This is a genomic window from Cupriavidus sp. 01L46 (assembly GCF_056399905.1).
In genome coordinates this window covers 1-114,768 of the sequence record NZ_JBFTSF010000001.1, presented here as the reverse complement: position 1 = coordinate 114,768, position 114,768 = coordinate 1, and the positions used below count along the sequence as shown (strand labels likewise).

97 protein-coding genes and 1 pseudogene (1 of these 98 only partly in view) are annotated in these 114,768 nt (G+C 66.6%); 48 read left to right on the top strand and 50 right to left on the bottom strand.

Annotated elements, in window-relative coordinates:
* Both AC1DS3_RS00490 and AC1DS3_RS00485 read right to left on the bottom strand, forming a co-directional pair.
* Positions 1-9: the 5' end (the start) of an ANTAR domain-containing protein gene (locus AC1DS3_RS00490; RefSeq protein ID WP_441632583.1), read on the bottom strand. Its footprint begins 441 nt before the window's first position; only the first 9 of its 450 coding nucleotides appear in the window; it begins with the start codon at positions 7-9; the stop codon falls past the left edge of the window.
* A gap of 221 nt (positions 10-230) precedes the next feature.
* Positions 231-1,091 carry a response regulator transcription factor gene (locus AC1DS3_RS00485; RefSeq protein ID WP_441632581.1) on the bottom strand — a complete coding sequence of 287 codons (861 nt, stop codon included), beginning with the start codon at positions 1,089-1,091 and terminating at the stop codon, positions 231-233.
* Positions 1,092-1,590: 499 nt separating this feature from the next.
* Here AC1DS3_RS00485 and AC1DS3_RS00480 point away from each other — a divergent pair, with 499 nt between their 5' ends.
* A complete protein-coding gene (locus tag AC1DS3_RS00480) occupies positions 1,591-3,297 on the top strand; it encodes a phage integrase family protein (protein WP_441632579.1) in 1,707 nt (568 codons plus the stop codon).
* 61 nt (positions 3,298-3,358) lie between these two features.
* Here the strand turns inward: AC1DS3_RS00480 and AC1DS3_RS00475 are convergent, their stop codons facing one another.
* Entirely contained in the window at positions 3,359-4,372 is a 1,014-nt protein-coding gene (locus AC1DS3_RS00475; protein ID WP_441632577.1) for a ParB/RepB/Spo0J family partition protein, read from the bottom strand.
* A 2-nt stretch (positions 4,373-4,374) separates the two neighbouring features.
* Complete coding sequence (locus tag AC1DS3_RS00470) at positions 4,375-5,034, bottom strand: AAA family ATPase (RefSeq protein ID WP_006159055.1); 660 nt, start codon at positions 5,032-5,034, stop codon at positions 4,375-4,377.
* A 365-nt stretch (positions 5,035-5,399) separates the two neighbouring features.
* On the opposite strand from AC1DS3_RS00470, the gene AC1DS3_RS00465 reads away from it, so the two are divergent.
* A complete protein-coding gene (locus tag AC1DS3_RS00465) occupies positions 5,400-5,603 on the top strand; it encodes a cold-shock protein (protein WP_043352637.1) in 204 nt (67 codons plus the stop codon).
* Between the two features lie 220 nt (positions 5,604-5,823).
* Here the strand turns inward: AC1DS3_RS00465 and AC1DS3_RS00460 are convergent, their stop codons facing one another.
* Both AC1DS3_RS00460 and AC1DS3_RS00455 read right to left on the bottom strand, forming a co-directional pair.
* Positions 5,824-6,918: a replication protein RepA gene (locus tag AC1DS3_RS00460; RefSeq protein WP_441632574.1), complete on the bottom strand. Its 1,095-nt coding sequence runs from the start codon at positions 6,916-6,918 to the stop codon at positions 5,824-5,826.
* 1,569 nt (positions 6,919-8,487) lie between these two features.
* Positions 8,488-8,691: a cold-shock protein gene (locus AC1DS3_RS00455; protein WP_006159057.1), complete on the bottom strand. Its 204-nt coding sequence runs from the start codon at positions 8,689-8,691 to the stop codon at positions 8,488-8,490.
* A gap of 388 nt (positions 8,692-9,079) precedes the next feature.
* Here AC1DS3_RS00455 and AC1DS3_RS00450 point away from each other — a divergent pair, with 388 nt between their 5' ends.
* The 3 genes from AC1DS3_RS00450 (at position 9,080) to AC1DS3_RS00440 (ending at position 12,993) form a co-directional block, all read left to right on the top strand.
* A complete protein-coding gene (locus tag AC1DS3_RS00450; protein ID WP_441632572.1) occupies positions 9,080-10,432 on the top strand; it encodes an NCS2 family permease in 1,353 nt (450 codons plus the stop codon).
* A gap of 594 nt (positions 10,433-11,026) precedes the next feature.
* Complete coding sequence (locus AC1DS3_RS00445) at positions 11,027-11,497, top strand: hypothetical protein (protein WP_441632570.1); 471 nt, start codon at positions 11,027-11,029, stop codon at positions 11,495-11,497.
* A 125-nt stretch (positions 11,498-11,622) separates the two neighbouring features.
* On the top strand, positions 11,623-12,993 hold the full coding sequence (locus tag AC1DS3_RS00440; RefSeq protein ID WP_441632568.1) for a sigma 54-interacting transcriptional regulator: 1,371 nt from the start codon (positions 11,623-11,625) through the stop codon (positions 12,991-12,993).
* Positions 12,994-13,051: 58 nt separating this feature from the next.
* Here AC1DS3_RS00440 and AC1DS3_RS00435 read toward each other — a convergent pair whose 3' ends face one another.
* From AC1DS3_RS00435 to AC1DS3_RS00405, 7 genes are all read right to left on the bottom strand, one after another.
* On the bottom strand, positions 13,052-14,383 hold the full coding sequence (locus AC1DS3_RS00435; RefSeq protein WP_441632566.1) for a transporter: 1,332 nt from the start codon (positions 14,381-14,383) through the stop codon (positions 13,052-13,054).
* Between the two features lie 60 nt (positions 14,384-14,443).
* Positions 14,444-15,235 (bottom strand): hypothetical protein, encoded by a 792-nt coding sequence (locus AC1DS3_RS00430; RefSeq protein WP_441632564.1) that lies wholly within the window; start codon positions 15,233-15,235, stop codon positions 14,444-14,446.
* Between the two features lies 1 nt (position 15,236).
* The gene (locus AC1DS3_RS00425; RefSeq protein WP_441632562.1) at positions 15,237-15,929 is read right to left on the bottom strand and encodes a C39 family peptidase; all 693 of its coding nucleotides are present in this window, start codon (positions 15,927-15,929) and stop codon (positions 15,237-15,239) included.
* A gap of 84 nt (positions 15,930-16,013) precedes the next feature.
* On the bottom strand, positions 16,014-16,820 hold the full coding sequence (locus AC1DS3_RS00420; protein ID WP_441632560.1) for a hypothetical protein: 807 nt from the start codon (positions 16,818-16,820) through the stop codon (positions 16,014-16,016).
* Positions 16,821-16,838: 18 nt separating this feature from the next.
* Complete coding sequence (locus tag AC1DS3_RS00415) at positions 16,839-17,450, bottom strand: hypothetical protein (protein WP_441632558.1); 612 nt, start codon at positions 17,448-17,450, stop codon at positions 16,839-16,841.
* Complete coding sequence (locus AC1DS3_RS00410) at positions 17,447-17,995, bottom strand: hypothetical protein (protein ID WP_441632556.1); 549 nt, start codon at positions 17,993-17,995, stop codon at positions 17,447-17,449. Before AC1DS3_RS00410 ends, AC1DS3_RS00415 begins: the two co-directional genes overlap by 4 nt.
* A gap of 480 nt (positions 17,996-18,475) precedes the next feature.
* Positions 18,476-18,661, bottom strand: a complete 186-nt coding sequence (locus tag AC1DS3_RS00405; protein WP_441632554.1) for a hypothetical protein — start codon at positions 18,659-18,661, stop codon at positions 18,476-18,478.
* A 268-nt stretch (positions 18,662-18,929) separates the two neighbouring features.
* On the opposite strand from AC1DS3_RS00405, the gene AC1DS3_RS00400 reads away from it, so the two are divergent.
* The 3 genes from AC1DS3_RS00400 to AC1DS3_RS00390 all read left to right on the top strand — a co-directional run bounded on the left by AC1DS3_RS00400 (position 18,930) and on the right by AC1DS3_RS00390 (position 21,852).
* A complete protein-coding gene (locus AC1DS3_RS00400) occupies positions 18,930-19,097 on the top strand; it encodes a DUF1328 domain-containing protein (protein ID WP_150989214.1) in 168 nt (55 codons plus the stop codon).
* 79 nt (positions 19,098-19,176) lie between these two features.
* Positions 19,177-20,142, top strand: coding sequence for a YihY/virulence factor BrkB family protein (locus AC1DS3_RS00395; protein ID WP_441632849.1), 966 nt, complete (start codon positions 19,177-19,179; stop codon positions 20,140-20,142).
* 135 nt (positions 20,143-20,277) lie between these two features.
* The gene (locus tag AC1DS3_RS00390) at positions 20,278-21,852 is read left to right on the top strand and encodes a peptide chain release factor 3 (RefSeq protein WP_441632552.1); all 1,575 of its coding nucleotides are present in this window, start codon (positions 20,278-20,280) and stop codon (positions 21,850-21,852) included.
* 54 nt (positions 21,853-21,906) lie between these two features.
* Here AC1DS3_RS00390 and AC1DS3_RS00385 read toward each other — a convergent pair whose 3' ends face one another.
* Positions 21,907-22,683 (bottom strand): sulfite exporter TauE/SafE family protein, encoded by a 777-nt coding sequence (locus tag AC1DS3_RS00385; protein WP_441632550.1) that lies wholly within the window; start codon positions 22,681-22,683, stop codon positions 21,907-21,909.
* 179 nt (positions 22,684-22,862) lie between these two features.
* Between AC1DS3_RS00385 and AC1DS3_RS00380 the strand changes: the two genes are divergently transcribed.
* Positions 22,863-23,798, top strand: coding sequence for a LysR family transcriptional regulator (locus tag AC1DS3_RS00380; protein ID WP_441632549.1), 936 nt, complete (start codon positions 22,863-22,865; stop codon positions 23,796-23,798).
* 22 nt (positions 23,799-23,820) lie between these two features.
* On the opposite strand, the pseudogene AC1DS3_RS00375 reads toward AC1DS3_RS00380, so the two are convergent.
* Together AC1DS3_RS00375 and AC1DS3_RS00370 are read right to left on the bottom strand one after the other, a co-directional pair.
* Positions 23,821-23,994 (bottom strand): annotated as a pseudogene (locus AC1DS3_RS00375) (hypothetical protein); the annotation flags it as partial.
* Entirely contained in the window at positions 23,994-24,269 is a 276-nt protein-coding gene (locus AC1DS3_RS00370; RefSeq protein WP_441632547.1) for a hypothetical protein, read from the bottom strand. The pseudogene AC1DS3_RS00375 and the gene AC1DS3_RS00370, both read right to left, overlap by 1 nt.
* 237 nt (positions 24,270-24,506) lie before the next feature.
* On the opposite strand from AC1DS3_RS00370, the gene AC1DS3_RS00365 reads away from it, so the two are divergent.
* The 5 genes from AC1DS3_RS00365 to AC1DS3_RS00345 all read left to right on the top strand — a co-directional run bounded on the left by AC1DS3_RS00365 (position 24,507) and on the right by AC1DS3_RS00345 (position 29,390).
* Entirely contained in the window at positions 24,507-25,760 is a 1,254-nt protein-coding gene (locus tag AC1DS3_RS00365) for an MFS transporter (protein ID WP_441632545.1), read from the top strand.
* A 416-nt stretch (positions 25,761-26,176) separates the two neighbouring features.
* Entirely contained in the window at positions 26,177-26,620 is a 444-nt protein-coding gene (locus AC1DS3_RS00360; protein WP_441632543.1) for an asparagine synthase-related protein, read from the top strand.
* Between the two features lie 51 nt (positions 26,621-26,671).
* Positions 26,672-27,130, top strand: coding sequence for a hypothetical protein (locus AC1DS3_RS00355; protein ID WP_441632541.1), 459 nt, complete (start codon positions 26,672-26,674; stop codon positions 27,128-27,130).
* Positions 27,131-27,176: 46 nt separating this feature from the next.
* The gene (locus tag AC1DS3_RS00350) at positions 27,177-28,061 is read left to right on the top strand and encodes a mechanosensitive ion channel family protein (protein ID WP_441632847.1); all 885 of its coding nucleotides are present in this window, start codon (positions 27,177-27,179) and stop codon (positions 28,059-28,061) included.
* Between the two features lie 336 nt (positions 28,062-28,397).
* Positions 28,398-29,390, top strand: a complete 993-nt coding sequence (locus tag AC1DS3_RS00345; protein ID WP_441632539.1) for a porin — start codon at positions 28,398-28,400, stop codon at positions 29,388-29,390.
* A gap of 22 nt (positions 29,391-29,412) precedes the next feature.
* Here AC1DS3_RS00345 and edd read toward each other — a convergent pair whose 3' ends face one another.
* Positions 29,413-31,239, bottom strand: a complete 1,827-nt coding sequence (gene edd, locus AC1DS3_RS00340; RefSeq protein WP_441632537.1) for a phosphogluconate dehydratase — start codon at positions 31,237-31,239, stop codon at positions 29,413-29,415.
* Between the two features lie 646 nt (positions 31,240-31,885).
* On the opposite strand from edd, the gene fusA reads away from it, so the two are divergent.
* Complete coding sequence (gene fusA / locus AC1DS3_RS00335; RefSeq protein WP_441632535.1) at positions 31,886-33,934, top strand: elongation factor G; 2,049 nt, start codon at positions 31,886-31,888, stop codon at positions 33,932-33,934.
* Positions 33,935-34,026: 92 nt separating this feature from the next.
* Here fusA and AC1DS3_RS00330 read toward each other — a convergent pair whose 3' ends face one another.
* The 4 genes from AC1DS3_RS00330 to AC1DS3_RS00315 form a co-directional block, all read right to left on the bottom strand.
* Positions 34,027-34,329, bottom strand: coding sequence for a cupin domain-containing protein (locus tag AC1DS3_RS00330; protein WP_441632533.1), 303 nt, complete (start codon positions 34,327-34,329; stop codon positions 34,027-34,029).
* A 20-nt stretch (positions 34,330-34,349) separates the two neighbouring features.
* Positions 34,350-35,054, bottom strand: a complete 705-nt coding sequence (locus AC1DS3_RS00325) for a glutathione S-transferase N-terminal domain-containing protein (protein ID WP_441632532.1) — start codon at positions 35,052-35,054, stop codon at positions 34,350-34,352.
* 111 nt (positions 35,055-35,165) lie between these two features.
* Entirely contained in the window at positions 35,166-35,444 is a 279-nt protein-coding gene (locus AC1DS3_RS00320; RefSeq protein WP_441632530.1) for a type II toxin-antitoxin system HicA family toxin, read from the bottom strand.
* A gap of 100 nt (positions 35,445-35,544) precedes the next feature.
* Positions 35,545-36,282, bottom strand: coding sequence for a helix-turn-helix domain-containing protein (locus tag AC1DS3_RS00315; protein WP_441632528.1), 738 nt, complete (start codon positions 36,280-36,282; stop codon positions 35,545-35,547).
* A gap of 101 nt (positions 36,283-36,383) precedes the next feature.
* On the opposite strand from AC1DS3_RS00315, the gene AC1DS3_RS00310 reads away from it, so the two are divergent.
* The gene (locus AC1DS3_RS00310) at positions 36,384-37,274 is read left to right on the top strand and encodes an inositol monophosphatase family protein (RefSeq protein ID WP_441632527.1); all 891 of its coding nucleotides are present in this window, start codon (positions 36,384-36,386) and stop codon (positions 37,272-37,274) included.
* Between the two features lie 155 nt (positions 37,275-37,429).
* Here the strand turns inward: AC1DS3_RS00310 and AC1DS3_RS00305 are convergent, their stop codons facing one another.
* Positions 37,430-38,230: a crotonase/enoyl-CoA hydratase family protein gene (locus AC1DS3_RS00305; RefSeq protein ID WP_477126536.1), complete on the bottom strand. Its 801-nt coding sequence runs from the start codon at positions 38,228-38,230 to the stop codon at positions 37,430-37,432.
* 181 nt (positions 38,231-38,411) lie between these two features.
* On the opposite strand from AC1DS3_RS00305, the gene AC1DS3_RS00300 reads away from it, so the two are divergent.
* The 6 genes from AC1DS3_RS00300 to AC1DS3_RS00275 all read left to right on the top strand — a co-directional run bounded on the left by AC1DS3_RS00300 (position 38,412) and on the right by AC1DS3_RS00275 (position 44,728).
* Positions 38,412-39,209: a PaaX family transcriptional regulator gene (locus AC1DS3_RS00300; RefSeq protein WP_441632523.1), complete on the top strand. Its 798-nt coding sequence runs from the start codon at positions 38,412-38,414 to the stop codon at positions 39,207-39,209.
* Positions 39,210-39,425: 216 nt separating this feature from the next.
* Positions 39,426-40,874 carry a glucose-6-phosphate dehydrogenase gene (gene zwf / locus AC1DS3_RS00295; protein ID WP_441632845.1) on the top strand — a complete coding sequence of 483 codons (1,449 nt, stop codon included), beginning with the start codon at positions 39,426-39,428 and terminating at the stop codon, positions 40,872-40,874.
* A 52-nt stretch (positions 40,875-40,926) separates the two neighbouring features.
* The gene (pgl, locus tag AC1DS3_RS00290) at positions 40,927-41,607 is read left to right on the top strand and encodes a 6-phosphogluconolactonase (RefSeq protein ID WP_441632521.1); all 681 of its coding nucleotides are present in this window, start codon (positions 40,927-40,929) and stop codon (positions 41,605-41,607) included.
* A gap of 4 nt (positions 41,608-41,611) precedes the next feature.
* Positions 41,612-42,643 (top strand): glucokinase, encoded by a 1,032-nt coding sequence (gene glk, locus AC1DS3_RS00285; protein ID WP_441632519.1) that lies wholly within the window; start codon positions 41,612-41,614, stop codon positions 42,641-42,643.
* 13 nt (positions 42,644-42,656) lie between these two features.
* Entirely contained in the window at positions 42,657-43,355 is a 699-nt protein-coding gene (locus AC1DS3_RS00280) for a response regulator transcription factor (protein ID WP_441632517.1), read from the top strand.
* The gene (locus AC1DS3_RS00275) at positions 43,355-44,728 is read left to right on the top strand and encodes an ATP-binding protein (RefSeq protein WP_441632515.1); all 1,374 of its coding nucleotides are present in this window, start codon (positions 43,355-43,357) and stop codon (positions 44,726-44,728) included. The genes AC1DS3_RS00280 and AC1DS3_RS00275 overlap by 1 nt, the downstream gene beginning before the upstream one ends.
* 20 nt (positions 44,729-44,748) lie before the next feature.
* On the opposite strand, the gene AC1DS3_RS00270 is transcribed toward AC1DS3_RS00275, so the two are convergent.
* The gene (locus AC1DS3_RS00270) at positions 44,749-45,684 is read right to left on the bottom strand and encodes a 2-hydroxyacid dehydrogenase (protein ID WP_441632514.1); all 936 of its coding nucleotides are present in this window, start codon (positions 45,682-45,684) and stop codon (positions 44,749-44,751) included.
* Between the two features lie 365 nt (positions 45,685-46,049).
* Between AC1DS3_RS00270 and AC1DS3_RS00265 the strand changes: the two genes are divergently transcribed.
* Positions 46,050-46,439, top strand: coding sequence for a YfeK family protein (locus AC1DS3_RS00265; RefSeq protein WP_441632512.1), 390 nt, complete (start codon positions 46,050-46,052; stop codon positions 46,437-46,439).
* A gap of 277 nt (positions 46,440-46,716) precedes the next feature.
* On the opposite strand, the gene AC1DS3_RS00260 is transcribed toward AC1DS3_RS00265, so the two are convergent.
* Positions 46,717-48,123 (bottom strand): class II fumarate hydratase, encoded by a 1,407-nt coding sequence (locus AC1DS3_RS00260; protein ID WP_441632510.1) that lies wholly within the window; start codon positions 48,121-48,123, stop codon positions 46,717-46,719.
* A gap of 150 nt (positions 48,124-48,273) precedes the next feature.
* Between AC1DS3_RS00260 and AC1DS3_RS00255 the strand changes: the two genes are divergently transcribed.
* From AC1DS3_RS00255 to AC1DS3_RS00215, 9 genes are all read left to right on the top strand, one after another.
* The gene (locus tag AC1DS3_RS00255; protein WP_441632508.1) at positions 48,274-49,152 is read left to right on the top strand and encodes a LysR family transcriptional regulator; all 879 of its coding nucleotides are present in this window, start codon (positions 48,274-48,276) and stop codon (positions 49,150-49,152) included.
* Positions 49,153-49,622: 470 nt separating this feature from the next.
* A complete protein-coding gene (gene bcsD / locus AC1DS3_RS00250) occupies positions 49,623-50,078 on the top strand; it encodes a cellulose biosynthesis protein BcsD (protein WP_441632506.1) in 456 nt (151 codons plus the stop codon).
* 63 nt (positions 50,079-50,141) lie between these two features.
* Positions 50,142-50,843, top strand: a complete 702-nt coding sequence (gene bcsP, locus AC1DS3_RS00245; protein ID WP_441632504.1) for a cellulose biosynthesis protein BcsP — start codon at positions 50,142-50,144, stop codon at positions 50,841-50,843.
* The gene (gene bcsQ / locus AC1DS3_RS00240; RefSeq protein WP_477126535.1) at positions 50,840-51,613 is read left to right on the top strand and encodes a cellulose biosynthesis protein BcsQ; all 774 of its coding nucleotides are present in this window, start codon (positions 50,840-50,842) and stop codon (positions 51,611-51,613) included. The genes bcsP and bcsQ overlap by 4 nt, the downstream gene beginning before the upstream one ends.
* Positions 51,610-53,877 (top strand): UDP-forming cellulose synthase catalytic subunit, encoded by a 2,268-nt coding sequence (gene bcsA / locus AC1DS3_RS00235; protein WP_441632500.1) that lies wholly within the window; start codon positions 51,610-51,612, stop codon positions 53,875-53,877. Before bcsQ ends, bcsA begins: the two co-directional genes overlap by 4 nt.
* A 200-nt stretch (positions 53,878-54,077) precedes the next feature.
* Entirely contained in the window at positions 54,078-56,345 is a 2,268-nt protein-coding gene (bcsB, locus tag AC1DS3_RS00230) for a cellulose biosynthesis cyclic di-GMP-binding regulatory protein BcsB (RefSeq protein ID WP_441632843.1), read from the top strand.
* A complete protein-coding gene (bcsZ, locus tag AC1DS3_RS00225) occupies positions 56,342-57,568 on the top strand; it encodes a cellulose synthase complex periplasmic endoglucanase BcsZ (RefSeq protein ID WP_441632498.1) in 1,227 nt (408 codons plus the stop codon). Before bcsB ends, bcsZ begins: the two co-directional genes overlap by 4 nt.
* Positions 57,541-61,977 carry a cellulose synthase subunit BcsC-related outer membrane protein gene (locus tag AC1DS3_RS00220; RefSeq protein ID WP_477126534.1) on the top strand — a complete coding sequence of 1,479 codons (4,437 nt, stop codon included), beginning with the start codon at positions 57,541-57,543 and terminating at the stop codon, positions 61,975-61,977. The genes bcsZ and AC1DS3_RS00220 overlap by 28 nt, the downstream gene beginning before the upstream one ends.
* 66 nt (positions 61,978-62,043) lie before the next feature.
* Positions 62,044-62,376 (top strand): hypothetical protein, encoded by a 333-nt coding sequence (locus AC1DS3_RS00215; protein WP_441632494.1) that lies wholly within the window; start codon positions 62,044-62,046, stop codon positions 62,374-62,376.
* 19 nt (positions 62,377-62,395) lie between these two features.
* On the opposite strand, the gene AC1DS3_RS00210 is transcribed toward AC1DS3_RS00215, so the two are convergent.
* Complete coding sequence (locus AC1DS3_RS00210) at positions 62,396-64,348, bottom strand: sensor domain-containing diguanylate cyclase (protein WP_441632492.1); 1,953 nt, start codon at positions 64,346-64,348, stop codon at positions 62,396-62,398.
* 287 nt (positions 64,349-64,635) lie between these two features.
* Here AC1DS3_RS00210 and AC1DS3_RS00205 point away from each other — a divergent pair, with 287 nt between their 5' ends.
* The 4 genes from AC1DS3_RS00205 to AC1DS3_RS00190 all read left to right on the top strand — a co-directional run bounded on the left by AC1DS3_RS00205 (position 64,636) and on the right by AC1DS3_RS00190 (position 71,928).
* Positions 64,636-67,869 carry a bifunctional diguanylate cyclase/phosphodiesterase gene (locus AC1DS3_RS00205; protein ID WP_477126533.1) on the top strand — a complete coding sequence of 1,078 codons (3,234 nt, stop codon included), beginning with the start codon at positions 64,636-64,638 and terminating at the stop codon, positions 67,867-67,869.
* A gap of 115 nt (positions 67,870-67,984) precedes the next feature.
* Positions 67,985-69,085 (top strand): putative 2-aminoethylphosphonate ABC transporter ATP-binding protein, encoded by a 1,101-nt coding sequence (locus AC1DS3_RS00200; RefSeq protein WP_441632487.1) that lies wholly within the window; start codon positions 67,985-67,987, stop codon positions 69,083-69,085.
* A complete protein-coding gene (locus tag AC1DS3_RS00195; protein ID WP_441632485.1) occupies positions 69,082-70,827 on the top strand; it encodes a putative 2-aminoethylphosphonate ABC transporter permease subunit in 1,746 nt (581 codons plus the stop codon). The genes AC1DS3_RS00200 and AC1DS3_RS00195 overlap by 4 nt, the downstream gene beginning before the upstream one ends.
* Positions 70,828-70,908: 81 nt before the next feature.
* Positions 70,909-71,928: a putative 2-aminoethylphosphonate ABC transporter substrate-binding protein gene (locus tag AC1DS3_RS00190; protein ID WP_416051353.1), complete on the top strand. Its 1,020-nt coding sequence runs from the start codon at positions 70,909-70,911 to the stop codon at positions 71,926-71,928.
* Between the two features lie 319 nt (positions 71,929-72,247).
* Here the strand turns inward: AC1DS3_RS00190 and AC1DS3_RS00185 are convergent, their stop codons facing one another.
* The gene (locus tag AC1DS3_RS00185) at positions 72,248-72,565 is read right to left on the bottom strand and encodes a PadR family transcriptional regulator (RefSeq protein ID WP_183034679.1); all 318 of its coding nucleotides are present in this window, start codon (positions 72,563-72,565) and stop codon (positions 72,248-72,250) included.
* Between the two features lie 346 nt (positions 72,566-72,911).
* Here AC1DS3_RS00185 and AC1DS3_RS00180 point away from each other — a divergent pair, with 346 nt between their 5' ends.
* Positions 72,912-73,838, top strand: a complete 927-nt coding sequence (locus tag AC1DS3_RS00180) for a DMT family transporter (protein ID WP_441632483.1) — start codon at positions 72,912-72,914, stop codon at positions 73,836-73,838.
* A gap of 71 nt (positions 73,839-73,909) precedes the next feature.
* Here the strand turns inward: AC1DS3_RS00180 and AC1DS3_RS00175 are convergent, their stop codons facing one another.
* The 4 genes from AC1DS3_RS00175 to AC1DS3_RS00160 all read right to left on the bottom strand — a co-directional run bounded on the left by AC1DS3_RS00175 (position 73,910) and on the right by AC1DS3_RS00160 (position 77,951).
* A complete protein-coding gene (locus AC1DS3_RS00175) occupies positions 73,910-74,707 on the bottom strand; it encodes a MipA/OmpV family protein (RefSeq protein WP_441632481.1) in 798 nt (265 codons plus the stop codon).
* A 172-nt stretch (positions 74,708-74,879) separates the two neighbouring features.
* On the bottom strand, positions 74,880-75,158 hold the full coding sequence (locus AC1DS3_RS00170; RefSeq protein WP_441632479.1) for a hypothetical protein: 279 nt from the start codon (positions 75,156-75,158) through the stop codon (positions 74,880-74,882).
* Between the two features lie 92 nt (positions 75,159-75,250).
* Positions 75,251-75,697, bottom strand: coding sequence for a ferric iron uptake transcriptional regulator (gene fur, locus AC1DS3_RS00165; RefSeq protein ID WP_441632477.1), 447 nt, complete (start codon positions 75,695-75,697; stop codon positions 75,251-75,253).
* A gap of 697 nt (positions 75,698-76,394) precedes the next feature.
* Positions 76,395-77,951, bottom strand: a complete 1,557-nt coding sequence (locus AC1DS3_RS00160) for a methyl-accepting chemotaxis protein (RefSeq protein WP_441632475.1) — start codon at positions 77,949-77,951, stop codon at positions 76,395-76,397.
* A gap of 392 nt (positions 77,952-78,343) precedes the next feature.
* Between AC1DS3_RS00160 and AC1DS3_RS00155 the strand changes: the two genes are divergently transcribed.
* The 5 genes from AC1DS3_RS00155 to AC1DS3_RS00135 all read left to right on the top strand — a co-directional run bounded on the left by AC1DS3_RS00155 (position 78,344) and on the right by AC1DS3_RS00135 (position 83,307).
* Positions 78,344-78,979 (top strand): PepSY-associated TM helix domain-containing protein, encoded by a 636-nt coding sequence (locus tag AC1DS3_RS00155; RefSeq protein WP_441632473.1) that lies wholly within the window; start codon positions 78,344-78,346, stop codon positions 78,977-78,979.
* Between the two features lie 53 nt (positions 78,980-79,032).
* Positions 79,033-79,557 carry a DUF2271 domain-containing protein gene (locus AC1DS3_RS00150; RefSeq protein WP_441632471.1) on the top strand — a complete coding sequence of 175 codons (525 nt, stop codon included), beginning with the start codon at positions 79,033-79,035 and terminating at the stop codon, positions 79,555-79,557.
* 67 nt (positions 79,558-79,624) lie between these two features.
* A complete protein-coding gene (locus AC1DS3_RS00145) occupies positions 79,625-80,449 on the top strand; it encodes a DUF4198 domain-containing protein (RefSeq protein WP_441632841.1) in 825 nt (274 codons plus the stop codon).
* A gap of 123 nt (positions 80,450-80,572) precedes the next feature.
* Entirely contained in the window at positions 80,573-81,580 is a 1,008-nt protein-coding gene (locus AC1DS3_RS00140; RefSeq protein ID WP_441632469.1) for an FAD:protein FMN transferase, read from the top strand.
* Positions 81,581-81,702: 122 nt separating this feature from the next.
* A complete protein-coding gene (locus AC1DS3_RS00135) occupies positions 81,703-83,307 on the top strand; it encodes a sulfite reductase subunit alpha (RefSeq protein ID WP_441632839.1) in 1,605 nt (534 codons plus the stop codon).
* A 17-nt stretch (positions 83,308-83,324) separates the two neighbouring features.
* Here the strand turns inward: AC1DS3_RS00135 and AC1DS3_RS00130 are convergent, their stop codons facing one another.
* The 7 genes from AC1DS3_RS00130 to AC1DS3_RS00100 all read right to left on the bottom strand — a co-directional run bounded on the left by AC1DS3_RS00130 (position 83,325) and on the right by AC1DS3_RS00100 (position 91,411).
* Complete coding sequence (locus AC1DS3_RS00130; RefSeq protein ID WP_441632467.1) at positions 83,325-85,445, bottom strand: acetate--CoA ligase family protein; 2,121 nt, start codon at positions 85,443-85,445, stop codon at positions 83,325-83,327.
* A gap of 61 nt (positions 85,446-85,506) precedes the next feature.
* A complete protein-coding gene (locus tag AC1DS3_RS00125; protein WP_441632465.1) occupies positions 85,507-86,505 on the bottom strand; it encodes a tripartite tricarboxylate transporter substrate binding protein in 999 nt (332 codons plus the stop codon).
* 67 nt (positions 86,506-86,572) lie between these two features.
* The gene (locus AC1DS3_RS00120; RefSeq protein WP_441632463.1) at positions 86,573-86,932 is read right to left on the bottom strand and encodes a Zn-ribbon domain-containing OB-fold protein; all 360 of its coding nucleotides are present in this window, start codon (positions 86,930-86,932) and stop codon (positions 86,573-86,575) included.
* A gap of 48 nt (positions 86,933-86,980) precedes the next feature.
* Positions 86,981-88,123 carry a thiolase family protein gene (locus AC1DS3_RS00115; protein ID WP_441632461.1) on the bottom strand — a complete coding sequence of 381 codons (1,143 nt, stop codon included), beginning with the start codon at positions 88,121-88,123 and terminating at the stop codon, positions 86,981-86,983.
* Between the two features lie 54 nt (positions 88,124-88,177).
* Positions 88,178-89,428 (bottom strand): ABC transporter substrate-binding protein, encoded by a 1,251-nt coding sequence (locus AC1DS3_RS00110; protein WP_441632459.1) that lies wholly within the window; start codon positions 89,426-89,428, stop codon positions 88,178-88,180.
* 48 nt (positions 89,429-89,476) lie between these two features.
* Entirely contained in the window at positions 89,477-90,532 is a 1,056-nt protein-coding gene (locus AC1DS3_RS00105; RefSeq protein ID WP_006159126.1) for a cyclase family protein, read from the bottom strand.
* Positions 90,533-90,547: 15 nt separating this feature from the next.
* The gene (locus tag AC1DS3_RS00100; protein WP_441632456.1) at positions 90,548-91,411 is read right to left on the bottom strand and encodes an IclR family transcriptional regulator; all 864 of its coding nucleotides are present in this window, start codon (positions 91,409-91,411) and stop codon (positions 90,548-90,550) included.
* Positions 91,412-91,721: 310 nt separating this feature from the next.
* Between AC1DS3_RS00100 and AC1DS3_RS00095 the strand changes: the two genes are divergently transcribed.
* Together AC1DS3_RS00095 and AC1DS3_RS00090 are read left to right on the top strand one after the other, a co-directional pair.
* The gene (locus AC1DS3_RS00095) at positions 91,722-94,163 is read left to right on the top strand and encodes a penicillin acylase family protein (RefSeq protein ID WP_441632454.1); all 2,442 of its coding nucleotides are present in this window, start codon (positions 91,722-91,724) and stop codon (positions 94,161-94,163) included.
* Positions 94,164-94,291: 128 nt separating this feature from the next.
* A complete protein-coding gene (locus tag AC1DS3_RS00090) occupies positions 94,292-94,771 on the top strand; it encodes a GNAT family N-acetyltransferase (RefSeq protein WP_441632452.1) in 480 nt (159 codons plus the stop codon).
* Here AC1DS3_RS00090 and trhA read toward each other — a convergent pair.
* Positions 94,768-95,385 (bottom strand): PAQR family membrane homeostasis protein TrhA, encoded by a 618-nt coding sequence (trhA, locus tag AC1DS3_RS00085; protein ID WP_441632450.1) that lies wholly within the window; start codon positions 95,383-95,385, stop codon positions 94,768-94,770. The genes AC1DS3_RS00090 and trhA overlap by 4 nt on opposite strands.
* 228 nt (positions 95,386-95,613) lie before the next feature.
* On the opposite strand from trhA, the gene AC1DS3_RS00080 reads away from it, so the two are divergent.
* Together AC1DS3_RS00080 and AC1DS3_RS00075 are read left to right on the top strand one after the other, a co-directional pair.
* Positions 95,614-96,444 (top strand): ABC transporter substrate-binding protein, encoded by an 831-nt coding sequence (locus AC1DS3_RS00080; RefSeq protein ID WP_441632448.1) that lies wholly within the window; start codon positions 95,614-95,616, stop codon positions 96,442-96,444.
* A gap of 34 nt (positions 96,445-96,478) precedes the next feature.
* Positions 96,479-97,687, top strand: a complete 1,209-nt coding sequence (locus AC1DS3_RS00075) for an ABC transporter permease subunit (protein WP_477126532.1) — start codon at positions 96,479-96,481, stop codon at positions 97,685-97,687.
* A gap of 12 nt (positions 97,688-97,699) precedes the next feature.
* Here the strand turns inward: AC1DS3_RS00075 and AC1DS3_RS00070 are convergent, their stop codons facing one another.
* The 8 genes from AC1DS3_RS00070 to AC1DS3_RS00035 all read right to left on the bottom strand — a co-directional run bounded on the left by AC1DS3_RS00070 (position 97,700) and on the right by AC1DS3_RS00035 (position 108,232).
* Positions 97,700-99,256 (bottom strand): efflux transporter outer membrane subunit, encoded by a 1,557-nt coding sequence (locus AC1DS3_RS00070; protein WP_441632442.1) that lies wholly within the window; start codon positions 99,254-99,256, stop codon positions 97,700-97,702.
* A gap of 5 nt (positions 99,257-99,261) precedes the next feature.
* Entirely contained in the window at positions 99,262-101,247 is a 1,986-nt protein-coding gene (locus AC1DS3_RS00065) for a glycosyltransferase family 2 protein (RefSeq protein WP_441632440.1), read from the bottom strand.
* A gap of 2 nt (positions 101,248-101,249) precedes the next feature.
* Entirely contained in the window at positions 101,250-102,527 is a 1,278-nt protein-coding gene (locus AC1DS3_RS00060; RefSeq protein WP_477126542.1) for a hypothetical protein, read from the bottom strand.
* Between the two features lie 109 nt (positions 102,528-102,636).
* Complete coding sequence (locus AC1DS3_RS00055; RefSeq protein WP_441632438.1) at positions 102,637-103,974, bottom strand: HlyD family secretion protein; 1,338 nt, start codon at positions 103,972-103,974, stop codon at positions 102,637-102,639.
* 694 nt (positions 103,975-104,668) lie between these two features.
* Positions 104,669-106,339 (bottom strand): amidohydrolase, encoded by a 1,671-nt coding sequence (locus tag AC1DS3_RS00050; protein ID WP_441632436.1) that lies wholly within the window; start codon positions 106,337-106,339, stop codon positions 104,669-104,671.
* Position 106,340: 1 nt separating this feature from the next.
* Positions 106,341-106,553 (bottom strand): DUF2789 family protein, encoded by a 213-nt coding sequence (locus AC1DS3_RS00045; RefSeq protein WP_477126531.1) that lies wholly within the window; start codon positions 106,551-106,553, stop codon positions 106,341-106,343.
* A 341-nt stretch (positions 106,554-106,894) separates the two neighbouring features.
* Positions 106,895-107,410, bottom strand: coding sequence for an isochorismatase family protein (locus AC1DS3_RS00040; RefSeq protein WP_477126530.1), 516 nt, complete (start codon positions 107,408-107,410; stop codon positions 106,895-106,897).
* A 582-nt stretch (positions 107,411-107,992) separates the two neighbouring features.
* A complete protein-coding gene (locus AC1DS3_RS00035) occupies positions 107,993-108,232 on the bottom strand; it encodes a hypothetical protein (RefSeq protein WP_441632429.1) in 240 nt (79 codons plus the stop codon).
* Between the two features lie 566 nt (positions 108,233-108,798).
* Between AC1DS3_RS00035 and AC1DS3_RS00030 the strand changes: the two genes are divergently transcribed.
* The gene (locus tag AC1DS3_RS00030; RefSeq protein WP_441632427.1) at positions 108,799-109,719 is read left to right on the top strand and encodes a helix-turn-helix domain-containing protein; all 921 of its coding nucleotides are present in this window, start codon (positions 108,799-108,801) and stop codon (positions 109,717-109,719) included.
* 210 nt (positions 109,720-109,929) lie between these two features.
* The gene (locus AC1DS3_RS00025) at positions 109,930-110,640 is read left to right on the top strand and encodes a response regulator transcription factor (RefSeq protein ID WP_441632835.1); all 711 of its coding nucleotides are present in this window, start codon (positions 109,930-109,932) and stop codon (positions 110,638-110,640) included.
* Between the two features lie 72 nt (positions 110,641-110,712).
* Here AC1DS3_RS00025 and AC1DS3_RS00020 read toward each other — a convergent pair whose 3' ends face one another.
* From AC1DS3_RS00020 to AC1DS3_RS00005, 4 genes are all read right to left on the bottom strand, one after another.
* Positions 110,713-111,105 carry a response regulator gene (locus AC1DS3_RS00020; protein ID WP_441632425.1) on the bottom strand — a complete coding sequence of 131 codons (393 nt, stop codon included), beginning with the start codon at positions 111,103-111,105 and terminating at the stop codon, positions 110,713-110,715.
* 548 nt (positions 111,106-111,653) lie between these two features.
* Positions 111,654-113,096, bottom strand: coding sequence for a catalase (locus AC1DS3_RS00015; RefSeq protein WP_441632423.1), 1,443 nt, complete (start codon positions 113,094-113,096; stop codon positions 111,654-111,656).
* Positions 113,097-113,663: 567 nt separating this feature from the next.
* On the bottom strand, positions 113,664-114,392 hold the full coding sequence (locus tag AC1DS3_RS00010; RefSeq protein ID WP_441632421.1) for a YoaK family protein: 729 nt from the start codon (positions 114,390-114,392) through the stop codon (positions 113,664-113,666).
* Positions 114,393-114,425: 33 nt separating this feature from the next.
* A partial coding sequence (locus tag AC1DS3_RS00005; protein ID WP_477126529.1) for a porin occupies positions 114,426-114,768 on the bottom strand: 343 nt, incomplete at its 5' end.

The following is a 114,768-nucleotide window of genomic DNA, read 5'->3' as shown; positions in this document are numbered from 1 at the left end:
CGTTGTCATCGGCTGTGGGCGACAGCGGGTTGCGTTGGTTGCGCGAGGTGCGCTTAGCCAGCGAGTGCCGGGACCGGCTTCCCGCGAGAGCCACTTGTTTGTTGATCAGGGTAGCAAGTGCAGCACTACGCCGCCTCGTGCATTCGGATGAGGCAGCGTGTTGCAGAGGATGGAGTCGCTGGTGCTCTGGGCCGCCGGGCGCCACTGCGCGCGCCCAGCGGGACTAACAATCAGGCCGCCTGGCAGACACCGGCCAGCTCGACCGGCGACGGCCCCGCGCCGCGAATCGGCACGGCAGCGGTTGCCGGGCCCGGCCAGCTCAGCTTCGCGCCGCGCTGCAGCGCTACGTAAACCGCCTCGCCCTTGTTGCGCACGTGCAGCCGCTGGTAAAGGGTGCACGCATGCGTCTTGGCGGTAGCCACCGAGATGTTCAGCAGACGGCTGACGGTCTTGATCGGATAGCCGCGCGCCAGCAGCGCCAGCACCTCGTACTGGCGCTCGGTAATATTAAGCAGGTGCGATCCGGCCGAAGGCGTTTCCGGCTCGGGGGCGGTGTCGCCCGGCAGATGCTGTGCCGGGTGGACGGCAGCGTCATGTTCGCCATCGACCTGGGTCGGTCCGGCGTGCATATGCAGCGTGGCCAGCGACGGCCTGGCCGGAATCGAGGGCCACGGCACAGGACTCGCGTCGGCGCGCGCCGCCTGGGCCCGGGCGGGAAAGCACTCGCCGTCTGCAAGGACAAGGCGGATCGCCGCATCCAGCATGTCGGCGCTGCAGGCCTTGGACAACAGGCCGCGCACGCTATCGGGCATGGAGGTACCGTTCTGCGGCGACAAGATCTGCTCGGATAGCACCAGGACCCGCTTGGGCATCAGTGTCTGGCAGGCCTGATCCAGTTCCTGCCAGCTCAACGCCGGGTCCGCCGACAATCCGTAGATCATCAGGTCGGCATGGCAGAGCCACTCGGCTGGATAGGGCAGGGCGCCGGGATCGATATCGACGAGGTCGCCGTGGAGGCCGGCCTGGGTCAACAAATGGCGCAGACCCAGGCGCAGGAGGGGATGAGGCTCGATCAAGAGGATTGTGGCCATGGCCGCTCTCTTTTTTTGTTACGGCATGGCGAGCCCCGCGACAACCCGCACATGCTAACGGAAATGCCCCACTATGCTGCGGTTGCATTTCCATACGATCCGTTTCGTCTCCAGGCCGTGGCAGCGTACCCGTCCAGGTCCCGCTGCCCGACTGACCATCCCGTGGAGTCGCTCTCGAATCGCCCCGTTTGCGCTTTCTTACGCTGTAGATGTTTCTTAATTCAGAGTTAAAGAAGTCTAACTCTGGGTCTCAGGATATGCACTGGCGGGGGTGAATGCAAGTCAGGGTTACACCGGGCGAAGCATGTCGTGCAATGTCAGCGGCGTTGGGCTGCGCGGCCGGATCGGCCTACCGCAGGTGGCAAACCGGCGAAAATGGGGGATTTTGCCGGTATAATTATCGGCATTAAACTTCACTATGCATTTACACCCGGATGCATTTAGCGATTGAATAAGTGCCTTATGAATCAAGATCTTAGCGACCAAATCGAACGTTGTCATGCAACCCGGTAAGGCCCCTAGCCTGAGTCTCACCCGCAGCGAATTTGCCGCTGTGCGGGCCTACGTGCAAGGCATGCCGGCCGCCATGGTAGCCGGGCGCTACCTCTCTGATGACGACGACGACGATGACGCAGGCGGCGAATCCGCCTTGCGGCTGTTGCTGGGGCTGCGCGACCGCATGGTGCAGTTGGCGCACCTGCATAGCCGGCAGGATCTGGCCGAACTGCTGGAAGGTGGCCCCGGGCGCTCCAACCGGGGCATGGACCGCCGGGTCGAAGCGCTGGCCGAGCTGGAACGGCTTGGTACCGCCCAGCCCCGCGCCGATCACGGCATCGAGCTCTGGTTTTCCCCCGCCCTGGCGAGGCGCTTGCGAGCACAAAAGATATCTAATCTGCATATTTTGGTGGATCTTGCCAACCGCCACGGCAATGCGTGGTGGCGTTCGGTGCCCCGCATCGGCGCCCTTGCCGGAGCGGCAATCAACCGGTGGCTGGCCGATCATCGCGATGTGGTGCGGGATGAGCGGGGAGAACCTTTGCTGCGGGAGCACGTTTTCGCGCGGGGCCGCCTGGCCGAAGCCACGCTTGGCCCGCGCTTGCGCCAACTGGTGCCGTTTGAGCTGATGCGCGAAGAAGAATCGGGTACGGTGACGGCGACTTCACCTGATAGTGATCTAAAAGGCTCTTTTATAAGCGATCTCGCCGCCGTTCGGGCTTGGCTCGCAGCAAATCAGGCGCAGCAAAGTACCTGGCTGGCGTACCGTAAGGAGGCCGAGCGGCTTTTGCTCTGGACGGCGATGGCGCGATGCAAGCCGCTGGCCATGCTGGATCGGCAGGATCGCCAGGACTATTTGGCGTTCCTTCGTCATCCTGCTCCCGTACAGTTGTGGGTCGGTCCGCGTGCGCCCAGGGAGTCGGCGGCATGGCGCCCGTTCACCGGTCCGCTGTCGGAGAGCAGCGTGCTCCATGCTTCGCGCATCCTGGGCGCGCTGTTTGAATGGCTGCAAAGCCAGGGACATGTGGCGGAGCACGTCTGGCAGCCCGAGAGCCAGTCGAAGAGGATGGCGCCGCGCATGGCCGTGCCCGTGGCCGCCGGGACCACCCTTGAGTCCGAATCGCTGGCCAGATTCCTTGCCTGGCTAGCGGCCCAGGGCCGGGATCCCGAAGGCATTCGCTATCGCGCCGCCGAAGCGGCAGTCCGCTTGTTGCAGGAGCAGCCCATCGGATTTGCGAGCCTGGCGACGTTCACGCGCGGCAAGCTTAGCGAGCACGAAGAAGTTGGTACGCATGAAGAAGTTGGTACGCCCTGTGCCGAGGAGGGGCACGGCGAGGGTGAGGGTCTAAGCGAGGCGGCTCGCAGCGCACTGGAGCGTCACTGGCAGGACCGCGGGCTGGATTGGAGCAGGCAGGCCGGCCAGCCGATCGTGCTCGTCGGCCCTCCCCGGCTTCCGCCTACCGGCCGTGCCAGGCGCAAGGCGGAGAGGTCGCCGGGTGCAGGCTACTCGGTCAGGGGATTGCATGCCTTGCTGAGCCAGGTGATCGAGCGATATCGGGAGGCCGAGGATGCCGAGTTCGCGGCCCGCTCGCCGCGCGACCTTGCAGGGCGAAGAACCCGGGTGAAACGGATTGGGGCGGGAGTCATGGCCCCTGAGGCTTCCGGGGCCTGCACAGCGGATCATGTTCATGTCGTTCCGGCCTTGGAGTGACCGGATGGGGTGGGTGATCGCTGCCCTTCCCCCTCGACTCCGACTATGCAAGCTGCAGCTGTCAGCTAGCGGTCTTTTCCAGGCCAAAACGCGCCTTGAGGGTCTCGACCAGCGCTTCGCGCGCGCCTCGGTCGCTCACTTGCACATCCAGCACCACGCGCCCGGAATCCCACTCCTTGATCGTGCCCAGCAACTGCCCAGCGTCGCTGCGGATCTTGTACTGGCGGCTGATCTCCTTGATCTTGCGTGCCTTGCCTTCCTGCGCGTGCTTGCGAATCGCCTCGACCTCACGGCTGGACAAGCCCTCTGCCATGATGCGCGTGGCCAGGTCCCGTGTGCGGTCCTCTCCAACGATCTTGCAATAGAGCGTCAGCTCATAGCCGGTGGCAATTCCGATTGCGCTGGGACGCTCGCGCATGACGCCCAGGACGGACTCGGGCAGTCTCAGCAGCGCCAGTGTCTTGTTGACCGTGCCGGCTGACATCCCTGTCAGTTCGCAGATGTCTTCCTCTTTCTGGACCTTGCCTTCGTCGAGCAGTTGCCGCCAGGCAATCGCGTTGTCCAGCGCCGACTGGTCGGACCTTTGCTCATTGAGCAGGAACGACAGCCGGTAGAAATCCAGGTCATTCAGGTTGCTCTCGATGAAGCATTCCATCTCGAGCTTGCCCGCGGAGGCCAACGCCCGCTTGCGGTAGTGGCCATCGATCAGGATGTAGTGCCCCGGCCGGGCCAGATCCGGCGTAGCCAGGCCCGGTGTTTTCTGGCCGTGGGTGGCAATCGAAGCCGCGCGTTCCTGCACCACCACAGGGTCGTAGATGCGGCGGGCATTGAACGGATTGTCGTGGAGCTGCGCCAGCGGCACCTTCATCAGGATTCGGCCACCCTCCTCCTCGGACTCACTTTCAGCGCTGAAAATGGGGCTCGGTTCTCGGCCGCGCACCTGGAGCAATCCGTTGGGGTGCTGCGAAATTGCCGCTTCGGCGCGGGCAAAGCGATCGATCGCGTCCCCTCGTGTTTTTTCTGCCGCCATTCCCGCCAACATGCCTGCCTTGAGGCTTTTCAATTTTGTCGCCATACCTAGTGCTCAATCAAAGACAATACTTCGTCGACCATCATGTCGACTTCCTGCACGGACTCGCGCGCCCCGGCCACGCCGTGCACGGTGCAACCAATCGCCTGGCATTCGCGGAACGGCGAGCGCGAACCGATCATCGATTGCATCAACGGGATTTCCAGATCATCCCCCAAAATCTCAATCGCCTGGCGCGCAATGGAAACGCGCCGCTGCACCATGTTCGCCATGACGCGGATCCGCAGCGTTTCATTCTGGACCTGAGCGTGTTGGGCTAGGGTCTTGGCGGCCACCGCCGCCCAAAGGTCGGGAGGCGATGGGACGACCGGGATGATAGCCAGATCGGAAATCAACAGGGCGCTCGAGGGCGCAGCCGAATGTACCGCCGGAGGGCAATCGACCACGATGTAATCGTAGTCCTGGATGAATTTCCTGACTTCGCGGTGCATTGCGCCGCCGGACGGCGCCAGGCCGATCACGGAGGCAGGAAAAGGCCGCTCGTCGCTTGCCTGCGCGGCCCAGCGTGTTGCCGTGCCTTGCTCGTCCATATCGACAAGCATCGACCGCGCGCCGCGCAATCCGAGCGTACCTGCGAGATGCATGCTGACTGTGGTCTTTCCGCACCCGCCCTTTTGGTTGAAGACCGTGATGATTTTAGCTGGCACTACGACCTCTCTTTCAGCGCTGAAAGCGCGATTATCGCTAGCCGCAACTTTAGTCAAAGTGACGTGCTGGCTCAACTGTTTTTTGAATTTATATTTTAAATATAATATTAGCGAGGATATTTCGCGTTATGGAAACGATAGATTTCCACTTGAAATGCGGCACGGAATACGCCTAAAGTAGCGATAGTGCGTCTTTCGACGCACATGACACAACTAGACAAACTGGTTATGATGCCCGCAACAGTCGAGTCAAGTCGTGTCACCTCGTCGGCGTCCGTTCGGTAACTACGAGAACTTAGCGTGCTTGAACGGTTGTTAGCGTTGTTTGCGTTGTGTACAAGAACTTGCTTCGAAAGGAAATTCACATGACAACCGGTACGGTCAAATGGTTCAATGAGACCAAAGGCTTTGGCTTCATTACCCCGGATGACGGCGGTGCGGATCTGTTCGCGCACTTCTCCGAAATCCAAGGTTCGGGCTTCAAGACGCTCAAAGATGGTCAGCGCGTCACGTTTGAAGTAAAGCAGGGCCCGAAAGGCTTGCAGGCATCCGCCATCAAGCCGGCCTGATCTCACGAATCACGCCGAAATCGCAAACTACGCCGGGCTTTCGGGCTTGACGTGGTGAGTAAAGCAAAAGGCAAGCGTTTCACGCTTGCCTTTTGTGCTTCTTGCGGTGCGACAACGTCTGCTCTGCATCCAGGCACCTTCGCGCCATTTCCAGGGGGGCTTTAACGAAAAACCCGCCAGCTCATTCAGCAGGCGGGTTCGGCAATGCATGTGCCCAGGCTCAGGCGAGCTTGCGAACGCTCGTACGGGAAGGCTGCAGGATCAGGGCCTTGGACGAATCCGCATCCACCTTGGCGCCCGGATAGACAACCAGCACATCCTTGAGCGCCTTGCGGAACAGTGCACGGAATTTCCGCTCACTTTCGGTTTCGGTGCCGAACTGCATCTGCAAGGCCTCCCACGGAATCTCGGTACGCCGCTGGATCGTGAAGAAGCGGTAGGTCAGCCAGGAGTATACGTCCAGCGCGAACGGCGACTGCTTGAGCGCCTTAAGCGCGCGCATGTCGACCGGGACGGGCCGGTTAACCAGCTCATTGAAAAATGGCTCGGACAGCACCACAAAGCTCTCGAACATCGAGCCCTGCCCCGGCTGCATGGGATCCCACCAGGTCGACAGCTGGTCTGCCAGCAGATAGCCGACGCGATCGATCGAAAGCGGCTCATGGCTCTGGTTCTGATTCTGGCTTGGCGTGGACTTGTTCTGAACGATGGCAATGGTGGCGGAGAACAGGCGGATCATCTGCTGTCGCACCAGCGTCATGGTGCCACGCTTGCCACCTGTGGCCATCGGAATGCCCAGGTTGTACATGAACTCGGACAGCGAATTGCCCAATGAGATGCGGCGGTCCTCGACCGTCCCGGTAAACTCGCCGCGCTTTTTCTTGGCCATGATCTCCTTGCCGATCCAGGCAAGCATCAGGCGCGGATAGGAGCCATAGGGATAGCCGAGCGAGACCGTTTCGGACACCAGTTTCTGGCGACCGTTGCTGGCCTTTTCTGAACGTTGCTGCGTGAAGTACCCAGGCTGGATCATCAGCGAAATATTCCCGCTGGTCCGCGTCCACACGGGCGGCGCACCTTTTGGCGCCCGGTAAGGCAAGGTGACCTGCACACTGGCCCGGCTCAAAAAGCCGACTTCGCCACTTTGCCAGGCATCTTCCCGTTCCATGGCCTGGGCTTCGTCGAACAGGCGCTGGAATTTCTCGGACGGAACCAGACTGTTCTCGTCGCCGGGAACGATGATGCGGGAGGGCTCACTGTCCAGATCGGCTGGACCGCGGGACCCAAGGATGGTCTGGTTGCGTTTGATGGGCATATTGGCGTGCTTCGGAATACACGACTTTTTACGCGAAGCAATCCGCCTTGTCACGCAGAAACGGGTTCGGTAGACGAATTTCCTGCAATGCCGCGTGTTTTGGGTGTGCTGGGTCTCATGGCTGATTGCATGGTGGACTACGGTGGGCAATCCCGAAGGGTTGTCCACGGAAGGCCAGCCATCAGCTACCGGTAAACGTTAAGAGTATGGGTTAACTACTTGTAAACCGTATACGGGAGACTCAGGACCTTGATTTGTATGAGGAAAAACACCCTCCGCGAACCCGATTCTGCGTGAAACCGTACTCGATTCTGCGAAGTGCTGTACCAGATTCTGCGGTATACCGAACCCGTTTCAGCGCAAAGCCCGAACCGGTTTCTGCGTGGATAACTCCCTGTTCCCACAGGCTTTTCCACAGCTGGGGACACCAAAAGCGTACCCGTTTCTGCGCACGCCGAGCGTTTTCAGCCACGTATACCGCGTAAACCGGCGTTCCGGAGTAGTTATCCCCGCAGAAATTGGTACGCCTCCAGGTTTACCAAAGCCTCTCCTGCTGCCCTGCGTACCCAATTCTGCGTCGCGAAGGCCCTCGCCGTTCCATTTGCGTACCCAATTCTGCGCTGCGGCATTTGAAAACAGACTTTTCGGGGCTCGCTGCCCCGAAGCGTACCCGTTTCTGCGGCGTACCCAATTCTGCGAACCTGCCTTCCGAATCACGCGGCACCAAAAGCGTACCCGTTTCTGCGTGCCTGCTGCGACCTCGCTTTCCTCTTCGCGTACCCGTTTCTGCGACATCGAAGCCGGTCGTCCTGCGCACAGAATTCTCTTCTTTCTATTATACATAAGACTTATATCGAAAGCGAGTGCTTGCACTCAAAAAAAGCAAATAAGTAAAAGGACTTTTGCAGGCGTACCCGTTTCTGCGTATGCCTCCGATCGGGCTGTCGCCGGCACGGGCATCTGCTGCGGGCACCAGTCAGGTGTGCGTACCCGTTTCTGCGGCCGTGACAGGGCCGAGAGGGGCGCTATGCGTACCCATTTCTGCGGGAAAAAGACAAATTCCTTCCTGGGCAAGGACTTTGGGAGGGGAGGAGACGGGGAATGCGGTCGAGGGCCCGCCTGAAGGGGACGGCTGAATACCGGAAACGCGATTCCGGTCGTTGCGCGTACCCGTTTCTGCGCGATTTCAGGTGTCTGAGCTACTGGACGGCGAGAAGAAAAAAAAACGGGGCGTACCCGTTTCTGCGTTGTGATATTGCGTCAGTCACCCCCTTGCGGGATGCCTGCGGAGGTGCTCGCAGCGCCCGAATGCCGACACGCAGTGGAGTTTCAAGCAGTGCGTACCCGTTTCTGGCGGCAGAGAGCGGAGCGTACCCATTTCTGCGTGCCTTTTGAGGGGGAGGCCGACTGCGTTGCCAGGTGGGAACAGCGGCGCCGTCCCTGTGGCGATCTCGCTGCGGTGCGGGATCCGGGCGAGGCCAGGAGGATTGCCGGACAAAAAAAACCCCGCCTCGAGAGGCGGGGTTTTCCTGACTGGGCGCACCCCCTAGTGGGGTGCCAGTCTACTGCTTACAGCGGCGTGATGTTCGCAGCTTGCAGGCCCTTCGGGCCGTTCTTGACTTCGAACGACACGCGTTGGTTTTCCTGCAGCGACTTGAAACCGTCGGAGCGGATTTCAGAGAAGTGCGCGAAGAGATCGTCACCGCCAGCGTCCGGCTTGATGAAACCGAAGCCCTTGGCGTCGTTGAACCATTTAACGATACCGGTTTGCATGGTATTGCTTTTCCTGGGAAAAATTTAAAAGAAACGGATAGCTCACGCATATCCGAGCAAAGCAACTCAAGGAAAGGACACCATGGACAACGGAAGTACCATGACGGTGGCTAACGAATGTGCTGTTGCCTCGTCGCTTGAATCTAGCGGGGTTTATACGGCGGATTAGCGTCAGCGTCAAGGTAGGGTCATTCTGGATGTCTGCCTGGATCCACTACGAGCCATCGTCGGGTCATCACGTTTTTCAGATGATTCCTATTCGCCGCTAGTGCTGTGCCGAGGGGGAAATTGCCCGACAGTACGCTCGGCGGGTCTAGGTGCACGGCCCGCAACCTCAGCCGCATGTGCAAGCCGGAAGCACGGCGCGACCACGATAACAGGAGACCCCATGCCGATACAGGAACCCATCAGCCAGCCCACACCACCCGCCGCCGCCGGCACTTCGCTGGCGGAACGCTGGTTCAAGCTCAGCGAGCACCAGACCGACGTGCGCACCGAGTTCCTGGCGGGGCTGACCACGTTCCTGACCATGGCATACATCATCTTCGTCAACCCCAGCATCCTGGGCGATGCCGGCATGCCGAAGGACGCCGTATTCGTGGCAACTTGCGTGGCGGCCGCGATCGGCACGTTCATCATGGGCCTGTATGCCAACTACCCGATCGCGATGGCGCCGGGCATGGGACTGAACGCTTACTTTGCCTACACGGTCGTCAAGGGCATGGGATTTCCCTGGGAGGCCGCGCTGGGCGCCGTCTTCATCTCAGGCTGCCTGTTCCTCCTCGTCACCTTGTTCCGCGTGCGCGAGATGATCGTCAATGGCATCCCGCACTCGATCCGGGTGGCGATTACCGCAGGCATCGGGCTCTTCCTTGCCATCGTCGCGCTCAAGAACGCCGGCATCGTCGCCGCGAGCCCCGCTACCCTTGTCACCATTGGCGACCTGCACCGGACCCCTGCCATCCTGGCGATCGTCGGTTTCTTCGTGATCGTCGCGCTAGACCACCTCAAGGTCAAAGGCGCCATCCTGATCGGCATTCTGCTGACCACCCTCCTCAGCTTCGCAGTGGGCGACAACACCTTCCACGGCGTGTTTTCCGCCCCGCCCTCGATTGCGCCGACCCTGTTCAAGCTGGATATCTCCGCCGCACTGTCGATCGGCATCATCAACGTGGTGCTGGTGTTCTTCCTGGTCGAACTGTTCGATGCCACCGGCACGCTGATGGGCGTGGCCAATCGCGCCGGGCTGCTCAAGGCGGGCAAGATGGACCGGCTGAACAAGGCGCTGATGGCCGACAGCACGGCGATCATGGCGGGCTCGTTCCTGGGCACTTCCTCCACCACCGCTTACATCGAGAGCGCCTCCGGCGTGCAGGCAGGCGGGCGCACCGGGTTGACCGCCGTCACCGTAGGCGTGCTCTTCCTCGCATGCCTGTTCATTTCGCCGCTCGCAGGCACTGTCCCGGGCTACGCCACGGCGCCGGCCCTGCTTTACGTGTCCTGCCTGATGCTGCGCGAACTGGTGGATCTGGACTGGAGCGATGCGACCGAGGTGGTGCCGGCTGTGCTGACGGCGCTTGGCATGCCTTTCACCTATTCGGTGGCCAACGGCGTGGCCTTCGGCTTCATCACCTATGCCGGGCTCAAGTTGCTGACCGGACGTGCCAGGAGCGTCCCGCTCATGGTGTGGATCATCGCGGCGGTCTTCGTCTTCAAGTTCTATTACCTGCCGGGGCATTGAGCCTACTGGCGCCCGTTTGAAGGACCGCGTTGGCGAGCGTTTGCCGGGTGACGAGAAAAGCGTACCCGTTTCTGCGTGGCTGGGCGTGGCCCTCCCGTCCTTCCCCTCCAGACGGCGCCGTACCCGTTTCTGCGTATCCGGCGCACACCGAGGCATGACACCCGCGTACCCATTTCTGCGTGGAATGTAAGTGACCAATTACCTCGCATGGCAGATAGTGAGTGCCAATGTGCTCATACTAAAGGATGATATTCGGTTGAGTACCCATACTGAGGACTGGACAAACTGGCCTAAATGCACTGAACTAGAGGCGTGGCAGATTGCGGGGCGCTTCAGGGCGCCCCTTCTTGACTCCGGCACTCCGGGGCCGCGCCTGCTGGCTCAGCGTCTTCAGGCCTGCAATAGCGACAACAACAAGTCCACCTTAAATGCGAGGGCAGGGACTGAATGAGCAGACCATCGCCAAGATGGCTTCGCCACCACGAAAGGAGCGCGCGGAGACACGCCCGCCCGACAAGAGCAAACAATAAGACTAAACAAAAGTGGTAATCGCGAACGTGTAGTGCCGGGGGTGTTGTTCAACGGGGATCAATCATGACTGCAGGAGAAATCCGGCGACCCGCCATGGGGCCCATCAGCGAGTCCGCCAGTCTTTCCATTCACCGTGCCTGGGCGGCTTTGGGAGAAACCGCCGCCGAGCCACCGCGCCGAAGCCGCGTCAGCGAGCGCGGCGATCCTGCCGCCAGTACCGTCGAAGCGTTCCTGAGCCAGGACCAGGCGTTGCCGGCGTACGTGCGTGCCGCGATCGAACAATTGCTGCAGCGGCAGCGATCGGTGGATGGCGAGCTGTCCCGCCAGCGCGCGCTGCTGCAGGAATGGATTCTCAGCCAGTTGACCTACAAGGCGCTCTATTACCGGTATTCCGGGCAATCGCCTGAAGCGCCACGCGCTGAGTTGATGCGCGAAAAAGACCAGGTGCGCCGGCGTATTCGCGACCAGCTCCATGCCGGTAGCGACCACACCGCCATTCTTGGCGAGCAGTCCCGCAGTCTGTCCAAGCCGTAATGCCGACGTTGCGCGTGGGGGAACTCCCCCAACCGACTCAGCTTGACCGCACACAGAGCCCGCACGAGAGCGGGATCGCGGTGCAAGCCGGAATAGTCAAGATGCCCAATGTCAGGGAGAACGTTATGGACCGACTGTGCAAGGCGGCGACACGCACCGCACAGGTGTTGGTCGTATCTCGCCACGAACCCTATGGATTTGATCCGGCCCAGTTCGGCTCCGGCTGGGAGATTCGCCACATCCAGCAGATCCGGGACCTTAGCCGGGTGGTGCGGGGCAGCGCGCCAATGGCCGGCGTCCTTGATCTCGAGACCGAATACAGCGATGCCGAGCTGATGCAGCTCGAGCAGAGCCTGCAATACCTGCACGTAATGTGGGTGGCGATCACGTCGTCGCGCATGCTGGAAGACGAACGCGTGAGGAGGCTGATACGCGACTACTGCGTGGACTACGTGCGCACGCCGTTTTCGTTCAGCGAACTGCTCTACACGCTTAAACATGCCCACGGCATGGCCTGCCTGCATGGCGCGCGCAGCCACGAACTGGTCGGCCACGGCCCCATGATCGGCGAGTGCGCGGTGATGCGCAGCATGTTCCGCTCGCTCGCCAAGGTCGCGCACAACGAGGCGCCCGTCTTTATCTCCGGCGAGTCCGGCACCGGCAAGGAGCTGGCGGCGCAGGCCATCCATGAAGCCTCGAGCCGGCGCAAAGGCCCGTTCGTGGCGATCAACTGCGGCGCCATTCCGCCGCACCTGGTGCAATCCGAGCTGTTCGGCTATGAGAAGGGGGCGTTCACCGGTGCCAACCAGCGCAAGATCGGCTGGATCGAGCAGGCGCAGGGCGGTACGTTGTTTCTCGATGAAATCGGCGACCTGCCGCTGGAAAGCCAGGTAGCCCTGTTGCGCTTCTTGCAGCAAGGCACCATCACCCGGCTTGGCGGGCACCAGTCGATCCCGCTGGATCTGCGCATCATCTCGGCGACGCACGTGGACCTGGTGGCGGCGCAATCCGACGGACGCTTCCGTGCCGACCTGTTCCACCGGCTATGCGTTCTGACCCTCTCGATCCCGCCATTGCGCGAGCGCGGCGAGGACATCCTGCTGCTGGCCAACTCGGTGCTTGCCGAGCATGGCCACGAGGCCCATCGGCGCATTCGCGGATTCTCGCCATGTTCCACCCAGGCCATGATGCAATACGAGTGGCCGGGCAATGTGCGCGAACTGATCAACCGGGTACGGCGCGCGATCGTGATGACCGATAACCGCAAGATCACCGCGGAGGACCTGCAATTGCACGGTGGCAGCGACTCGCCACGCAAGACCTTGGATGCGATCCGCGAGGAGGCGGAACGCGAGGCGATCCGTACCGTGATGGCAAGCCACGGCTTCCACGTGGTACCTGCCGCGCGCGAGCTCAACGTTTCGCGTGTCACCTTGTACCGGCTGATGCACAAGCACAATATCCGGATCGAGGCGCATCCCGGCGCCGGCGAATAGCCGGCCATCGAAGGACGGGCGGGCTACGGCCCGCTTTTCTTGTCCGGCCTTGGGGTGTTCAGAACGTATAGGGAAAACGCAGCGTCACCGTGTAGTTCGGCGCATCCGGGGTGAGTCCGAGGCCGATCGCGGTGCTCACTGACAAGCCTTTGGTGATCACGTGATTGAAGCCGAATGTCATGGTGGCTACGTTGGCCCGGCTGCCGATCACAGTCTGCTTGACACCCGCGGTGGTGACCTGCGTGCTCGATGAGATGGCGGCATTGAAGGCCATCGACATCGACGTGCGGTCGTTGAGCGCGAGCGCGAGACCGCCGCCAAACCCGATGGTGTCGCCCAGTTTCACATCGGCCGGCGTGACTTGTCCCTGCACCGAGGAGATATCGCTCACTGAGCGCTTGATGTTGTAGGTGTAGCTGCCATTGACGAACAACACCACGGGGTCATAGGTCTTGAGCAGTGACAAGCCGGCCGTCACGGCCCACACGCCGTTGCCCGTGGGCAACTGGTCGGCAATGTTCAGGTTGTTGTTATTGGCATTCGCCGACACCAGCTTGATGCCGAACGGCGAGCGCCCGGTGGGCGCGCGCACGCGGATGCTGCCGACCACGTCGGGCGCGGCGCCGCTTTCGCGCAGGAACTGGTAGTACAGGCCCATGCTGATATCGCCCAGCGCCGTTGTGCTCAGCGTGGCATCGGACAGGCTGGAGGCGGAGCCGCCCGCGCCGCCGGAGATGAAGTTGGTGTTGCGGTACATCACCGGCAGATCGAAGTCCATCGACAGGCGGTCGGACAGGCCGTAGCGTGCGATGGTGTCGTACGTGAGCGTGTGCGACTTGGTCTGGTTGAGGTTGATGGTGCCGAGGAAGATGGCGTCCAGCGCCAGGAAGCCGGACAGCGACAGCGCGCGCCGGTCGTAGTAGCTGTAGATGAAGCCGCTGTCGATGGTCAGGCGCCGCTCGAACAGCGGCGCATGCTCGCTCTGGTAGACCAGGCCTTTGCTCTGCACGCGTGCCTGTTGCTGTGTCTCGCGCGCATCGGAACCCACCACCGGCGTGTCGCCGGCGGGCGTTGCGGTGGCCGTGCCGCCCGCGGCAGGGCTTGCGCTTTGTGCCAAGGAGGGAACGCCGGCGGCGGTCATTCCGCCACCGGCGTTCCCGTTGGCACTGCTCCCCGTTCCTGCTACTACCCCCCGCCCGCGCGCCCCGACCATTTCCAGGTCGTTCAGGCGCTGTTCGAGAGCCTTGATGGTCTTGTCTTGTTGCTCGACCAGTCTTGTCAGCCGTTCGATCCGCTCGTCGGCACTGGGCTGGGCGCTGACCTGCGCCCACGCGCCGGCCGAGATCAGCGTACCCGCCAGGGTACCTATCAGAGCGAGTTCGGTCTTCATCTTTCCCCCCGGAAATCTGAATGGGCGCGAAGCGGGTGCGCCAGCCCTGTGCATGCTGGATTATCGTCGCATCGTTGCGATTGCCGCTAGTGCGTCCCGCATGCTGGTTTGCGTCAGTTGCTGGATCGTCAGTTGCTGCACCTGCAACGTAATGTTGGTGAGGTTGAGCACTTGCTGCGCATCGCCCGTGATGCGTGCCGCCTGCATCAGGCTGCCGCCTTGCGCATTCTGCGTGGCGCTGCCCGCGGCCGACTGGATGGCCAGCGACACGCCGCCGCCTGGCGCGACCGTGGCGCTGGCGGTGATGCCATTGCCGTGTGCCACTTGTGCTGCCGGGTTGCTGCTTGCCATGCTCGGTGTGGGCGCCGCCGCGATGGGTGTGGTCTGGGTCGTGATGGTGCTGACGTTGCTGGCCGAATTGCCATCGCCGGCGATCTGCGCGACCTGGCCCACGCCTGCCACCTGCACCGCGGAGCTGGCAGTGCCGCCATTGCCTTGCACATTGCCGGGGGCAAGGCTCTGGACGCGAGCCGACAAGCTCGCCGTGGCCTGCGCCACCGCGGTGCTGGCGGCGAGGTTGGCGGCGGCGACGCGGGCGGTTGCCGTGGCGATCGCCGTATCGTTCTGCCAGCGCGAAACCATCTCCACCACAAAGCCGCTGACCAGGCTCGCGCCCATGTACTTGCCGCGCACGCCCGCCATTTCCGCGTCGGAGACGAGTTCCGCCATTGCCGGCGAGGCCATCACGTCGCTGGCATCGTCAGCCGCCGTGGATGCCAGCGCAGGCGTTGGCGTGGCCAGCGCCATGCCGGCGGAGCAGCTCAGGCAGAGGAGGCGCAGTGCGGTGTCCATGTCAGAAGTAGTCCATCCGTATCAGGCCAAAGTCAAGCGCCGCGGGCACCATGCCCCCGGCCAGCGCGGCATTGGTCCGGTCGCGCAAGGCGGGCGCGGCGATATCGAGCAGCGGCGAGTTTGGATCGAACGGCCGGCCGACGATGGCGAACACCAGCCCGTTCCAGTTCGCCGCGAAATCCTCCTCCTTGATGATGCGGTTGCCCAGCGCCGGATCGGCAACGAACACGCGCCCGTCGATAGCCTTGCGCACCACCACGAAATGCAGGTAGCCGTTGACGTCGAGCAAGGTGATGACCGGGATCTTGAGTTGCCGCAGGGCGCTGTAGTCCACGCGGAATCCCCGTCCGCGCAAGCCCAGCGTTTCGACGTAGTTGCGCATGTCGAGCATGGAGAAGCCATTCTTGACCACGGTGTCGGCGTCGGAGATGCGCAGCATGTCCTCGACGATCCTGGGCTCCGCCAGGTCATAGCCGTAGCCGTAGCGCAACAGCGTGCCTACCGCGGCCGCGCCGCAACTAAAGTCAAGCTGCTGGCGCATCATGTTCTGGTAGCGCATCTCGAGCATGCTCTTGACGGGCTTCCTGAGCATCGGCTGTCCGTCGATGTCGATCGTCATCGTGCTCTGACCATCGGCACTGAATGCTGCTGCCAGCAGCATGCATGCCCCGGTCACGCGGAATAGCGCGCGCATGACACTCCCCCTTGGGCGGGTTGAGCCGGCGTCCCCCGGACCCCGGCTCTCCTGCCGCGTTCGTGCTGTTGCCGCAGTGCTTGCTCAGTGGGTCGCCGTGGAAATGGCGAGCCCGTTGCTCTGCGCGTTGCCGGCCCCGGCGGCGATATTTACGCCGATGTTGCCCACTGCGTTGACCAGGGCGCCGCCGTTGAGCGTGGCGGCGTTGTTCGGCCTGCAGCCGCACATGGACAGGTCATTGCCGTAGGTGGTCTGGTCATTGGACGCGGTTGCCTTGGCCAGCGCGCCGACAGGGTCCCCGCCCTTGCGGCCGCTGTCGCCGCTGCCCATATTGACCGAGGCCGCCAGCGCATTGCTCTGCAGGTTGCCGGCGCCCGCGGCGATGTTCACGCCGACGTTGCCCTTGGCCCCGGCCAGCATGTTATCGGCCATGCTGGCGCTGTTTGCGGCGCCGACCATGTGCATGCCGTTATCCCCGGTCTTCTGGCTGGAGAACACCTGCGCCGAGGCGAAGACATCCGACGCGTCGATGCTGGCCAGCGCGGCCTGGTTGGACTGGCCGTTGCCAGCGCCAGCGGATATGTTCACGCCGATATTGCCTTGCGCATTGAACAGCGCGCTGCCGCCGCCGAATGCACTGTTGGTGGACGGGCCGATGCGCACGCTGTTGTCGCGCGCGCTTTGCTGGCTGTTGACCACCGCGCCCGATTCGGACCTGAAGTGGATATCTCCCCAGGCAAAGCCGAAGCCACGGACATAGATGTCGTTGCTGATCGCTGTCTGGCTGTAGATATCGGCGTCGTCCGGCCGGTCGAAGTAACTGAAGCCGCCCGCGAATGCGCTGGTTGAAAGCGCGATGCCCGCTGCAATGGCGAGGATTTTCGTTCTCATGATTTTCTCCTTCCCTGCTTAGAAAAAAGTGCCCGCCGGGGGACGGAGCACAAAAACGTTGGACGAGACATTCCCCGATCCTGCCGTCTGGTTCAGCTGCACCAGGCCAGTTGCGTTGCGGTAGGCATCTGGCTGGATGACTGCCTCGCGCGGACCCGTTGCGTGGCCCGCTGAACCCGGGCGACTTCCTCCGGCCGATTCCGCGGCTAGCAAGCCGTCGGAGATGGCTTCGATCTTTACGCTGGCGGCCGGCGCCAGCACTGCCGCATTGATTTGCACGTTGCCGTTGCCGCTGGCCACGTTTGCCGAAAGCATCCCGCTGCCATTGGCGAAGGCACCGCCGCCGATCTGGCTGACGGCGCTTGTCGCGGGTGCGGTTGCGCCGGCACGCTGCCGCGATTGCACATCCGCGCTGCCACTCGCGATGGCGGCCTGGTTGCTTTGCGCGTTGCCGCTGCCGGCGGCCAGGTTCACGGCCGCGCGACCGGCAACGCCGGTGAGCGCGCCGACATCGATGCGGGTGCTGTCGGTGGTTGAGCCCTGGACCTGCGCATGGAGCGGCAGGCAGGCAAGCATCAGGGTGGCAAGCCAGGCAGCGTGGTTGCCGCGCATGGTGTGGACGCCTGTCATGGCCGGCCTCCCACCGCGAGCGGCGCCAGTCCGCGCATCAAGGCGCCAGTCATGTTGCCGCTAGCCTGCGCGACCTGGCCGGCGATGCCGACCGGAACGCTCCCGGCGCCACTGCCACTAGCCAGGCCCTCGATCTGGCGGGGCGCCAGGGCCAGCCGCCCGGTGGCGGACTGGCTGGCGCCGGACACGGCGTTGCCGGCCGCGCTGCGGCCTACCGCGGCAGCGAGATCGCTGTCGGTCAGGTCGCTGGCGATGGCGGCGGTGGACTGCTGGAAACGTGCGGACGGAAACGGTTCGACAGCGGCGGCTATCGGCATGTCCCCCTGCGGTATGCCGCGATAGGCAATACGCGGCTCGACGCTGCGCAGAACGACGATATCGCTTGAGTCTGCAATCGCGGAGAAGGAAGCAAGGGCGGCGACAAAAGCTGCAAGACCGATGGCGCAGGCCGCGCCAGTCGATACGAACGCCTCCGTGCCGTCATTCGCGCTGGCGGCTGACGCATGGCTGAACTCACTCCCGCGTTGTAGGACTCGTCGCGTCATCTTTTTATGTCTCCCTGTGGCGAACAGAGCGACAAGCGTGCCAATACCCTGCAATCGAGCGCTGGCAACGGTTTGCGGGTGGTGCGCGAGAGCGCGCGGAAGTTCCCTGATAGAGGAAGAACATTATGGTTGCAGCGCTGTAACGCGGCATTGCCGATGGTGCCGGACGAAAGCGATCGCCGATTGGGCGCAAGGCCATGCTGAGTCAGGCACGACGACGCGCCATGAGCGCCCGCAAGGGCGGGCCGGTGCTGGTTGCATCGCTGAAACAGGGCTGGGGCCGGCAAGCGTGCCGCCCGGTCTTTGGTATCGGCGGCAAGGCGGGCGGCCCGGGCAGTCTGCGTCCCGCCTGCGCCGCTTTACGCGCGTTTGCAGGCGCGCGGCTCCGTACGCAGAAACGGGTACGCTCCGGGCTTGCAGGAGCGTGATGCCTGGGTCGGCGGCATTGGCCTGGGCGCGCCGTTGCGAAGCTGTTGGCGCTCAGGCCGGCAGCACGGGCAAGGCTGATGGAGCAAGAGGTGTCTGCGCGGTGCCGGCGGCTTGCTCGGCCAGTGCACCGGAGATGGGCTTGGGTCCGGGCTGGCTGCGTTCGCAGCCGGCGGCGGCGAGCAGGCCGAGCGCCAGGAAGACGGCGGTGCCAAGGCGGCGGAGGGTTTTCCGGTTCATGGTGCCTCCTTCTGGTTGTCGAAAGGTGGTGTGCGGGAGGACGGTACCTGGACGGCTGGTGCTTGCGACCAACCGCCCCGGCGGCGCCGTTCACCCGCAGCGAGACGGCGCGTAGCCCACCTTTTAGTCTAGCCGTTCACGGCCCGGACCGGGTCGGAACCGGGGGCGCGAGCCGCGCCCGGGCGGCTTGGGCAAAGCGCGGGATGGGCTGTATCATGAACCTTGGAACGGATAACAAAACGGGAGAAGGCTTCATTGGAGTCCCATCATGTTGCGCTACGCCGTGGTTTTCTTCGTCATCGCCATGATCGCGGCCGTGTTTGGCTTCGGCGGCATCTCCGCCGCGGCGGCGGAGTTCGCCAAGATCCTCTTCATCATCTTCCTCGTGCTGTGCGCGGTGTCGTTGATATGGGGCCTGAGCAAAGACCGGGGCTAGGGCAGGTCGCCGAGCCCTTTAGCCGCCCGACCGACAACGGGATCCACGCTTGAATCCAGCAGATTCTCCCGACCAGTCCCTGGACCGCACGCCACCCAAGCGACACGCTCGCGGCATCGGCCATTGGCTGCCCGATCGCCACACCGCCACGCGCACGGCCAAGGTGGTGCTGGCCGCGGTCAGCGCATGGCTGGCGCACCGGGCCGCCAGCAAGGGCGCGGCGCTGTCCTTCTACATGCTCTTCTCGATGGCGCCAGTGCTGGTGCTGGTGATCTCGATTGCCGGCATCTTCTTTGGCGCGGAAGCGGCACGGGGCGAGATCTTTGCCCAGATCGACGGCCTCGTCGGCGCCCAGGGCGCGGCTGCCATCCAGGAAATCCTTGCCGCCACGCACCGCTCGGGTGGTGGCGGGCTGGCCGCAGCCATCGCCACCAGCATCTTGTTTGTCGGCGCCACCAGCGCCTTCGCGGAACTCAAAGGCAGCCTCGACGAGATCTGGGAGACACCGGCGCCGCAGGGTGCCGGCTGGCAGCAATTGCTGCGCGCCCGCTTGCTCTCGTTCAGCCTGGTGCTGGTACTGGCTTTCATGCTGCTGGTGTCGCTGATCGTCAATGCCGCGCTGGCGGTAGTCGACCGGTTTTGGGGCCAGATGTGGACGCAATCGTGGTTTTCGCCGGTGGCGGACGTGCTTTCAACGGCATTTTCATTTGGCGTGGTGACCCTGCTGTTCGCAGTGATCTTCAAGATGCTGCCCAATGCCCGCATCGCCTGGCGCGACGTGGCCATGGGCGCCATCATCACCGCCTTGCTGTTCTCGGTGGGCAAGCGGCTGATTGGCCTTTACCTGGGCAATAGCGCCGTGGCTTCGTCCTATGGGGCCGCGGGGTCGGTGGTCGCGTTGATGTTGTGGGTGTATTATTCGGCACAAATTTTCTTCTTCGGTGCCGAGCTGACCCGCCAATACGCGCTGCAATTCGGCAGTTTGCGAGGGCAAAGCATCGGCCCGCCGCCCGATCCGCGCGCGGCCGGTCCCGCGAACCGGTAAAATACGGCCCGATTCCCTTCGTGCATGCCCGCAGTGCCCGGCCCCCGACCGCAAGCTGATGGTCGCGCCGGCCCCTGGCGCCGGTCCGCTGCGCCCCGGGCCCTTTTTCATCTTCTGTTTGCCGAATCCACTGCCGTGAGCTCGCTCGTATCCGAAATTGCGCGTCGTCGCACCTTTGCCATCATTTCGCACCCTGACGCGGGTAAGACGACCCTGACCGAAAAATTGCTGTGGTTCGGTGGCGCCATCCAGGTCGCGGGCGAAGTGCGCGCGCGCAAGGCCGACCGCCACGCCACCTCCGACTGGATGGAGCTGGAAAAGCAGCGCGGCATCTCGGTGACCTCGTCGGTGATGCAGTTCCCGTACCGCGAGAACATCGTTAACCTGCTCGACACCCCGGGCCACGAGGACTTCTCCGAAGACACCTACCGCACGCTGACCGCGGTGGACTCCGCGGTGATGGTGATCGACTCGGTCAACGGCGTGGAAGCGCAGACCATCAAGCTGCTCAACGTCTGCCGCCTGCGCGACACGCCCATCATCACCTTCATCAACAAGCTCGACCGCGAAGGCCGCTCGCCCATCGAGCTGCTCGACGAAATCGAGGACGTGCTGAAGATGCAGTGCGCGCCGATGACCTGGCCGATCGGCATGGGCAAGGCTTTCCGCGGTGTGTACCACCTGATCGACGACCGCGTGCAGCTGTTCGACCCGCACGGCGAGAAGGGCACCTCGGCCATGGTCCAGGGCCTGGACAACCCGGAGCTGGACCGCGTGCTGGGTACCCAGGCGGAAGAGCTGCGCATCGAGATCGAACTCGTGCGCGGCGCGTCGCATGCCTTTGACAAGGACGCGTTCCTTAGCGGCAAGCAGACGCCTGTGTACTTCGGCTCGGCCGTCAACAACTTTGGCGTGCAATCACTGCTCGATGCCTTGTGCGAGCTGGCACCGCCGCCGCAGGGCCGCAATGCCGAGTCGCGCGCGGTGGAGCCGCAGGAGCCCAGGTTCACTGGCTTCGTGTTCAAGATCCAGGCCAACATGGACCCGCGCCACCGCGACCGCATCGCGTTCGTGCGCGTCTGCTCGGGTCGCTTCGAGCGCGGCATGAAGGTGCAGCATGTGTCCACCGGCAAGACGATGGCCATCAACAACGCCATCACCTTCATGTCGCAGGACCGCAATACGACCGAAGAGGCTTACGCTGGCGACATCATTGGCGTGCCCAATCACGGCACCATCCGACTGGGCGATGCGTTCAGCGAGGGCGAGGCGCTCAAGTTCACCGGCATCCCGTCGTTCGCGCCTGAGTTCTTCCGCCGCGCGCGGCTGAACAACCCGCTCAAGGTCAAGCAGTTGCAAAAGGGCCTGCAGCAGCTGGCGGAAGAGGGTGCGACGCAGATGTTTCGCCCGATCGCTTCCAACGACCTGGTGCTGGGCGCCGTCGGCATCCTGCAGTTCGATGTGGTGGCGCACCGCCTGGAGCACGAGTACGGTGTCGACGCGATCTTCGAGTCGCACGACTGCGCCACCGCGCGCTGGCTCAAGGGCGACCCCGCGGAGATCGATAAGCTGATCGAGAAGGCGGGCCACAATGTGGCGCTCGACGGCGCCGGCGACCACGTCTACCTGGCGCCCAGCATGGTCAACCTGCGCCTGACGCAGGAGCGCTTCCCCAAGCTGCAGTTCATGGAGACGCGCGAAATCGTTTGATTTTCGCGCTGCCAGAGCGATCTGGCGCAAGCGCCGCCCGCTCGGGCGGCGCGCCTAATCCAGGCGCATGAGGTAGTGCAGGACCAGCGTGCAACCGGAGCACAGCACTACCGCATTGACCATGCGCAGGAACTGCTCGCGCGACAAGCGCAGCGTGATCCTGCGCCCGGCCCACAGGCCCAGCGCCATCGCCGGCGCCAGCAGCAGCGCCAGCTTGATGATGGCCGCACCCGCATAGACTCCCGCCAGGGCAAATAGCACCAGCCGCGTCAGCGTACTCACGCCGATCAGCGTGGACTGCGTCATGCGCATGGCGTCCTTGCCCAGCCGGCCCGACAGGTAGATCGCATAGAGAAAGCCGCCGCTGCCGAACATGGCCGAGCACACGCCGCCGCCCAGGCCAAAGGGCAGCGCCGCGCGTGGCGTGAAGCCGGTGGGCCGCTTGCCGGCAAGCGACCAGATCGCATACCCCATGGCGAACACGCCAAGCAGCAGCGGCAACAGGTCCGACTGCAGCTTGAGCAGCAGTGCGGCACCCACCAGGCTGCCGGCCAGCATGCAGGGCAGCAGCCGCCCAAGCTCGGCGTGGTCGGCGGCGCGGCCATCGCGCAGCAGGGCAAAGGCTGCGGCCGTGCAGTCCATCAGCGCCAGCAGCGGCACGATCTGGCGCACCGGCATCAGGTAGGCCAGCAGGGGCCCGGCCACCAGCGCGGTGCCGAAGCCCGCCATGCCGAAGATCACATAGGCGCCGGCGATGGCCACGCACATGGCGAGGTAGGCAGGCAGGGAAACGTCGGGCAGCAGGGCGGTCAGGTCCACGGGCATTGGCATCAGGGTTGCGTGCCCCACAGCATAGGGACGCGTGCGTGCTCGGACCAATATCAAAGCGCCCCGCGATCCATCGCAAAGCGGCATGGCAGCGCGCTGGGCGCGGCGCGCGCGCCATGGCACACTTGCGCGCACGACCCAGGCCGATGTCAGCCCGTCCGTCCCATGAGCCCGCCCATTCAATGAGTCCGTCCCTCAAGCAGTTGCGCTACTTCGTTGAAATTGTCGATGCCGGCAGCTTCAGCCTGGCCGCGGAGCGGCTCTTTATCGCGCAGTCGGCGCTGAGCCGGCAGATCAAGGAGATGGAGGGCATGCTGCAAGTGGTGCTGCTGGTGCGCAAGCCGCGCCATGTGGAGACCACGCCAGCCGGCCGCGCTTTCCTGGAGGCGGCGCGCCGCATCCTGGCCGAGCTGACCGAGGCCTCGGCGCAGGCGCGTCAGGTTGAGCGCGGCGAGCAGGGCACGGTGCGCCTGCTGCATTCCAGCTCGGTGCCGCTGACGCCGGCATGCACGGCGGTGCTGCGCGAGTACCAGGCGACGCACCCGGGGATACGTTTCGAGATCTCGCAGGCCTCCAGCGAACAGCAGGCCATGGAGATCGAGGAGGGCCGCGCCGACCTGGGCCTGGCGCGCGAGCCGCTGCTGCGCCGGCTCCCCGGCGTCGAGGTGGACCCGCTCTATGAAGAGCGCCTGGTGCTGGCGGTATGCAGTGCGCATCCGCTCGCGCATGAGCAAAGCGTGGCGTTGGAGCGGTTGCGGGAAGAGTCCTTCGTGTCGCTGCCGCATCCGGACCGGGGCGGCCTGAGCCATCGCGTGGCGCAGTGCTGCCTGGAGCGTGGCTTCTATCCGCGCGCGGCGGCGGCGATCTCGCGCAAGCTGTCGCAGCTGGCGCTGGTGGAGGCAGGGTTTGGCGTAGCCTTGGTGCCGGCTTCGCTCAGTCGCCTGGCACCGCCGGGCGTGCGCTGCGTGCCGCTGGCCGATGCCGGCGGCGATAGTCGCTGTGATAGTCGCTGTGATAGTCGATGTGATACGCGCGTGCTGCTGCTGTCGCGCCGCGACGCCGCGCCAGCCGCCGCGGCGCTCGCGCAGTGCCTGCGTGCGGCGCTGTCGCCTCGATAGTCGCCTTAATCGCCTTAGTCGCTTAGTAGGCCAGCGAAGCCTGAACGTAGAACGTGCGCGGCATGCCCACGTACTTGCCCGCGTTGTTGTCGGTGGAGCGGGTGAAGTAGCGGCGGTCGAACAGGTTCTTCACGCCCACCGCGATCTTCAGGTTCTGCGCCGCCTTGCCGAAGTCGTAGCCCAGGCGCAGGTTCATCAGCTCGCGCCGCTTTCCACCATGGTCTCGCGGTCGACGATGGTCCGCGCCCCGGGGTGCTCCAGCACCTTGGCCTCGTTCGGGCTCTCCAGCCAGTTGCCGACCACCGTGACGGCATTGAGGGTGCTTTCGGCGCTGAAAGCACCTGGGGTTGCCGCGTCAGGGGCGGTTGCCGGCGCGGCCGCGGGCTGCGGGTCGGCCGCATGCACGCACAGGGTCAGGCAAAGCAGGGCAGCGCCGATGGCGGCGCTGGAGAGCTTGAAGGTGGGCTGCAAAATGGAATTCCTGGGAAGCGCTGGCGGGGATCCGTGCATCCGCCGCATCGAGGGCTCGCGTTATAAATACGAATCATTATCGATTCCACTGTGTGTGTCTTCCCCGTTGCAACAATGCATCATTGTTGATACATGAAAGGGGGTGGGACGTGATGCATGCGCCTGCATGCACGCCGCGGCTCGGATAGAATTCGTGCCAGCTTTGCCCCGCCGCCCGTCCTGTCATCACAGCCATCCATGCCGACCCCTGCTTCCGTTCCGGCCCCCGAGCCGGACTCAGTCTTTCGCGACCCTTCATTTCGGCTGTTCTGGTTTGCCCGCCTGTGCACCACCATCGGCTACCAGATCTTTACGGTGGCGGTAGGCTGGCAGATCTACGATCTCACCCGCGACCCGTTCATGCTTGGCATGGTGGGGCTGGTGCAGTTCCTGCCTTCGGTGATGCTGCTGCTGATGTCCGGCCACGTGGCCGACCGCTTCGACCGGCGCCTGATCGTGCGCATCTGCCAGACGCTGGAAGCGCTGATCGCGGTGTCGATGGCGGTGGCAAGCTTGTCGGGCTGGATCACGCGCGATCACATCTTCGTGTTTGTGGCCCTGATCGGCGCCACCCGAGCCTTTGAAACGCCGACCCTGCAAGCGCTGCTGCCAAGCGTGGTCACGCCACGCATGTTTCCGCGCGCGGTCGCGCTGTCCAGCTCCGCCACGCAGACGGCCATCATCATCGGCCCCGCGCTGGGCGGTTTCGCCTATGTGGCTGGCCCGGGCGTGGTCTACGCCATCAGCGCCACGCTGTTCGCCGTGGCCGCCTGCCTGGTCACCGCCCTCAAGCTGCGCCAGGCCGCGCAGCGGCTGACCACGCCGGTCAGCATCGCCACGCTGTTCGCGGGTTTTTCGTATATCCGCGGCCGGCCGGTGCTGCTTGGCGCGATTTCGCTGGATCTCTTTGCCGTGCTGCTAGGCGGCGCCACCGCGCTGCTGCCCATCTACGCGCGCGACATCCTGCATACCGGCCCCTGGGGCCTGGGCCTGCTGCGCTCGTCGCCCGCCATCGGCGCGCTGGCGACCGCGCTGTGGCTCGCCCACCATCCGATGAACCGCCGCGTGGGCCGCGTGATGTTCGGCGCCGTGGCCGTCTTCGGCGTGGCGACGATGGTGTTCGGCATCTCGCACTGGTTGCCGCTGTCGATGGCGGCCCTGGTCATGCTTGGCGCCTCCGACATGATCAGCGTGGTGGTGCGCTCCACGCTGGTCCAGCTCGATACGCCCGACGACATGCGCGGGCGCGTGGGCGCGGTCAATTCGGTCTTTATCGGCGCGTCCAACCAGCTTGGCGAGTTCGAGTCCGGCGTGACGGCTGCCCTGTTCGGGCCGGTTGGCGCGGTGCTGCTTGGCGGCATCGGCACGTTGTTGGTGGTGGTGGTGTGGATGCGCCTGTTCCCCTCGCTAGCCTCGCGCGACCGCTTGCACAATCACCCCGTCACAGCTTGAAATAAGGTCCAAACCGGCCGGTCCCAGCACCGGCCGGGTGCAGCGCCCGTTCTTCCTCCGCGCCTTCCTTCGCACCAAAGCGTACCCAATTCTGCGTGCTCCCGCGCAGCGGTGCCGCACGATGTTCCCCACATAAAAAGTACGCCCAAGCCCACTCCGGCGAAAGATTTTTTCAATCGGGGCCAGCCCTTGCCCACGCAGGGCTGGCGCCGATTCGCCCCGCTGTTCCCGCGCATCTGGGGGAAACCAATTCCCCTGTCATTTGTCCTGAAAGTATCCTCAATTTCAATCAAATGCAGGCAATCGTCTGATATCAAGTCTGGCCATCGCCGGCTTTGGTAGTCCGGGCACCGCCAGTGACAGGAGAGTGACCAAACATGTGTGGCATTGCTGGAGAACGACGCTCTGATCGGGTCATGGCCGACCTGCGCGCCGTCACAGACATGACCCGCGACCGGGCCAGGCGCGGCCCCGGCGCAGAGGGCCTGGTCGGTCTGGGCGCACGCGCGTTCGACTATCGCCGCACCGTGGCCGACGTGTCGATGAGCGGGCTGTTGTCGGGCGGCATGGACGCCAGCCCGATCACCGGATTGCTCGCAGAAACGGGTACGCCCGACCTGCGTGCCTACGCCATCGGCTTCGAAGCCGCGGGCGGCGAGGCCGCCGTCACCGCTGCGCGCGCACTGCGCATCCCGGTGGTGGGGGTGGATTTTCTGGTGCCGGCGCACGATCAGCCGCAGCACGTGATCATCGAAGCCAACGAGCGAACCGGCGTGGCCAACCACGAACCGCAGCCGGTCGCCGAGCGCTTCATGGCCCGATGCCACGCTCGTGCGTACCAACCTCTTCACGATCAATAGCGTACCAACCTCTTCCTGAAATCTTTCGAACCGAACCATGAACCCGCCCGCATGCAGACACTGAAGATCGACCCGCTTTACCTCAAGACCACGCCGCAGGCGCAGCGCAAATCGGTATACAGGTGGGCGATTTCGTCACCGCCGCGCTCGCCGCGCCTGTGCGACAAGCACGGCATTCCCAGCCATCGGGATATGTTCCGCTTCCATCATGCCGATGCGGGCGCGGCGGTGAGCGCCGGGCACGATGTGCGTACCGCGTTGCTTTGTTTCGGCGCCGACGCCTCGCATGGCTACGCGCGCGCACGCTTGTCCGTGCTGGTGCGCCTTGCGGAATGGCTCGCGGTCTATATTCAGAGCGTGCTTACCTTGCCGGAGGACCGCCAGCGCCGCATGCGCTCGGTGGCTGGCTTCTCGCACCAGTTCGATCCGGGCCAACCGGCGCGCAGCGAAACGCCGCTGCCGGATGCCGGGGAACCGGTGCACCGCTGCCGCGACGACGATGCATCCTGAGCCAAGCATGTCTCGCCTTTCCACACTGATCGCCGGAGCCGAATCCATGAACCTGAACTTCATCGAGCCCCACAAGCTGGAAGCAGCCTGGGCGTACTTGCTGCAACTGGTGGTGCAGCAAGGCCTGAACTGCATCGCCGCCATGCTGATCCTGATCCTGGGCTGGTGGCTCTCCGGGCGCGCCCGCGCCGCGGTGCTGCGCGCGTTTGACCGCCCGAGCGTGGATGCCACCTTGCGCCCGATGCTGGCCAGCGTCACGCAGTGGATCGTGCGCGTGATCACGGTGGTGCTGGTGCTGTCGCAATTCGGCGTGCAGACCGCCAGCATCATCGCCATGCTCGGCGCCGCCGGCCTGGCCATCGGCCTGGCGTTGCAGGGCACGCTGCAGAACATCGCCGCGGGCATCATGCTGGTGCTGCTGCGGCCGTTTCGCGTGGGCCAATACATCGATGCGCAGGGCGTGGCCGGCACCGTCCGCGAGACGGGCTTGTTCATGACCGAGCTGACCACCTTCGACGGGGTTTGCCTGCGCGTGCCCAACGGCAAGATCTGGGGCAGCGCCATCACCAACTACAGCGAGAATCCCACCCGCCGGCTCGACATTGAAGTCACGGTCACCTTCGATGCCGACATCCAGGCCGCACTCGATGCGTTGCGCGCCATGCTTGCGGCCGAGGGCCGCGTCCTGGCGGACCCGGCCTCCGAGGCGATGGTGGTCAATTACGCCGCGCAGGGCGTGACGCTCAACGTGCGCTGCTGGGTTGCCGCCGGGGATTACTGGAACGTGCGCTTCGCCTTCTACCACCGCATCAAGCAGGTGCTCGAAGCCGCCGGCTGTGCCATCGCCCTGCCGGTGCAGGAGTGGCGCGTGTCCGAGGACGTGCAAGCGGCCGCGCCCGCCGCGCCGAGTCCCGCGCATCGCCTGAGCTGACGAACCAACCTCTTCGGATACCGCCGCCGCGGTGCGCAAGCACCCCGGTGGCGATCTCGTTTGGTGGTGAGCGCTTGCGCCGCCATTGGCCTTTCCATTTCTCTCTCCCCTTCGGGTTCTTCACCGGTATCCGCGTTTCGTTGCGCCACGCGGCGCAACACGGCATGCCTTCAATCTCTGGAATTGGATTTGCTGTCTGCACACAAGCTCGAACTGAACCCCCTCGCCCGGAAGCCCCTCAGCTTGCGCAAAGTCTCTCCCGCCAATCAAGGCATCTTCCCTTGTGCATCGCGCGCGAGGCTCGCGCGGTGTCTGCCCGCGCTGGCCTGCGCCGCCGTGCTCGCTCCCGCCGCGCCAATGGCCAACGCGCAGGGCAGCCTCACGCTGTACGGGTTTGCCAACGTCGGCATCTTTCGTCCCGCGCCCGGCCAGCCCATTCAGCTCGGCACCTTGCAGCGCAGCTTCATCGGCCTGCGCGGCAGCGAAACCCTGGCCCCCGGCTGGGCCGCCACCCTGAACCTGCAAACGCGCTTCGACATGGGCAATGGCCGGCTCGAAGCCAGCGGCGCCACGCCGTATTTCCAGGGCGAATCCACCGTCGGCATCAGGTCGCCCTATGGCGACCTGCGCGTTGGCCGCGCGCTGACGCCGATGTGGCAATACGACTGGCAGTACGACAGCTGGGACAATTTCAACCGCGTGAGTTCCGTGGCGTGGTACGTGTATCACCCGTCCTATCGCACCGATCCGTATCACAATGGCCCCGCGGGCGAATACTCGCGCCTGAACAACGGCGTGTTCTACGACTCGCCAAAATGGGGCGGGATGCACGTGCACGTATCCGCCGGCGTGGAGAAGAACGAAACGCCGGACGCCGCCGGCAACCAGGACCGCACGCGCCCGCTGGCGGCCTCGCTCAACTACGATGCCGGGCCCTGGTCGGCCATGCTGACGGCGGAGCGCAATTCGGCTTATGACAACACGTGGTTCGCGGGGCTGGCCTACGCGTTCACCAAGGTGCGGCTGATGGCCTCGTACAGCCAGACCCATCTAAGCGCCGCGAGCCAGGCCTTGCTCGGCGACGCCAGCGCCAGGCGCAGCGCCGCCACGCTTGGCGTCAACTGGCGCGTGGGCGCCTATACGCTGAAGCTCTCGGGCGCGCGCGATTTCCAGGGCTATGGCACGGCGGGCGCGACCGGCTACGTCACCAGCGGGGTGGACTACGCGCTATCGAAGCGCACCACGTTGTACGGCGCGGTGTCGTATCGCCACAGCCGCTACGCAGGCGGCGGCACCGGCTTCGGCGCCGGCATCAGCCATAGCTTCTAAGCCGCGCACAAGCCATCTCCCGTCAGCCCTCCTCGGCAAACAGCGAGCACGCCCCGGCCTCCGCCGTGCTGACGTGGCGGCGGAAATTGGCAAACAGGTCGCGTCCCACGCCATGCCGGTTGGCGGACAGATCGGGTGGCGTCACCGAGCGCGCGGCCCATTCCGCTTCGGGCACCAGCACCGTGAGCACGCCCGCATGCGCGTCCACGCGCATCGGGTCGCCCTCGCGCACGCGGGCGATGCCGCCGCCACTCAATGCCTCGGGGCACACATGGATGGCGGCCGGCACCTTGCCTGACGCGCCGGACATGCGTCCGTCCGTCACCAGCGCCACGTGGAAGCCGCGGTCCTGCAGCACGGTCAGCGTGGGCGTGAGCTTGTGCAGCTCCGGCATGCCGCAGGCGGCCGGCCCTTGCCATGGCAGCACCGCGACAAAGTCACGCTCCAGCTCGCCGCGCTTGAACGCTTCGATCAGCGCGTCTTGCGAGTGGAACACCATCGCCGGGGCTTGCACGATGTGGTGCTCGGGCTTGACCGCCGAGATCTTCAGCACGGCGCGGCCGATATTGCCGTCAAGCAGCTTGATGCCGCCTTCCGGCGCGAAAGGCTGGCCGGCGGCGCGCACGATGCTGTCGTCCAGCGGCGCTTCGGGCCCCTCGATCCAGGTGAGCTTGCCATCGCGCAGCACCGGCTCGCGCGTGTAGTCGGCCAGGCCCTTGCCGACCACGGTGGTCACGTCATCGTGCAGCAGGCCAAGCTGCAGCAAGCCGCGAATCACCAGTCCGAGTCCGCCGGCGGCCTGGAACTGGTTCACATCCGCGCTGCCGTTCGGATACACGCGCGCCAGCAGCGGTACCACTTCCGATAGCTCGGCAAAATCGTCCCAGCCCAGCACGATGCCCGCGGTGCGTGCCATCGCCACCAGGTGCAGCGTATGGTTGGTGGAGCCGCCGGTGGCCAGCAGGCCGACGATGCCATTGACGAAGGCGCGCTCGTCGAGCACGTCCGCCACCGGCGTATAGCGATCGCCGCCATGCACAAGGCGCAGCGCCTGGCGCGCGGATTCGCGCGTGAGCGCTTCGCGCAGCGGCGTGTTGGGATTGACGAAGGCGGTGCCGGGCAGGTGCAGGCCCATGATCTCCATCAGCATCTGGTTGGAGTTGGCGGTGCCGTAGAAGGTGCAGGTGCCGGGGCCGTGGTAGGACTTGCTCTCCGCCTCCAGCAACTCCGCGCGGCTGAGCTTGCCCTCGGCGTAGCGCTGGCGCACACGCGCCTTTTCCTCGTTGCCGATGCCGGTGGTCATGGGGCCGCCCGGCACGAAGATGGCGGGCAGGTGGCCGAACGACAGCGCGCCCATCACCAGCCCCGGCACGATCTTGTCGCACACGCCGAGGTACAGCGCGCCGTCGAACATCTGGTGCGACAGCGCCACCGCGGTGGATAGCGCGATCACGTCGCGCGAGAACAGCGAGAGATCCATGCCGTCCTGGCCCTGCGTCACGCCATCGCACATGGCGGGCGTGCCGCCGGCGAATTGCGCGGTGCCGCCCGCCTCCAGCGCGGCTTCCTTGAGCCATTGCGGATACTCCGCCAGGGGCTGGTGCGCCGACAGCATGTCGTTGTAGGAGGAGACGATGGCGAGGTTGGGGCGCTCTTGCGCCTTCAGGCGGATCTTGGCCTGCTCGGGCATGGCCGCCACGGCGTGCGCCAGGTTGGTACACGAGAGCTGCGCGCGCTCCACCTTCTGTCCCGCCATGGCGCGGGTGCGGTCCATGTAGGTCTGGCGGGTGGCGGCGCTGCGCGCGATGATGCGGGCGGTGACCCGTTCCAGGACTGGGTGACTTGGCATGGGGATCTCCTGCGTGGGTGCTTTTTCAGCCTAGTGCACTTTGGGGAGGGGTGCACGGTTGGCGCGCGGTTGGCGCGCGGTTGGCGCCAGTATGAGCCGCTGCACGTTTTCTCCACAAGTGCTAGACTCCGCCCCATTCTCTGGAGTTCAAACGACATGAAGCAAGTAGCGCAACGCACCGCCATTGCAGCGTTTGCCGCGGCACCTTACGGTGAACGCGTGCTGCTGGCTATTCACGTCTAGTCTTCCGAGCGTCCCGCCCGGAAGGCTGCAAGGCCAGTTCCGGGAACGACGAAACCGATCATCGCCAACCCCGGACGGCCCGCAGGCCCGCCGGGGTTTTGTTTTTTTGTTTCGCCACCATCTGACACGCCATGCGTACCTACGACAAGTTGATTGCCACGATTCAAACCGGCCAAGGGAACGGGGGCTTGCGCTCGTCCCTTGGTGCGGTAACGGCGTCGTCTGGCGTAGTCACCGAGACCATTGCGTGCCGCATGCGGCATGCCGGCGCCGCCTCGCAAGCGATCCCATAGCCTCCTGGCTGCACATGCAGTCCGGGAGGCCTCGCAGATCGCCTCCCAGGGACCAAAAACACCCTGGCAGGCACGCACCCGCCAGGGTGTTTGCATTCAGGCAGCCCATCATGGAAAGCAGAAACGAAAGCAGGCAGGAAAGCAGGAAACTCAGGAACATCGGCATCATTGCCCACGTGGACGCGGGCAAGACCACCACGTCCGAACGCATCCTGTTCTACACCGGCGCCAGCCACCGGCTGGGCGAGGTGCATGACGGCGCCGCCACCATGGATTTCGATCCACAGGAGCAGGCGCGCGGCATCACCATCAACAGCGCGGCCACCACCGTGTTCTGGCGCGGGCACCAGATCAACCTGATCGATACCCCGGGCCACATCGATTTCAACATCGAGGTGAACCGCTCGCTGCGCGTGCTCGACGGCGCCGTGGTGGTGTTCGACGGCGTGGCCGGCGTGGAGCCGCAGACGGAGACCAACTGGCGCCTGGCGGACCACTACCGCGTGCCGCGCCTGGCCTTCATCAACAAGCTGGACCGCACCGGCGCGGATTTCCTGCGCGTGGCCGGCATGATCGAGGAACGCCTTGGCGTGGTGCCGCTCGTGCTGCAGTTGCCGATCGGCAGCGAGGGCGATTTCCACGGCGTGGTCGACCTCGTCACCATGCAGGCCCTGCTATGGCAAGGCGGCGCGGGCGGCACGGGCTACGTGACCGATGCCGTGCCGCAGGCGCTGGCGGAGCAGGCCGCGGCTTGGCGCCAGCGTTTGCTGGAAACGCTGGCCGAGCAGGACGATGCCTTGCTGGAAGACTACCTGGCGGGCCGCGAGCCGGCCGCGGACACCCTGCGCGCAGCCATCCGGCGCGCGACCATCAGCGCAGCCGTGGTGCCCGTGCTGGCGGGTTCCGCCTTCAAGAACAAGGGCGTGGAGCCTTTGCTCGATGCGGTGACAGCGTACCTGCCGGCACCTGGCGAAGCGGGCCGTCATGCCGTGAGCGCGGACGCGGACCAGCCGCTGGTGGCGCTCGCCTTCAAGGTCGTGCACGATGCGCACGGCACGCTGACGTTCTTGCGGGTGTATCGCGGGCGGCTCGCGGTCGGCGACACCGTGCTCAACGCGGGCAGTGGCAAGCGCGAGCGGGTGGCAAGGCTGTATGAGATGCATGCGGACCGCAAGCAGGAGCTGGAGGTTGCCGTGGCCGGCGACATCGTGGCGATAGCGGGCCTCAAGGCCACCATCACCGGCGACACGCTGACCGATCCCGCGCACCCCATGGTGCTGGAGACGATCGACTCGCCCGAGCCGGTGATCGACGTGGCCATCGAGCCGAAGAGCCAGTCCGACCAGGCCGGCTTGTCGCGCGGCCTGCAAGTGCTGGTGCAGGAAGATCCGAGCCTGCGCCTGCGCCAGGATCCGGAGAGCGGGCAGACGTTGCTGTCCGGCATGGGCGAGCTGCAGCTGGAGGTCACGCTGGAGAAGCTGCGCACACGCTTTCAGGTGGAGGTCACGGTAGGCCGCCCGCAGGTGGCGTATCGCGAAACGCTGACCCGTGCCGCCGATGCGCGCTACCTGCATCGCAAGCAAAGCGGTGGCCCGGGACAGTACGCGGAAGTGGTGCTGCGCTTCGAGCCGCTGGCGCGTGGCGAGGGCGTCCGGTTCGAGAGCCGCATCAGCGGTGGCGCGGTGCCGCGCGAGTTCGTGCCGGCGGTGGAGGCCGGCATCCGGCGCGCGGCCGCGCAGGGCGTGCTCGCCGGCTACCCGGTGGTGGATGTCCAGGCCATCCTGCTGGACGGCAGCTATCACGAGCGCGACTCCTCGGCCCTGGCCTTCGAGACCGCGGCCGCGTGCGCCTTCCGTGAAGCCGCGCGGCAGGCTGCGCCCGTGGTGCTGGAACCGGTGATGAGCGTGGAAGTGGTGACGCCCGCCGATCATGTGGGCGATGTCATCGGCGATATCCACCGGCGCCGGGGCATGGTGCGCGGGCAATCGCAACGCGGTGGCGGCAACACCATGGTGGTGGAGGCGCATGTGCCGCTGGCCAGCATGTTCGGCTACATCGGCAGCCTGCGCGCGCTGACCTCGGGCCGCGCCAGCTTTGGCATGCAGTTCGATCACTATGCCGCGGCACCGGCCACGGCGGTGGTGGAGATGGCTGGCTGAGTCTGACGGCGGTTGCAATCGGGCGGGCGCCGCGTGGGTGCCCGCCCCCTGGCGACCGGCGAGGCTTCATCCGCCGGCGCGCACACGCCCGCTCAGACGTCGACGATCACCAGCGTGCCGTGGCTGCCGGGCAGCACGGCGTGGGGGATGCCGGCAAGGGCGAGGTACATCTGCCCCGGCTCGACGACAACGGTGCCGGCTTCGCCTTGCACTTGCAACATGAGCCGTCCGCTCACCACGAGCAGGCCTTCGTTGTAGTCGTGCGTCTCCGCTTCATACGCTTGTTCATCCATGCGCAGGACCTTGATGCGGGCGGGGCCGACCTGGCCCACGACTGTGGACTTCCATGCGCTGGGCAGCGCGGCGGCAAGGTCGTCAAACTGAATCAGCGGCACTGGTGTGGCTCCGGGTTGGTCTAGACGCGCTTCGGAATATCCAGGCCCTTGGCCACCGCGGGACGCGCCAGGAAGGCCTCGAGCGCGCGCGTGACGTGGGGGAAGTCCTGGATGCCGACCAGCTCGCCGGCCTCGTAGAACCCGATCAGGTTGCGCACCCAGGGGAAGGTCGCGATGTCGGCAATGGTGTAGGTGTCGCCCATGATCCAGACGCGGTCCGCGAGGCGGCCGTTGAGCACGGCCAGCAGGCGCTTGGCTTCCGCGACATAGCGGTCGCGCGGGCGCTTGTCCTCGTATTCCTTGCCGGCGAACTTGTTGAAGAATCCCAGTTGCCCGAACATCGGCCCGATGCCGCCCATCTGGAACATCAGCCACTGGATGGTCTCGTAGCGGCCGGCGGGATCTTGGGGGATGAACTTGCCGCTCTTGTCGGCGAGGTAGAGCAGGATCGCGCCGGACTCGAACAGGGCCAGCGGCTGGTCGCCGGGGCCGTTCGGGTCGAGGATGGCGGGAATCTTGTTGTTGGGGCTGATCGACAGGAACTCCGGCGTGTACTGGTCATTGGTGTCGAAGCGCACCAGGTGCGGTTCGTACGGCAGGCCGGTTTCCTCGAGCATGATCGAGATCTTGACGCCATTGGGCGTGGGCAGCGAATAGAGCTGGATCCGCTCCGGGCGCAGGGCGGGCCATTTATTGGTAACGAGGAAGGCGGAAAGATTGGTCATGGAATTCCGTAGGAATGGGAATGGATGAGCTGGGGCAATGGTTGGCCTTGGCGGCCGATGAGGATGGCCGTGCCGGGGTTCGCCGCGGGGCCTGCCCGGGCAAGCGCCGGGTCACTTCGGCTTGTCGTCGCCGTCGGGAGGGCTGACGCCGGCGGCAACCAGGCAATCGCGCAGGTGCTTGATCTCCTGCTTGGCGCAGACATTGCCATGGTGCGGGTGATGAAGGTAGAACTCATACTGGTTGAGCACCACCCTGAAGCGGGCGCCCTGGATCGGCTCCACCTTCGCGCCGAGTTGCTGCAGCAGCGACTCCACCTCGCGCCAGTGGATGTTGTTGCTGAGCGGGTGACTGAAGATCGACTGCAGGAGGCTGCGGGATTTGTGGCTCATGGCGCGGTCAGGCTTCTTCGGCGGCAATAGCCGTAGCATACAAGAGTGGGTAGGTCGGCGCTTGCTGCACCCGCGAGGGGACCCTCGCGCCTGTCCTATCTCAGCACTTGCCCAGCGCCAGGTAGGCCCGCGGCGTGGCGCCGGTGTAACGGCGGAACAGGGCAATGAAGCTGCTGACGCTGGCGTAGCCCAGGCCGAGCGCCACGGTAGTGACGCTTTCGCCTGCCACCAGCCGCTCCATGGCCGCCAGCATGCGCAACTGCTGGCGCCATTGCGCCAGGCTCCAGCCGGTGTCGGCCTGAAAGTGGCGGGTGAGCGTGCGGCGGGCCATGCCGATGCGTGCCGCCCAACCATCCAGGCCGGTGTTGTCGTCCGGGCTGGCCAGCAAGGCGGTGGCCATGCGCAGCAAGCGCGGCTCCTGGGGCATGGGCAGGAACAGTGTTTGCGCCGGCTGGCGGATGAAGTCATCGGCAAAGACCGCCAGGTAGTGCTCGCGCACCGATCCGGACGGCGGCTCGGCTTGCGCCAGCGCGTCGAGCAGCGCGGCCAGCAGCGGCGACAGGCGTACCACTTTGAGGGTTTCCGGCATGGCGGCACGGCTCCATGCCTCGTCGAAATACAGGCTCATTCCGGTCATCGCGCCATGGATGTGCGCACCGTGCGATGCATGCGGCGGCACCCAGCCGATGCAGCCGGTCGGCATCAGCCAGCGCCCGCCACCGGCCTCGATGCTGACCACGCCGGACTTCACGGTGAACAACTGGCCCTCGGCATGCGCATGCGGCACCTGTTCCCGGGCGGCTTCATGTGCGATCGGCCGGATTTCTCGTAGCGACATCGATTTGGCCCGTTTCGAATATAAGTTGGCATTCTATCGTTAGAGGGCAATGTGGCAAGTGCCTAGACTGGCTGCTCCAACCCAGCCAGGAGCGATGCATCGTGAATGCCAACATCAATGCCCACGCGAACATCAACATCAACACCAACATCAACACCAACACTCAGCCCCTTTCCGAACGTCTCGGCCAGCCCGTGGCAGCAGTGCTCGATAGCCTGAGCACCTTGCTCGCCCAGCAAGGCCGGCGGCTGCGCACGCAGCAGCCGCGCAGCGCCCCCGCCGACTTCCAGGCCCTGCGGGCGGCGTTCGACCAGCACAGCGGCGCCGTCGGCTTGGCGCTGAAAAGGGCATTGCTGGAGCGCTGGCCGCGGATTCCGTTTTCCGACCAGGAACTGGAAAGCGGCGCGCAGCAGGCACCGGAGCATGCCGACGCCTACTGGGTTTGCGATCCCATCGACGGCGCCCTGCACTACCTGAGCGGCATGCCGGGCTGGACCATTGCACTGTGCCTGGTGGTGGAAGGGGTGCCAGCACTGGCGCTGGTGCATGACCCGGCCACCGGGCGGACGTATCGCGCGGGCGCCGGCCAGGGCGCCGATTGCGACGGGGCGCCATTGCGGGCCAATGCGCGCGGGGAGCTGGCCTCGGCGCTGATCGCCACGGCGCATCCCAACTGGCCAGGGCAGGTGCGTAGCGATACCGCGGCCTTTCTGGATCGCTTTGGCCGTTTGTTGCCGCAGGTGTTCGGGCAGCGCGTATACGGCCCCACATCGTTGTTGCTGGCGCTGGTTGCCGGTGGCGCGTTAGATGGCTACTGGGAGTGCGGGCAGGATTACTACGACTGGTTGCCAGGCGCGTTGCTGGTGACCGAGGCGGGTGGCGTGGTGACCGCGCTGGATGGCAAGCCGTTCGCCTGGGGGTGCCAGGGGATCGTGGCCGCCGGGCCGGCCATGCATGGTGGGCTGAATTCGGCGCTGGCGGTATGGGGCTGATTCCATGGCCATTGCGTCCCGGTTTGGCTACGCAGAAACGGGTACGCTTTATTGCGCCGGGGCGTGTTTGCCCCGTTCCCGTTCCCGTTCCCGTCCCCGTCCCCGTCCCCGTCCCCGTCCCCGTCCCCGTCCCCGTCCCTGTTCCCGATACTTGCCTAGCCGGAGAAATTGCCGTGCCGGCCGGCACCCCCGACAAAGCGGGCGGCGCCCGGAATGCCCTCCTCGAACACGATCGGCGTGCCGTTGGCGCCTTCGGCCCGCAGTGCGTCGGCCAGCGGCAGGTCCCATTGCCCGTAGGCAGAGGCCCGGTCCGCCAGCATGCAGCGCTGTGGGAAGGCGGCCAGCTCATGCGCCAGCGCCTCGGCCGCGGCGCGGGCCTGGCCGGGCTCGACCACGCGGTTGGCCAGCCCCATGGCGAGCGCTTCCTCGGCGGACACCGGGCGGCCGGTCAGGATCATGTCAAGCGCGCGGCCCATGCCGACGATGCGCGGCAAGCGCACCGTGCCGCCGTCGATCAGCGGTACGCCCCAGCGCCGGCAGAACACGCCGAAAACCGCATCGCGCTCCGCCACGCGCAGGTCCGCCAGCAGCGCCAGCTCCAGCCCGCCCGCTACCGCATAGCCGCTGACCGCGGCCACCAGCGGCTTGGACAGCGCCATCCGGCTCGGGCCCATCGGGCCCGCGCCACCGCCTTGCGGATCCAGTTCGTGACGGCGCGCCGGGTCGCTTACCGCCGACAGGTCGGCGCCGCCGCAGAAATGCCCGCCCGCGCCCCACAGCACGGCCACGCGCAGCGCCGGGTCGGATTCGAACCGGGTGAATGCCTCGCGCAGCGCCAGCGCCATCGGGCCGTCCACGGCGTTGCGCTTGTCGGCGCGGTCCAGAATGATGGTGAGGACCGGGCCGCACGTTTCGGTCCTGACATAATGGTTGGGCTGACTGGGCTTACTATCCATGCTCTCATCCTCGGTGCCTGCGCCTGGCAAGGGTGAATCGGGTACTTTCAAGTACTTTCTAGGTGTTTTTCCACATGCGTAAATATTTCGTCAAATGATATATTTATGCCAATAAAAGAAATATTCCTGGTTTACCCTTCGCGGCATTCTTTACCGCCCACGTTGCTCCCGCTTTCGACCCATGCATGAAATAGAAATCCGCGAGCCCTCGGCGACCGACCTGGTCCTGGACCTGCTCTACGGCCACCCGGAGCGTACCCTGCCGGTGCAGGCGCTGGCGCGCGGCGCTGAGGTGATGGGCATCGGCACGCCCAGCGTGCGGGTGGCGCTGACGCGCCTGCAGCGCCAGGGCCGCATCGTCAAGACGGAGCGCGGCTGCTACGCGGTGTTGCCGGAAGGCAACCCGGTCTACGACGAGGTCGAGCACTGGTTTGAAAAGGAGAGCCGGCTGGGGCACTGGGCTGGCGACTGGCTGGTGGTGCAGGACGCCGCGGTGGCGCGCAGCGAGAAGACCGCCTGGCGCCACCATGCGCGCGCGCTTTCGTTGTCCGGTTTTCGGGTGCTGGCCGCCGGCATCAACGTGCGCCCGGACAACCTCGCGGGCGGCGCCCCGGCCATGCGCGCGGCGCTGTCCCGGCTCGGGATGGCCAGCGCCGGCCTGCTATTCGTGGGCCGCGAGTTCGATGCCGATGCCGCCGCGCGCATGCCCCAGCTGTGGGACGTGCCGGCGCTGCAATCCGCGTACCGCCGCGCGCTGGCGCAGCTTGAGCGCAGCCGGGCCAAGCTGGCGCGCATGGCGCCGGATGCCGGCGCGCGCGAAACCATGCTGGTGGGGCGTGCCATCATCCGCGCCATCGTGCGCGATCCGCTGTTGCCCGAGGCCATCATGGACCCGGCGCCCCGCCGCGCCCTGATCGAGGCCACGCGCGCCTACCAGCTCCAGGCGCGCGGCCTGTGGGTGGATCTGCTGGCCGGCTAGCGCGCGCAGGCGGCGAATCGCGGGCTGCGCGCCGGGTGGCGCCGAGCGATCCTCGCCTCGCCAAGCGGCAGCGACTCAACTAAACTGGCCGGAACTTATGCGGCGCACCGCGGCACTCAGTAAAGTGACGCGCGCTGGTGTTCCCGGAACCCCGCAGGCCCCGCCGGGCTCTTGCGCCGCACCCACGTTGGCCAAGACAAGGAGTACAGGGTGAGCATGCCCGATTTCGACATGGTGCTGTTCGGCGGCACCGGGGACCTGGCGCGGCGCAAGCTGCTGCCGGCGCTGTTCGATGCACACCGCGCGGGTTTGCTTCATCCCAACGCCCGCATTCTTGCCACCGGCAGCCATCCCCTTTCCACCGAAGACTACATCGGCTCGCTGGAACAGAGCGTGCGGCCGGGTCTTGAGCATGCGCCGCCCGAAGCCTGGGCCACCTTCCTTGCGCGCATCAGCTATGTGCAGGCCGACGCCCGCGTGCCCGAGCACTTCGACGCGCTGGCGGCCAAGGTGCTGCAGCGCTCGCCAGAGGTGGTGGTGTGCTATCTCGCCACCGGGCCGCATATCTTTGTCCCCATCTGCGAGCAGCTCGCGCGCACCGGGCTCAACCATCCCAATGTCCGCATCGTCCTGGAGAAGCCGCTCGGGCACGACCTGCCTTCGTCCGATGCGATCAACTCGGCCGTGGCGCAGTATTTCGGCGAAGACCAGATCTACCGGATCGACCACTACCTGGGCAAGGAGTCGGTGCAGAACCTGATGGCGATCCGCTTCGGCAACGCACTGTTCGAGCCGCTGTGGCGCCGCGAGTGGGTGCAGGACGTGCAGATCACCATCGCCGAGGAGCTTGGCGTGGAGACGCGCGGCGAGTTCTACGACAACACCGGCGCGCTGCGCGACATGGTGCAGAACCACCTGCTGCAACTGCTGTGCATGGTGGCGATGGAGCCGCCCAGCAGCCTGTCCGAGGACGCGATCCGCGACGAAAAGATCAAGATCCTCAAGGCGCTCAAGCCCATCACGCCGCAGGACGTGGCCGAGAAAACCGTGCGCGGGCAGTACCGGGCCGGCGCGGTGGGCGGCAAGCCGGTGGTGGGCTACCTGGACGAGAAGGGCATCGCGCCCGACAGCCATACCGAGACCTTTGTCGCCATCAAGGCCGAGATCGCCAACTGGCGCTGGTCCGGCGTGCCGTTCTACCTGCGCACCGGCAAGCGCATGCAGTCGCGCGTGGCGGAGATCGTCATCCACTTCCGCGATGTGCCGCACGCCATCTTCCCGCGCCCGCTGACCTTGTCGCCGCAGAACCGGCTGGTGATCCGGCTGCAACCGGAGGAGAGCATCCGCCTGTATTTCCTGGTCAAGCAGCCCGGCGATACGGTGGCGCTCACGGGCACCTCGCTCGACCTGGACTTCGCCAACTCCTTCAAGGTGCGCCGCGCGGGCGCCTACGAGCGCTTGCTGCTCGATGTCATCCGCGGACGCCTTGGATTATTCGTGCGGCGCGACGAACAGGCGCAGGCCTGGCGCTGGGTCGAGCCCATCATCGATACGTGGGCGGGCAGCACCGTGCCGCCCAAGGCGTATACCGCCGGCACGTGGGGCCCGGCTTCCTCGTCCGCGCTGATGTCGCGCGACGGCTCGCTCTGGCACGAAGAGGTGTGAGCCGCGCCCGCTGATCATTGATTGACCCTCATTCGAACAGGAGACATTGCCCATGCGACGCTACGAACATACCTCCGAGGCGGACCTGGCCGAAGCGATGGCGATCTCGGTGGCCCACGCGCTGGAGATCGCCATCGGCGTGAACGGGTGGGCGGTGCTGGCGGTGTCCGGCGGCCGCTCGCCGGTGGCGATGTTCGAGCGCCTGCGCCATCGCACCATCCGCTGGGACGCGGTCACCATCACGCTGGTCGACGAGCGCGTGGTGCCGCCGGACCATGACGACAGTAACGGCGCGCTGGTGCGCCGCCACCTGCTGCGCGAGGCGGCTGGCAAGGCGGCCTTCGTGCCGCTGGTGGCCGATGCCGCCGAAGCGGCCGACCCGGCCAGCGCGGTGGCCCGGCTGAACGCGGCCTGGCGCCAGCCCGACGTGATCGTGCTGGGCATGGGCGAGGATGGCCACACCGCCTCGCTGTTTCCCGAGGCGCCCGAGTTGCAGCAGGCGCTTGCCGAGCCGCGGCCGGGCTATATGGTGACGCATCCGCGCGAGGCGCCGCACGCGCGCATCACGCTGAACCTGGCGGCGCTGCTGGCCGCCGAGCGCGTTTTCCTGTCGTTCGCGGGACCCGTCAAGGCAGCCGTGTTCGCACGCGCCAGCAAGGGACCCATCCCCGCGCTGCCCATCAGCCTGGTGCTGAGCCGGCACCGGCACGGCACCGATGTCTTCTCGGCTTGATGCCATGCAGAACTTTCCACGCCTGCTGGGCGATGTCGGCGGCACCAATGTGCGCTTTGCGCTGGAGGCCGCGCCGCAGCGCATCGGCCCGGTGACCGCGCTCAAAGTGGCCGATTTCCCCTCGCTCGAGGCTGCCATGCAGCATTATCTCGGCGGCTTGCCGGCCGGCAGTGCCAGGCCGCGCTACGCAGCCGTTGGCCTCGCCAACCCGGTGACCGGCGATCGCGTCAAGCTGACCAATCACGCCTGGGCGTTCTCCATCTCGCAGATGCAGCGCTCGCTGGGCCTGGACCTGCTGCTGGCCATCAACGATTTCACCGCGCTGGCGCTGGGTTTGCCACACCTTGGCGCGCAGGATCTCACTCCGCTGCGCCAGGGCATGGCGGTGGCCGGCGCGCCGCTCGCGTTGGTCGGGCCCGGCACCGGGCTGGGCGTGTCCGGGCTGGTGCCCGCGCGCTCCGGGCCGGCCGTGGCGCTGGCCGGTGAGGGCGGCCATATCGAGCTGATGCCGGAGACCGAAGACGAATGGACCGCGTGGCGCGCGGCCCGCCAGGCCTTCGGCCGTGTCTCGGCCGAGCGTCTTTTGTCGGGCATGGGGCTGTCGCTGACGCATGCCGCGTTGCACGCAGAAACGGGTACGCCCCTGGCGCGCCAGCTCGAGCCGGCAGAGGTGACCGAAGGCGCGATCCACCGGCACGACCCGCTCTGCGAGCGCGCGCTTGCCGTGTTTTGCGGCTTGCTGGGTTCCGTGGCGGCCGATATTGCGCTGGTACTGGGTGCGCGTGGCGGCGTTTACCTGGGCGGCGGCATCGTGCCGCGCTTCGTGCCCGCGCTGCGCAACTCCGCGTTCAACGCACGCTTTACCGCCAAGGGGCGGCTGAGCGCGTACCTGGAAAGCCTGCCGGTTTACGTGATCAACGCGCAGTACCCGGCGCTGCCCGGACTGGCGCAGGCGCTGGAGGAAGCGATTACGCACGGCGCCGATGGCGATGGCGCCGGCCGAGCCAACCCGGCCAACCAACCTAACCCTGCCTGATCCGGACCTGCCCATGCGAGTGTTGCTGGTGGAAGACGACGCCATGATCGGCGATAGCGTGAAGGTGGCATTGCGCCAGGAAGGCTTCGCGGTGGACTGGGTGCAGGACGGCGAGGCCGGCCTGGCCGCGGCCACCCAGTCGGGCGGCCCCGATGGCGAGGCCTGCTATGCGCTGATCCTGCTCGACCTGGGCCTGCCGCGCCGCTCCGGGCTGGAGGTGCTTGCCGCGCTGCGCGCGCGCGGCGTGAATACGCCGGTGCTGATCCTGACCGCGCGCGACGCCGTGGCCGATCGCGTGGCGGGGCTGAACAGCGGCGCCGACGACTATCTCGTCAAGCCCTTCGACCTGCAGGAACTGGCCGCGCGCATGCACGCGCTGGTGCGCCGCGCCGAAGGCCGGGCGGAGCCGCTGCTGCGCTATGGCGGCATCGTGATCAATCCCGTGACCCGCGAGGCCACCCTTGACGGCGAGGCGGTGCGCCTGTCGGCGCGCGAGTTCGGCCTGCTCTCGGCGCTGCTGGCGCGGCCCGGCAAGGTGTGGTCGGTGGCGCAGCTGGAGGAGCGCCTGTACGGCTGGGGCGATGAAGTCGGCAGCAACACGGTGGAGGTCTACATCCACGCGCTGCGCAAGAAATTCGGCGCGGGGCTGATCCGCAATATCCGCGGCGTGGGCTATGTGGTGCCCAAGCTCGAAGCCGGGAGCGCGGGCTGATGCGCTCCATCCAGAGAACCCTGCTGTGGTGGCTTGCCCTGGGCCTGCTGGCCGGCATTGCCGTTGCCACTGCGCTGATCTACGGGCAGGCCCGGCAGGAGGCCAACGCACTGTTCGACTACCAGATGAAGCAGGTGGCCGCCGCGCTGCCCAGCCAGTTTGCCGATCCGGTAATGCCGCCGTTCGTTGCGCAGCAGTCGCCCGGCGCGCCGGGCTCGCCTAGCGACAGCCTGTTCCATGCCGATGAAGACGTCGTGATCCATATCTGGGATGGCTCCGGCCGCAGCCTGTATCTGTCGCACGCGCATCCGGCGTTGCCGCCGCGCGCCGAGCTGGGCTTTTCCAATGTCAAGACCGAGCAGGGCGAATGGCGGATCTACAGCGTGCAGCTCGGGCTCGGCGTGGTGCAGATTGCCCAGCCCATGTCGGCGCGCAGCGAGGTAGCCGCGCGCATGGCGCTGCGCACCGTGGCGCCCCTGCTGCTGCTGCTGCCGCTGATTGGCTGGCTGGTGTGGGTGGCCGTGGGACGCGGCCTGCGGCCCCTGCGCGAGATCGCCGCGGGGGTGCGCCAGCGTGACGCCAACGCCTTGGCCCCGCTGGCGGTCAGCCGCATGCCGGACGAGATCGCGCCGTTGACCGAGGCGCTCAACCAGCTGCTGGCGCGGCTGTCCCACGCCATCGATACCCAGCGCGCCTTCGTGGCCGACGCCGCGCACGCGCTGCGCACGCCGCTGGCCGCGCTGCAGTTGCAGGCCCAGCTGGTGGAGCGCGCCGATACGGCCGAGGAGCGGCAGGAGGCCGTGGGCAAGCTGCGCCAGGGGCTGGAGCGGCTCACGCACATGGTGGCCCAGTTGCTCACGCTGGCGCGCCAGGAGCCCGGCGCGGCAGCGCCCCCGCATGAGCCGGTGGAGCTGTGCGCGCTGGCGCAAAGCGTGGTGGCGGAGATGACCCAGGCCGCGCTCGACCGCCACATCGACCTCGGGCTCGACGCTGCCGCCGGCCCGGTCATGGTGCGCGGCGACGTCGATGCGCTGCGCATCCTGCTGACCAACCTGGTCGACAATGCGCTGCGCTATGTGCCGGCCGGCGGCAGGGTCGATGTGCTGGTTGGCCGTGAGCGGACCATGATGGGCGGAAGAGAAACGGGTACGCAGAGCGCGGAGCTGATCGTGCAGGACGATGGCCCGGGAATTCCCGCCGCCGAGCGCGCGCGCGTGTTCGACCGCTTCTACCGGGTGCCGGAAGCGCCCACGGGGGGCAGCGGGCTGGGCCTGGCCATCGTGGCGGAGATCGCGCAATCGCACGGCGCGCGGGTCTCGCTGGAAGACGCCGCGCCCGGGCTGCGCGTGCGGGTGGCGTTTCCCGTCGCGTGAGCGCGCGGCGGGGCCTTTGCTCAGCCTACCGGCGTGAGTACAGGCTCGCCGGCGAAATGCAGCCGGCTGTTCTCCTGGAACTGCCGCACCGAAGCGTCGATGGCTTCCGGCGACCTGCCTGCCACGTGCGGGGTCAGGACCACATTGGGGCAGTCGAACAGCTCGGCGGGCGGCTCAGGCTCGGTCTCGTACACGTCAAGTCCGGCGCCGCCGAGCTTGCCGGCGCGCAGGGCATCCGCCAGCGCCGCGGTGTCGAGCACGCTGCCGCGCGCGATATTGACCACGAAGCCGCCCGGGCCCAGCTGGGCCAGCACCTTGGCGTCGACCAGGTGGCGGGTGCCCGCGCCGCCGGGCGTGGCGATGATCAGGTAGTCGGCCCATTCGGCCAGCGCACCAAGGCTGTCGAAATAGCGATACGGCGCGTCGTCGCGCGGGGCCCGGTTGTGATACCCCACCTCCAGGTCGAAGCCCAGGCCGCGCTGCGCAATGCGCCGGCCGATGGTGCCCAGGCCGAGAATCCCCATGCGCTTGCCCGACACATTGGGCTGCAGCGGCAGCGCGGTGCGCCACTTGCCGGCGCGCGTGGCCTGGTCCAGCATCGGGATGGCGCGCACGGTGGCTAGCAGCAGCGCCATGGCGTGGTCCGCCACGCAGCTGTCGTTGGTGCCGGCGCCGTTGGCCACGACGATGCCGCGCGCGCGGGCGTGGGCCACGGCAATGTTCTCGTACCCCGCGCCCAGCGCGCACACCAGTTCCAGCGCGGGCATGGCGTCGATCTCCGCGGCGGTGAGGCCGACCGTGCCGATCGTCAGCACCGCGCGCACGCGGGCGCCGGCCTCCCGGACCTGCGCGGCACGGGCCGCGCTGTCGGGCGCATAAAGCACCTCGTATTGTTCGGCAATCCAGGACAGATGCTGGGCGCTGTTGTGGCTGAGGACGAGCAGGAGCGGCTTCATGATGGGCAGGAAGTTCGGGGCTGTTGGCGACGGCTGGGAGGAGGGTGAGCGGCCCCGGGACGAGGCCTAAGCTGCACCGCAGCATTGTAGCGGCGGTGCGCCGGGCTTGCTGGCGTGCTCCCGCGCGTGGCGCAAGCCATCCTTTACCTGGCCGGGACGGGCCTTGCCACGGGTTCGGCGGTGCTGCTCGATGGCGGCGGCGCGATCGGCTGACGCTCCGGATTGCTACGCAGAAACGGGTACGCTTTGCCGCGCGGGCAGTTGGTTCCGCCCACGCGGCGGGCGCCCTGGCTGCTCGCCAAGCCTTGAAGTGGAGCGGGAATGCCGCTCTAATGCAGCGGATGCGACTTATCGACTCCGTGAAAATGAAGCCTGCTTTCTTGTCCGCCCTGCTGCTAGCCACTGCGCTGGCGGTTCCCATGGCCCCCGCTGCCGCCGCGCCGCCGCCTGCCGCCACGCAGGCCGAGGTCACCCATCTCTTTGCCTACCTGGCAGGCTCGAATTGCCAGTTCAACCGCAACGGCAGCTGGTATCCGGCGCCGGATGCGGCCGCCCACCTCAAGAAGAAATACAACTACCTGGCCGACAAGGGCGCCATCAGCACCAGCGAGAGCTTTATCGAACTGGGCGCGAGCAAGAGCAGCGTCAGCGGCAAGCCTTACCTGGTCAAGTGCGGCCAGGCCCAGCCGATGGAGAGCGCACCATGGCTAGGCGCCGAACTGGCGCGCTACCGGCAGAAGGCTGCGGGCAAGTAGGCGCGAGCCCCTTCCTGGCCGTTGCAGATGGGTTTGAAGGCACGCAGAAACGGGTACGCTTTTGCTTTTCGGCAACAAAGGCCGGCCCGTGCACCCTGTCAGACGGCCCCTGATAGCCAACCGGCTTTCGCCGAACCCTGCTTCAGCCCGGGTGGCACTCGGGCGGCACGCATGCTGATCGCCGAATGCGGGCCCCGGCGTTTTCTGCCAAGGCCGCAAATCGTCTGCGCGGTGTGCGAGATGGGCCAGCGCTAAGCGTTGGCCGCAATCGGCGGCCTCATATTTCCTTGGCCATTCCCTTCAGGTCGATCCATGCATCGAACTGGGCCGCCGTGACATGTCCCGAGGCGAGCGCCGCCTCGCGCAGCGCCAGGCCTCGCGTGAGCGCCAGCTTGGCGATTTCGGCGGCGCGGTCGTAGCCGATGTGCGGGTTGAGCGCCGTCACGGGCATCAATGAACGCCCGAGCATCTCGGCGATGCGCTCGCGATCCGCCTGGACCCCTTCCACCATGCGTTCGGCAAAGCCCGCGGCGGCATCGGCAAGCAGCGTGACCGATTGCAGCAGGCTGTAGATGATCACGGGCTTGTACGCGTTGAGCTCGAGCGTGCCGAGGCCATTGGCCAGCGTGACGGTGGTGTGGTTGCCGATCACCCGGCAGCACACCATGGCCAGCGCCTCGGCCTGGGTGGGATTGACCTTGCCCGGCATGATCGACGAGCCGGGTTCGTTGCCCGGCAGGATCAGCTCGGCAAGGCCCGCGCGCGGGCCGGAGCCGAGCAACATGAAATCGCGCGCTATTTTCAGGAAGGACGATGCCGTGGTGTTGAGCGCGCCCGACAGGTCGGCCAGCGCATCGTGCGAGGCTTGCAGCGCATAGCGGTTCGGCGCGGGCTCGAACGGCAGGCCCGTGTAGTCCGACAGCGCGCGCGCGAAGGCCGCGGCAAAGCCGTGTGGCGCATTCAGCCCGGTGCCCACCGCGGTGCCGCCTTGGGGTACCGGCATGGCGCGCAGCATGGCCTGGCGCAGGCGCGACTGGGCATCGCCCACCTGGGCTTCGTAGCCGGAGAACTCCTGGCCGAGCGTCAGCGGCACGGCATCCTGCAAGTGCGTGCGGCCCACCTTGACGATATCGCTGAACGCGTCCACCTTGCGCCCGAGCGCCTGCTGCAAGCGCTCCAGCGCGGGCAACAGTTGCAGCTGGATTGTCCGGGTGGCGGCGATATGCATCGCCGTGGGAAAGCTGTCGTTGGAAGACTGGCTGGCATTGACGTGATCGTTGGGATGCACCGGCTGCTTCGCGCCCGGCTTGCCGCCTAGCAGCTGGATCGCGCGGTTGGCAATCACCTCGTTCAGGTTCATATTGGTCTGCGTGCCGGAGCCGGTCTGCCAGACCGAGAGCGGGAACTCCCCGGGCCACTTGCCGGCGATGATCTCCTGCGCCGCCGCCTCGATGGCGTGGGCCAGTTCCGGCTTGAGCACGCGCAGCTCTCGGTTGGCACGCGCTGCGCAGAGCTTGAGGATGGCGAACGCTTCGATCAGCGCGGGCGGCATCGTCTCGCTGCCGATGCGGAAGTTCTGGCGCGAGCGCTCGGTCTGCGCGCCCCACAGGTGCCGGGCTGGCACCGGTACGTCGCCTAGGCTGTCGGTCTCGATCCGGGTGGCGTCCTGCTTGCGCTCGGGCATGGCATTCTCCTGTTCGGCCGAAGGCGGCGTGGCAACAGATCCCGGGCCTTAGAATACGCCCCCGGCAGCAACGGCGTCATCCGTGGCGCCGGGCGCGGCCACCGAGGCCCAGCGCCCGAATCACCTGCGCTATCACCACGCGTCTCCAGCATGCTCATTGCCCAGCTCAAGTCCTTCTTCATGGTCGCCCGCATCGGCAGCGTGACCCAGGCCGCCAAGCGGCTCGGCCTCTCGCAGCCGACCATCACCGCCCAGATCCGCGCGCTGGAGGAGGCCTACGGCGTCGAGCTGTTCCATCGCGGCGGGCGGCGGCTGGCCCTGTCGGATGCCGGGCTGGCGTTGCTGCCCAAGGTCGAAGCGCTGGTACAGCAGGAAACGGAAATCGATTTCTTCCTGCGCCACTCGGGCGACCTGCGCACGGGCAGCCTGCGCATCGGCGCCACCGCGCCGTACTACGTGCTCGACATCATCGGCCGCTTCAGCGCGCGCTATCCGGCCATCGATGTGGCGGTCGAGACCGGCAACTCGCAGGAGGTGCTCGATGCCCTGCAGGAATATCGCGTGGACGTGGCTTCGTCCTCGCAGAAGGTGGACGACCCCCGCCTGGAGCGCATGCTGCTGGGCGAGGACCCGCTCGTGCTGGTGGTGCATCGCAGCCATGCGCTGGCGGCGCAGGCACGGGTGCCGGTCGCCGCGCTGGCCAGTTGCCGGCTGCTGATGCGCGAGGCCGGGTCGACCACGCGCATTGTCACCGAGCGGATGCTGGCCCGGGCGGGGGTGGTGCCTGCCACGCCGATGGAGATCGGCAGCCGGGAATCGATCCGCGAGGCGGTCATTCGCGGCCTCGGTGTATCCGTTATCGCCCGCCACGAGGTGCCGAGCCATCCGCACCTGAAAATGCTGGATTTTGAAGACGGTAGCGAGGAAATGAGTGAGTATCTTTATTTTTTGCGCGAACGGCGCGGGGCGCGCCTGATCGATGCATTCGTCGCTGCGGCCCGCCCCGGCGCACAGGTCATGTCGGACTAGTCCGCGGCCGCCTCCGCAGCCGCCCGCTTTGCTGCCGCGGGCCCTGTCCTATCGTTTCTAGCCATCAGCCGCGCTATATCCTCGCAGGGAGAAAATACGTGTACTGGCCTGCAATTTATCCCGCCAGAATGGCACTAGCGGTCTTCACTGACCGGCAACAGCACCTTGCGGGCTAATGTAGAGACATTTGGCTGGCAATGTGAAGCGTTCCCCGCTTCAGAAGGGGGTGGGTTCCCCCGTGACCTGGAAACTGTCAGGCTTGGGTTGCCTGTGAAAGGCCGCGGCGCCTGCCCGCGCGCGGGAAATCGTCCGGATCGGGGCATTGGGGGCTGCCGTTGTGGATGTTGCAAGGATGGAACATAGCCATTGCTGCTCGCAAAGCATTTGCCCAGATCGCGGGGTTGGTAAGAAAATGGCGCTCCAACAATAAGAAGAATATTGACTGTAAGCAATAAAAACAGGATGTCGGGGTGAATCAAGCAATTCTGCAATATCTCACTGAGCGGCATTGCTCGTCGCAATGGCGTGATGTACTGTCGGCGCTCGCCGAAGAACTATCCGAGACCATGGACGTGGCCGGCCTGCGCGCCGTGATGTGGCGCGTTGGCGCGCGTTTTGCCAAGCGTTTCGATCCTGGCGCCTGTGCGACGCTTGCCGAGCTGGAGCGCGCCGTCGCCCAGATCTGGCTGGATGTGGACTGGGGCTGGACCAGCATCGAGGATGTGGGGGGCGCTCTGGTGGTCCGGCATTACTGCGCGCCGCTGAACGCGGCGCTTGGAGACGGGGCCGACACCTGGTCGCCGGCATTCCTGGAGGGGGCGTACCAGCACTGGTTCCGCATGCTCGGCTCGTCCGAGAGCCTGCGGGTCAGCCAAAGTACACCGATCGATGCCACCGGCTGCGTGGAATTCCGGTTCGGGCGTTGAAGTGCCGTCAGCGGTTTGCGATAGTTTTCGCGCCTGCGCACAGCCTTGCGTGAGTGAGATCCCATGAGTCAATCCGACGATTTGTCCAAGCTGTTCCAGCGCTTCGGAGGCAAGGCGGAGTCCTACAAAGAGATCGTGCGCGAAGACGCGGCGACGCAGGCGCGCGAGCGCTGGCCGCTGCTGACGTCCGTGCGGGTCGACCGCGCTGCCGTAGTGCCGCCCGTGCAGCCCGCCGCGCCGCATGCGCATGACGTTGCCGGCCCGGCAGCGGCGCAAGCCGCGCCACCCGCGCCATTGTGGCGCGCGGCCCTGCCGGCAGGCGAGCTTGCGCCTGCCGCGGAGCCGGCTCGCGCCGCCGAGGCTCCGGCCGCTCAGGTTGTCCCACCGGCGGTAACGGTGGCACCGGTGGCACCGGCGGCAACTGGCGCGCCCCCCTCGGCGATGAGGCCGCTTTTCCGCACGCCGGAAGGCATGGCGCCGGCGGCGTCGGCCTCGATGCCGCGTTCAACGCCGGAAGTTGCCGCTGCGCTACCCCCAGTGGCAGCCGTAGCGAACCCGGTCGTTGCCCCCGAGCCCGAGCCGGCCCGCATTTGGTCCCCGGCCGCGCCTGCGGGAGCGGCCGCGCCGCCGGCAGAGCCGGCCCGCGCCGCCGACACCGAATTGTCCAAGGTGTTCGCCCGCCTCGAAGGCCGCCAGGAGCCGGCCACTACCAGCGAGCGCGCACCCGCGCGCCGCTCCTTTCTTGATCGGCTGAATCGCTCGTGAAGATCATTGCTGTTGTCTCGGCCAAAGGCGGCGTGGGCAAGACCACGCTGTCGGCCAACCTGGCCGAAGCGCTGGCGGTTGCCGGCGAGAACGTACTCGCCGTGGACCTGGATCCGCAAAATGCACTGCGCCTGCATTTCGGCATGCCGCCGCAGGACGTTGCCGGGCATGCGCGCGCCACGCTGGCCGGAGAAGCGTGGCAGCAGAGCATGTACAAGGGCCGCTCCCGTGTGCTGGTCATGCCGTTCGGCTCGCTCAACGAGGTGGACCGCTCTGCGTTTGAAGCGCACCTCTCCACCCATCCGGGATGGCTGCGCACCCAGCTTGCCGGACTTGGCCTGGGCCGCGACGATGTCGTGGTGATCGATACGCCGCCGGGCCCGTCGCCATACATGCGCCAGGCACTGTCATGCGCGCAGCTGTGCCTGATGGTGTCGCTGCCGGACGCCGCGTCCTACGCCACCATGCCCCTGATGGAAGACCTGATCCGCACCTATTGCGAGGGCCGGCCCGATTACCTGGGCCATATGCTGGTGATTAACCAGGTCGACGTGAGCCGTCAGCTCGGCAAGGATGTGGTGCAGGTGCTGCGCGCCCAGCTGGGCGAGCGCGTGCTGGGCGTGATCCACCAGGACCAGGCGGTGGCAGAGGCGCTGGCCTACGACCGCAGCGTGCTCGAGTACAACCCTCACAGCCAGGCCACGCACGACCTGCAGCGCTGCGCTGCATGGGTGCGCCAGGCGCTGGCCGCTCAGGGAGAAGCCGCGTGAAGCCAGCCAAGGCAAAAGCCGCCGCGGCGCCCAAGGGCGCGCGGGCCAAGGGCAAGGTCAAGGACAAGGTCAAAAGCGAGGGCGACGACAAGCCCAACGCGCTGTCGGCCGCGTTGCAGCGTTTCGGCAACACCGTCGTCGAGCTTCCCTTTTGGGATAGCGCTGTGGCGCGGGGGCTGGCGTTGCTGGCCGGGCTGCTCATGTTTGCGCTGGTCATCACGGTGCCGCTGGATTTCTGGCAGCAGGTCGGGTTTGCCGCGGTGTGCTTCGGGCTGGCGGTCTGGCTGAACCGGGTCAAGGGCCACCTCGCCACGCTGATGATGGTGATCCTGTCGATCGCGGCTTCCAGCCGTTATATGTACTGGCGCCTGACGGAAACGGTGGGCCTGGGCGGCTGGTTCGACGCCGCCTTTGGCATCGGCCTGGTGCTGGCAGAGATCTACGCGTTCGTGGTGCTGATGCTGGGCTACTTCCAGACCGCGTGGCCGCTCAAGCGCCGTCCGGTGGCCATGCCCGCGGATACTGCCAGCTGGCCGACCGTGGATATCTTCATCCCGACCTACAACGAGCCGCTGTCGGTGGTCAAGCCGACGGTATTCGCGGCGATGGCGCTGGACTGGCCGCGCGACAAGATCAACGTCTATGTGCTGGACGACGGCCGGCGCGAGGAATTCCGCGAGTTCTGCGAGAAGGTCGGCGTCACCCACGTGACGCGTAACCACAATCGCCACGCCAAGGCCGGCAACATCAACGAAGCGCTCAAGGGCACGCACGGCGAGTACGTGGCGATCTTCGATTGCGACCACATTCCCACGCGCTCCTTCCTGCAGATCAGCATGGGCTGGTTCCTCAAGGACCCCAAGCTGGCCATGCTGCAGACGCCGCACTATTTCTTCTCGCCCGATCCGTTCGAGAAGAACCTGCGCACCTTCCAGGAAGTCCCCAACGAGGGCGAGTTGTTCTATGGCCTGGTGCAGGACGGCAACGACCTGTGGGACGCTACCTTCTTCTGCGGCTCGTGCGCCGTGATCCGGCGCGCGCCGCTGCTGGAAGTGGGCGGCATCGCGGTGGAAACCGTGACCGAGGACGCGCACACCGCGCTCAAGCTGCACCGCAAGGGCTACGGCACCGCCTACCTGGCGATCCCCCAGGCCGCGGGGCTGGCCACGGAAAGCCTCTCCGGCCACGTCGGGCAGCGCATTCGCTGGGCCCGGGGCATGGCGCAGATCTGCCGGGTGGACAACCCGCTGTTCGGGCCAGGCCTGTCGATCCCGCAGCGGCTGTGCTACCTCAATGCCATGCTGCACTTCTTCTACGGCTTGCCGCGGCTGGTGTTCCTGACGGCGCCGCTGGCCTACCTGCTGTTCGGCGCCCACGTGATCCAGGCCTCGGCGCTGACCATCGCCACCTTCGCGCTGCCGCACCTGTTGCACGCGAACATGACCAATTCGCGCATCCAGGGCAAGTTCCGCCATTCGTTCTGGAACGAAGTCTACGAATCCGTGCTGGCGTGGTACATCATGCGGCCCGTGCTGGTGGCGTTCGTTAACCCCGCGGCCGGCAAGTTCAACGTGACGCCCAAGGGCGGCGTGATCGAGGAAGCCTACTTCGACTGGGTGATCTCGCGGCCTTACCTGGTGCTGCTGCTGTTCAACTTGCTGGGCGTGGTGGTGGGCTTCCTGCGGCTGTTCCTGTGGAACCAGTTCGAGGCCACCACGGTGGTGCTCAACCTGATCTGGACGTTCTACAACCTGATCATCCTCGGCGCCTCGATTGCGGTCGCCAGCGAGACGCGCCAGATCCGCGTGGCGCACCGCGTGGCGATGAAGCTGCCCGCCACGCTGCACTTTCCCGATGGCCGCACGCTGGTGTGCGAGACCATCGACTTCGCCGAGGGTGGCATTGGCATGCGGCTGCCGCCGGGCATGAAGGCAGCCGTGGGCGAGCAGGTGCAGATCTCGCTCTACCTGCAGAACGACGAGCACATGTTCCCCGCCAAGGTGGTGTTCCAGGGCGACACGCACACCGGCCTGGAACTGGCGGAAATGAGCCCGCGCGAGGAGATGGCTTTCGTGCAGTGCACCTTTGCGCGAGCCGACGCGTGGATCGATTCGTGGGGCCGCAAGCGGCCGGATGCCCCGGGGCTGGCCGCCGGCCAGATCCTGCGCATTGGCCTGCTTGGCTTCCATAACGTGATGTTCCACCTTGGGCGCGAGATGCGCCAATTGTTGCGCCGTCCAGAACCTGGCGCTTCCACCCGTTGATCGGCCTCGTCGGCCCAGCGCCGCGTCCCGCAACGGTTCGTGTCGCGGCTTGAACACGCACCGGACCACTGGCAAAAAGACAGAGAATGCGTTTGACCAAGACACCACGCCTGACCGATCGCTCGCCTGCGCGCTCAACCGCGCACCGCACCGCGCGCCTGCCCGCCGCGACCCGCCTTAGCGCATTGCTCGCGCTCGCCATGCTGACGGTGACCCCGGCCGGCGCCCAGCGTGCCGGCGTGCCCGACACCACGCGCGACGAGGTCGTCGCGCAGTCGCCCGCCGGGGTGGCGGCGCAGGCCGTCGCCGCCGCGCCCCGCAGCGGCGCGCGCACCGTGCAGCTCACGCTCAAGCAGCTGGGTGCCGCCGCGCCGTTCCAGTTGCGCGGCGTGGACGCCATCAACGGCGTGCCATTCTCGATCCGTGCTGACGAGGTCGTGACCGGCGCGCGCCTGAAATTGCGCTACACGTATTCGCCCGCGCTGATACCGGCGCTGTCGCATATCAACGTGATGGTCAACGGCGAGGTTGCCGGCGCCGTGCCGGTGCCCAAGGACACCGCGGGCACCAGCCTGGAGCGCGATGTGCCGATCGAGCCGCGGCTGATCACCGAGTTCAACCGCCTCAACCTGCAGCTGATCGGCCACTACACCACCGATTGCGAAGATCCCTTCCACTCCAGCCTGTGGGCCACCGTTGGCAACAGCAGCGTGCTGGAGCTCACGCTCACGCCGGTGGCGCTGGCCAACGACCTGGCGCTGCTGCCGCTGCCGTTCTTCGATCGGCGCGACGTTAGCCGCCTCAGGCTGCCCTTTGTGTTCGCTGGCGCGCCGTCGCCGGCCACGCTGGAAGCCGCGGGCACGGTCTCGTCGTGGTTCGGCGCGCTGGCCGGCTATCGCGGTGCGTCGTTTGCCGCCACGCTCAACCAGGTACCGGCTGCCGGCAATGCGGTGGTGTTCGTCACCAACGAAGAAAAACCTGCGGGTGTGCAGGTGCCCGCCATCGGCGGGCCGTCGATCGCGGTGGTGCCGAATCCGGGCGATGCGAACGGCAAGCTTCTGCTGGTGATGGGCCGCGACAGCGCCGAGCTCAAGACCGCGGCGCAGGCGCTTACGCTCGGCGCGCGCGCGCTGTCCGGGCAGAGCGCCACCATCAACAAGCTCGACGACGTGGCGCCGCGCGTGCCCTACGACGCGCCCAACTGGATCCGCAGCGACCGCCCGGTGCGCTTTGGCGAGCTAGCCGAAATGCGCGACCTCAATGTCTCGGGCTACAATCCGGACCTGGTGCGGGTGAATTTCCGGCTGCCGCCCGACCTGTTCGGCTGGCGCAGCAAGGGCATCCCGATCGACCTGAAGTACCGCTATACGCCGCGCCCGGTGGTGGACAAGTCCACCCTCAACATCAGCGTGAGCAACCAGTTCCTGCGCGCCTACGCGCTGCGCTCGGTCAAGAACCAGGATGGCCGTGCCAGCCAGTTGCTGGCCAAGGTGCTGCCGGATGGCTCGGTGCCGGTCGACGAGCGCATCGCGCTGCCGCTGTTCATGCTGCCCGCGCAGTCGCAGCTGCAGTTCCATTTCTACTACGACTACCTCAAGCAGGGCGCGTGCAAGGACGTGATGCTGGACAACGTCAAGGGCGCGATCGACCCGGACTCGACCATCAACATCACCGGCCTGCCGCACTTTATCGCGCTGCCTGACCTGGCGGTGTTCGGCAACAGCGGCTTTCCCTTCACGCGCATGGCCGACCTCTCCGAGACCGCCGTCATCCTGCCGGACAAGCCCGCTGCCGAGGACTACTCGACCTACCTCACGCTGATGGGGCGCATGGGCGAATCCACTGGCTATCCGACTACCGGAGTGGCCGTGAGCGGCGCCGCGCAGGTCGACAAGCAGGCCGCGCGCGACCTGCTGGTGATCGGCACCACGCAGAGCCAGCCGCTCTTCACGCAATGGGCCGAGCGCATGCCGGTCACGCTGGCCGGCAATGAAAAGCGCTTTGCGCTGACCGATCTGGTGTCCGCGGTGACGGGCTGGTGGAACGGCGCGGATGGCACGCGCAACCGCCCGGTCGAGACGCGCATGTCGATCAGCAGCGCCAGCACCGATGCCGCGCTAAGCGCCTTCGAGTCGCCGCTGGCGTCCGGGCGCAGTGTGGTGGCCGTCACCAGCAACGCGCCGCAAGGCCTGCAGACCGTGACAGAGGTGCTGCTCGATCCCGACCGGGTCACGAAGGTGCAAGGCAGCCTGGCGCTGGTGCGCGGCAAGGAGATCGACAGCCTGGCGGCACAGCAGAACTACCACGTGGGCAAGCTGCCGCCCTGGACCTATGTGCAGTGGTGGCTCTCGCAGCGGCCGCTCGTCATGGTGCTGATGATCGGCGGCGCCGCGCTGCTGCTGGCGGTGTTGATGTATCTGTCGCTGCGGGCACGCGCCGCGCGCCGCAAGCTGGGGGAACACAAGTGAGCGTGAACCGCACACGCCGCCGATGGCTCGCGGGCTTGCCCGGCCTGGGCGCGCTCGGGGCGCTGGGTGGCTGGCCCGTGCTGGCCCGCGCCGCAGCGCCGAAGGCATCGGCGCAGATTGCCTGCGCGTGGCCGTTGTACCAGCAGTTCCTGTCCCGCTTCGTGCAGGCCGACGGCCGCGTGCTCGACCCGTCCACCAAGGAGCAGCAAAGCACCTCCGAGGGCCAATCCTACGGCATGGTGTTCGCCCTGATGGCCAACGACCGCGCTACTTTCGACCGTCTGTGGCAATGGAGCGTTGCCAACCTCGGTGCGGGCAACCTGCAGGACAAGCTGCCCGCCTGGCAGTGGGGCCACCGGGCCGACGGCTCGTGGGGCGTGATCGATGCCAACCCCGCATCGGACGCTGACCTGTGGTTCGCCTTCGCGCTGCTCGAAGCCGCGCGGTTGTGGAAGCAGCCGCGTTATGGCGAGCAGGCGCGCGCGCTGCTCAAGCTGGTGGCCAGGCAAGAAGTGGTGTCGCTGCCCGGCTTTGGCACCATGCTGTTGCCCGGCCCGCAGGGCTTCGTCCAAGGCAATGCCGATGGCCCGCGCCAGTGGCGCCTCAATGCCAGCTACCTGCCGGTGCCGCTGCTGCGCCGCCTGGCCTCGGCCGAGCCGTCCGGCCCGTGGGGCACGCTTGCCACGCAGGCCGGCAAGCTGGTCGAAGCGGTGGCCAAACAGGGCATTGTGCCCGACTGGTCGGCCTACCGCAGCGACGCAGCCGGCAGCGGCTTTCTCACCGACCCCGACAAGGGCGATGTCAGCAGCTATGACGCCATCCGTGTCTACCTATGGGCCGGCGTGACGCCACGCGGTGACGCCGCTGGCCGCATGCTGATGAAGGCGCTGGTGCCGCAGGCGCAGCGCATGGCGGGACGCGCTGCGCCGCCCGAGCGCATGCACGCCGATAGCGGTGCCGTGGACGGCGATGGCCCGACGGGCTTTTCCGCCGCGCTGGTGCCGTTCCTGCAGGCGGCCGGATCGCCGGCAGCCGCGGTACAGCGCACCCGGGCGGAGACAATGATCGGCTCGGCCACGGGCAGATCCGCCGCCACGTACTACGACACCGTATTGGGATTATTCGGCCTCGGCTTTGCCGAAGGCCGCTACCGGTTCGCGCCTTCGGGGCAACTGGAGCTGGAGTGGGAGAAGACATGTCGAACCGCAAGCGCCCGGCCATGAACGGACGCGCGAACACCCCCCGCTCGGCGAGCGGGCAGCACATTGTTGCGGACACCGCGCGCAGCAAGGGCCTGCGCGCCAAGACGCTGGTGCTGAGCCTGCTGACGGAGTTCGCCGCGGCCGCCACGGCGCAGGAGGACCCGGTCAAGCTGCTGGTGGACCAGGGCAAGTACTGGCAGGAACGCGGCCGCAGCGACCGCGCTGCCGAAGCGTGGCAGAAGATCCTGCGCCTGAATCCGGCCCAGCCGGAAGCCCTGTATGGCATGGGCGTGGCCGAAGCCGAGGCGGGCCGCCCCGATGGCGCGCGCACCTACCTGGAGCGCCTGAAGAAGGCCCAGCCCAACTCCCCGCTGGTGGCGCGCCTCACGCAGGTGATCAGCAGCGGCGGCGCAACCCAGCAGGTCGAGCAGGCGCGCCAGCTGGCGCGCAGCGGCCAGAGCGAGGAAGCGGTCAAGCGCTATCAGCAAGCTGTGGGCGGCGCGGTGCCGCAAGGCAACCTGGCCCTGGAGTACTACCAGACGCTGGGCGGCACGGCACAGGGCTGGGAAGAAGCCCGCAAGGGCCTGGAGCGGCTGGCTCGCGCCAATCCGTCGGACAACCGCGCGCAGCTCGCGCTGGCGCAGCACCTGACCTATCGCGAGTCCACGCGCCGCGACGGCATTCGCCAGCTGGAGCGGCTGTCTAAAAGCAGTGACGTAGCCAGCCAGGCCAGCGAGAGCTGGCGGCGGGCGCTGACCTGGCTGGGCGGCCGCCCGGCGGATACGCCGCTGTACCAGGCCTGGCTGGCAAGCCATCCCGACGACGCCACCATCCGCGCCAAGCTCGATGCGGTCAAGGCCCAGCAGCAACAGCAAGCCACGCAAGCGGCAGGTGCCGCTGGCAACCCTGCGCGCCAGATCGTGCAGCAGGGCTTCGACGCCATGGATGCCGGCGACCTCGAGCGCGCCGGCGACCGGTTCCAGACCGCGCTGCAGGAGCGCCCCGGCGACGCCGACGCGCTCGGCGGCATGGGCGTGTTGCGCCTCAAGCAGGAGAAGTTTGCCGAGGCCCTGGACTTCCTCGACCAGGCCGCCAAGCGTGGTGCCGGGGGCCGCTACCGCAGCGCGCAGAACAGCGCCACATACTGGCTGCTGTCCGAGCAGGCCAGCGCCGCGCGTGGCGCGGGCAATCGCGCCGAGGCGCGCAGCCTGCTGGAGCGTGCGGTCAAGCTCGACCCGCGCGAGCCTTCCGCCCAGGTGGCGCTGGCCGACGTGATGGCCGAGGAAGGCCAGTACGCCCCGGCCGAAGCCGCGTATCGCCGCGTGCTCAAGCAGCAGCCCGACAATCCCGACGCCACGCGCGGCCTGGTTGGCGTGCTGGCGGCGCAGAACAAGAGCGCGGAAGCGCTCGCCATCGTGCAAAACCTGACACCCGCCCAGCAGGACAAGGTGGGCTCGCTGGGCAAGCTGCGCGCCGAGGAGGCCCGAGGCCAGGCCCGTGCCGCCTTGCAGCGCGGCGATGCCGCCGGCGCGCGCCGCGCGCTGGAAGACGCGATGGCGGCCGACCCCACCAACCCGTGGGTGCGCCTGGATGTAGCGCGCGCCTATGCGTCGATGGGCTTGAAGGAGCAGGCGCGCAGCGTCATGGACGGCCTGCTGCTCTCCAACCCCAATATGCCGGACGCGCTGTACGCCAGCGCGCTGCTGTCCGCCGAAACCGGCGACTGGCAAAGCGGGCTCGAAGCGCTAGAGCGCATTCCCCCGCAGAACCGCACCCGCGACATGGGTACCCTGCAACGCCGCCTGTGGGTACACGCGGAAGCCGAGCGCGCCAGCGGGCTCGCCGCCGCCGGCCAGCAGGCCGCCGCGCTGGGCGTGCTGCCGCAAGCCGAACGCTACGCCCAGCAGGACCCCGACCAGCTGGGCGCGCTGGCTCTGGCTTATGCCGACGCTGGCGACGAGGCGCGCGCGCTCTCGCTGATGCGCAACGTCATGGGCCGCACGGTGCGCCCGGACGTTGGCATGCAGCTGCAGTACGCCGCCATCCTGCTCAAGACCAAGCAGGACGTGGAGCTGGCTGGCGTGCTGCGCCAGCTTGCCAACGCCAACCTGAGTAGTTCGCAGCGCCGCGACTATGACGACCTGCGGGTCGCCTACATCGTGCGCCAGGCCGATGCGCTGACCGAGAGCGGCGACCTCGTGGCTGCCTACGACATGCTGGCGCCGGCGCTCTCCGAGCGCCCTGGCAACAGCGCCGTGCGCGCAAGCCTGGCGCGCATGTACGCGCAAGCGGGCGAGAACAAGAAGGCCCTGACGCTGTACGAGAGCGTGCTGGAGAAGGATCCGCGCAACCTCGACCTGATGCTGGCGGCGATCGGCACCGCCACCGCCGCCAAGGAATACAGCTGGGCCGAAGGCACGCTGCAGATGGCGCTGGCGCAGGCACCCAAATCGCCCAAGGTACTGACCGCCGCCGGGCGGCTCTACCGCGCCCAAGGCAAGACCTCGCGTGCCGCCGAGTATTTCCGCGCAGCGGTGGCAGCAGAGAACGCCACGGGCATAGCCTCGACCGGCGCGCGCCCGAATGGCGCGGGCTTCGACCGCGTGCCGTCCAACCCGTTTGTCGGCCTGCCCGGCCAGCGCGGCAGCTCGCAGTTGCCGCCGCCCGGGTCGCAGGCGCCGTACCTGATCGTGCCCGGTCCCACGCGCGCCGCGGCCGCGCCCCAGCCGGCAATGGCTCCCGCGCCGGTGATGATGAACGCGAGCGCACAGGCCTCGCAGCCCTACATCCCGGCGCCGCTGTCCGCTGCCGGGCAAGGCATGGCGCCGGAGATCCAGCAGCCGCAGGCCTACTATGCGCAGCAGGTGCAAGCGCCCATGCCGATGCAGGCGCCCGCCAGCACACGCGGCAAGAACACGCGCGCGGCCAAGGCGCCTGCGCAGGCTTACCCAGCCAACCGGTCTTATCAGACTGGTCAGGCTGGTCAAACTGGTCAGGCTTACCCCGCCTATCCAGCCAACGCGCAGCTCGCCCAGCAGCCTGGCGTGCCCTATCCCGTGCCGCAGCAGGCCGTGGCACCGCAGTATCCCGTCGCGCAGTACGCCGCGCCGGCAGCCGGCGGCTACGCGGCGGCACCGGCGCCCGCCGCGACCGCGCGCCAGCCGATTGGCGCGCAGTCGCGCGCGCCTTGGCTGGCCGAAGCCGATTCGCAGGCCAACCCAACCGGCCCCAAGACCGCGCAGCAGGAACTCAACGAGATCGAATCGCAGCGCACCAGCACGCTCGCCGGCGGCCCTGTGCTACGCGGGCGCAATGGCGACTCCGGCATGAGCCAGCTCACCGAGATGCAGGTGGTGGCCGAAGCCAAGATAGCCGTCGGCAACGGCAAGCTGGTGGCGCGCGTGACACCGGTCGCGCTGGATGCGGGCTCTGTGGGCAGCGACTTCAACACCGCCTCGCGCTTTGGCGGCGGCCCGCTGGCGGTCCCGGTGGGCGGCGCGCCCGTCAACTCGGCCGGCACGCCGCTGCGGTCCACTTCCGCCGGCCAGCAGAATGCCTTTGGTGTGGCGCTGGGCGTGGCCTATGAATCGGACCGCATCAAGGCTGACATTGGCAGCACGCCGCTGGGCTTCCGCTACACCGACGTCAATACCGGCGTGCGCTTCAACCTGCCGCTGACGCAACGCACCACGCTGTCGCTTGGCGCATCGCGCCGCCCCGTCACCGACAGCTTGCTGTCGTACGCGGGCGCGCGCGATGACCGCACCGGCCTGCAGTGGGGGGGCGTGATGAACAGCAGCGGGCGCGTCGACCTGGGTTGGGACGATGGCTTCTTCGGTATCTACGGCTACGGCGGCTACGGCTTGCTGACCGGGCACGATGTGAAGCGCAACACACGCTGGGAAGGCGGTGGCGGGTTCTACCTGCGCCTGATCGACAACGCCGAGCAGCGCCTGATGAGCGGCGTGAACTTCACCTCGATGGGGTACGCGGATAACCTGCGCTACTTCACCTTCGGCCAGGGTGGTTACTTCAGCCCGCAGACCTACTTCGCCGTGACCGTGCCGCTCTCGCTGGCAGGGCGCAGCGGCCGGCTGGCCTACAATGTGCGCGGCGCGTTAGGCATGCAGGCGTTCCGCGAGGATGCATCGGACTATTTCCCGACCGATCGAGCGGCCCAGTCGGCGGCCGGCAATACCGTCTATCCTGGCCAGTCCAAGACCGGCCTGGCCTACAATCTGGTTGGCTCGATGGAGTACCAGGCGGCCCAGCAGCTGTTTGTCGGCGGCATGCTTGGCATCGACAACGCGCGCGACTATCGCCAGTGGTATGCCGGCGTCTATGTGCGCTACGCGTTGCAGCGCCAGACCGGGCAGATCGCGTTCCCGCCGGTGGCGCCGCAGTCGGCCGTGGGCCCCGCGCCGTTCTGAGGGGCGCGCAACGGATGAATCAATCAAGTGAAGCGCAGCCAGGCGGCTGCGCAAAGGAAGTCCATCATGGGTGAAGCAAAACAACGGGGCAGCCAGGCAGAGCGTGCCGGCCAGGCCCGCGCGCGGCTCGAAGGCATGCGGCCCGCGCAACTGGTGTGCGGCGCCTGCAAGACGGCGTTCAGTACCTTCGATGCCATCGACGCCCCCAACCTGCGCGGCATCGATGCCGTGTTTGGCGGGCAGTGCCCGAACTGCGGCAACGATGTGCTGGTGTTCAAGGGCGAGCCTCAAGCCGTGGCGGATGCCATGGTGGCATGGGAGCGGATGATGGGCGCGGACACCAAGCTGGGCTATCAGTCGCGCGACGGCAAGCACGTGCCGTTCGAAGAAGGCAAGTAAGTCAGCCAGGTGAGCTAAGTCAGCTATCCAGCAGGTCCGGCGGCCCCATCTCAAAGCGGCCGCGGCCTGCCGCCTTGGCGCGGTAGAGCAGGGCATCGGCCTGGCGCATCAACTCCTGGTCCGGCATCGGCGCGCCCTTGTAGAGCGCCACGCCGATGCTCACATCCACATCGGCAAACACCCCGTCGATGAAAAAGCGCCGGCTCACCGAATGCACAATGGCCTGCGCAATGCGCTGTGCATTGGCCGCGCCGCCGATATCCTCCAGCACGATCGCGAACTCGTCGCCGCCCAGGCGCGCAACAGTGTCGCGCTCGCGCACGCAGCGCTGCAGGCGCCGCCCGAAGGCCTGCAGCAGCAGGTCGCCGGTGATGTGCCCGTGGAAGTCGTTGACCGCCTTGAAGCGATCCATGTCCAGGTAGAGCAGCGCCATGAGCCGGCCGTCTTCGCGGCTGCGCGTCATGGCGGCCTGCAGCAGCGCCTCGAAGGCGTTGCGGTTGAGCAACTGGGTCAGGTGGTCGAGCCGGGAGATGCGTGATAGCCGCAGGGTCTCCAGCTTGCGCTGGGTCACGTCCTGCACATGCACATGCACGCCCACCACATGGCTGCCATCCGCGCTCCATTCGGGGCGCAGGCTGGTCTCCATGCAGCGGTAATCCGGATCGCTTTCTTCCGTCTCGAACGTCACCGCGCTGCCCGCCAGTGCTTTTTGCAGGAACGGCCGGGCGCGGGCATAGCGGGTGTCGCCGATCACTTCGCGCACGCTCATGCCGCGCAGCGCCTGCACCGTGATGCCGAAAGTCCGCTCGTAGGCGAGGTTGTTGAAGACGTAGCGCTCGTCGGGCCCGATAAACGCCAGCAGCGCAGGCAGCGTATCGGTGACCGCGCGCAACTGGCGCTCGCTCAGGTCGAGCTGCTCGCGCCGCTCGCGCACGTCATGCATCAGCTGCCCGAAGGCGCGCGCCAGATCGCCGATCTCGTCATGCTGCTGCGCTGGCAGTTTCTCGTAGGCCGCTAGGTCGTGCGCGCTATCGCTTACCACCTGGTGCAGGCGCGTGAGCGGCGTCAGCAGATGCCGCACCGTCAGCCAGATCAGCAGGGCCACCACCGCCAGCGACAGCAGGGCCAGCGCGAGGAAGCGCACCTGCATGGCGTGCAGCGGCGCGAACGCCTCCTGCGCGGGCAGCACCGCCACCAGCTCCCAACCGGTGCTCTCCATCAGGTAGCGCGAGATCAGCGGCCTGGCGGGCGAGAGAAACTCGATGCGCCCGCTGCGGTCGTCGACGCCGCAGGTGTCTCCCAGCGCGCGGGCCGGCTGCGTGGCCTTGGCCGGATCGGGGTGCCGCACATAGACCGGCATCCGCCCTCCCGATACCAGGCAATAGAAGCCGGTGGTGCCGAGCCGGTTGTGGGTGATCTCCACCAGGAAGTTGGCGCTCGACAGATCGAGCCAGCCGCCCAGCAGGCCAAGGAATTCGCCTTGCTTCGAGACGATGGGCACCGCCACCAGCACGCCGGTCGCGCCATTGATACGGGCGCGGATAGGCGGGGTGATCACGGGTTCAAGGGTGCGCGCGGCTTCGCGGAAGTAGTCGCGGTCGGCAATGCTGACCTGCACGCCATCCCGGGCCAGCACGCGCCCCTGGGCATCGGCCAGCATGAACGCATTGAAGGCGCCGGGCACGGGAATCCGCCGCTCCAGCAGCAGGCGCAGCTCGGCGCCCGGGCGGGCGAGCTCGCCGGCCAGTTGCGGCGCCACGTGGGACAGCAGGGTGATGCGGTCTTCCATGGCGGTGTCGAGCTGGTCCGAGGCGAGCTTGACGATGGAGTCCTGCTGGTCTTGCAGCGCGGCGCGCAGGTCGTCGTGCGCGTAATAGAGCGATGCCAGCACGATGCCGGTACCAAGCACGGCGGCAAGCGCCGTGGTAATCAGCGCGAGACGCGCCTTCAGGGAAAGCGAAACTTGGGGCATGCGAGCCGGCGGTGTCGGGGGACGGCGCGCGCCTTCTGGACGGCCGGCCCGCATGGTTGCCGGGAGTCGGGCTTCGGCAGGCTTGCAGGCCCGCCAACCCTACCACAAGCGCCAGTCCCGCGCGAGTCTGGCATGGGCGCGCGCGGGCCGCGCCCGCCACCGTGTGGCGCCGCACGTTACAGTGGCGCGCCGGGGGTGGGCGAGCCATTGCCGCCACGGTATAGTGGGCCGTCGCCCTGCGGCGGCAGGGGGAGGCCACCGAGGGCTCCCATCCGCACCCCCAATTCATGAAACTGCCCTCAATTTCGCCAGTCCTGCTGTCCCTGCTGGTCGCCGCGGCCGGCGCCCTGGCGACTGGCGGCGCCTGGCGCGGCATGCATACGCTCGAGCGCGAGGTGGCGCGGGGCGATTTCGAGGCGGTGTTCTCGCCGGTCTTCTCCGCCTTGCAACGGCGCCTGCAGGACAACGAGCAGCTGCTGCGCGGCACCAGCGGGCTGTTTGCCGCCGATCCCGCCCTCACCCGCGAGCAGTGGCGCAACTACCTGTACACCACCCAGCTGGATGACCTGCCGCCCGGCACGCATTCGATCGGCTATGCGCGCCTGACCGCGTCAAGGGAGCTCGACCGGCTGGTCGAGACGATGCGCCGCGAGGGCCAGCCCGGCTTCGAGGTCTACCCGCTGGGCCCGCGCGACGTGTACGCGCCGGTTGTGTATGTCGAGCCCTTCGCCGGGCGCATTACGCGGGCGCTTGGCTTTGACATCATGTCCGATCCCGTGCGCCGCGCTGCCGCCGAGGCTGCCCGCGATAGCGGCGAGGTGCGCCTGAGCGGCGGCGTGGAACTCACGCGGGAGAGCGAAACGCAGGCGCCGCAGCGTGGCGTGGTGCTGTACCTGCCGGTGTACGGCAGTGGCCTGCCGCTGAACACCCCCACCCAGCGGCAGCTGGCCGTGACCGGCTATGTCTATACCTCGCTGCGCCTGGAAGACCTGCTGCGCGGGGTCAGCCTGCCCGCGGCCGGCACTTTGTCGCTGATGCTAGATGAAGGCCGCGAGACCCAGCCCGGCGCGTTCCTGGCCGGCGCCGCCGCGCCCGGGCCCGGGGCGGCCAGCCCGCGGGTCCCGGCGCCGTTGATGCAGGCCGAACGCGAGCTGACCTATGGCGGCAGGGTCTGGACCTTGCGCGCCATCACCACGCCGGCCTTCGAATCGGCGCATCGCCCGCGGCGCTCCACGCTGGTACTGGCGATCGGCACGGCAGGCACGCTGCTGCTTGCCTGGATCGTGTTTGGCCTGGCACGCCAGCAGCGCATGGCGTGGCAGCTCGCGGCGCGGGCGCGCCAGGGCCGGCAGGCGGATGGCGCCTTGCAGCGCGCGGGCCTGGCCAGCGCCAGCGATGCCTTCCTGGTATGCGATGCCGATGGCTGTGTCCAGATCGCCAGCGCGGCGGCCACCGCGCTGTTCGGCAAGGCGCCGGACCAGTTCCCCGGCACCCTCATCGCCACCTTGCTGCCCGATGCCGCCAGGCTGGCGGCGATGGCGCTTGAGGGGCGGCTGGAGAGCCACGCCCGCAGGTCCGACGGCACCATCATTCCCGTGCGCGTGGCGGTGGCGCCGGTGCCTGCTGCCGGGCCCGGCCGGGTGCTATGGGTAGTGACGGACCAGAGCGCCATCCGCCGCGCCGAACTGGCGGCCGCCGACGCGGCAGAGCGCAGCGCACGCGTGCTGGATCACACCGCGCTGTGCGTCATCACCTTCGACCGCAACGGCACGGTGACCGGCATCAACCGCGCCGGCCAGCGCATGCTGTGGTACCAGGCCAGCGAGGTGGCCGCAGGCATGCGCTACCTGGACTTCCTCGATCCCAAGGAGGTTGCGGCGCGCGCGGCCGTGCTCACCAGCGAGCTGGGCGAGCCGGTGGCGCCGGGCCTGGCCGCCGTGGTCGGCAAGGCCCGGCTCGGGCTGACCGACGAACAGGAGTGGACCTATGTCCGCAAGGGCGGCTCGCGCCTGCCGGTGCAACTGACGCTGACCGCGCTGCCCGAGCCGCACGTGCCCGGCGGCACGGGGGACGTGGCGGTCCCGGCCTTTGCTGGCGAGGCCGGCATCGGTGGCCTGGATGCCGGCGGCTATCTCGCCATCGCGCATGACCTGACGGAGCGCAAGCGTGCCGACGAGTACATCCGGCACCTCGCGCATCACGACGCGCTTACGGGCCTGCCCAACCGCGCCCAGCTGCATGCACGCACGGAACTGGTGCTGCAGCGCGCGCTGCGCAAGGGCGAGCGCATCGCGCTGCTGTTGCTCGATCTCGACCAGTTCAAGCGCATCAACGAATCGCTCGGCCACCATATCGGCGATGAGGTGCTGCGTATCGTGGCCGATCGCCTCAAGGCCGCGGTGCGCCACGCCGACCTGGTCGCCCGCATGGGCGGCGACGAGTTCGTGGTGGTGCTCGACCCGTTGAGCCAGGACAGCGAGGCCGAGCTGGTCGCCGCCAAGATCCTGGCCCGCCTGTCGGAAGACCTGCAGCTAGGCAACCAGCGCCTGCGCGTGACGCCCTCGATCGGCATGGTGCTGTGCCCCGACGACGGCGACAACCTGGCCGACCTGCTCAGGAATGCCGATGCCGCCATGTACGCGGCCAAGCGCCGCGGCGGGGCGCAGCTCAGCCGCTTCTCCAGCGAGATGGCCGAGGCATCCATGGCGCGTTTCACCATCGAGGGGCTGCTGCGGCGCGCGCTGGCCACGCAGGCGTTCAAGCTGCGCTACCAGCCCATCGTCGACACGGCCACGTTGCGCATTGCCGGCGTGGAAGCGCTCATTCAATGGGAAACGCCCGAGCGCGGCGTGATCCCGCCAACGGAGTTCATCCCGATTGCCGAGCAGAGCGGCCTGATCATGCCGCTGGGCGAGTGGATCCTTGCCACGGCCTGCCGCGAGATCCAGCACCTGCGCAGCGAGCTTGGCGTGGAGCTGGATGTGGCGGTGAATATCTCGCCGCTGCAACTGCGCCAGGAAGGGTTTCCCGCCATGGTCAAGCAATGCCTGGCGGCCGCCGGGCTGCCGGCTTCGAGCCTCACCATCGAGGTGACGGAGGGCATCCTGATCGAGGGCGGCAGCAAGACCATCGACACCTTCGAGCGCGTGCGCGCGCTCGGCGTGGGATTGTCGATCGACGATTTCGGCACGGGCTATTCGGGCTTGAGCTACCTGACGCGGCTGCCGATCGACAAGCTGAAGATCGACAAAGCCTTCGTCGACGACGTTGCGCACGATGAGCATCACCAGGCCGTGGCGGCCGCCATCATCACCCTTGGCCACCAGCTCCACCTGCAAGTGGTGGCCGAAGGCGTGGAGTCGCCCGCGCAGTTCGCCTTCCTGCGCGAACACGGCTGCGATGCCGTGCAGGGCTACCTGTTCTGCCAGGCGGTGCCGCTGGCCGGCCTGATGGAGATCTGCGCGGCAGGCGGTGAAGCGACCATGCGCGCCTGGGCACAACGGGTGCCGGCCACGGTTTGAGGCCCATCCCCAAAATCCGCCGATACCTGCATCGGGATTCTTTGCCCAACTGCCACACGGCTGGCATGCGCCGCTCCTATGCTGCCCGCTGTTATCAAAGCGCAGAGGGTTGTCCATGCAAGCAGGTGAGTCCGCGCCGGGCCGCGCGTTCCTGGCGGTCGAGCAGGTAGGCAAGCGTTTCGGAGGGGCGGGAGGGTTCCAGGCGCTGGACGGCGTTTCGCTGTCGGTGGCGCAGGGGGAACTGCTGTGCCTGCTGGGCCCTTCGGGTTGCGGCAAGACCACGCTGCTGCGCATCATCGCGGGGCTGGAGCGCGAGGACACGGGCCGTATCCACGCCGGCGGGCGCGAGCTGACGGGCTTGCCGCCGCAGGCGCGCGACTACGGCATCCTGTTCCAGTCCTATGCGCTGTTTCCCAATCTGCCGGTGGCCCAGAATGTGGCCTATGGTTTGCAGGGCCGGGGCATGGGACGTGCGCATCGCGAGGCCCGCGTCGCGGAAATGCTGTCGCTGGTAGGCCTGGCGGGCAGCGAGCGCAAGTTCCCCGGGCAGCTCTCGGGTGGCCAGCAGCAGCGCGTGGCACTGGCGCGCGCGCTGGCGCCGGCACCCTCGCTGCTGTTGCTCGATGAGCCGATGTCGGCACTCGATGCGCGGGTGCGCGAGCATCTGAGGCTGGAGTTGCGCCAGTTGCAGCGGCGCTTGAACGTGACCACCGTCATGGTCACGCACGACCAGGATGAAGCCATGGCGATGGCGGACCGCATCGCCGTGATGGAGGGCGGGCGCATCGCCCAGGTCGGCACGCCCGGCGAGATCTACGAGCGCCCGGCCTCGGCCTTCGTGGCTGAATTCATCGGCCAGGCCAACTGGCTGGATGGCCGGCTCAGCGGGCGCGATACCTTCAGCGTGGGCGAGCTCGACCTGGCGGTGTCCCCGTCCCGCGCGGGCGAGGTGGCCGATGGCGCAGCCCGGCTGTGCTGCCGCCCGGAAGCCATCCGGCTGCACCCCGCGGAAGGCGAGCCCAACCGCTTGCTGGCGCGCATTGTCGACCAGACCTATCTGGGCAGCCGCTATCGCCTGATGCTGGAGGCCGACCGCCTGCCGGGCCATACGCTGTTTGCCGACGTGCTGCGCGAGGAGCGCCATCTGCTGCCGGCGCCGGGCAGCCACAAGTTCTGGGTGTCGCTGCCCAGCCAGGCGCTGCAGGTGTTCGCATGACGCGCGCATTGCCCGCGGCCGGGGCGAAGGCCGAGAGTGATGCCGCCGTCAGTCGCGGGTGTGGCGCCGGCAGCGCGGCGGACTGCATCGCGCATGCCGCGCCCGCCGCGATGAAGTGGCTCTGGCTCGCCGGGCTGGCCGTGGCGCTGGTGCTGCCGCTGCTGGCGCTGTTTGGCCAGGCGTGGTTCGATGAAGCCGGGCGCTGGGCCTTGCCCGCGCGCGTGGCCGAGCTGGTCGCCAACCCGAATTTCCTGCCGCTGCTGGGCCGCAGCGTGGCCGTCTCGCTGACCGTGGCCGCGCTGGTGGTGCCGCTGGCCTTCGGCTTTGCCTACGCGCTGCAACGCTCCCGTATCGCGTTCAAGCCGCTCTGGCGGGGCATTGCGCTGCTGCCGCTGTTTGCCCCTTCGCTGCTGCCGGGCATCGCGCTGGTCTACCTGTTCGGCAACCAGGGCGTCTTCAAGGGCGCATTCGGCGCGGGCGGCATCTATGGTTTCTGGGGCATCGTGCTGGGCGAGGCCTTCTATACGTTTCCCCATGCGCTGATGGTGCTGATGGCCGCGCTCTCGCTGGCCGACGCGCGCCTGTACGAGGCCGCGCGCGCCATGGGGGCCTCCGCCTGGCGCACCTTCCTCACGGTGACCCTGCCGGGCGCGCGGCACGGCCTGTTTGGCGTGGCGTGCCTGGTGTTTACGCTGGTGGTGACGGATTTCGGCGTGCCCAAGGTGGTGGGCGGCGGCTATCCGGTGCTGGCGCTGGAAGCCTACAAGGCCGTGGTGGGGCAACAGCAGTTCGCGCGCGGCGCGCTGATCGGCATGCTGCTGCTGTTGCCGGCGCTGCTGACTTTCGGCGTGGACATCGCCATGCAGCGCCGGCAACGCGCGCAGATGTCGAGCCGCGCCCAGGTCTATGTGCCGGGCCGCGACGGGCTGCGCGACACGTGTTGCACGCTGGTGGTGATGGTGATCGGCGCCGCCTTGCTGACCATGCTGGCGGCGGCGGTGGGCGCTTCGCTGGTCAAGCTGTGGCCGTACAACCTGCAGCTCACGCTGGCGCATTACGACTTCGACAATATGGATGGCGGCGGCTGGCTGGCCTACCGCAACAGCTTGCGCCTGGCCGCGCTGAGCGCGCTGGCCGGCACGCTGGCGATCTTCTTCGGCGCGTGGCTGACCGAGCGCACACGCGGGCCGGCGTGGTTGCATGGCGTGCTGCGTGCCGGCTTTGTGTTGCCGATGGCGGTGCCCGGCCTGGTGCTCGGGCTGGGCTATGTGTTTTTCTTCAACGCGCCGTCCAATCCGCTGCACGCGCTCTACGGCACCATGACGCTGCTGGTGATCTGCAACGTGGCCCACTTCTACACCACCGGCCACCTTACCGCGGCGGCCGCGCTGCGCCAGCTCGATGCCGAGTTCGAGGCCGCCGCGCTGTCGCTGGGCGTGGCGCCGCTGGTCACCTGCTGGCGGGTGACGGTGCCGATCTGCCTGCCCGCGCTGATCGATATCTTCCGCTACCTGTTCGTCTCGGCCATGACCACGGTATCCGCGGTGATCTTCCTGTACAGCCCCGATACCGTGCTGGCCGCGATCTCGGTACTGAACATGGACGATGCCGGCGACACCGCGCCGGCCGCGGCCATGTCCACGCTGATCCTGCTGACCTCGGCGCTGGCCTGCCTGCTGCTGATGGGCGCCGCGCGCGGCTGGCTGCGCCGCACGCAAGCCTGGCGCGCGCCAGCCCCTTGATTTGCCGTCGCTGACCAGCGCCGGCGCCACGACACGCATTTCACGATCCGAATTTCACGACATGCCTTCCAAGGAGAAACCATGACTCACCTGTTCCGCACCGCCACCGCCGTGGCCGCCTTCGCGCTGCTGGCCGGCGCTGCCCATGCCAATACCGTGCTGACGGTTTACACCGCGCTGGAGGCCGATCAGATCGCCGCGTACAAGGCCGCGTTCGAGAAGGCCAACCCGGACATCGAGATCAAGTGGGTGCGCGACTCCACCGGCATCGTGACCGCCAAGCTGCTGGCCGAGAAGGCCGCGCCGCGCGCCGACGCGGTGTGGGGCCTCGCCGGTTCCAGCCTCGCCATCCTCGACAAGGAAGGCATGCTGCAGCCGTACGCGCCGAAGAACCTGGCGGCGGTGGACGCGCAATACCGCAGCGCCGCCAATCCGCCGGCATGGGTTGGCATGGACGTATGGGGCGCGGCAATCTGCTTCAACACCATCGAGGCGCAAAAGCAGGGTTTGCCCAAGCCCACGTCGTGGGCCGACCTGACCAAGCCGGTATACGCCGGCAAGATCGTCATGCCGCATCCGGCGTCGTCGGGCACCGGCTACCTGGACGTGAGCGCCTGGCTGCAAATGATGGGCGAGCAAAAGGGCTGGTCCTACATGGACGCCCTGCACAAGAATATCGGCCTGTATACGCACTCCGGCTCCAAGCCCTGCAAGATGGCGGCGCAAGGCGAGTTCCCGATCGGCATCGCGTTTGAATACCGTGCAATGAAGTCCAAGAAGGAAGGCGCACCGATCGACATCGTGCTGCCGTCCGAAGGGCTGGGCTGGGACATCGAGGCCACCGCGATCATCAAGGGCACCAAGAACCTGGATGCGGCGCGCAAGCTGGCCGACTTCTCCGCCTCGTCCGACGCCATGGCGCTGTACGAGAAGAACTTCGCGGTGCTGGCCATCCCTGGCATCGCCAAGCCGGATCCGCTGCTGCCGGCCGACTACGAGAAGCGCCTGATCAAGAACGACTTCACGTGGGCCAGCGCCAACCGGGACCGCATTCTCGCCGAGTGGAGCAAGCGTTACGAAGGCAAGGCCGAGAAGAAGTAAATCAGTAAGAAGCGAAGAGGTAAAACCTGGCGATCAGCGTTAGCCGGCAAAGCCCGGGCAAGTGGTGCGCAATCCAGCGCGTACGGCTTGCCCGGGCGCTTTCATTGATGCAAAGCATGGTGGTCCACGCAGAAACGGGTACGTTATTCGTCGCATGACGAGTTGCGGCAAAACGGCCCCGTCTGGGCGTTTCTGGTGGGCAGCGTACGGGGGTAATGTGAAGAGAGGCGAGGGCGTGAGTGTGGACTCACGCTGCCCCGGTGCGAGCGCCGCCGGGGCGCTGCGCAAAAGCGGCCAAGCCTGGCCGCCGTGCTGGCAATCAGCTGTGGGACGCTTCCGAGGGATCGTTGCGCGAGTGCAGCCGGCGATACAAGTCGTCCACATGGCTGCGGCTGCTGCGCAGCTCTTCCCGGCCACGTTCCGTGATCAGGTAGACGCGCCCGATGCCGTCGCGCAGGACGCTTTCCATGTAGCCTTCCATCTGCAAGGCGCGCAGCAAGGGACGGACGGTGCCAATATCCACCTGGAAGCCGTACTCCATCAGCATCTCGGCGAGCATGGCCACGGTGGCCGGCACTTCGACGGCAAATTGGAGGACGTAAATGCGGGCTAGCAAGCCAAGGAACTGTCGTTTCATGACGCTGCAAACGCGTCATCTCCCATTGCGGTTGACGTTGATTTATAGTTGTGAACCGTGCGCCGCAAAAAAGAAGCCGCCACGTGAGTGGCGGCTTGTCGGGAATGCGTCGGAGGGGTCAATTAACTCTGGCGCAGATCAGATTTTAAAATAACTAAACGCGACTTGTCACGCAACTCGTGTAGCTGTCCCCTCGTCAGTAGGGTGTCAACGTCGTGATTCCGCTAAAAAGCGCATAAAACTTCGCTTTTTAGCGGCAATCTGGGGCAGGGAGATGTCCGAAACCAGCTTGCGGCCACTCTGGCGCCGGGGTTTAATCCGGGCACACCATCCTCGTTTTCTCCCCATGAAACCCTCCGACTTGATCCGCCTGCTCAGCCTTGCCGCCATCTGGGGCGCCAGTTTCCTGTTCCTGCGGATCAGCGCGCCGGTGCTTGGTCCCCTGACCGCCGCCTTTCTGCGGGTACTGATCGGGGCGCTGACGCTCGCGGCCTGCCTGGCGATGATGCGCGTGCGCTGGAACATGCGCGGCAAGTGGCGGCAGGTCATGGTGCTGGGCGTGATCAATTCCGGCATCCCTTTCGCCATGTACTCGTTCGCTGCGCTGTGGCTGCCGGCCGGCTACTCTGCCGTGTTCAACGCCATGACGCCGCTGATGGGTGTGCTGATCGGCGCGCTGTGCTTTAGCGAGCGCTTGACGCTGGCCAAGGCCGGCGGCGTCGTCCTCGGTGTTGCCGGTGTCGCGGTGCTGACCCGTACCGGACCGGTAGCGTTCTCGCCCCAGGTGTTGCTCGGCGCCGCTGCCTGCCTGGTGGCGACAGCATGCTACGGTCTGGCGGGCTTCCTCGCGCGGCGCTGGATCACCGCGCAGGGCGGTCTGGACGCGCGCCTGGTGGCAACGGGCAGCATGGTTGGCGCCACCCTGTTCCTGCTGCCCTTCAGCGCGGTTGCACTGATGCGCGAAAACACGCTGCCGGCCGCTGGCCCTGGCGTGTGGATGGCGATGCTGGGGGTGGGGATGCTCTGCACGGCGATTGCGTACATCCTGTACTACCGGCTGATTGCCGACCTGGGCCCGGTTCGCTCGCTGACCGTGACCTTCCTGATCCCGCCGTTCGGCATCGTCTGGGGTGCCATCTTCCTTGGCGAGCAATTGTCGTGGGCACACGCCGCCGGCGGAGCGCTGATCGGAATGGCCGTCTGGCTGGTGCTGCGGCCCGCCGCCCCGGCTACGGGCGCGACTGCGGTGGCGTCAGGGCCGGGCCGGCCCTGACGAGGGAAGGCTCGGCCACGTCGCTCATCCAGCTCATCTCGCCCTACCTGCGCTATCCGTACTACTCCTGCTTAGCGGAAACGGTAGGTCACGGCGCCCATGGTGGTCCATTGCTGGCGCCGCTCGGTGATCGGGCTGCTGGCCGCGTCGCCCTGCAGCCGGGCAAAGGTCACGGAGGCTAGCGCGGACCAGTTGCGCGAGATCTCGTAGGTGACGATGCCGTTTGCATGCCACTCGCGCAGACCAGCACCCACGGCGTGCGTCTGCAGGCCGGAACGCGCGCTCTGCTCCGCCGTGACGCCAAAGAATGTCTGCATGTACTTGCCGTTGGTCCAGGTCACCCCTGGCCCCAACGTGAACAGCCACTTACCGGCTGGCAGGCTGAACAGCACATCCCCATTCGCGATCAGGCCCTGGCCCTGGCCAGCGATATCCTGCGCCACGTCCGCCGAGAACGTCACGAACGACACCTGCGCCTGCGCGAATGCGCGCGCCCGCATGGTCATGTTGACGTCGCCCAGGCCCCTTAGCCGGCTGTCATTCTTGCTCTTGCGCCAGGTCGGGTCGAACTGGAAGTCGGCGCCGATCTGCCAGATGTCGTTGTTGAGCGCGTAGACCCCGAGCAGGTCGAAGCCGCGCGAGAAGAAGCGGCCGCCGTAGTCGATGTCCTGGTAGATGATCGGATAGACAAGCGTGCGGCGGGAGCCGGGGAAATCCGGCGCGGCGTACACGCCCGGGCCGGCCGAGATCTTCCAGTTACTGGCGGGCGCGGTGGTGGCCGGCACGTCAGGCGCTGCCCAGGCGGCTGTGGCGCCCAGGGTGAGGGCTAGAGCCAGAAGTGCGCGGCGGGGCGCGAAGGGGATGGGCATTTGGATGCGGAGCGGATTTGGGTGGGGCCGCGCTGAGCGCGGGGGCTAGCGGGGGATTTTAACTGGAGGGGGTGGGGGTGGGGGGATTTGGCAGGGTGGAAAGCGCTCACCCCTGTGCCTTAACGCAAGTGCTACCTGCGTGCGTGAACCGTGCCGGGGACTTGAGCCTGGCTTATGCCAGGCCCAAGCCCGGTTCGCCCGTGTTCATCCGCTCCACATTGAAGCGCTCCCTGACCATCACGACCACCCGGCGTGCCAGCGGCAAGCTCCGTATTGCTTCTTCCTCGCTCGTCCCCGGGAAATCGACCTCCGCGCTCCAGTTGCACCCCGTGTGGTCCGGCCGGTGCACGCACACGGCGTGCAGCTGGCAGCCGTGGCAGCCGGGTTGCGCATGCAGGCAATCGTTGAGCAGGCGCTTGAGTTCGGTCAGGGGCTTAGTCTGGCGATCCATGATGGACTCCGGTTGCGCACCGGCGCCCGCGACGGGCGGGGACGGGCGAGGCCGTGGTTCCGACAATGGGGGGCGGTGGAACGAGGGCCGTATCAGTTGATGGATTTGTCGGCTCGGCATTCAGGGCAAAGGCCGTATAGCACCAGCATGTGCTCGCGCAGCACGAAGGCATTGGCGCTTGCCACTTCGCGCTGGCGGATTTCGATGGCTTCGTCGCGGAATTCTTCCACGCGGCCGCAGGCCACGCAGATCAGGTGGTCGTGGTGGCCACCTTCGTTGAGCTCAAACACCGCGTGATCGGCTTCGAAGCTGTGGCGCAGCAGGATGTTGGCCTGCACCAGCTGGTTGAGCACGCGGTAGATCGTCGACAAGCCGGCATCCACTTCCTGAGCCAGCAGGATGCGGTAGACGTCTTCGGCGCTGAGATGGCGCCGTGGGCTGGCACGGAAGACTTCCAGCACGCGAACGCGCGGTGACGTTGCCTTGAGTCCGGCACGCTTGAGGTCAATGGGTTCGGTACTGTTGGGAGGCATCAGCATGCTGCGGCTTAGCGCCCGCATGGGGCGCATCAATCGGAAATGAAGCTGTCTGGGCCGGCTGCGCCGTCACGCGCATTGGGCGGACGTTCGCGATTCCAACCGTAGGCGTGCAGCGGGCGGCGTCCTGCAAGGAAGGCCGCACGCTGCTGCGAGCCGTGGTGCACGGCTCGCGGAATAAAAAAATGGCTTGGCTTGTCAGCCGAAGAGGCGATCGGGAAAGCGGGGTCTGGTTGCTTTCCCGATCCTCCGGTGACTGGCTACTGCCAAACGCTCCGCGGTACGGAGCGGTCCCCACAAAAGACGGTGATGGATGCCGCGTTGCGACATCTCAAAATTCTGGTTGCCTCGGACTTGCCGCTGGCCTTCCTGTGTTCTGGTGCCTGGCGCCGGGCCAGGCATGTCTTGCTTCCTTGCTTGCCTGCGTCAGTCAGTGAAGCCATAGTAAATGGGAATTAATCTCATTACAAGGAAAATTTTTCAACTTGTTTTGGAAGGGCTTTGCGGGTGGCGCGGCCACCAGCTGCGCGCAAGCGCGGGAGGAAACACGGGGGAAACGCGGAAAAAGAAAACGTGCGCCGGGCAAGCGGGGAAAGTCCCCGGCGCACGCGAAGCGCGCAGTCAAGCGCGCGATGGCGGCGCCCGGCATGCCGAGCCCGGGGCGCCGCTGGCTACTGCTGGTTACTGCCCTATGCGGATCTCAGGCGCCCGCCAGCCGGAACGTGCCAACGGCGCGGTGCAGCGCATCGGCCTGGTCTTCGAGGGAGGCAGCCGCGGCGGCTGCCTGCTCCACCAGCGCAGCGTTCTGCTGCGCCATCTGGTCCATCTGCGTCACGGCCTGGTTGACCTGCTCGATGCCGCCGGTCTGCTCTTCGGTGGCGGCGCGCATCTCGCCCATCAGGTCGGTCACGCGCTTGACCGCTTCCACGATCTCGTCCATCGCTTGCCCCGCGGTTTCCACCAGCGCCGAGCCATCATCCACCCGCTGCGCGGAGTTGCCGATCAAGGCCTTGATCTCCTTGGCGGCGGTAGCGCTGCGCTGCGCCAGGCTGCGTACCTCGCCGGCCACCACCGCGAAGCCGCGGCCCTGGTCGCCCGCGCGGGCGGCTTCCACCGCCGCGTTGAGCGCCAGGATATTGGTCTGGAAGGCGATGCCCTCGATCACGCCGATGATGTCGACCACCTTGCCGGAGGCGGCCTTGATCTCGCCCATGGTGTTGACCACCTTGCCCACGATGACGCCGCCGCGCACCGCGATCTCCGATGCGCCCTCGGCCAGGCGGCTGGCCTGGCGCGCGTTGTCGGCGCTCTGGCGCACGGTGCCGGTGAGCTGCTCCATGCTGGCCGCGGTTTGCTCCAGCGACGCCGCTTGCTCCTCGCTGCGGCGCGACAGGTCGGCGTTGCCGGTGGCGATCTCCCTGGCCGCTCCGGCAATCGAATCCGCCGAGCCGCGGATGCTGCCGATAGCGCCGGTCAGGCGGGTTTGCATCTGCTGCATGGCGAACAGCACGCTGTGGTTGTCGCCGGGCGCGGTGTGCACTTCGCTGGCCAGGTCGCCTTCGGCGATGCGCGCGGCGATGCGCGAAGTCAGCGCCGGCTCTCCGCCCAGCTGTTTATGCAGGCTGTTGGCGATGCGCAGCACCACGACAGTCATCACCGTGCCGATGCCCAGCAGCAAGGCCAGCGACTTGAGCAGCGCCCGGTGGAACGCCGCGTCGATATCGTCCAGGTAGACCCCGGCGATGAAGTTCCAGTCCCACGGCTTGAAGTTCGCCACGTAGCTCAGCTTGGGCTGCGGCGCCTCGGCGCCAGGCTTGGCCCACAGGTATTGCACGTAGCCCTGTCCCGCGCCCTTGCCGATCGCGGCGATATCGCGGAACAGATACGTGCCCTTCGGGTCCTTGGTGTCTTCCATGTTCTTGCCGTTCATCTCCGGTTTGAACGGGTGCATCACCACGACCGCGTTGGAGTGCATCAGGGTGAAGTAGCCGTCCTCGCCGAAGCGGATGGCGCGCACGCGCTCCAGGGCCTGCTGCTTGGCGTCTTCCATCGGCATCTTGCCGCTGCGCCCCAGTGCCTCGTACGACTGGACCATGGACAGCGCGGTTTCGGTGACGTGCGCCAGGTCGAGCTTTCGCTCCGCCAGGCGCAGCTCGCGCATCTGCCAGGCGTCCCATAGCGTCAGCCCGAGCAGGCAGACCCAGCTCAGCAGCAATGGCAACAGCAATTTTTTCCTCAGGCTCAGGCGCTCCAGCATTCTCTCTCCCCTTTTTTCTAGCTATGGATTTACAGCACTGCTGACGCCATATCGGCGGCCCGGAGGACAAACTTGACGACCGCTCGCTAGGGGATTTCCTCAGGTGCAGCAAGGCTTTCAGGGGAATTTGGCAGTGACGTGCTTGCAACCGCACAAACGCGCTTTGCGCTGCGGATGACGCTGCACTTAGCGGCGCGCGCCGGGCGTGTAATGGAACGTAACGCCAGCTCGCCAGCGCAAGCATTGCGATTTCAAATGAGAACCATTATCCTTTCGCCTTATTTGCCTGGACCGTCACCTGGCATGGGGCGCGGCACTTTCGCGCGGACGCGGCAAGCTGACCAGTGAGGCACCGGAGAAGCAGGTTGCCGGGCGCCGGAAGATCAACAAACATGACTGAAACATCGCTAGGGGCAGGCCAGCAGCGCCGGGCCTTCTGGCTCAAACACCTGCATCAGTGGCACTGGATCAGTTCGGCAATGTGCCTGATCGGCATGCTGCTGTTTGCCGTCACCGGCTTCACGCTCAACCACGCTGGCCAGATCGAGGCCCGCCCGCAAGTGGTCACGCGCACGGCGAGCGCGCCGGCCAGCCTCACGGCGGCCTTGCGCAAGGCCACGCATGGCGACAAGGGCCCGGTGCCGGCGGCGCTGGCCGACTGGCTGTCGCAGGAACTCGATATCGACGCCCATGGCCGTGAAGCCGAGTGGCAGGCCGATGAGATCTATGTCGCATTGCCGCGCCCGGGTGGCGACGCCTGGGTCAGCGTGGCACTGGACAGCGGCGAGGCTCAGTACGAGAAGACCACGCGGGGCTGGATTTCCTACCTGAACGACCTGCACAAGGGCCGCAACACCGGCCGCGCCTGGAGCCTGTTCCTGGATGTGTTCGCCGCGGCCTGCCTGATCTTCAGCGTGACCGGGTTGTTCCTGCTCAAGCTGCACGCCGGTGGCCGCATGGCGACCTGGCCGCTGGTCGGGCTGGGCCTGGTGGTGCCGCTGCTGCTGGCGCTGCTGTGCATCCACTAGCGATCACTAACGATCACCTGATCCCATTTACCGTTCAAAGACGAGGTCCCGTTATGCGCCGATTGCTTACCGTCACCCTTACCGGCCTGGCCGCGGCTCCGTTCGCCAGCCCGGCCGTCGCGGCAGAAATGAACGTCAAGGTGGAGATCCCGCGCCTGAACGTCGCGGAATACCACCGGCCCTATGTCTCGATGTGGATCGAGCGCGCCGACCAGAGCCCGGCCGCCACGCTGGCCGTCTGGTATGACGTCAAGCACAAGGACGGCGAAGGCACCAAGTGGCTCAAGGACATGCGCCAGTGGTGGCGCAAGGCCGGGCGCGACATGCAGATGCCCGCCGATGGCGTATCCGGCGCCACGCGCGCAGCCGGCGAGCACACGCTCACTTTCACGGACGCCAAGGCACCGCTGGGCAAGCTGCCCGCCGGCGAGTACCAGCTCGTCGTGGAAGCCGTCCGCGAGGTCGGTGGCCGCGAGCTGCTGCGCGTGCCCTTTGCCTGGCCGCCGAAGTCAGCCGCCTCGGCCAAGGCCAAGGGCGAGCATGAGCTTGGCGGCGTCTCGGTCGACCTGAAGCCCTGAGCCTCGAACCGATCCGATCCGATCAACCCGCCCTGCATTCAATAGCAAGAGGAATAGGAGCATGACGATGAAGACCTTCGCCACCAAACTGTCCGTCCAGGCCGCCGCGCTGGCCCTGGCCGCGCTGATGCCGCTGGCCGCCCACGCACACCGCCAGTGGCTGCTGCCGTCGGCGACCGTGCTGTCGGGCAGCGACCCTTGGGTGACCGTCGACGCCGCCGTGTCGAACGACCTGTTCTACTTCGAGCACGTGCCGCTGCGCCTCGACAACCTCGCCGTGACCGCGCCGGACGGCGCCGCGGCCAAGGTCGAGAACGCCAGCACCGGCCGCTATCGCAGCACCTTCGACGTGCACCTGACCCAGCCCGGTACCTACAAGGTGGCCATGGTCAACCACGGCCTGTTTGCCAGCTACAAGGTGGACGGCCAGGCCAAGCGCTGGCGCGGTTCGCCCGAAGCCTTCGCCAAGGAGGTGCCGGCCGGCGCGCAGGACCTGCAGGTGACGCAGGCCGACAGCCGCCTGGAAGCCTTCGTGACGGCGGGCAAGCCCACCGCCAAGGTGTTGCAGACCACTGGCCGGGGCCTGGAGCTGGCGCCCGTTACCCACCCGAACGACCTGGTCGCCGGCGACGCTGCCAGCTTCCGCCTGCTGCTGGACGGCAAGCCTGCCGCCAACGTCAAGGTAGCCGTGGTGCCGGGTGGCATCCGCTACCGCGACCAGTTGCAGGAAATGGCGTTCACCACCGACACCGACGGCAAGTTCAGCGTCAAGTGGCCGGCCCCGGGCATGTACTGGATGGAAGCCGAGGTGCGCGACGACAAGGTTGCCGTCAAGGAAGCCAAGACGCGCCGCGCCAGTTATGCGGCCACGGTGGAAGTGCTGCCGCAGTAAGCGCAATGCCACAGCAGCAGGCGGCGGCGCGTGAGCCCCGCCGCCTGCGCAAGTCCTGAGCCCCCAGCGGGCTCTTTGTGTTTTCGCCGTTTTCGTCCCCTGTCCGTCCCCTGTCCGTCTCCTATGCAGCGTGTCCTGGTTCCCCTTTCGCTTGGTGCCGTGCCGCCCGTGCCCGTCGCGACGTCACGCCTGTGCCGGCGGCAAGGCGAGACCATGGGCACCACGTGGTCGGTGGCCTGGGCCGCATCGCCCTCGGCAGCCGATCAGGACACGCTCGATGCCGGCATCCGCGCCGTGCTGGCCGAGGTCGTCGCGCAGATGAGCAATTGGGATGAAGCGTCGGACGTGAGCCGCTTCAACCGCGCCGCACCCGGCAGCTGGCAGGTGCTGCCAGCCGATTGCTTCACCGTGCTGAAGGCCGCGCTGCAAGTGGCGCGCGACAGCGGCGGCGCCTTTGATCCCAGCGCCGGGCCGCTGGTCGACCTGTGGGGCTTCGGCCCGGCGCCGCAGCGTGCCCAAGCGCCCGCGCTGGCGGCGCTGGAGCAGGCGCGCGCGCAATGCGCATGGCAGCACATTGCCATCGACGAGGCCGGCAGCCGTGTGCAGCAGCCCGGCGGCATCCGGCTGGATTTCTGTGCCATCGCCAAGGGCTTTGGTGTGGATGCGGTGTCGCGCTACCTGAGCGGGCTGGGCATCGACAGCCACCTGGTGGAAATCGGCGGCGAGCTGCGCGGCCATGGCGTCAAGCCCGACGGCATGCCGTGGTGGGTCGCGCTGGAAACGCCGCCGGGCGGTGGCGCGGCGGGGCACGAGACGCTGGTCGCGCTGCATGGCTTGTCGGTTGCCACCTCGGGCGACTACCGACGTTACTTCGATAGCGGCGGCCAGCGCTATGCCCACACGCTGGACCCGCGCACGGGCTATCCGGCCAGCCACGCGCTGGCCTCGGTCACGGTGCTGCATCCGCAATGCATGATGGCCGACGCGCTGTCCACCGCGTTGACCGTGCTGGGCCCCGAGGCCGGCATGGTGTTCGCCTGCCGCCATGCGCTGGCCGCGCGCTTCCTGATCCGCCGCAGCGACGGCTTCGACGAACGCTTGTCGCCGGCCTTCGAGGCCATGCTGTCATGACCACGCCTGATACCGCCTCCTCCCTGCCGATGGACTCGCCGGCCACGGCAAGCCCGGCCCGGCAGGGCCACGAAGGCCACGCCGGCGAATCCGGAAAATCCGGCGATTCCGGCGATTCCCGCATGCGCATCCGTGTCCTCGATGCCGTGACCCTGCTCGGCGTGCTGGCTGGCGTGGCTGGCAGCGCTCTGGGCTTTCTCGCGCCCAACCGCGCCGGCATGGCCGCCGGCGTGGTGACGGCCTATGCCGGATTCTGTGCCGCCGTGATCGGCCGGCATCGCCAGCGGCATGCGCGCGCCGGCCAGCTGTCCGCGGCCAAGGACGGCGCCACGGTCGTGGCCTACGCGAGCCAGAGCGGCTTTGCCGAGCAGCTTGCGCTGCAGACCGCGCAGGCGCTGCAGGATGCCGGCGTGAGCGCGCAGTTGCTATCGTTCGACCAGCTGGAGGCTGGGCGTCTTGCCCATTGCCGCCAGGCGTTGTTCGTGGTCAGCACCACGGGCGAGGGCGACGCGCCAGACAGCGCCTCGGGCTTTGCGCGCCGCCTGACGGCCGCCGCAGGCGCGGGCGGCTTGCGCGAGCTGCGCTACGGCATCCTCGCGCTTGGCGACCGCAGCTACGCGAACTACTGCGCCTTCGGCCACGCGCTGTCGGCATGGATGCAGCGCCAGCATGCGCAGGCGCTCTTCGACATGGTGGAAGTGGACAACGGCGATGCCGGGGCCCTGCGCCACTGGCAGAACCATCTCAGCGCGCTCGCCGGCGGCGCCGAAATCGCCGACTGGGAAAAGCCGCGCTACGCCGACTGGCGCCTGCATGAGCGCAGGCTGCTCAATCCCGGCAGCCCGGGCGCGCCGGCCTTCCACCTTGCGCTGGTGCCTGCCGTTGCCGACGGCGCGTTGTCGTGGCAGGCCGGCGACATTGCCGAGATCGGCCCCTGTCTTGCGCCGTCCGAGGTGGCGCGCGTGCTGGCAAAACTCTCGCTGGACGGTGACACCGCCGTGCGCTGCGATGGCGCACCCACCACACTGGCGCGGGCGCTCGCCACGCGCATCGTCCTGCCCGACCCGCATCTTGCCGCGCTGGCCGGCGTCACGCCACAACGGCTGGTGGATACGCTGCCGCTGCTGCCGCACCGCGAGTATTCGATTGCCTCGCTGCCGGGCGACGGGCAACTGGATTTGCTGGTGCGCCAGACGCGCCATGACGATGGCCGGCTCGGCCTGGCATCCGGCTGGCTCACCGCCCATGCGGAGCCGGGCGCGGGTATCGCCCTGCGCATCCGCACCAATCGCGGCTTTCATCCGCCCGCCGACGATCGCCCGCTGATCCTGATCGGCAACGGCACCGGCCTGGCCGGCCTGCGCGCGCACCTGAAGGCGCGCGCCGCGGCCGGGCATCATCGCAACTGGCTGCTGTTTGGCGAGCGCACCGCTGAGCACGACGCATTTCACCACGTTGAGCTCGCCGCATGGCAGGCCAATGGCGTGCTGCAGCGGCTGGACCTGGTCTACTCGCGCGATGGCGGGGCGCTGCATTACGTGCAGGACGCCATGCGCGCATCGGCCGGCGCATTGCGCGAATGGATCGAAGCCGGCGCGGCCATCTACGTTTGCGGCAGCCTGAAGGGCATGGCCGGTGGCGTCAACGCGGCGCTGTCGGACGCGCTGGGCGAAGAGGCCCTGCTGCGCCTGGGCGAGCAGGGCCGGTATCGGCGCGACGTCTACTGAGACTGCCCGGAAAATCGTCAGGCCGGCGCAGCGTCCTCTGCCACCTCCATCAGCGCATCCACCACCACCGCCCCGCCCTCGCTCACCATCACCGGGTTGAGGTCGATCGAGCGGATCGCGCCGTTGGCCTCATGCATCAGCTGGCCCACGCGCACGGCGATCCGGCACAGCGCCGCCACATCGACAGCCGGCTCGCCGCGCACGCCCGCCAGCAGCGGCGCAATGCGCAGGCCAGCCACGGCGCGCGTCACCGCGGCCTCGCTGCACGGCGCCAGCAGCACGGCCGTGTCGCGCAGCACCTCCACATACTTGCCGCCGTCTCCCACCAGCACCACCGGCCCGAACGCCGGATCCCAGTGCGCGCCCACCATGCATTCGCGCTGGCCGCGTTCCATGCGCGCCACCACCACGCCTTCGCAGGCCGCGCCGAGCTTGTCCAGGATGTCGGTCTGCGTGAGGAAGGCCTGCGCCACGGCATGTTCATCGTTGCAGTTCAAGGCGACAAGGCCGTGCTCGCTTTTGTGCGGCACTTGCGGCGAGCTGGCCTTGACTGCGACGGGTCCTTTCAGCTCGCGCCAGGCCGCGACCGCTTCGTCCACGCTCTGGCACAGCTTGTGCGCTACCACCGGGATGCCGGCCAACGCCAGGCGCGTGAGGCTCGCCGCCTCGCTCAGCGTGTGCCCGGTGGCGCTCGACGCAGCGCCCGCTGCATCGCCTGGCGCGGGCCGATGCGCGGCGACGGCCGTGTCTTCCGCGGCCACATCGCGCAGTTGCTGCTGGTGCGCGACCAGTTGCGCGAAAGCTGCCAGCGCCTCGGCGCCGCTGGCATAGGTGGGCACGTTGGCCGCGCGGAACGCCGCTGCCACCGGTGCCTGCCAGGCCGCCACGGCAATCGGCTTGCCGGCGCTGTCGGCAAAGCTGGCGGCATCGCGCGCAAAGCGCGGCAGGTCGTAGCCCATGCCCGCCACCGGGATATCGAGCAACAGCAGGTCGGCGGCCGGGTCGGCGGCCACCACCGGCAGCACGTCGCCAAACAGCCCGCTGTTGGTCAGCAGCGCGGCGGTGACATCGACCGGGTTTGCCGTTGAGGCGAAGCCGGGCAGGCGCTGCGCCAGCGCTGCCTGCGTGGCCTGCGACAGCGGCGCCAGCGCAAGCCCGAGCGGCTCCGCCGCGTCGGCCGCCATCACGCAGCTCGCGCCGGAATTGCTCACCACCACCAGCTGCCGCCCGCTTGCCTGCCAGCCGCGCAGGTAAAGCGGCGCACAGCGCGCCAGCGCGTGCGCATCATCCACGCGGCAGATGCCGTGCCGCGCCAGGAAGGCTCCCACCGCGCGGTCTTCATTGGCGATGGCGCCGGTGTGCGACGCCGCCGCGCGCTGGCCCGCGCTGGAGCGGCCCGCCTTGACGGCAACGACGGGCACGCCGCGGCGGCGCGCCACCGCCGCGGCTTGCGCCAGCACGGCCGGATCGGTCAGGCTCTCCAGGTACAGCAGGATCAGTTGCACATCGGGATCGTGCGCCACGGCCAGCGCCAGCTCGCTCACCGTGATGTCGGCCTCGTTGCCGGTGGCGTGCATATGGCGCACGCCGATGCCCTGGCCGCGCAGCAGGCCGTAGACCATGGCGCTGACGCCGCCGCTCTGGCTCACGACGGCCACCGGGCCATCCAGCGGCGGCACTTCGATAAACATGGTGGAGAAGCTGGCAATGGTGCCGGTGCCGAAGTTGGCCAGGCCCTGGCTGTTCGGGCCAACCAGGCGCAGCCCCGCGCCGGCGGCAACCCGCACCATCTCGTCCTGCTGGCGGCGGCCTTGCTCGCCGGCTTCACCGAAGCCCGAGGCGATCACGATCGCGGCCGCCACGCCCAGCCGCGCGCAATCGCGCACCGCCGACACGGCTGCGTCGCCGCCCACCACGATGATGGCCAGCTCCGGCACTTCGGGCAGTGCATCGAGCGAGGCAAAGGCGGGCAGCCCCTGGATGGTGTCGCGCTGCGGGTTCACCGGGAAAAGCTTGCCGGCGTAGCCATGCTCGCGCATGTAGTAGATGGGCCGGCCACCGATCTTGTGGATATGGTCGGAGGCGCCGATCACCGCGATCGAGCGCGGCGCCAGCAAGGCTTGCAAGGTCTGGTTCATGATGAATTCGATCCGGAATCAAAGGCCGGCATGCCCGGCTTCTGGGAACTGCGTGAATGGCTCAATCGATGGTGGCGCCGGAGGCCTTGGCCACCTTGCCCCATTTGTCGATCTCCCGGTTCAGGAACTGCGCCGTGGTGCCAGGCGCCGTCCATTCCGCGGCGAAGCCCTGCGTAGCGAACTTGGCGCGTACATCGTCCTGTTCAAGCACGGCCTTCAGCGCGCTGCTCAAGGTGGCGATCACGGCCTGTGGTGTCGCCGCCGGCGCGAGCAGGGCATTCCACGCGGTGGCTTCGTAGCCGGGCAGGCCAGCCTGCGCCATGGTGGGCACATCGGGCGCGGCGGGCGAGCGGGTCGCCCCGGTGATCGCCAGCGCGCGCAGCCGGCCCTCGCGCACGAAGGGCATGGCGGAGAGCATGGTGTCGAACATCACCGTGGCCTGCCCGCCCATCACATCGGTGAGCGCGGGCGCGCTGCCCTTGTACGGCACGTGGGTCATGTGCGTGCCCGCCATGCTGTTGAACAGTTCGGCGGCGAGGTGCGTGGACTGGCCGTTGCCGGAGCTGGCAAAGCTGACTTGTCCCGGCCTGGCCTTGGCCAGCGCGATCAGCTCCGCGACATTGGCCGCCGGCGTGGCGGGCGCCGTGACCAGCACCAGCGGGCCGCGCGTCAGCAGCGAGACCGGGGCGAAGTCCTTCTGCGTGTTGTAGCCGGGCTTGGTGAACAGCGTCATGTTGATGGCGTGCGCCGTGGTCGCCACCAGCAGCGTGTAGCCATCCGGCGCGGCCTTCGCGGTGGCCTCGGCACCGATATTGCCGCCCGCGCCGGGCCTGTTCTCGATCACCACGGGCTGCTTGAGCTGCGCCGACAATTTCTGCCCGACCACGCGCGCCACGATGTCGGTGGGGCCGCCGGGCGGGTAGGGCACAACCAGCCGCACCGGACGCGTCGGCCAGTCCTGCGCGCGTGCGCCGGGCGCGGCCAGCAGCACGGCAGCCATTGCCATCGCGCCCATCAGCAGGGCGCGCGCGGGCCGCCGAAGCGGCAAGGTTCGGACCATGTTGGTCTCCTGGGTGTCGATGTGTGTTGCTGCGTCGAGCCGCGTCGTGTTACGCCAGGCCATGCGGCTATTCGCGCTGGAAACGCAGCAGCGTGCGCCCGCCATGGCGCATGAATCCCGCGCGCACGCGCTCGCCGATCGTCACGCCGGGCTCGGCATGCGCCATGACGCGCGGGCCTTCGTCAAGCGTGGCCAGCACCAGCGTGTAAGGCGCCAGCGCGCGGAAATCCTCGGTGGGCGCGCGCGCGACTTCGGTGACGCTGTGCACGGTAGCGCTGCCCGTGGCGTCGCGCCACGCCAGCCGCGTGCTGCCGCAAGCGCGGCACGCATGGCGCTGCAGCGGTTGCCACGCAGCGCAGTCCTCGCACGCCTGATAGCGCACCACGCCTGCGTCGAGGCCTGCCTGATAGGGATGGTCAGTGCTCATGGCGATGTCCTTGGCGAAGGCGCGAAGCGGCGGGTATTGCAAGCGTTCTCATGCTGCCTCCAGCACCAGGCTCACGTGCGAGGACAACACCCCGCCATCCGCGTGAAACAGCGCGCGCTTGCGCGGCGGCAACTGGCGCGCGCCAGCCTTGCCCGCAAGCTGCCGTGTGGCTTCCGCCAGATGCATCAGCCCGCCGGCCACGCCCGAGTGCCCGAAGGCAAGCAGGCCGCCGTGCGTGTTGAGCGGCAGCGCGCCGCCGCGCGCAAAGTCGCCTGCCGCAAGCCGCTGCGGCGAGCCGCCGCGCGCGGCGATGCCAAGCTCTTCCAGCAGCATGGCCAGCGTGATCGTGAACGAGTCGTAGATCGCCAGGTAGTCGATCTGCCCGACCGTATTGCCCGCTTGCGCGAGCGCGCGCCGCGCGGCGTCGGCGGCGCCGGTAGCCAGCACGCTGTCGAGCGCGCACAGATGCTGGTGGCGATGCGCCTGCCCCGCACCGGTGATGCGCACGGGTGTGCCGCCGCCCGGCTCGGCGGACACCACCAGCGCCACCGCGCCATCGGAGATCGGGCAGCAGTCCGACAACCGCAGCGGCGTGGCGATGGGCTTGGCGGCGCGTGCCGCATCCAGTGTGAGCGGCTCGCGCAGGTGCGCATCGGGGTGTCCCGCCGCGTGCTCGCGCATCAGCACCGCGAAGCCGCTGAGCGCGTCGGCGTGCATGCCGGTCTCGGCCAGATAGCGCGAGGCCAGCAGCGCGTAGTAAGCCGGCACGGAGGCGCCGTTGGGCACTTCCATGTCCGGCTCGCCAACCTGGGCCAGCGTCTGGATGGACTGGTCGCGGCTCTGGCCGGAGAGGCGGTTCTCGCCGGCCACCACCAGCACGTTGCGGCAGCGCCCGGCGCCCACCAGCTCGCGCGCCAGCATGGCCATCACGCCGCCGGTGGCGCCGCCGGAGGCCACGCCGTGCGCGTAGGCGGGATCGAGCGAAGCGTACTCGCAAAAGCGCGTGGCCAGCATCAGGTGCGGCAGCGTGGTGGCATAGCCGCACAGCACGCCGTCGATGTCGGCGCGGGCCAGGCCCGCGTCGGCCAGCGCGGCGTCGGCGGCCTGCGCCATCAGCGTCAGCGGCGTGCTGCCCTCGACCCGGCCAAAGCGCGTATTGCCCGCGCCGCGCAGGTAAGCTGCGTGTTGCATGGTGCCTCTCTTAGTACTTCGAATACTCCAAATACTTCAAATACGGCAAATGCTTCAACGCTTGAGCAGCGGGCACTGCGACTTGGCCACCGGCATGAAGGCCTGGTCGCCGGGCACCGTGGCCAGCAGCTTGTAGTAGTCCCACGGGTACTTCGATTCGGCCGGCGTCTTGACCTCGAACAGGTACATGTCGTGGATCATGCGGCCGTCCTCGCGGATGCGGCCGTTCTTGGCGAAGAAGTCGTTGATCGGCATCGCCTTCATCTGCTTCATGACGGCAGCGGTTTCGTCGGTGCCTGCGGCCTGGATCGCCTTGAGGTAATGCATCACCGACGAATAGGTGCCGGCCTGGCTCATGTTCGGCATCTTCTTGAGCTTCTCGAAGTAGCGGCGCGACCACGCGCGCGTGGCGTCGTTCATGTCCCAGTAGAAGCCTTCGGTCAGCAGCAGCCCGGATGCGGTCTTCAGGCCGATGGCGTGGATGTCGTTGATGTACAGCAGCAGCCCCGCCATGCGCTGGGCGCCGCCCTTGGTCAGGCCGAACTCGCTGGCCGCCTTGATGGCGTTGACGGCGTCGCCGCCCGCGTTGGCCAGGCCCACCACCTGTGCCTTGCTGGCCTGGGCCTGCAGCAGGTAGGAAGCAAAATCGCTGGCGCCGATCGGATGGCGCGCCGCGCCGAGCACCTTGCCGCCGGTCTCGTTGATCACGGTGGTGGCGGATTCCTGCAGCGTGTGGCCGAAGGCGTAGTCGGCGGTCAGGAAGAACCACGTCTTGCCGCCGCGCTGCACCACCGCGCGCGCGGTGGAATTGGCCAGCGCGTAGGTGTCATAGGCGTAATGCACCGAGACCGGCGTGCACAGGTCGTTGGTGATGCGCTCGGTGCCGGGGCCGGAGAACACCACGATCTTGTTCTTCTGCTTGGCGACCTCCAGCACCGCCAGCGCCGGTGCCGAGGCGGCCACGTCCAGGATGGCGTCGACGTGCCCCGTATCGAACCATTCGCGCGCCTTGCTGGCGGCGATGTCGGCCTTGTTCTGGTGGTCGGCCACCACCAGCTCGATCTTCTTGCCCAGCACCTTGCCGCCAAAATCGTCGATGGCCATCTGCGCGGCGGTGGCGCTGCCGCGCCCGGTCACGTCGGCGTACAGGCCGCTCATGTCGAGGATCAGGCCGATCTTGACCTCGTCATCGGAAATGCCGGCCTTGGCCGGCTGCGCATTGGCCTGTCCTGCGCCGCACAGCAGCGCGGCGGCGATGGCGAGCGCGCCCAGCGGGCGGCGCAGCAGCGAGTGGTTTCGGTTCATGGTGGTCTCCTCCAGCTTTGTCTTGTTGACGTGCTTTCTTGTTGGTGCCTACACGGTAGCGATCGGTGTGGTGGGCGAGCCCACAGCGCCCGGCAGCCGCAGCGGCGGCGCGGTCAGCATGAAACGCGAGCGCTGGTTGGCACGCAGCCACTGCGCGAGCTCCTTCAGGTACCAGAGCTCGCCCAGCGGCAGGCCGAGCTTGAACAGGCAGTGATGGTGCAGCGGCAGCAGCGGATGATTCGGCTGGTCGGCCGGCGCGGGCCGCGCGGGATAGCGCTCCACCGCATAGTTGTCGGCGATCAGCGCGGCGATGCCCGCATCGGTGATCCAGTTCAGCAGGCGGTCGTCGCGGCCGTCGAGCGCGCAACAGCTGTGATGCAGCACGGCTTCGTCCGGCTCGCGCTGCATCGACAGCACCACTTCGGCAAAGCCCGTGCGCAGCAACAGCATGTCGCCGGGCTCCACCTCCACCCGGTCGGCCTCCAGCACGTGCATCAGGTCGTCGTAGCCCACGTTGCGGAAATCCTGGCCAAAGGCATTGGCCAGGTCCACCAGCACGCCGCGCCCCTGCATGCCCTTGACGGCGAAGTTCTCGATGCCGAGCGCGCGCGCCTCGCTGTGGTCGTGGCCGCAGGCGTGCGCGGCAAAGTGATCGTCCTCCGCGTAGTCCACCGGGCCCACGATGTGCTCGTTGGCGCGATAGCCGTTGTAGTAGACGCGCTCCGGGCGGCCATCGCCATCCGCATCGAACAGCGCGCCCACATGGGCGAGCGAGTCCCACTGCGTGGAGTACTGCAGCGAGAGCAGCACCTGGTCGTCGCTGATCACATCGGTGGCGGTTGGGTTGACCTTGGCCAGCGGGAAGTTCACATAGGGTATGTCGTCGCGGAAGGTGGGGCGCAGCACCGGCGGATGGCGGCGCGGGTTGAGCTTGTTGCCGCCGGGATAATCCAGCGGCAGCGACAGGCAGAACGACAGCCCGGCTTGTATCTCGCGCGCGCCCTTGCGCACCTGCTCGGCGCCGATCAGGTTGACGCGGCCAAGCTGGTCGTCGGGGCCGAAATCGCCCCAGTTGGAACCTTGTGGTCGTTGCTTCCAGCGCATGCTCAATGTCTCCGGTTACAGGTCGGTCGTGGTGGTTCGCTGCGTCTTGCGCGCAGTCGGGATCTTGGCCGTTGGTGTGGCGCTGGCCAGGGTGGCGTTGCGCCGGCGTGCCGCCGCCGAGTTGGGCGCCGGCGGCGTCCAGGCGGCGCAGACGGTTTCGGCTTCGCGGCGCAGCGCGCGCGCGAGCGCGGGCTCGCGCTCGGTGATGCGCTCATTGAGCGCGGCGATGCTGATGGCGCCAAGCGGGTAGCCATCCGGGTCCGGCAGCGCAACGGCAATGCCGCCCATGCGCTCCACCACCACATCCAGCAGTACCGCGTAGCCGCGCGCGCGGGTGGCCTCCACCTCGCGCAGCAGCATCGCCGCGCTGATGCGCGGATAGCGCTTGAGCGCGGGTGCGATTGCGTGCAAGGTGGCTTCCACCTCGGCATCGGGCAGCGCTGCCAGCAGCGCCAGGCTGCCCGCGCCGACGCCAAGCGGGCGCCGGCTGCCCACGTCGAGATAGTTCGCGCGGATCGGGAAGGTGCCGGGGCGCAGTTCCAGGCAGACGGATTCCCAGCCGCTTGGCACGGACAGGATGGTGGTGTCCTCGAAGGCTTGGGCAAGCCGGATCAACGCCGGCCGCACGCTGGCGCGCGGGTCGATGCGGCGCACGCTGGCCGCGCGCAGCGCCAGCCATTCGGGGCCCAGCGTGAACGCCTTGGTGTCGGGGTCACGCTCGATAAAGCCTTCGGCCGCCAGCGTGTCCAGCAGGCGCAGCGCCGAGGCCTTGTCGACGCCAGCCGCCACGGCCAGGTCGGTCAGGCGCGTATTGCGCGCGTCCGACAGCACGCGCAGCAGCCTGCAGGCCTTCTGGAGGGAGGTAGTCGGTACCGTCACGCGAGCGCACTCCGGAGTCGGCCGATTTCGGGGAATGAAACCGGTTTTTGGGTTATAGGCTTCCACACGTGCCTCGTCATTCTGCACTGCATCAAAGTTTTGCCCGCTGAAATTGGCGCAAAGCCGCGCCAGTTGGGCGTTCGCGACGGTTCCCGGGGCGTGTGCCGGGCTGCCATCCCGCAAAAACGGGTTGCCCGATTAGGCTCACCCTGGCGACTTCCGCTATCCTTGGCGGCGATTCGCCGCGCCAGCATGGCTCGCGACCCCCGATTTTTGCCCAATGCGATCCCCACGTCCCCAAGGAAACACCATGGTTTGCCGAGCCCGCAGCCTTGCCGCGCTGCTCATCCTGAGCACTGCCGCAGCCGCCGCCCAGGCCGTGCCACCGGCCGCCGCAACCGCCGCCAACGAACGCTTCCAGGTGGCGGGCCTTGAGAAGCCCGCCAGCATCCTGATCGACCGCTGGGGCGTGCCGCATATCTACGCCAACACGCTGTACGACGCCTTCTATGTACAAGGCTTCATGGCCGCGCGCGACCGCCTGTGGCAGATCGACTTGTGGCGCAAGCGTGGCCTGGGCGAGATGGCCAAGGACTTTGGGCCGGCCTATGTGGAAGGGGACCGCATGGCGCGCGCCGTGCTGTTCCGCGGCGACATGTACCGCGAGTGGCTGGCCTATGGCTCGGATGCCAAGCGCGTGGCGGAGGCGTTCGTGGCCGGCGTGAACGCCTACGTGGCGCAGACGGAGAGCAGGCCGGACTTGCTGCCGCCGGAGTTTCGCGTGTTGAACTACAAGCCCGCGCGCTGGCGTGCGGAAGACATCGTGCGCATCCGCCATCACGGGCTCACGCTCAATTTCATGGGCGAGGTCAATCGCACGCAGGTCTACTGCCAGGTCAAGCCCGATGCCGCCCGCACCGACTGGGTGCAGCGCGAGCTGGATCCGCCGATCCAGCCCAAGCTGCCGGACGGCCTCGAGCCCTGCGCGCTGCCGACCGTGGAGCTGCGCCGCGCCTATGAGCTCGCCACTGCCGCGCCGCGCTTTCCGAAAGAGTGGTGGGCTTCGGCCAAGGCGCAGGGTATCCCGCACGAAGCGTTGTATGCGGTGCTTGACACCAACAGCGACACCGCGCGCAGCCTCGGCTCCAACAACTGGGTGATCTCGGGCTCGCGCACCAGCACCGGCCGCCCCATCCTGGCCAATGACCCGCACCGCGCGCACGGTGCGCCCAGCCTGCGCTACATCAGCCACCTGAACGCGCCGGGGATGTCGGTGATTGGTGCCGGGGAGCCGTTCCTGCCGGGGATCTCGATCGGGCACAACGACAACATCGGTTTCGGCCTGACCCGCTTCTATATGGATCAGGAGGATCTCTACGTCTACGAGACCAACCCGGCGCAGCCGCACGAGTACAAGTACCGCGGCCGTTGGGAACCGATGGAAACCGTGACCGAAGAGATCGCCGTCAAGGGCGAGGCCACGCCGCGCAAGGTCAGCCTGGACTTCACCCGCCACGGCCCGGTGCTGGTCACCGATGCCAAGGGCAACCACGCCTATGCGCTGCGCGCGGCCTGGCTGGACCTGGGCATGGCGCCGTACTTCGGCTCCATGGACTACATGCGCTCCCAGAACTGGGACCAGTTCCGCGCGGCGATGAACCGCTGGGGCGCCCCCGGCGAGAACCAGGTCTACGCCGACCGCGAAGGCAACATCGGCTGGATCCCCGGTGGCCTGACCGTCATCCGCCCCAACTGGGACGGCCTGACGCCGGTGCCGGGCGACGGCCGCTACGAGTGGGCGGGCTACCGCAACATGGATGAGCTGCCGTGGGCCTACAACCCGGCCGCCGGCTATGTGGTGACCGCCAACGAGAACAACATCCCGCCCAACCACCCCGCGGCCAAGATGGGCGTGGGCTACGAATGGAGCGACACGGCGCGCGCGCGGCGGCTCAAGAGCCTGGCGGCGGCGAACCCGCATTCCTCGGTGGCGGACAGCATGGCGTGGCAGAACGACACCACCTCGCTGCCGGCGCTGCGCGCGGTGGCGTTGCTGGCCAATGTACGCACCGAGGACGCCCAGGCGCGGCGGGGACTCGACCTGTTGCGCGGTTGGGACGGCAACGAGCGCGCCGACAGCGCGCCGGCGGCGTTGTTCGAAGTCTGGTTCAGCAAGTACCTGCGCCCGGCGGTGGTGCGCGCGGCGTTGTCGCCGGAAGGCGCCAAGCTTGCAGGTTACGGCGACGCCAGCCGCGTGCTGGCCGTGCTGGAAAAGCCCGAGCCGTGGATGCCGGTGGAGCGCCGCAACGAAGTCATCGTGGCCTCGCTCAAGAGCGCCATGGCGGAAGTGGAGCGCAAGCTCGGCCCGGACCCTAAAGCCTGGCAATGGGGCAAGCTGCACACCGCGGTGTTCAATCATCCGCTCGACCCGCTGCTGGACAACGCGGCGCGCCAGCGCTACGACGTCAACGCCGGGCCGATCGGCGGGTCTTCCTTCACGCCGATGAACACGAGCTACCGCAATAGCGACTACCAGCTCACCGCGGGCGCGTCGTTCCGCATGGTGCTGGACGTGGGCAACTGGGATGCCTCGCGCGTGGTCAACGCACCCGGGCAATCCGGCAATCCCACCAGCCCGCACTATCGCGACCTGGCGCAGATGTGGGCGAGGGGCGACTACTTCCCGCTGCTTTACACGCGCAAGGCGGTGGAGAAGGAGACGCGGGAGAGGGTGGAGCTGGTGCCGCAGTAAACCTGCGGCAGACGCATCTGGCTCGCGCCTGGCTGCGGCGCCATCTCCAGCACGCGCGCCGCATCAGGCATGTGGCGCGCCGGCCCGCGCCATGACAAACTGGATGGCTATCATCAGCCCGAGCCACCATGGAAACGTTGGTCATTCGCCGAGCCGGCACCGAAGACGCTGCCGCCATCAGCGCGCTTGCCATGAGCGTCGCCCACTATTTCACGATCGAGGCATCCGGGGCCGGCGCGGAGGACTTTCTCGCCAGCCTCTCGCCGGATGCGATCGCCGGATATGTCGCCAGCCCGCGCTTCCACTATCTGGTTGCCTATCGCGGCGAGCAGCTGGCCGGCATCCTTGCGATGCGTGATGTCAGCCACCTCTTCCACCTGTTTGTCGCCCCACGGATGCACCGGAGCGGCGTTGCCGGAGCCCTCTGGCAAGCCGCCAGCCAGGCCGCGATCGCCACCGGCGAAGTGCGTGAATTCACCGTCAATTCGAGCCCGTTCGCAACCGTGGTGTACGAGCGCTTCGGCTTCCAGGCTATCGGCCCCCGCGCACAGGCGAAAGGCATTGCCTATGTGCCGATGCGCCTGGTGCTCGAGGACGCCAGGCGCTAGCCCACGTACCAGAGAATGCTGACAAACTGGCAGGCGCTGCCCGCCAGCACGAACAGGTGCCAGATGCCGTGGAAGTGCCGCACCTTTTCGTCGAACAGGAAGAACCCGATGCCGGCCGTATAGAGCGCGCCGCCCGCCACCAGCCAGTACAGGCCGGCGGCCGGCAGCGCCGCCACCAGCGGGCCAAAGGCAAACAGCACCAGCCAGCCCATCAGTACATAGATCAGCAGCGAGAACACGCGCGTGCGGTGGCCAATCAACAGCTCCTGCGCGATGCCGATCACCGCCAGTCCCCAGTTCACCCCGAACAGCGTCCAGCCCCAGGGCCCGCGCAGCGTGACCAGCGCGAAGGGCGTATAGCTGCCGGCGATCAGCAGGTAGATGGCACAGTAATCGAGCCGCCGCAGGATGTCCTTGGGGCGGCCGCGCAGGCTGTGATAGAGCGTGGAGATGGTGTAGAGGAAGACCAGCGTGGCGCCGTAGACGACGGAGCTGACGACTTTCCAGGCGTCGTGGTAGAGGGCAGAGCTGGTGATAAGGACTGCCGTGCCGGCGGCGGCCAGGACGGCGCCCGCCAAATGGCTGTAGCCGTTGAAACGTTCTCCACGGTACATATTGTTCATTCTCCTGTAGTGGTCGCTGGTAGGGGCGATTGCAGGGGGCTTTGTTGCAGTGCGTTATCGGGGTATTTTTGCATGGATTTCGAGGGGGCGCGGAAAGCGAGCCGTCGGGGCCTGCCGATGGGGCTCCCCGGGATAGCATAACCATCTGCGAAACCATTCGTTCCCGGCCTGCGTGCCCCCCGCTATCGTCTCGCCATCCAACCTTTAGCGAGACTCCCCATGCGTATCCCTTCGCCGCTGTTCAAGGCTGCCCTGACGCTGCTCACCGGCCTCACCGTGCTGGCTTCGAGCCCCGCCATGGCGGACCGCCTGGATGACATCAAAAAGGCTGGCGTGCTGCGCGTGGGCGTGTTCGACGCGAACCCGCCGTTCGGCTTTGTCGAGGCCGGCAGTACCACCCCTGCTGGCCTGGACGTGGACTACGCGGCCGAGATCGCCAGGCGGCTGGGCGTGAAGCCTGAGTTCCGCGCGACCAACCCGGCTAACCGCATTGCCCTGCTGGCATCGCAGAAGGTAGACATCGTTGCCGCCAATTTCACCATCACCGATGAGCGCCGCCAGCAGATCGGCTTCTCCACGCCGTACTTCGCCAGCGGCTTGCAGTTCATCGCCAGGAAGGGCACGCTCAAGCAGCCGGACGACCTGAAGGCGTGGCGCCTGGGCGTGGACAAGGGCACCACGCAGGAGACCACGCTGCGGCAGAAGTACCCGGACGCCCGCGTGATTGCGTATGACGATTCCCCGCTGGCGCTGACCGCGCTGCGCAGCGGCGCGATCCAGGCGTTTGCGCAGGATGGCGCCAAGCTGGGCGCCTTGCTGGCGACGTTGCCCAACAAGGATCAGTTCGAGATTTCGTCGTTCACGCTGACGCGTGAGTACATGGGCGTGGGCGTTCCCAAGGGCGAGGACCGGCTGACCGCGGAGATCGATCGCATCCTGGCGGAGCTGGAGAAGAACGGCACGGCGGCGCGCATCTACGACAAGTGGTTCGGGCCGAAGAGCACGGCGCCGCTAGCGCGGGATTTCACGATTGGCAGCGCGCTGAAGTGAGGACGACCTCCTTCATTTCCGGCCAGGGCTAGCCATGCAGGGGCAGGCGATCCTGCTGCAGTCGCTGCCGGCAAAGTATGGCGGCTGGATCGTTGCCGGCTTTGGCCTGACCGTGGCGCTGTCGGTGGCGGTGTTCGTGCTTGGCTGCGCGATTGCCGCCGGCTGGCTGGCACTTGTGCGCGGCCCGATCATGCCGCTGCGCCTGGTGGCGCGCGGCGCCGTTGGGTTCCTGCGCCGCACGCCGTTGCTGGTGCAGTTGTTCTTCTGGTATTTCGGCGCGGCGCAGCTGCTGGGCGATGGCGCCATCGGCGCGCTGTATGACTGGCAGGGATGGCGCATCGGCGGCTTGCACGTGCCCGCGCCTTCGCTGGAGGCGCTTGCGAGCCTGGCGGGCATCGGCCTCTACGCCAGTGCCTTCTATGCGCGCGAGTTCGAGGCGGGCCTTGCCAATGTGCCCGCGAGCCAGGGCGCGGCGGCGCTGGCGCTGGGCTTTACGCCCGCCGCTGCATTCTGGCGCGTGGTGCTGCCGCAGGCGCTGCGGGTTGCCGCGCGGCCGATGGTGGGGCAGTTCTGCCAGACCATCAAGAACACATCGCTGGCGATGGCGATCGGCTTTGCAGAGATGTCCTACACCGCCCGGCAGGTGGAGACCGACAGCCTGCTGGCCTGCCTGCGCGCGATTCCCGTGCTGATGCTGATCTTCTGGGCTTACTTCCTGCTGCCGATGCTGGCGGGCGTTCACGTGGGCGAGGTGCAGACCGTGGTGCTGGCGCTCGCGCTGATCGGCGCGGCCTACATCGCGCAGGTCATGGCGGCGGGCTTCGACGCGATCGGGCGCGGCCAGCGCAATGCGGCGCTGGCGCTCGGCATGACGCCGTTGCAGGCACTCTGGCAGGTGGTGCTGCCGCAGACGCTGCGCGCCATGCTGCCGTCGCTGGGCAATGTATGGGTGTCGCTGGCCAAGGATACGTCGCTGGCCTATATCGTGGGCGTAGTGGAATTGTCGACCGTGGCAACGCAGGTCAACGGGCGCAGCGTGGGCTATGCGGCGCAGGTGTTCCTTGCCGTCGCATTGCTCTATTTCCTGATTTGCCTGGCGATCGAGAGCGTAGCGGCGCTGGCCTGCCGTGCGACGCAGCGCCAGGCCGCCATCACAGCGCGGCGGGGCCGGCCCGAGGCGCATGCGCTTGCGCCTGCCCGGTCCAAGGCCCGGGGCCGGCATGTAGCGATCGGGCCCCGCTAGCTGCGGTGCGATTCATCGTGCCGGTGTCGCGCCCGCGCCCTGCGCCACGGCGGGTGCGGGCCGCGGTGTTGCCGGAGCAACCGGCGCCCTCGTTTGCGCGCTCGCCGGCGCTGCTGGCGTCACGGCGGCCGTGTGCTCCGACCATCCTCCGCCAAGCGCCTTGTACAGCGCGACACGGCTGGTCAGGCGGGCCAGCCGGATGGTGGCCAGGGTTTGCTGCGCGGTATAGAGCTGGCGCTGGGCATCGAAGACCGCGAAATAGTCGTCCACGCCGTTCTTGAACCGCATCTCCGACAGGCGCTGGGTTTCGCTGGCTTCCTTGACCAGGGTTTCCTGCGCGGCGGCCTCCCGGTCATAGGTGCCGCGCGCGGCCAGGCCGTCTGCCACTTCGCGAAACGCGGTCTGGATCGTCTTTTCGTAGGCGGCAATATTGATGTCCTTCTGCACCTTGGAGGCATCGAGCCTGGCCTGGTTGCTGCCGGCATTGAAGATCGGCAGGGTGATCTGCGGGGCGAAGGTCCACGCGCCCATGCCTGCGGCGAACAGCCCTGCCAGATTGGTGCTGGCCGAGCCAACCGCGCCAGTCAGCGAAATGGTCGGGAAGAAGGCCGCCCGCGCGGCGCCGATGTCGGCGTTGGAGGCTTTCAGGCGGTGCTCGGCGGCCATGATGTCGGGCCTTTGCTGCAACAATGCCGAGGGCAGGCCGGCTGGCAGTTCGGCAACGAGGCTTGTCGACTCGAAGGGCTCGGGTGGTGGCAGGTCTTGCGGCAGCGGGCCGCCGATCAGCAGGCTGATGGCATTCTCGTCCTGCGCGACCTGCCGCGTGTATTGCTCCACGCCCACGCGCGCGGTCTGCACCTGGGTTTCGGCACGGTGCAGGTCCAGCTCTGCCATGGCGCCCGCGCGCTTGCTGCGCCCGATCATTTCGGCGGCGGCTTGCTGGCTCTTCAGCGTGTCCTCCGAGATTTGCAGCAGCACCTGGTCGGCGCGCCAGGTCAGGTAGGCGCTGGCGACTTCGGCGACCAGGCTGATATGGGCGCTGCGGCGCGCTTCCTCCGTGGCGAGATATTGCTCGAGTGCTTCGTGCTTGAGGCTGCGCACGCGCCCGAAGAAGTCCAGCTCGAACGCGTTGAAGCCCACGCCCGCGCTGTACTGCGTGATGACCGCCGACTGCCCGGGCGCGCGCAGTTCGCTGGGCACGCGCTGGCTGAGCATGCCCGCGCTGGCACCGATCGCGGGGAATTGCGCGGCGCGCTGGATACGGTACTGGGCGCGTGCCTGTTCAATGGCGAGCGTGGCGACGCGCAGATCGCGGTTATTGGCCAGCGCCAGTTCGATCAGGCGCCGCAGGCGCGCATCGACGAAAAAGTCCTGCCAGCCCAGGTCGGCCGCCGCCGTGCTGGTTTCGGCCGCTGCCGGCGCGCCGGCAGCGTATGCCGGGCCGGTGGGCCAGGCCTCTGGCACTGGCTGTGCGGGACGCTGGTACGTGGGCTCGAGGGTGCATGCGGCCAGCGCAAGCGGCAGGGCCATGCAGAGCGTGCGCAGCATAGGGGCGAGAGTCTTTTGCATGGGATTCATCCGGAAAAGGCGCGCCACACGAGCCGCGAAATGGCCAGCCGGGGATTGCCCTGGCTGGCGACGTTGTGGGCGGGCTCGCTGAAGAGCAGCCGTATCAAGCGGTGGCGCGTCGCCATGTCCAGATGCAGGGCGAGCCCGAGCAGCTTGCCCTGGCGGCGCGCGATCCGGCACGGCACCCAGCCGGTCGCCTCCATCCAGACCGCGCCCTCGGCGCCGACCGGAATCGCCGCCGCCATCGCGCTGGTAATGGCGACGCCATTGCAGGACAGGTTCACGGTAGTGGCCGTGTACTCGTGCCCGCCGCAAGCTGCCTTGCCGTTGATCCGCAGCAGGGCTCGCTCCCGGTAGGGGAAGCGTTCCTCCTTGCGCGGCCGTGGCAGTTCCACGCAGACCAGCAGCGAGGTAAGGTAGAGCACCATCGACACGGCGGTCCACGCGATGTTGAAGACGAGTCCCGAGGCTGCCGCATCGGCGGCCACCGCGCGCGCCAGGCCCATGCCGGAGAGCAAGATCAGGCAGCCATAGAGCGCGGCGAACTTCCCGTGGATCACCAGCTTGCTGCGATCCAGCCCCTTGTTGGTGACCTTGAACGGACGCCCGAACGGTTTGAAGAACGCGCTGACCAGCGTCGCGCTGACCGCCAGCGCGGACACGATCTGCGTGACCTCGGTAAAGATGGGCAGCGCGCGCGAGCCGGTTACCCAGATGCTGTAGGCCCAGTAAAGCAGCAGCGCGGGCACCCCATAGGCAAGGAACTGCATCGGTTCGCCGTACAGCGTCGGTACGTCGAAGTACCAATACAACAGTGGCCCGGCCAGCAGCATGAGCGTGAAAGGGCGGCTCAGCCAGTGCAGCAGGCCGTGCACGTAGTGCACGCGCTGGCCCAGTGTGTAGCCGCGTCCGCGCAGCGGCCCGTCGGCCGTGAGCGCTACCTGGATCGTGCCTAGTCCCCACCGGCTGCGCTGGCTGATGTACTCGGGCAGGCCTTCGGCGGACAGGCCCACGCTCAAGCGCTCGTTGAGCCAGCGCGTGACATAGCCGTACGGCATCAGGCGATACGTCAGGTGGATATCCTCTGTGACCGTGCCGGTTGGGAAGCCGCCGATCAAGCTGAGCGCCTCGCGCCGGACCACGAAGGACGTACCGATGCAAAAGGCGGTGCCCCAGGCGTCCTTGGCGGGCTGCATCACATCGAAGAAGGCGCGCTGCTCGTCGACCCAGCATTCGGTCGAGCGCAGGTTGTACTGGATCGGGTCCGCGTTGTAGTAGAACTGCGGCGTCTGCACTACGCCGACCTTGGGGTCGGCGAACAGGCCGATGGTGCGCATGAGGATGTTCTTGTTCGGGGCGAAATCGGCATCGAGCACCATGATGTAGGGCGCGCCGCCGCCATGTTCCGCACGGGCGCTATGCTGCAGGCCATTGTTGAGGTTGCCCGCCTTGGCATGCGTGTTGTCGGGACGCGTGACGTAGTTGGCGCCAACCTGCGCGCAGAACGCCTTCAGCCAGTCGCGCCGGGTGTCGTCGAGCACCCACACGCGAAAATCCGGATAGTCGATCGCCAGCGCGGCAACAATGGTCTTCTCCAGTATTTCCAGCCCTTCGTTGTAGGTTGCGATGAAGACATCGACGCGCGGCACCGTGCCGCTGCGCCGCAGCGCTGTCTCGCCTGCATCGGCCGCTGGCGCATGATTGCTGCCGCGCGTCAGCGTGACGATGGAGATCACGGTGTAGGCGATCGTCATGATCTCGAACCCGAAGAAGGCATGCGCCCACAGGCTCGGGAAGGTCATTTGCCATTCGGGCAGCGTCTGGGTCCAGCGCCAGGCGAGGTAGACGAGCAGCAGGGTCGCGGTGATGGCACCGAACACGCAACGGTCGGAGTCCCGGGCGCGATCTCCCCGCATGCAAAGCCAGGCGAGCAACAAGGTGGCGGCGTTGATGACGAGCAGCGCCCTGGCATCGAGGAAGAATGCAAACATCGTTACTCCTTGGACGGGGGAGCGGAAATGGCGCTGGTGCAAGCGGCGTCGACACATCCGGAAGGACGGAAGGGGTTCCAGCCTGCGGCGGCCAGCACCGCCCATGCGGTCGCGCCGAGGTGGGGCAGGTGGTAGTAGTAGAAGTCCTCCGTGGTGGAGGTCGGCCCGATCGAGAGGCCGGTGCGGATGCGTTGCTCCGGCGTGGCGTAAAGCAGGCCGGAGGGCGCGCGCTGCGACAGCAGCAGTGGCCAGAGCGGTGAGGCATCCTGCGCGCGGCTGCTGGCGCGCAGCACCAGTGCGGCCTGGCCCGTGCCTTCTGTCCAGACGCCGTCGGGGTTGCCGTTAAAGCCGTAGCCGCCCTTGACGCCGTGGCGCTCGCGGGTCCAGTCCAGGCCCCTGCGCCAGTCCGCGGGCGCGTCTGGCACGGCGATCAGCGGCCATAACACCGCATCGAGAGCGGAGGGGCCGCTATTGAGCGAGCGGCCATCGTCGCGCGTGCCGATCACGAAGCGGCCTTCGCGCGGCTGCCACATCGCTTCGACGAAGCCGCGCGCGCGCCGTGCCGCCACCGGCCAGCGCGGATCGTTGCTGAGGCGGGCCAGCCAGCTGAACGCGGCATAGGCATCGACGTTGTGCTCGGTGGATTTCCAGGACTGGCGGGTGGGGCTGGGTTCCTCGCCGAAGTAGCCGCCGATGAAGCCGCCCGGGGGGCCGGCTTCGAAGAGCGTGGCGTCGACCCAGCCCATCAACGCCGCGGCGCTGTCGAGATAGCGGCGTTCGTGGGTGTTGTCGTAGACGGCCAGCAGCATCAGCGCGGCCCATGCCACATTGCCCGTGGCGGTGCCGGCCTGGTACGCGTCCTCGAACCAGCGCTGGCTCGGCGTGTCCCACCAGCCGGGCAGCGGCGCGGGGCCCGCCGGCAGCGCGCCGGCGCGGTAGGCATTGCGCAGCCGGTTATCGTGGTAGTGGCGATCGCGCACGCTGGCAGCAACCATGGCGTCCGCTATGCGGCGCGCATCGCCAACGCGGTGGCAGGCCACCAGCGCGATGCCGGCGAGGGCGTTGTCGTAGACGAACGCCGCTTGCTGCAAAGCGGGTGCAAGCGGACCCTGCCCCGGTGCAGGCTCGTAGCTGCCGAGCATCACCGGGCCCTGGCCGGGCACCGCCGCGACCCGCGCGGCAATGGCCTGGCAGGCACCTGCCAGCAACTGCTCGCGCGCTTGCGCCGGGGGCGCCTGGGCGGCGGCGGGCGGCGCCAGGATCGTGGCCAGGCTGGTCATGGCGGCCAGCAGCGGCGGCAGCATTCGGCGGCGTAAGGTGAGCGAGGTGAGCGAGGTGAGTGAGGCCCGGTTCATGGCGATCTCCTGGCGTGCGTCGGATTCGCCGCCGTCAGATCAGCGCGCGCATGTGGCCCCACCAAGGCTGGTCGAGGCTGACCTTGGCCCAGCGGCCCAGCGCACAGCGATCCGCCGCCGCGCCGGCGCTCTGCAGGGGCAGCGCCGGCAAGGGCTTGTCCAGTTTGGCGATCAGGTAGATCTCGTTTTTTTCGATGGGCGGGAACGGCACGAAGTAGCGCGCCTGCTCGCCATCGGGCGCGCGCGGCAGGATTTCGGCAACCTTGCCGGCCAACGGCGCGGCCACGCCGTCCACGCGCACCGTCACCTTGTTGCCGGGCAACAGATCGTTGCTGAGGCTGCGGGGGAACACCGCCACCACCCGGGGTTGCGCGCAATTGGTACTGCGCAGCAAGGTCGCGCCGGCCGCGACGCGCGTGCCGGGCGGTGCCAGCACGTCCTGGACCATGCCGGAATCGTAGGCCTTGATATCCAGGTTGGACATGCGTTGGACGCGCTGCCCTTCCTCTGCGATCAGGGCGTCAACCGACTTGCCGTACTGCTCAAGCTGGGTCAGCTCCGCTTTGAGCTGGGTGATCTCCGCGCTCAGTTCGTCGTGCCGCTGCGCCAGCGTGGAGACCGCGCCATCGGTGCTGGAGAGGTACACCTTGCCCTTGGCCGCCTGGCTGTTGCTGAGCGCGTTGTCGAGTTCGGCGCGGATCGCTTCCTTGGAGTTCGACAGGATCGACAACTGGTAGCGGGAGGCATTGGTGTAGGCCTCGCTGACCGCGCCCGCCCATTGCATGGCCTGGTTGCGGTTCACCACGTCTTCCTGCTGGTCCACCTGTTCCTTGGCCATTGCCATGCGGGCCTGGATGCCGCGGATCTTGGCGGCGTGCTCGGCCTGCGCGGCTGCCTGGTATTTCCTGGTCTCCTGGTCGGTAGCGTCAAGACGGGCCTGATCGCCTTCAAGCTTGGCTTTGGCCGCATCGTAGCGTTGCTGGTTGTCCAGCTTCTTGCCTGTCAGTTCCACCAGCAAGGCGCGGTCGACATTCTGGTTCTGCACGCTCATCAGCGTGTCTCCCGGCGCAAATGAGGCGCCCACCGAAATCCGCTGGCCTGCCACCACGCCTTCGACCGGCGTGGTGACCAGGTTGACCGGTCCATCGACCACGGCGCGTTCGGACGAGCGCGTGAACACGGGGGGGAACATCACGGCCAAGATCACCCAGACGATAAAGGCGGCCACGCCGTAACTGGTCAGGCGTGGCACCACATGCCAGAGGCGGCGCTGGCTCAGCTCGCGGCTGCCTCTCGCGGGCGCCAGACGGTCTGTGCGCAATTCGGGCAGGTGCGTGGCCGGGGGACGGCTTTGTTCGATTTTGTCGCTCATGGCATCCTCACTGGCAAGTTCGCGCGATCGGGGTCGCAAAACGAGCGGCAAGCCGTCGGCACCGGGCGTGTCGGCAAGACGCACGTTCCCTGTAAAGCAAGTCCCCCAATATTTCTTTCGCGATGCGTTGTTTCACGGCCCAGCCGGGCCGCTTGCGCATCTGTGTGTGGACCAGGACGTGCCGGGTCCGTTGATCTGCCCGCGCTCCAGCTGACGCCAGGAGCGGGGCGAATGCGTATGGCCCGAGGGCCATCGACGATACTCGCGGATGTGCACGACTCGGGTTCGCTGCACGGTGGCGAGTGAATGAAGGCTAGCCAAGAAGCGGCGCCACTGCTGTAAGAATGTGTAAGAGCAGGATGTCACACCGTTGAAATCAATGGCATCCGATACCCCCATTTCCCATGCGGGCAGAGACCTGGCTTTCACATGCGCATGGGCACATTTTCGGAGGGTGAGACATTCCCCGCGGCCTCTGCTGGCATTGTTTCCTCCCATGGCGCAATGGCCTGTGCGCCATGCTCGCCACTTGATCGCTTGCTGCCTGGGGGGTTGGGCAATGGATGTTTTCTGTTTGCAACACACGCTGTGACGAGGCAGCGCGCATGAAAAAAAGCCGGCGCAGGGCCGGCCTCTCGATCATGCCATGGCGAAGCATACACGCCAGGGCACTCCGCAATTCAGCGTATCAATATCAACGTGCGCTTGCGTCCGCGTACACGCGCTCACCCGCCACCCACGTCTGCGTCACGCGGGTCTTCCAGATCTCGGCCGGCGCCACCTTGAACAGGTCCTGGTCGACCAGGATGAAGTCGGCCCACTTGCCCGGCTCCAGCGATCCCAGCGTCTTCTCCTGGTGCTCCGCGTAAGCGGCGTCCAGCGTGAAGGCGCGGAAGGCCTGGGTCAGGGTCATGGCTTCCTCCGGATGCCAGCCCTTGATCGGGCGGCCTTCGTGGTCGGTACGCGTGACCGCTGCATGCAGGCCGTAGAAGGGGTTGGCAGATTCCACCGGGAAGTCCGAGCCGCCGGCAATCACGGTGCCTTGCTTGAGCATGGTCTGCCAGGCGTACGCGCCCTTGATGCGTTCCTTGCCGATGCGGTCCTCAGCCATGTTCATGTCGCTGGTGGCATGGGTGGGCTGCATCGAGGCGATCAGGTCGAGCTGCTTGAAGCGCGGGATGTCCGGCAGCGCCACCACCTGGGCGTGCTCGATGCGGTTGCGCAGCTCGCGGCCGCCGACTTCCTTGTAGGCGACTTCAATCGCGTCCAGCACCTGGTGGTTGGTGGCGTCGCCGATGGCGTGCACGTTGACCTGGTAGCCGGCCTTGATCGCCATCTTGACGCTCGCCTGCATGGCCGCGTCGCTCATGAACAGCAGGCCGCTGTGCACGTGATCATCCGAGTACGGCGCCATCAGCGCCGCGCCACGGCTGCCGAGTGCGCCGTCGCCGTATAGCTTGACCGCGCGCAGGTAGTAGCGGTCGTTGCCGTAGCCAGAGAGCGGGCCCTTGGCGGAGAGCGCCTTGAAGTCGTCGCCGGTGTCGCGGATCATGCCGTAGATGCGCGTGGTCAGCTTGCCCTGGTCGGCGAACTCGCGGTAGATGCGGTCTTCCTGCGCGGTCACGCCGGCGTCGCCCGCGGCGGTCAGGCCGAGCGCGTTCATGTGCGCCAGTGCGGCGGCCAGCGCGGCGCGGCGGTCGTCGTCCGAGTACGGCGGGATCACGTTGTTGACCAGCGCCATGGCCTTGTCGACCAGCACGCCGGTGGGGTTGCCGTTGGCGTCGCGCTCGATGCGCCCGCCCGCCGGGTCCTTGGTGTCGCGCGTGATGCCGGCGGCTTGCATGGCCTTGGTGTTCAGCCACGCGGCGTGGCCGTCCACACGCACCAGGCGCACCGGGCGGTCCGATACGGCGGCGTCCAGCTCGGCCGCGGTGGGGAAGCGGCCCAGCTTCCAGTTGACCTGGTTCCAGCCGTAGCCCAGCAGCCATTTGCGCTGCGGGTTCTTGTCGCCGTAGGCGCGGATCATGCCCTGCGCTTCGGCCAGGTCCTTGGTGCCCGACAGCGAGATCTCGGTGGTCTTGAAGCCCAGGCGGAACACGTGGCCGTGCGCGTCGATCAGGCCCGGCAGCAGGGTCTTGCCCTGGCCGTCGACGCGCCTGGCATCGGGGTACTGCGCGCGCAGCGCGGTGGCGTCGCCGGTGGCCAGCACCTTGCCCTGGTCGAACACCAGGCCGGTGAAGCTGGCGACCTGGTCGTTCTTCAAGGTGTAGCCCTGCACGGATTCGATCAGCGTAGGCGCGGCGTGGGCCGACATCGTCAAGCCGACGGCTACTGCCAGCAGGCTCTTGTGGATCGCGTGTTTCAAGTCAAATCTCCTTGGATTGTGCCCAGTCTGCGTCCTCGTCAAATCCGTCGCGCAGCAAGGTTGCCTGGGCCGGCGTCCAGAATGGTGCTTCCCAAAGATTGATGTCTTGCGGTAGCGACGAATGCTTCGCAAGGAACGCAAGAACATCCGCGTTGTCGGATGGCAAGCCGAGTTGGGCGAACAGGTCGGAAAACTGGTGAAATGGGGTGTCCATGGGAAACGTCCGGGAAGCAGGGTTTTGGCGGATGAAAGCGCCGCCGTAGGACCGCACATTTTTAAATAAGAGCGGCGCTCGCGTTTGCGGGCTGTTCTACCCAGCTATGCATGGCCCGCGCAATCAGCGCGCAAACAGCGAGCGTGCCAGAGACAACGCCCAGTGACGAAGACGTGTGGGCATGTGCATTAAAGCCGGTAAGGAATGCAAACGCCGCCATTTCCCACTTCGTGGCGATCTTCTTGTCGTGTGTCATTTTTCAGTGAGCCGTGGTGGCGTTGCAGCCGAAGGTTGTATGGCGCCGAAAACTACAGGAAGCGTTCGGCGCAGACCAGGGGCGTTTAGTTCTCGATCACCGGCGCATGCACGGCCGCGATCGACTCGTGCGCGGTTGCAGTACGTTGTGCGGCCTTGTGGACCATCGTGTAGGCATAGTCCACGCCCATGCCGTAGGCGCCCGAGTGCTCCTTGACGAGCTTCATCACCGCGTCATAGGTGTCGCGGCGCGCCCAGTCGCGCTGCCATTCGAGCAACACCTGCTGCCAGGTCACCGGTACCACGCCGGCCTGGATCATGCGCTGCATGGCGTAGTCGTGCGCTTCCTTGCTGGTGCCGCCGGAGGCGTCGGCAACCATGTAGATCTCGTAGTCGCTGTCGTGCATCGCGGACAGCGCGAAGGTGGTGTTGCAGACCTCGGTCCACAGGCCGGCCACGATGATTTTCTTGCGGCCATTAGCGGCCAGGGCGTCATCGACTGCACGCCGAAGGCCATCTGGGGCTGATGGTCGATGATGATCAGTTGGCTGTTGCGCGGGGTCAGGACTTGCAGTTTGGCGTTCGACATGATTTTTATCCAAAAAATTTGATTCAACGATTCGCGTTTTGTCTGGCAGAGATGATTCGGGCTGGCCTGTCTATGTGCAGAACTATACCGACTGCCCCTTTCCAGAAAGTGGCCTATCTCTGCAATAGTTATTCAAAATAATTGAATTTAGTTCATTGAGGCGCGAGAGGACTCTGTCCCAGTGGGTCCATCGCCCTTGGACGACGCGCCACAGGAGTTCCGCGGTCTCGCGCGTCATCGTCTTCTTGTCAGTGCGCACCTTGTTTAGGTAGCCGGGTAACCAGCCGATTGTTGAAAATTTCCGCGCGACCGATATAGCGCGACAAATAGGGAGCACTCCTTCAGGTCCCCACGAATGGACAACCGACGTAGACCGCCCAATCACATTTGCGTATGCAAGGCACTGCGTGAAGACGGGAGGATGGCCAGAGTCGTCACCGAAGAACTGCAATCGAACACCGGCGATGCGCCACGTCGAGAGCGTCGAAGTCTAGGCGGCAGAGCAGTGGGAAGGCCCCGTACCGCAGGAAAAGGCCGCGGCGGTATGCGCGCCGCTTGTCGACCCTGCGCGGCGCGTACATTGTCACCGGCTCGTCTACAAGGCTCTCAGTGCGCGGCAAAGGAAGTGAGCGGCGCGAACCGCCAGGTCGAAGGACGGGTCACGCGCCAGCTCGCGACCGGCCACGCAAATGACCCAGTCCCCCTTTTTGCGTTCGCAGCGCATTGTCTGGTCCTCCATCTGATCTGAGAACCAGCGCCACAATGTCGCGTCTTGTTCATTGGCATGGACCGCCGCTTGGAGCTGGGCCATCTTCAAGTAGATGTTGCCATTCATGGAAACTCCGTGATTGTTCATCCCGTGTTTGTCTCAAGTGCCGGCTTAGCGCAGCCAAATGTTGACTTGGGGTTTGCGCACATTATTCGGATGAGTCCACAGTTTCCATCGTCTTCTGGTATGAGTGGCCCACATGCTTGGCGCGTTCGTAACCGGAAAGGACTGGTGCACAAGTGCTTGACTCGCCCCCGGCTACATGAAATCGGACTGCCCGCGGAAGCAAACTTCATCGGACGATGTCAGAGAAGTGATGGAGGCCCTGGGCTACCGCAAGACGTTCGTTTCGGTAAACCTCCGGCCAACGTCCAATTTGCGGGGCCGGGCGGCGTCGCAAGAGGTGTATTCGGCAGCCGGGCCGGCAAGAGTGCCGCGATCAGCCTGACGATCGGGGGCGAAATCAGCAGCCTTAGTTCCTTCATGCTTGGCGATGATGGTATGTTCTCCAAGCAATCGTTTGACTGTAGGAAGGCGGGCGCTTTTCGAGCTGCCAGCGTCAACGGTATTTTCAGTAACGCAAGGTCGCCCGGTCGTGTTTGGCTTGGCGCGACGATCATGACTACCTGGCCATGCGACTCTCCACATCTACTCACGAATCCGCCAAGCCGGCCATTCAGCGCGACTCATTGGGTTGTTTGTCGGAGGCATTGCGATACGATCAGGCGCTTGCCGCCGGCGATCTCCATTTCTATCGCAAGAGTTCCGTGATTGAGCGGATGAGTCAGGTAGTGACCCCTGCTTCAGCACGAGGGTTTCTGGTTGGCGTCTCCCTGATGGAAGGCCATCGTCGACGCATTTTCCGTCCGAATCAGGCGAACATGCATGCATTCGAGGCAGGCTCCATCTATCTGCGGAACTTCCAGGATGACTACAAGGCGGATATGTATGGGACGTTTGATTTCGTACTCATCGAACTGCCGCGCCCCTTCATGGAGCGTACAGCCCTGGAACTCGGCTGCCCCGCAGGTCTTGAACTGCGACATGCCGCGGCGCAGACGGACGCCGTGCTGGCCCATCTCGCCCAGGCACTCCTACCCGCGCTCGCGCGGCCTGAAGGCGCCAGCAGGTTGTTTGTCGATCAACTCGGACACGCGATCGGCACATACCTGGTCGAACACTATGGAGGTGTCAATCGGAAACGCATTCACTCCATGGGCCAACTTTCGCCTCGCATACTCGCGCGGGCGCAGGAGTTCCTCGCGGCGCGACTTGACGACGGAAACGTGTCCATTGCGGCGGTCGCTGATGCGTGTCAATTATCCCGAAGCCATTTTTCCCGGGCATTTCGGCAGAGTACTGGCAAAACACCACATGAATGGCTGCTTGAGCGTCGCCTCGAGCGCGCGGCGGCACTGCTGCGCACCACGGACTTGCCGATAGCTGGGATCGCTGCGTCGTGCGGCTTTGCGGATCAGAGCCATCTCACACGCAGTTTCTCCAAGAAGCTTGGCCTGACGCCGGGTGACTGGCGGAGCGGTCGGCAGGACTAGGCACGCCTGGGTGCCGGCACTCGCCAGCCATTATCTGGCCCGCGCTGAGCACAAAACGACAATAGAGCGCACACGTGTTCAAGCCAAAGGGCTGGTGTAACACTACATTGCTGCCGGGCGCGTCTTATCTCCCCGCATGGAGCCGTGGGGTGATTCGCGCCTCTGATGTCGATGCTACGTGGAGGCCCTACCGTGACTGCTGTACTACCGATGCGCGCCGAATCAGCGCCGCAGGACGACGCGGTGGTCCTTGTTGTCGATGATGACTTGCAGGTGCGAAACGCGCTGGGAAGCCTGTTTCGTTCAGTCGGCATTCAAGCCGTGCTGCTCGGCTCCGCCGCCGAGCTTTTTGCCTTCGGCTTCCCAGATGCGCCTTGTTGCCTGGTTCTCGATGTGCGCCTGAAGGGGCAAAGTGGCTTGGATGTGCAAGCCCGCATGGCAGAGCTCGGTATTCATATTCCCATCATCTTCATGACCGGCTACGGGGACATTCCGATGACGGTTGCTGCTATGAAGGCGGGAGCACAACACTTTCTTTCCAAGCCGTTCCGTGAACAGGAACTGCTCGATGCCGTCACGGAGGCACTACAGAAGGAGGGCCCGCGACGTGAGCGCTTGTGCCGATTGGCTGCAGTGCGCGACTGCTTTCGCTCCCTGACGCCGCGGGAGAGTGAGGTCATGGCGCATGCCGCATCAGGTTTGACAAACAAGGAGATTGCCGCCGCCATGTGCATCAGCGTAGTGACTGTCAAAGTTCATCGATGCCAGGCAATGCGAAAAATGAGGGCCCGGAGCTTCGCCGATCTGGTGCTACTTGCGCAAACTCTCGGTCTCGTGTTGCTTCCCTTTAAGTCCAAAGCCGATGAACGGCCTGCTATCCGGCTGCAGCCTCGACAGCTTGGAACCGCAACCCTAGCGTAGGGACGGCATCGGGCAGCGTGCGGAGGACGAAGGTCATGTAAGGACGTCTCATCGATCCACTGCACGACACACTTACGATGAAGGAGAGTCCGTCGTGCGAGGCCGTAGTGCTTTTTCAATGCATTGGATGATGTCCGTGTCCTGAAAGGGCTTGTAGAGGACGCACGTTGCACCCAATGCCCTGGCACGCTGATCAAATCCCTCATGCGCAAATGCAGTCATGAAAATGACAGGCATATCGAGATTGCGTGCGCGCAGCGCCTCTATCAAAGCGAAGCCGTCCATGCCGGGCATTTTCGCGTCCGTGATCACGCAGGACAGGCAAGGCAGCGAAGTCCACCGCAGTAGCTCTTGGCCGCTTCCGAACAATTGCACGCCAAGATCGAGCGAACGCAGCAGCCCCCCCACGGCATTTCGGACGGCGGCATCGTCGTCAACTATTGCGATCGTGGCGAGAGCTATCACACTGACTCCTTGTATACGCGTTGAGCGCTGGCAATGCTCTGCTGGAAGCGTAACGCCAGACCCATGCATACCCTGTCATACGATGGTATTGCCGATCCCCCGGGTGCACGTTCCACGCTACGTTGCGATGAAGTCACGCTGGCCAGGAAAATCAGTCCCCCCGCAATAGTGAGCCGGCCAGCTATTCTGTCCGATTCATACCAAGGTATTACATGCATGGCTGCTTCGAAATGGCACCGCATATGCAAAAAGTCCTTGTGCGTGCGGGCGACCCCGGGACCGTTTGATGATGGACGATTGATGGTAGATAGCGCTATCGGGATTGTCGATGCTGCAGTAGTAGGGGAGCAGCGTCGCTCCCTTAGCCTGCAGTCGGCCTGCTTGCCCGCAGTGACGCGTTTTCTTGCTGAAGTGCTCGAAGGCGCGAGACCTTGCTTGGCTTGGTGCCGCCAGCAGTTCGATCGCAGACCGCAGGCGAGTGCCAGTCTTGCTGGTACCGACTCAAGTTCCCACCCCCTCCCGAGCAGGACAGCGGTGAATCGGTCAGCTCACTTTAGGCAGTTCACTGCACGCCGGATTCCTTCACCATAGGTCGGATCGGCCTTGGTGAAATGCTCAATCTGCACGCGCACGATCTCCTCGGGCACGCCCTGCATTGCCACCGCGATGTTCGCGAACAGCCGCTGCCGCTGGCCGTCGTCGAACAGGCGGAACAGCGCCCCAGGCTGGCTGTAGTAGTCCGCGTCGACGCGGTGGTCCCAGCGGTCCGCGGCACCATCGAGCGCCAGCGGCGGCTCGACCGCCCGCTCGCTCGTCGCGTACTCGCCTTGGCGGTTCGGCTCGTAGCTGAGCTTGCCGCCCTGGTTGCCATCCACGCGCATTGCGCCGTCACGGTGGAAGCTGTTGTGGAACGGGCATTTCGGCGCGTTGACCGGGATCTGGTGGTGGTTGATCCCCAGGCGATAACGCTGCGTGTCGCCGTACGAGAACAGCCGCCCCTGCAGCATCTTGTCGGGCGAGAAGCCAATGCCCGGCACGATGTTGGCTGGATTCATCGCCACCTGCTCCACCTCGGCGAAGTAGTTCTGCGGGTTGCGGTTGAGCTCCAGCACGCCCACGTCGATCAGCGGGTAGTCCTTGTGCGGCCACACCTTGGTCAGGTCGAACGGATTGACGTGGTACTTTGCCGCGTCGGCCTCCGGCATGATCTGCACGCGCAGGTTCCAGCGCGGGAAATTCCCTTTCTCGATGTTCTCGTACAGGTCGCGCTGCGCGCTTTCGCGGTCGGCCGCCACGACCTTCGCTGCCTCGTCATTGGTCCAGTTCGAGATACCCTGCTGCGATTTGAAATGGAACTTGACCCAGAAGCGCTCATTGTTCGCGTTGATGAACGAGTACGTGTGCGAGCCGAAGCCGTGGATCTGGCGGTAGTTCTGTGGCAGGCCGCGGTCGCTCATGAGGATCGTGACCTGGTGCAGCGACTCCGGATGCTTCGACCAGAAGTCCCACACGGCAATCGGGTCGCGTAGATTGGTGCGCGGATTGCGCTTCTGCGTGTGGATGAAGTCCGGAAACTTGAGCGGATCGCGTACGAAGAACACCGGCGTGTTGTTGCCCACCACGTCCCAGTTGCCTTCGTCCGTGTAGAACTTGACCGAGAAGCCGCGCACGTCTCGCTCGGCATCGGCCGCGCCGCGCTCGCCGGCCACGGTGGAGAAGCGGATGAAGAGCGGCGTCTCCTTGCCGATTTCCGTGAAGATCGACGCCTTCGTGTACTTCGTGATGTCGTGCGTCACGCGGAACGTGCCGTACGCGCCTGAACCCTTGGCGTGCACGCGGCGCTCGGGAATGACCTCGCGGTCGAAGTGCGCGAGCTTTTCCAGGAACCAGACATCCTGCAGCAGCATCGGCCCGCGCGGACCGGCGGTCTGCGAGTTCTGATTGTCCGTAACCGGTGCGCCCGCAGCCGTGGTGAGAGTGTCTCTGTTCATCGCGAGTCTTCTTGTTGGTGAGGGAGATTGGGGGGATCTTCGTGCCGGAAATCAGTGCACGGATGCGAGACCGGAGGCGGCAGCGGATGAGTCACCCATCTCCGCGCAGGACTGTCCTCCGCACGGTGCACTGCTCCGGCTGTGTCGTGATCCTGCAAAACCAGGAGAGATTAATTGGCGATGCAGGCTATGGCTATTGTCTGTTCGTATTAGCCGGCTGGGTCTTCGGTCTGGTCGCGGACTTCGGAATGCTACTTGCTCAGCTCGGCACTGGTAGCGCGATGGGAGATCCGCGAACGATTGCTAACGGCTAGCACTATTCCTTAGTCTCCAACCTATACCTCGGTGATGCCCCACAAACCGTATGGATGGCTGACAGACCTGGATAATCCGTTGGTACTTTTGAGTGATCAATACCAATGAAGTTATAAGCTTTCCCCGGCTCGATCATGCGCATCGTCGATGCCGGGGGAAGTTCTCAAGGCTCGGTCAGCGGTGGTCTTTTGCCGATTGCAAGCTATGTAGCGGAGGAACGCGAGGGCATCTCGAATTCACTCGTCTGCCAATTCACTTCTGAAGGCTGTTTGCGCCATTGCGCCAAGTCAATAGACTGAGCGCAGTCAGCAATACGGCTGGCAGCATGACACACCAGATCGAGAGCATCGAATAGCCAAGGGCGCCGAGAGCGGCGCCTGATGCGAAACCCGCGAGCGCCGGTACCATCTTCTTGAGCCGGCCGCGTATGGCTTTGCGTTCCGCCTCAGATGCGGATGGCAAGTCCACCAAGTCAATGATAATTTGCGTGGTATTTCCCGTCATGATCGTCGTGGGGCCAAGGTCTGACAAAGACGTCCTGGACAGTGAGTTCTGAATACCCATGGCCACCACGGCAAGCATGCCGGCGCCGACGGCTGCCGGCGTACCCGGATCAGAAATGGGAGAGGCGTGAAGCCCGGCAATGATGAAGAGAACCAGCGCCGCGGCCTCGGCAAATAGCAACAGCGAGGGTGCCGATTGTTTGTTCCGTACGATGCGTGACTCGGTCAGCCTGGCGGCAGCGACCGCCAAGGCAAAAGTCGGCAGCGCAAGCAGTTTGGCGAGCAGGCCCGTCGAATCACCGGCGATGTCGACGCCGATCATCAGGAAGTTTCCTGTCACGTGTGCCGTAAACAGGCCCGTTAGCAAAATGAACCCGACCACGTCTACATAGCCTGCGACAAAGGCCAGGATGCAGCCGAACGCCGGTCCCGAAAGATCAGCGCGGCCGCCCGTGTCGGGAAGCTGTGGGGGTGTCAATGCGGTCTCCCACGAAGGTTGTTCAGCGAACGGTCAGAAGCTGTGCCGCATCGCAATGGCGAACGTCTGCGGGTCGGCGCCGGCCCTGATGCCGATGTTATTGATGGCGAAGTCATAGGTAGCGTTGCTGCGGTTGTTGATGCGGCTGTAGTAAGCGTATAGCGCGGTTCGCTTGGAAAGGGGATAGTCATAGCCGACAGTTACCTGAAATGCGCCGGTTTCCGAACCACTGCGGACGGATCCAATTGTTTCCATAGCCGTGCCGGTGCCATTGCCGACAAAGGCGAAGCCGGCGCGTATGCTACCGGTGCCAAGCTGCTGTATCAGCGAGACATAGTAGCCATCGCGCGTAAGGTCTCCAGTGGCGGTACGGTAG

Coding starts and splice junctions, on each gene's coding strand:
- AC1DS3_RS00485 (WP_441632581.1), bottom strand. CDS start 1,091: ATGGCCACAATCCTCTTGATCGAGCCTCATCCCCTCCTGCGCCTGGGT.
- AC1DS3_RS00480 (WP_441632579.1), top strand. CDS start 1,591: ATGCAACCCGGTAAGGCCCCTAGCCTGAGTCTCACCCGCAGCGAATTT.
- AC1DS3_RS00475 (WP_441632577.1), bottom strand. CDS start 4,372: ATGGCGACAAAATTGAAAAGCCTCAAGGCAGGCATGTTGGCGGGAATG.
- AC1DS3_RS00465 (WP_043352637.1), top strand. CDS start 5,400: ATGACAACCGGTACGGTCAAATGGTTCAATGAGACCAAAGGCTTTGGC.
- AC1DS3_RS00460 (WP_441632574.1), bottom strand. CDS start 6,918: ATGCCCATCAAACGCAACCAGACCATCCTTGGGTCCCGCGGTCCAGCC.
- AC1DS3_RS00455 (WP_006159057.1), bottom strand. CDS start 8,691: ATGCAAACCGGTATCGTTAAATGGTTCAACGACGCCAAGGGCTTCGGT.
- AC1DS3_RS00450 (WP_441632572.1), top strand. CDS start 9,080: ATGCCGATACAGGAACCCATCAGCCAGCCCACACCACCCGCCGCCGCC.
- AC1DS3_RS00445 (WP_441632570.1), top strand. CDS start 11,027: ATGACTGCAGGAGAAATCCGGCGACCCGCCATGGGGCCCATCAGCGAG.
- AC1DS3_RS00440 (WP_441632568.1), top strand. CDS start 11,623: ATGGACCGACTGTGCAAGGCGGCGACACGCACCGCACAGGTGTTGGTC.
- AC1DS3_RS00435 (WP_441632566.1), bottom strand. CDS start 14,383: ATGAAGACCGAACTCGCTCTGATAGGTACCCTGGCGGGTACGCTGATC.
- AC1DS3_RS00430 (WP_441632564.1), bottom strand. CDS start 15,235: ATGGACACCGCACTGCGCCTCCTCTGCCTGAGCTGCTCCGCCGGCATG.
- AC1DS3_RS00425 (WP_441632562.1), bottom strand. CDS start 15,929: ATGCGCGCGCTATTCCGCGTGACCGGGGCATGCATGCTGCTGGCAGCA.
- AC1DS3_RS00420 (WP_441632560.1), bottom strand. CDS start 16,820: ATGAGAACGAAAATCCTCGCCATTGCAGCGGGCATCGCGCTTTCAACC.
- AC1DS3_RS00415 (WP_441632558.1), bottom strand. CDS start 17,450: ATGACAGGCGTCCACACCATGCGCGGCAACCACGCTGCCTGGCTTGCC.
- AC1DS3_RS00410 (WP_441632556.1), bottom strand. CDS start 17,995: ATGACGCGACGAGTCCTACAACGCGGGAGTGAGTTCAGCCATGCGTCA.
- AC1DS3_RS00405 (WP_441632554.1), bottom strand. CDS start 18,661: ATGAACCGGAAAACCCTCCGCCGCCTTGGCACCGCCGTCTTCCTGGCG.
- AC1DS3_RS00400 (WP_150989214.1), top strand. CDS start 18,930: ATGTTGCGCTACGCCGTGGTTTTCTTCGTCATCGCCATGATCGCGGCC.
- AC1DS3_RS00385 (WP_441632550.1), bottom strand. CDS start 22,683: ATGCCAATGCCCGTGGACCTGACCGCCCTGCTGCCCGACGTTTCCCTG.
- AC1DS3_RS00380 (WP_441632549.1), top strand. CDS start 22,863: ATGAGTCCGTCCCTCAAGCAGTTGCGCTACTTCGTTGAAATTGTCGAT.
- AC1DS3_RS00365 (WP_441632545.1), top strand. CDS start 24,507: ATGCCGACCCCTGCTTCCGTTCCGGCCCCCGAGCCGGACTCAGTCTTT.
- AC1DS3_RS00360 (WP_441632543.1), top strand. CDS start 26,177: ATGGCCGACCTGCGCGCCGTCACAGACATGACCCGCGACCGGGCCAGG.
- AC1DS3_RS00355 (WP_441632541.1), top strand. CDS start 26,672: ATGCAGACACTGAAGATCGACCCGCTTTACCTCAAGACCACGCCGCAG.
- AC1DS3_RS00350 (WP_441632847.1), top strand. CDS start 27,177: ATGAACCTGAACTTCATCGAGCCCCACAAGCTGGAAGCAGCCTGGGCG.
- edd (WP_441632537.1), bottom strand. CDS start 31,239: ATGCCAAGTCACCCAGTCCTGGAACGGGTCACCGCCCGCATCATCGCG.
- fusA (WP_441632535.1), top strand. CDS start 31,886: ATGGAAAGCAGAAACGAAAGCAGGCAGGAAAGCAGGAAACTCAGGAAC.
- AC1DS3_RS00325 (WP_441632532.1), bottom strand. CDS start 35,054: ATGACCAATCTTTCCGCCTTCCTCGTTACCAATAAATGGCCCGCCCTG.
- AC1DS3_RS00320 (WP_441632530.1), bottom strand. CDS start 35,444: ATGAGCCACAAATCCCGCAGCCTCCTGCAGTCGATCTTCAGTCACCCG.
- AC1DS3_RS00315 (WP_441632528.1), bottom strand. CDS start 36,282: ATGTCGCTACGAGAAATCCGGCCGATCGCACATGAAGCCGCCCGGGAA.
- AC1DS3_RS00305 (WP_477126536.1), bottom strand. CDS start 38,230: ATGGATAGTAAGCCCAGTCAGCCCAACCATTATGTCAGGACCGAAACG.
- AC1DS3_RS00300 (WP_441632523.1), top strand. CDS start 38,412: ATGCATGAAATAGAAATCCGCGAGCCCTCGGCGACCGACCTGGTCCTG.
- zwf (WP_441632845.1), top strand. CDS start 39,426: ATGCCCGATTTCGACATGGTGCTGTTCGGCGGCACCGGGGACCTGGCG.
- pgl (WP_441632521.1), top strand. CDS start 40,927: ATGCGACGCTACGAACATACCTCCGAGGCGGACCTGGCCGAAGCGATG.
- glk (WP_441632519.1), top strand. CDS start 41,612: ATGCAGAACTTTCCACGCCTGCTGGGCGATGTCGGCGGCACCAATGTG.
- AC1DS3_RS00280 (WP_441632517.1), top strand. CDS start 42,657: ATGCGAGTGTTGCTGGTGGAAGACGACGCCATGATCGGCGATAGCGTG.
- AC1DS3_RS00275 (WP_441632515.1), top strand. CDS start 43,355: ATGCGCTCCATCCAGAGAACCCTGCTGTGGTGGCTTGCCCTGGGCCTG.
- AC1DS3_RS00270 (WP_441632514.1), bottom strand. CDS start 45,684: ATGAAGCCGCTCCTGCTCGTCCTCAGCCACAACAGCGCCCAGCATCTG.
- AC1DS3_RS00265 (WP_441632512.1), top strand. CDS start 46,050: ATGAAGCCTGCTTTCTTGTCCGCCCTGCTGCTAGCCACTGCGCTGGCG.
- AC1DS3_RS00260 (WP_441632510.1), bottom strand. CDS start 48,123: ATGCCCGAGCGCAAGCAGGACGCCACCCGGATCGAGACCGACAGCCTA.
- AC1DS3_RS00255 (WP_441632508.1), top strand. CDS start 48,274: ATGCTCATTGCCCAGCTCAAGTCCTTCTTCATGGTCGCCCGCATCGGC.
- bcsP (WP_441632504.1), top strand. CDS start 50,142: ATGAGTCAATCCGACGATTTGTCCAAGCTGTTCCAGCGCTTCGGAGGC.
- bcsB (WP_441632843.1), top strand. CDS start 54,078: ATGCTGACGGTGACCCCGGCCGGCGCCCAGCGTGCCGGCGTGCCCGAC.
- AC1DS3_RS00220 (WP_477126534.1), top strand. CDS start 57,541: ATGTCGAACCGCAAGCGCCCGGCCATGAACGGACGCGCGAACACCCCC.
- AC1DS3_RS00215 (WP_441632494.1), top strand. CDS start 62,044: ATGGGTGAAGCAAAACAACGGGGCAGCCAGGCAGAGCGTGCCGGCCAG.
- AC1DS3_RS00210 (WP_441632492.1), bottom strand. CDS start 64,348: ATGCCCCAAGTTTCGCTTTCCCTGAAGGCGCGTCTCGCGCTGATTACC.
- AC1DS3_RS00205 (WP_477126533.1), top strand. CDS start 64,636: ATGAAACTGCCCTCAATTTCGCCAGTCCTGCTGTCCCTGCTGGTCGCC.
- AC1DS3_RS00200 (WP_441632487.1), top strand. CDS start 67,985: ATGCAAGCAGGTGAGTCCGCGCCGGGCCGCGCGTTCCTGGCGGTCGAG.
- AC1DS3_RS00195 (WP_441632485.1), top strand. CDS start 69,082: ATGACGCGCGCATTGCCCGCGGCCGGGGCGAAGGCCGAGAGTGATGCC.
- AC1DS3_RS00190 (WP_416051353.1), top strand. CDS start 70,909: ATGACTCACCTGTTCCGCACCGCCACCGCCGTGGCCGCCTTCGCGCTG.
- AC1DS3_RS00185 (WP_183034679.1), bottom strand. CDS start 72,565: ATGAAACGACAGTTCCTTGGCTTGCTAGCCCGCATTTACGTCCTCCAA.
- AC1DS3_RS00180 (WP_441632483.1), top strand. CDS start 72,912: ATGAAACCCTCCGACTTGATCCGCCTGCTCAGCCTTGCCGCCATCTGG.
- AC1DS3_RS00175 (WP_441632481.1), bottom strand. CDS start 74,707: ATGCCCATCCCCTTCGCGCCCCGCCGCGCACTTCTGGCTCTAGCCCTC.
- AC1DS3_RS00170 (WP_441632479.1), bottom strand. CDS start 75,158: ATGGATCGCCAGACTAAGCCCCTGACCGAACTCAAGCGCCTGCTCAAC.
- fur (WP_441632477.1), bottom strand. CDS start 75,697: ATGCTGATGCCTCCCAACAGTACCGAACCCATTGACCTCAAGCGTGCC.
- AC1DS3_RS00160 (WP_441632475.1), bottom strand. CDS start 77,951: ATGCTGGAGCGCCTGAGCCTGAGGAAAAAATTGCTGTTGCCATTGCTG.
- AC1DS3_RS00155 (WP_441632473.1), top strand. CDS start 78,344: ATGACTGAAACATCGCTAGGGGCAGGCCAGCAGCGCCGGGCCTTCTGG.
- AC1DS3_RS00150 (WP_441632471.1), top strand. CDS start 79,033: ATGCGCCGATTGCTTACCGTCACCCTTACCGGCCTGGCCGCGGCTCCG.
- AC1DS3_RS00145 (WP_441632841.1), top strand. CDS start 79,625: ATGAAGACCTTCGCCACCAAACTGTCCGTCCAGGCCGCCGCGCTGGCC.
- AC1DS3_RS00140 (WP_441632469.1), top strand. CDS start 80,573: ATGCAGCGTGTCCTGGTTCCCCTTTCGCTTGGTGCCGTGCCGCCCGTG.
- AC1DS3_RS00135 (WP_441632839.1), top strand. CDS start 81,703: ATGCGCATCCGTGTCCTCGATGCCGTGACCCTGCTCGGCGTGCTGGCT.
- AC1DS3_RS00130 (WP_441632467.1), bottom strand. CDS start 85,445: ATGAACCAGACCTTGCAAGCCTTGCTGGCGCCGCGCTCGATCGCGGTG.
- AC1DS3_RS00125 (WP_441632465.1), bottom strand. CDS start 86,505: ATGGTCCGAACCTTGCCGCTTCGGCGGCCCGCGCGCGCCCTGCTGATG.
- AC1DS3_RS00120 (WP_441632463.1), bottom strand. CDS start 86,932: ATGAGCACTGACCATCCCTATCAGGCAGGCCTCGACGCAGGCGTGGTG.
- AC1DS3_RS00115 (WP_441632461.1), bottom strand. CDS start 88,123: ATGCAACACGCAGCTTACCTGCGCGGCGCGGGCAATACGCGCTTTGGC.
- AC1DS3_RS00110 (WP_441632459.1), bottom strand. CDS start 89,428: ATGAACCGAAACCACTCGCTGCTGCGCCGCCCGCTGGGCGCGCTCGCC.
- AC1DS3_RS00105 (WP_006159126.1), bottom strand. CDS start 90,532: ATGCGCTGGAAGCAACGACCACAAGGTTCCAACTGGGGCGATTTCGGC.
- AC1DS3_RS00095 (WP_441632454.1), top strand. CDS start 91,722: ATGGTTTGCCGAGCCCGCAGCCTTGCCGCGCTGCTCATCCTGAGCACT.
- AC1DS3_RS00090 (WP_441632452.1), top strand. CDS start 94,292: ATGGAAACGTTGGTCATTCGCCGAGCCGGCACCGAAGACGCTGCCGCC.
- trhA (WP_441632450.1), bottom strand. CDS start 95,385: ATGTACCGTGGAGAACGTTTCAACGGCTACAGCCATTTGGCGGGCGCC.
- AC1DS3_RS00080 (WP_441632448.1), top strand. CDS start 95,614: ATGCGTATCCCTTCGCCGCTGTTCAAGGCTGCCCTGACGCTGCTCACC.
- AC1DS3_RS00075 (WP_477126532.1), top strand. CDS start 96,479: ATGCAGGGGCAGGCGATCCTGCTGCAGTCGCTGCCGGCAAAGTATGGC.
- AC1DS3_RS00070 (WP_441632442.1), bottom strand. CDS start 99,256: ATGCAAAAGACTCTCGCCCCTATGCTGCGCACGCTCTGCATGGCCCTG.
- AC1DS3_RS00065 (WP_441632440.1), bottom strand. CDS start 101,247: ATGTTTGCATTCTTCCTCGATGCCAGGGCGCTGCTCGTCATCAACGCC.
- AC1DS3_RS00060 (WP_477126542.1), bottom strand. CDS start 102,527: ATGACCAGCCTGGCCACGATCCTGGCGCCGCCCGCCGCCGCCCAGGCG.
- AC1DS3_RS00055 (WP_441632438.1), bottom strand. CDS start 103,974: ATGAGCGACAAAATCGAACAAAGCCGTCCCCCGGCCACGCACCTGCCC.
- AC1DS3_RS00045 (WP_477126531.1), bottom strand. CDS start 106,553: ATGGACACCCCATTTCACCAGTTTTCCGACCTGTTCGCCCAACTCGGC.
- AC1DS3_RS00035 (WP_441632429.1), bottom strand. CDS start 108,232: ATGAATGGCAACATCTACTTGAAGATGGCCCAGCTCCAAGCGGCGGTC.
- AC1DS3_RS00030 (WP_441632427.1), top strand. CDS start 108,799: ATGCGACTCTCCACATCTACTCACGAATCCGCCAAGCCGGCCATTCAG.
- AC1DS3_RS00025 (WP_441632835.1), top strand. CDS start 109,930: ATGCGCGCCGAATCAGCGCCGCAGGACGACGCGGTGGTCCTTGTTGTC.
- AC1DS3_RS00015 (WP_441632423.1), bottom strand. CDS start 113,096: ATGAACAGAGACACTCTCACCACGGCTGCGGGCGCACCGGTTACGGAC.